This is a genomic window from Pedococcus cremeus (genome assembly GCF_900111375.1).
Lineage (GTDB): Bacteria > Actinomycetota > Actinomycetes > Actinomycetales > Dermatophilaceae > Pedococcus_A > Pedococcus_A cremeus.
The window spans coordinates 57,238-168,239 of the sequence record NZ_FOHB01000008.1 but is presented as its reverse complement, the minus strand read 5'-3'; the positions used below and the strand labels follow the sequence as shown (position 1 = coordinate 168,239).

Sequence of the window (111,002 nt, the reverse complement as noted above, 5' to 3'; positions counted from 1 at the left end):
GCTCGACCGAGACGCCGAGGCGCTGGCCGAGCAGCACGTCGAGCAGACCCGCGGCCACGCCAGCCCACCGCTCGTCGCCGTCGCCTGACCGAGTCGCCTCGAGGCGGCCGCCGCCCGGGTTGTCGCCTGACCGCGCCGTGGCCTGAACACGTGGCCTGACGAGGTCGCCGGCTGCCACACTGGTGGTGCGCCGCGCGGCACGGTGGCCGCGCACGACGATGGGGGGCGTCATGCCGACGTTGTGGATCGTGATCGCGGTGGTCGTGGCGGTGCTGCTCGTCGTCGGCTGGCTCTACGACCGGAAGTTCGGCTTCCAGGGCGACCGCATGCCGTCGGCCGAACGTCGCGCCGCGGCCGAGGCCCACGCGTGGAACACCCAGCACGGCATCGGCGGGGGCGACGGTTCCTCCTAGCTCGTATGCCGTCCGGCCACCCCGCCGGAGAGGCGTCGCCACACCCACCCTGCGGGGATCGTGCGACCTTCGAGCACGTAGGTGGCGGTCGGCAGGTCGACCATCGTGTCGGTGAGCTGGTGCCGGGCGCCGGCGCGGCCTGCCATGAGCAGTTGGTCGCCGGGCTGCAGCACCTCGTCGTCATCGGGCGTCATGATGCGGTGACCGTCGCGCAGCCGGGTGAGGGCCACCGCGTCGAGCGGCCGGTCACGGTCGGTGGGGCTGCGCAGCAGGTCGCCGACGTGCACCTCGCCGTGCTCGAGCCAGGGCATCAGGGCCGGGGCGTCCTCTGGGGTCAGGGAGATGCCCCACAGGTAGGGGGTGCCGGTTCCACAGCGCTCGACCAGGCGTTCCACGGTGCGCGCCGCCCACTCCTCGCCCTGGTGCGGCACCTGCGGCAGGAACCGCATGAGCACCGGGCTGGTGATCCGGGCGAGCACCTCATGGCTGATCACCTCGGCCGGCGCCATCCCGAAGTCGACGCCCTCCGCGGCATACAGCGACGCGTTGGCGACGTTGTTGTGCATCGCGACCAGGTAGGCGTCCTCGTTCACGCGGTGCGCGTGCTCGAGGAGCCAGAGGTTGGTGGTGTCGCTGTCGGTGGCGGCGACCACGGCGGCCGCGGTCTCGAGGTGCGCGGCGTCGACCGCGTCGGTCTCGACGTCGTCGCAGCGGTCCGCCTCGCCGGACGTCCCCTCCACCACGGTGACGTCGATGCCCTCGGCGCGCAGGTCGGCGGTGAGCTCGCGGCCGCGGCGGCCGTTGCCGCACACGACCCAGCGCCCGTGCGGCACGGGCCCCTGCCGGGCGGGCAGTGCGGTGCCCGGCGCGCTGGTGAGCCAGATCATCAGCTGGTATGCCGCGGGCGAGCGGAGCAGGATCCGCAGGTGGTCGCCGAACCGGTCGATGGGGTTGATGACCTGCTCGGGGTGGAAGGCGCGCATCCGCTCGCCGACGGTGCGGGAGTCGGCGCGGGCGATCACCGGCAGGTCGGGGCGGATCAGGGCGGTGGTCATGGTGACGTCGAGGTTGGTGTCGTCGTCACCGGTGAGCGCGACGACGCCCTCGCAGTGCATGTGCCCGAGGCCGGCGAGGACCAGCTCGCCGGTCTCGCGGGCGTCGCCGTGCAGCACCGGGGTCTCGAGCCGGTAGGTGTCGAGGTCGATCTCGGCGATGCGGTCGTCGTCGTGGTCGACCACGACGAAGCGCCGCCCCATGTCGTCGAGCGAGCGGGCCAGCATCTGGGCGGCGTGCCCGTAGCCGACGAGGAGCAGGAACGGCGCGCCGATGCGGTGCACCTTGCGGGCGAACCGGCGTCGGGTCAGCGCCCGACGAAAAGCCTTGTCCTGCAGGAGTGAGAGCAGCGTGCCGATCGCGTAGGCCCAGCCGATGACCGACAGGAAGATCGCGAAGGTGACCCACATCCGCTGCAGTGGCGTGAACGGGTAGGGGATCTCCCCGAAGCCGATCGTCGTCGCGGTGTAGGTCATGAAGTAGAAGGACTCGAACAGCGACAGGTGCGCCGGGGTGCCGCTGGCGTCCTTGCCGGGCACCAGCGAGAGGCCCAACACGCTCACCGCGAAGATGACGATGATGGTGATGAGCGGCACCCGCATCCGGCGCAGCACGAGCAGGATGCCGGCGGAGGCGAGCTCGGCCTGCACGCTGGGCAGCCTGGGGATCTGTGTCTTCCTCTGGGGGCGTTCGGTGTCGCGGCGCGGCTCGGGCTGGCCGAAGATCCGGGTCCAGAACATCAGCAGGCTCGCCACGGGTCCGCCCATGTCAGCGACGCTGGTACGACACCGTCTCGGAGACGAGCAGCGTCACCGAGACCAGGTTGGCCAGCAGCGCGCCGCCGGAGAGGGAGACGACACTGGAGGTGCTTTCCGCCGTCAGGGTGCTCGTGGAGGTGACGGCGGTCCAGACCACCGCGGCTGCGATGAGCTGGAGGCTGGCGACCAGGCTGGTCGCGAGCTGCACGGCCCCGATCTGGGTGCGGTCGCCGAACTTCAGCACCACCGCGATCAGGTTGACCACGACGGCGGCGAACAGCTCGTAGACGTTGTGGACCCGCGGGTCACCGAGGTCGCCGATGAAGAAGCCGAAGTTCAAGGTGGCGGCGAGCAGGACGAAGAAGCCGAAGACGACCTTCTCCAGGTTCACGCCTACCTCCCCTCAGTCGGTTTCCGCATCGTATGCCGTGCGACGTGCACCGCACGCCGAACCGGCGGACGTGAGGTGGAGGGGCTGCGCCCGTGCCCTCCCGGCAGGCACCAGTCGCGGCAGTTGAGCTGCGGCCGCTCCACCCGCGGGTGGAGACGATCGATGGGCGCAGATCCACCCGCGCATCGATGTCGCGGAGCTGCGTCGCTTCTAGCGTCTTCTCAGACCCGCAAGCGGCCGCTCCGAGTCCGCGACACCACCACTCACCTGCCGGAGACCGTCATGTCCCTGTTGACCTCGTCCCACCCCCGCCGAGTCGCCGTGGCGCTCGGCGCTGCCAACATCACCGCCACTGTCATCGGCGCGCTGGGCGTCGCCGCACTCTTCCCAGAGGCGTCCGAGTGGACGTCCCGCCTGGCGGTCGTGCTGGCCCTGGCCGTGGCGGTCACGGCCCTGCTCGTGACGACGCGCGGGTGGGATGTGGCCGGCTTCCGCGGGCGGGTGAGGAACCCCCGGCTGCTGGTGCTGCCGGCTGCGGTCGCGCTCGCGCCCCTGCTCGGTGGGGTGGACCTGCCCGGCGCCCGGACGCTCGCCGTGTTCGTGCTCGGGTACGCCGTCACCGGGTTCTTCGAGGAGGCGCTCTTCCGCGGGCTCATCCTCGGCCTGCTGCGCCCGAGCGGGGTGTGGCCGGCCGTCCTGATCTCCTCGGCCCTGTTCGCCGCTGCACACCTGCCCAACATGCTCTTCGGGCAGGCGCCGGCGATCACCATCGCCCAAGCCGTCGGCACGTTCTGCTTCGGTGTCGGTTATGCCGCCGTGCGGCTGCGCACCGGCTCCGTCTGGCCGCTGATGGTGCTGCACTTCCTCACCGACCTGCTGCTGCGCATCGACGCGCTGCCCGGCTGGGCGCACTGGGCCGTGATGGTCGGCGGCGACACCCTGCTCCTGCTCTACGGCCTCGTCCTGCTCCGCCATGCCAGCCTTCGGCGTGTTGACTCTTCTCCCAAGAACGCAGCCCATACTGATCGCGCACGGATCGCCGCCAACTGAAAGGACCCTCGTGGCCTCTGACGTGAGGGACGGTAGACGAGCGCCTACCGCAACGGCCGCCCTGGCATCGGCAGCCGGTGTCGGACTCGTCGCGGCCGTCGTCTGCACGGTGACCGTCAGCTGGCGCTTCGGGTTCCTGCTGGGGTGGATGGCTGCAGCCCTCACGTTCCTCGTGCGGTTGTGGATCGCCCTGTGGCCCATGAACGCTGACGAGACCCAGCAGCACGCGGCACGCGAGGATCCCCGCAAGCCGGTGGCTGATGTCGTGATGGTCGCCGCAGCGCTGGTCAGCCTCGCGGCGGTCGGCCTGATGTTGACCGGGTCCACCGGAGGACGTGACCTGCAGGCCGCCCTCAGCGTCTGCAGCGTGGCCCTCGCCTGGGGTGTGGTGCACACGGTCTTCATGACGCGGTACGCCGAGCTCTACTACGACGAGGAGCCGGGTGGTGTCGACTTCGGCGACGACCGGCCTCCCGTCTTCAGCGACTTCGCCTACCTCGCGTTCACCGTCGGCATGACGTTCCAGGTCTCCGACACCCAGGTCACCGGGCCCCTGCTGCGGAAGGCCGTGCTGCGGCAGGCTCTGCTGTCGTACGTGTTCGGCGCGGTGATCATCGCGACCCTGATCAACCTCATCGCGGGCCTCGGCAAATGACCGCGGCAGTCCCGGCCCGATGACGTCTGGGGATGCGTGGGCCCGGGCCTCAGGCAGCATGGGAGATGTGTTCCGCTTCGTTCCACAAGCGCGCCCGCGTCCGGGCCGCGGCCTCCGCCTCGTACGGGGGCCGGCAGCGCTGGCCGCACGCGTGACGCTGGCCGCCGCCACGGTGGCCGCCACGGTGGCCGCCTGTGCCTCGCCGCAGGGCTCCGCTCCGACCCCCTCGACGTCGCACGCTGCCGGCCCGACGGAGACCGTCGCTTCCGCCGCTCCCCCCGCTCCCGAGACGGCAGCGACCGTGTCGGCCTCGTCCGTGCGGCCGACCAAGGTCCTGGTCGTCATGGAGGAGAACCGCAGCTACGCGAACACGGCCCGCAACATGCCGTACCTCGTGGGCCTCGGCTCGAAGTACGGGCAGGCGACCGCGATGCGTGGCGTGACCCACCCCTCGCTTCCCAACTACCTCGCGATCGCTGGCGGTTCCACGTTCGGCATCACCGACGACCGGGCTCCCTCAAGCCACCCCCTGATCAGCAGCTCGGTGTTCGGGCAGGCCCGTGCCGCCGGCCGACAGGCCCGCGTGTATGCCGAGGGCATGACGACTGCGTGCCAGCGCTTCAACACCGGGCGGTATGCCGTGCGGCACAACCCGTGGACCTACTTCACCAGCTCGGCTGAGCACACCGGGTGCCGGGCCAACGACGTCCCCGCGGGCACCACGACCTCAGGCGCGCTGCACAACGACATCGTCGCCGGACGCCTCCCCACCGTGGGGATGCTCGTGCCCGACGTCTGCCATGACGGGCACGACTGCTCGGCGGCCACCGCCGACGCGTGGCTGAAGCGGTGGATGCCAACCATCATGGCCGGCCCCGACTACCGCGCCGGCAGGCTCGCCGTCGTCATCACCTTCGACGAGGACGACAAGCGGTCCGGCAACCTGGTCTACACCGCCGTCGTGCACCCCTCGCTGCACGGCAAGACCGTCACCAAGGCTCTCAACCACTACTCGCTCTCGGCATCGCTGTCGCGCCTCTCCGGGCGGACGCCGCTGCGGAAGGCGGCAACCGCCCCGCCGTTCCTGACCGCGTTCGGCCTGGCACGCTGACGACGGCGACCGCGTAGTCAGGTTCACAGCGGGGTACAGCCCGAACGACGGGTGCGTGCGCCATCCGATCGGAGAGAGGAATGCCGTGGGAACCGTCAAGCGGCTCGACCGCCTGCAGCGACGTCATCCCGCGGCGGGCCTCCCGATCGCGGTGGTGTACAAGTTCGCCGACGACCAGGGCAGCTACCTCTCCGCCCTCCTGGCCTACTACGGGCTGGTCTCCCTCTTTCCTCTACTGCTCCTGCTCTCCTCGCTCCTGGGCTTCGCGCTGGAGGGCAACGCTGGGCTTCAACACACGATCATGGCCTCCACGCTCAGCCAGTTCCCCGTCATCGGGCAGCAACTGCGCACCTCGGGCCTCAAGGGCAGTGGCGTCGGGGTGGTGATCGGAGTGCTCGGGTCGCTCTACGGCGGGCTCGGGATAGCGCAGGCCTTCCAGAACATGCTGAACACGACCTGGGGTGTCCCGCGTAATGAGCGCCCCAACCCGGTGCGGGTGCGGTTGCGCAGCCTGGCCCTCCTCGCGACGGCAGGCCTCGCCATCATCGCCACCACAGTGCTGTCGGCACTGGCCGGCAGCGCCGCGGCATACGGTGCCGAGCTCGGCGCCGGCCTGCGGGTGCTCAACTCCCTTGCGGCGATCGCGGTCAATGCCGCCGTCTTCGTCCTCGCGTTCCATCTCGGCACGGCTCGCCGGCTCAGGTGGCGCGACTCCGTGCCGGGCGGGTTGCTCGCCGCGCTGGCGTGGCAGGTGCTGCAGTTCTCCGGCACCGCCGTGGTGGGCCACACCCTGAAGAACTCCACCGCCGTCAACGGCGTCTTCGGCCTCGTGCTCGGACTGGTGGCGTTCCTCTACCTCGCTGCGGTCGCCACGACGCTCAGCGTCGAGGTCAACGTCGTCCTCGCGAAGCGACTGTGGCCCCGCGCGCTCCTCACCCCGTTCACCGATGACGTCGACCTCACCCGGGGTGACCGCAGGACCTACACGGATGCCGCCAAGGCGCAGCGGGCCAAGGGTTTCGAGACGGTGGACGTCAGTTTCGACCGACAGGGAGAAGCCGGGTCTCCGGAACCGGACCGCGACGACCGCGGCTAAGGGGTCGCCTGAGAGGGAGCCGGTGCCTGCGGTGCGGCCGGTCCGGTCGACTGCACGGTCGGGCCCTGGTCACTCGGCGTGCCGGTGGGAGGCGCGGACTGGGACGGCGTGCCGGTCGGCTGCGGCGCACTGGTGGGCGAGTCGGTCGCGGTGTGTGTGGGAGATGCGCCCTGTGTCGATGTCCTGGTGGCTGGCGTGGTGGCCGGCTGGTCGGTCGAGGGCTTCTCGGGCTTCTTCTCCGACGGGGCGCTGGAGCCACCGAACGCCTTGGAGAGAGAGGTCCCTGTCGCAGCGCTGTTCGATACCGGGTGGCCCAGCAGCGCCTCGACGGCCGTGATTCCGCCCAGCGCGAGCCCTGCGGCGGCAGCCACTCCAGCTGCGACCCCGACCCAGCGGGCGACGGGGCCAATCCGACGCGTCCGGTCGGCGACGGGTTGGGGCTCAGCAGCGTCGTCGATCACGACACCCGTGTCTGGACCCTGCACCACGTGGGCGCGGGCGTCGGCATGACGGGTCACGATGACCGGGCGGACCTCGCGGATCCGGGTGCTGGCTCGGCGCAGGGAGTGCGCGTAGACGGCTGAGGCGATGGTGGCCACGAGGGAGCCGACGACAGCACCGATGATGGTTCCGGCCACGCCGAGGAACGACGCGGCGAGGGCGGAGGTGGCTGCGGCCAGGGCGCTACCGGCAACCTGGGCCGGGCTCAGCCCAAGGGCGTTGACCTTGGGCTCCGGCGCGTCAGTGATCGAGGTCGGTGAAGAACTGGAGGTCTGTGAGGAGCTGGACGTAGCGGGTTCAGGCATGGTGAGGCTTTGGGACTTCCGTCAGGTGTCGAAGACATCCGCCGTCTTTGCCGGACCGAGCAGCAAGTCTAGGCCTCGAGTCTGAGTGTTCCCTCAAGGCCGCCCCGTAGGGGTTCCCGCCACGGTGCGGGAGCGGCGGAGGTATCGACTACCCTGTCCGATGCAGGGCTGGCCCAGGTTCCCTCGAGGGTTGCATTGAGGGTTTCGACCACGTCCCGCCCTCGTAGCTCAGGGGATAGAGCACCGCTCTCCTAAAGCGGGTGTCGCAGGTTCGAATCCTGCCGGGGGCACCACACGTTTGCGCAGGTCAAGGGGCATTTTCGACCGTTCCGATGCCCTCGACGGAGGGCAACCGGCCGTCGTTGTGGCACATCTGTGGCACAAGAGAATCGAGCCGAGAGCCGACCTGGTCCAGGTCATCAGCGAAAAGGCCCGCGTAGATGTCCAATGTCATCGCGGCCGAAGCATGGCCCAGCATGCGCTGCACGGCCTTCACGTTTGCGCCGACCGAGATCGCGAGCGACGCCGCGGTGTGCCGCAGGTCGTGCGGGGTGAACCCGACCAGCCCCGCATCGGCACATGCCCGATCGAAGACACGGCGACGCCAGTTGTTGAGCCGGATGGCGCCGCCTGTCTGCGACGGGAATATGAGGTCCTCACCCGACTTGCCTTCACATGCAGTGACCAAGTGAGGGAGGAGCGACCTGGGAACCGGGACATGCCGCCGCGCATGTGACTTTGGTGTCGACCACACCAACTGCGAGCCCACTACGGTCACCGCCTCTGCGACGTAGAGGCGACTGCGATCGACCTCGAGCCGGGAGACTTTCAGAGCTGCGAACTCCCCAAACCGCAGACCTGTGAGGGCCAGTGTCAGGATCGCTAGCCGGTGAGCGCCCGCAGCATCCGCCAAATTTCCGACCTGGTCAGCAGTCATGAAGTGCGGTTCCCGGGTTACCTGACGGGGCAAACGCACGCCCTTGGCTGGGTTGAGCCCCAAGCAGCCGTCAGCCACGGCTGCGTCGAGGATCTGCGACGCCACGAGGTAGGCCTTGCGAATGGTTCCGGCCGAGAGCCCACGACGATGGAGTTCGCCGATCCACGCGGCCACATCCGTCCGAGTGATGCTGGCTAACGGCCAGTTTCCCCACTTCACCAGCACATAGGTCCTGGCGACCTCCCCGTATCGCTGCGCCGTGGTCGCCTTGAGATGCCCCAGGCCCGAGAGCCAGCGCTCGGCGTAGAAGCTGAAGAGCAGCTTCCCCGCTGACGGGTCGATGTACCGACCCCTTTGCATCTCTGCCTGAAGCTCGATGAGAAACCGCTCCGCGTCGACCCGGCGGGAGAAGGACTTCTTGCGTTGCTTCCCCGAGGGGTCCCGCCACCTCGCCAGCCAGCGGCCATCACGGGTGTCGCGTGCGACCTTCGCCATCTCAAGCCACCTTGCTCGCTACCCATGCCCGCACCTGCGCCGGGTCGAAGCGCAGATGCTTGCCCAGGCGAACGCCCGGCGGCCCTTCACTGCGATGCCGCCACTGATACAGCGTCTGGACGGGCACGCCCAGGAAGGCCGACACGTCATCGATGGTCCACAGCCGGTCACATGTGGACAGCGGCTGCGGCTCCTCTGTGTGCTTCTGAACCCTCATGGTCTGTCCCCTTCACCTTTGCCGAATGACTGTCCACAGGCCAGTTGAGGTGGCGATTCCCGCTGCACAGCAATGGTTTTCGCCTGCTCGTACTGTGCCTTCCAGGCCCGGTGTTCGCGGACGGAGGCGAGGATCACAGCCGGGTAGTCGCGCTGGTCGACCGGCACGTCCTCCCACACGAAGCGGGGCAGCCCGTCGTCGTCGAGGACGTCGGCGGCGCACCGGTCCGCCTCGGGGGCGTCGATGCCGGCGGCTTCGAGGGCTTGCCGGACGACGGCGGCCCGGTCGGCGCGGTGCTCGGTGAGGGTCTTGCCGGACCACTGGCGGGAGACCAGGACCCGGCGGCCGCCGATGCCCAGATTCTCCCGGTCGTGGTGTGGGGCCGGACACATCCCGGGTGTCAGGCCGGGGCCGGCGGCGTCGGGTTGGATGCCGTAGCGGAGCCAGTTCGCGCATTCCGGTGTGCAGGGCAGCCACAGCACCTGTTCGTGGAGGCGACCGATGTGCGCCTCGTACGCGGTGTGCTGGTCTTCGGTGAGGCCGGAGGTGGCCGGGTCGGCGTAGGTGTCGGCGACGGACTTGGTCAGGTACTTGCACAGGTACCCCACCGCCCGCTCGGAGTCCTTGGACCCGCCGATCAGTCCCTTGACGTCCGTCTGCTGCCCGAACCGCACCACGTGGGCGGGCCTGGCGTCCGGGTCGTCGTCGAGCTCGTCGAGAGCATCGCGGAACGTGGTCAACGGGTGGCCGGTCTCGGGGTCGCAGTACCCGCCGGCCTCCCGGTCCCACACCGGCAGCCGGTCGCCCTGGTATCGGATCTCGTCGAAGGCGGGCCACCACAGCTGGAAGTAGGTGGCCTTGGTGACCTGCCGGATCGTCTTCCGCGGGATGGCACCGCGGATGGCGGCGTGCAGGTGCGGGGCGAGGCGGCGCTGGGCCTCGACGGCGGAGAAGTACTGGACCTTGAACCCGGCGCAGCGGCGCAGGTTCTGCCAGAGCCGGTCGACCAGCTTGGGGAAGTGCAGCGCGTCCAGGGCGGCGCGGCGGTAGTCGTACCGGGCCGGGTCGGCGGGGATGCCAGTGCCGGGGATGACCTTGCCGTAGGACGGCAGGGTCCAGGTGATGAACATCGACGGTCGGTAGCAGGTGCCGTCCGGGGCGGTGAACGCCTGCCCGGTGGTGCGGTCCTCCATCGGGACCCGGGGAAGGCCCGGCGCGTCTTGCCGTCTGCGAGTTGACCGAACGCGCCGCTCACACTGAGATTGCTCGACCTCCCCCGGGCCCTCCTCGACCTCATGCCCGCCTGGTTCCTCGCCGAAACCCCGCTCGGGCAGGGGCGGGTCCTCGGTCAGGTGCCAGCCCTCCCGGCACTGCTGCATCCGCACCCGGCGGGCCTTGGTCGCACACGGCGGGCACACTGACTCCCTCGTGGAGCCGCACCGAATCGGCACCGTCCGCACATCGCCGGTAGCCCGGTCGGTGACCTTCCGCAGCAGCGGTCGCACACACACGCCTTCGTTGGCGGCGAGCGTGTAGGCGAGGTCGACGTCGACCGGAGCGCCATCCGGGGCGAGCATCAGGTCACACCCCGATCCGTCGCGGACTTCTCGACCCCTGCCGTGGGGGTCGAGGTGGTCCGAGCTTTGCGGGGCTTGCGTGGCTTGCGCTGTGGCGCAGCCGACGCCGGCGGGCGCTGATCCTCTGACCGGGCCGGCGCCGGCGTCTCCGGTGCAGTGGGCGGCTCGGCCCGCGGTGGGGCTGGAGCATCGAACGGCCCAGCGGGGACCGGGGCCGGTCGTGGCGCGGTTAGGGCTGGCCACGCCGTTACTCGGCTCGCGAGGGCCGCAATGTCATCGTCAGCGAGGTAGCTAGCGCGCACGCGGCGAACGGCGCGGGTGCCCTCGACCCTCACGAAGGCGACACCGGGCGTGGTCTCGCAGATGTGGTCGGCGGTGGCGCCGACGTCGCGGGCCCCTTCACCAAGGACCATGTCGACCTGGATCGGGTTGTCCAGGCGCATCGCGACCCGAGTGGGAAAAAGGTCACGCCAACCGACGACGTCCTTGCCGGGATCCTGTACCGCCGCCAACACGGTGATGCCGACCGCCCGGCCCTTGGTCAGCAGCAGCCCCAGCGCCTGCTCGATCCGGCGCACCACCGACCGCTCGGCGAACGCGGTCAGGGTCGCGAGCTCGTCGATCACCGCGAGGACGTGCGGGGAGTCGGGTGAGGGTTGGTGCTTGCGGATGCCCTGAGTGGCCAGCCGCTTGGCGCGGGCGTCCATGACGGCGACGAGGTCCTCGAGGAGGTCGCACATCGTCTCAGGAGTGCCGTCCTCGAACCGGGAGAACAGCCGGGCGCCGGGGCGCAGCTCCATGCCGCCCTTGGGATCGATGGCCCACACCTGCACCCAACCGTCGTTGATGGCCGGAGACAGCCCATTCAGCAGCGACCAGAGGATGGAGCCCTTGCCCGCACCAGTTGCTCCGGCGATCAGGACGTGGGTCTGCCACAGGGAGAAACACCAGGGGCTGCCGTCCTCGTGTCGCCCGATGGGTATCCCGGCGAGGTTGACCCGGTCGGCCGCCTGGACCGGCAGCGGGCGGATCGTGGTGGCGAGGACGTCCTTGCGGTGCAGCTCGATCACCACGCCACCCGGGCCGGAGGGGGCGATGCGGGCCTCCCGGGCGCGGAAAGCGTGAGCGATAGCGTCCGTCTTCGCGGCGACGTCGTCCGGCGTCAGCCCGGCGGGCAGGCCGATGCCCAGGCGCTCGACGCCGGCCGGAGTGACCTTCACCCACGCCAACCCGGCCACCTCCCCAGCACGGCGACGGCGCGGCCCGTGGTCGTGCACCACCAGTCCGACCCGGGGAGCGATACGCCGCCAGGCCACCTCGTAGGCGACCGTCTTCCACGCCGCCGACAGCTGCGGCCGCACCCACCGCCCGAACGTCCCAGGCCCAAGCAGCCGCCACGCGATGAGCGTGACCACGAGGGCCAAGGTCGTCCAGAGGGCGACGGGCCGCCCATAGGTGACGCCGACCGCGACAAGCACGGCAGCCGGGACGGCGAGGAGGGGGACGCGGACCGCGAACACCACCAGGGCGACCACGGTCCGCACCACCCACCACACCAAGCGCAGCACACCCTCGATGAGCACCGGCACGATGTCATCGGAGTCGAACAGCGCACCCCTGCTCTGCCCGCCCATGACTCAGGCGCTCCGCCGGACCGCGACTGCCGCGTCATGGACCCGGGCCTCAGCCGCCCCCAGGGCGGAGGTGGCCCGCCACAACGAGCGGGAGACCTCCGCATCCGGAACGTCACCGAGGCGACGCTGCGCCGCGACGAGCTCCCCGCGCAGGTCCTCCAACCGGCGCAGCTCCCCGGTCAGCGCACCGGGCAGGTCGGCCGGGTCGACACCAAGCGAGTCACCCCACGCGAGGGCCTCCTGGAGCCGCATGACTTAGGCCGCCTTCCCGGCGGCGGGTGTCGAGGCGGTGGCGGACTTGGCGTCCGCGACTCGGTCCGCCGACCACGACTCCACCAGCCCACCGGCCTGGTTGACCCGCACCTCCGCGCGCAGGTCGACGAACTCGACCCGGGCGTACTCCTCCAGCACCGGACGCTGCGGCATCCCGACGATGACCCGGCCTGTCACGCTGGACTCCCGGCCCCAAGAGGTCTGCTTGTAGATCACCTCCACCGACCACAGCGGCATGCCGGTGTCCTCGTCCCGCGCCTGGATCTCCGACGGACGACGCTTGCCGTCCCGCTCCTCCCACTCCTTGACCTCGTCGACGATGCCGGTCGCCCGCATCGCCTGACGCTTGCTGTCCACCGCGTACGACGTCATGTCTGCCTCCTAACAAGAAGCCTGGATGGCTTCGACAGACCAAGACTTGACCGACCAATAGGGACGCTTTAACCCCCCGAATGGGACAAATAGGGACGTTTCTCTCTAGGCTCGGACCATGCCAAACGCCCGACTCAGGAACGCAATGACCGCCGCGGAGATCACTTCTCGGGGACTCGCTGAAGCTGTCGGCGTTGACGCCAAAAGCGTCGAACGGTGGATTACCAAGGATCGCCAGCCGCATCCCGCTACGCGGATCAAGGTGGCAAAGCTTCTCGGCTTCGAAGAGACCTACTTCTGGCCAGCCCTTCTCGGCGGTGAGGGAGCTTCCGGAGCCACTCGGGCAGAACTGGTGCAGTTCTGGGCTCGGCGAAACGACGTCCCCCCGGATGTGTGGCGCAGCTTGATCGAGCAGACCCGCGATCGGATGGAAATCCTTGTCTACTCCGGCGGCTTCTTGGTCGAGTCGTTCAACCTCGTCGACGTCATCCGGGCGAAGAGCGCAGAAGGAGTCACCGTCCGCCTGCTGCTCGGAGACCCAGCATCCGAAGCCGTTCGCAACCGTGGGAAAGAAGAGGGCCTACCGACCCTCCCCCAGCGCTGTCAATCAACGCTTGAGTACCTGCAGGAAGCCGTCGCCCTGCCACAGGTCTCGATCCGCGTTCACAGCACCCCTCTCTATGCCAGCCAGTTCCGGTTTGACAGTTCGATGCTGGTCAATACCCACACGTACGGCTCCTGGGCAGCCCGTTCTCCCGTTCACCACCTCCAACGCGTCCCGAGCGGCCAACTGTTCACCTACTACTCGGACACCTTCGACCGCGTCTGGGCGACAGCCAAACCCGTAGGCTGATCCGCGTGGCTCGGCGAATCGATTACTACGACGACCCAGACGCACCCAAGGCGAACAGCATCCGGCCCAGTGCGGGCGCCTTCGTGCAGCGGGAGGGCAAGATCCTGCTGATCCAGCGCTCCGATAATGGCAACTGGTCCATGCCAGGCGGGGCACAGGACCCAGGCGAATCGCTCACGAGAACCGCCGTCCGGGAGACCCTCGAGGAGTCAGGCGTCCACGTGCGAGTCACTGGCCTGGTGGGCATCTTCACCGACCCTCGTCACGTCGTCCACTACACAAGCAACGACGAGGTGCGGCAGGAGTTCACAGTCATCTATCGGGCCGACTACGTAGACGGTGACGCCACTGAGAGCGACGAAAGCACCCACGTGGGCTGGTTCACCGCTGACGAGATTGTTGAGCTCAGGATGGACCCGAGCCAGCGGAAGCGCCTGGAGTGGGCGGTCAGCCGGGAAGAGCCCTACATCGACCCGGAGGGCGACTGACCCGCAGCCAACAGTTCCGCTCTGGCGCGTGCGATGAACTCGGTCACGGGATCTCCCTCCCCATAGCGTGACTCGATCTCAGCCAGACGCTCCTCGACGGTGACGGTCTCTCCGGTTGGCCCTGTCGTCATGTCCGCCCAGGTGATCAAGCGATGGAGCTCCGGCCTAGCCTCCGAAATCGAATATGGCTCGTAGACCGATTCGGGCAGGCCCCTCACTGCCGCTTCGATGTGACTGCAGGAGTGATGTGCGACGAGGTGGCACACCAAGTCCCGGAACCCATGTCGCCGAAGGAAGGCAGCACCGTCGATCGCATGCATCCCGGTGTTCGGGTGGGCGTAGCCAATGTCATGCAGCAGTGCAGCTGAGATGACATCCGCGCGAAGTGCAGGATCGATCCACTGAACCGCCCTGCTGGCGACCTTGCGCCCAACCTCGACGGAATGACGCTGGCGCGTCGGAGTCAGGCCCGCCATCAGGTCCGCGTAGACCGTCAGAGTTGCATCGCCCACATAGGGACGGTACCTCGGACCGGGGACACGTCAGTGGCTGCGAAGTGAGCCGGCCTTAAGTGAGAGCGCGTGCAGCCACCTCACAAGGATCACCAACCGGCGGGGGGCGCCCTTCTTCGTGTCACGAGGCGGTCGCACGTCTAGGAGGCGTCACAAGTGCGTTGGAGGAGCCACCAAGAAGGCCAAATGGGGCAATTTCCTGCCAATCACGTGCGAACCCCGTAGGTTGACGCCAGCCTGGCCTGTGCGCCCCCGCGTGAGGGCCGACAACGGGACAGCGACATGACGGAACTCGTGAGGAAGATGCCTTGACACACATTGAGAGCTTCACCATTCATGGACTCGCGGGGAGAACCAAGCCCGTATCACATGAATTGCAGCCCGACGTGAATGTGTTTTTCGCAGGCAATGGTGCGGGAAAGACGTCGCTCCTGAAGATTCTGCACTCGGCTCTATCGAACGACTCTGAGCCCCTACATCGAGTTCCATTCGAGTCCGCAGAAGTGCACTTCGTGAGTGAAGCCCGAGGTCGCGTTGTCAGGACCTTGAGCCGAAAGGACAACAAGGAAGGTCACTGGGAGACCCTCTGGGACTCCGAGGCCGAAGAGCCTGTTGAAGTCTGGGTCTTGGACGACCCCACTTGGCAATCGAAGCCAAAGGAGTTCGCGAGGCTGAGGTTCCGTCACGGATACCTGCCGATCTCCCGCATATCCGAGGGCGGACGCGTGGGTCCTCGGCGATCGCAAGCAATGGTCCAGAAGCGCGACAATTCTGTTATCACAGAGGCGGCTTACGACAAGCAGTTCGCGGCAGGCATCGAGGACAGGTGGAGGACGTATGCCACCGAGGCACTAGTGCAGATCAGAGAGGCTCAGGAGTACGGCCTGGCGGAGGTCCTCGATGCTGTCCTTCGCGGTCCAGGCCGCTCTGGATATGTCTCGGAGGTTAGTCCTCGGGAGGCGTACGCCATGGTGCGCGAGTTCTTTGGGGCACAGGCTCGCGTGCCGTTCAAGGTGGGGAGTTCAGCAAGCTTTATCAGGCGGTACGAAGACGATCAGTTGCTTCGCGAGATCGTCGCTCGAATTGAGCAGGTGCAAGAGCGGATCAACAAAGCCCAAGAACCTCAGCGTCGGCTCGAGGCTCTGGTCAAGGAACTGTTCGCCGCTAATAAAGAGATCCACTTCAAGCCTGATGGAATCACGGTAGAGGTCTCGAAGGCCAAGGTTCCGCTCGAATCTTTGTCCAGCGGGGAACGTCAACTGCTCCTGCTGATGCTGGAGTGCCTTCGAGCGACCAACAACGTCGTGATCATCGACGAGCCAGAGCTGTCGATGCACATCGATTGGCAACACCGCCTAGTGAGCACTCTGCAAACGGTTAACACAGAGATGCAACTGGTGATGGCTACTCACTCACCGGAGGTCATGGCGGAAATCCCGGACAAGAGCGTGCATGAACTATGAGCCGTCCTGCATACAGCTACGCCGGGTTTCGTCGTCGGCTGCAGATTAGTAGGGCCCGACTCCACGTCATGTTCGAGGGGCGCGCCCACGACCCCTACTTTTATGGGGGGATCTTAGAGGCGTCCACGACCCTCCGCAGTGACGAGGTGCAGCTGATACCAATCGAGGTCGTATCAGGAACCGGCGGAAAAGCCGCACTGCTTTCCCTGTTCGACTGGAGTCGAAAAAAGGGCGTTCTTCGCACACAGAAGCGTTCAGGCGAGTCAGTTCTCGTCTTTATGTTGGATCGAGATAGTGATTTCATGACCGGCGGCACGCGCCGTTCGCCCCACGTGGTCTATACGAAGAGATACGACGTTGAGGCCGAGATCTTCGCTAACGCGGATGCGGAAAAGGCATTGGGGTCGCACCTCAGCCTTACGCCGCAGGAGGCCAACGCCCTAGTTACACATCTCGGCGACTGGCGCGGCGATCTAGCGAACCTGTGGCGAACGTGGATTCTGCTTTGCTGCATCGCGCGAGTAACACGAGCCCAGTGCGACGTGACATTCGCCCGCGCATCCGCCGTTAATGACCCCCGATATTCGCCGGAAGATGCCCACCTCGTTCGCGCTAAGGAGTCATCCCTACGGCGGGTCACTGGACTGAAACACGTTGACTACGCGGACCTTAGATCCCGCATGGATCGGCGGCTGACGCGCCTTTACGAACGAGGCGAGGCTGATCAAGTCTTGAAGGGCAAATGGCTTCCTGGCTACTTGGATGAAGCTGTGAAGGGTGGCTTGCCGGGCCGCCACGTCAAGAACAAGGGAAAACTGGGCTCTTCCATCACCGAGAGTTTCGCAGCAGCGCTGAGCTTCAACGGTGCCTGGGTGCGGCATTACCTCGACCCCTTGGAAGCGCTGTGAGCAAGATGCACTTCAGACCCACGGTCGGTGCCATGCGAGGCGGGGCCATCCATCGGACCCGCGCAGACCTCGCAGCTGCCCCCAGCCGGCCACAACCGGAATGGCTTTTCTCAAGCTGACCGACGCCACCACCAAGTTGCCGAGTACACCTCTTAGGAATCAAGGCGGCGCTTCGCGCCGCGAGGGCCGGGGCCCCGCGATGGGGCCCCGCGCTCCGGGCGCTTCGCGCCCTACGCGCACCCCATCGCACCCCGTCCCTTGAACGCTTCCTGCTGCGAATCTGCGGCAGGATGCCCGGCATGCAGTTCCTCGCCGGCACTCTCTTCGGGATCGGCCTGTGCCTCCTGTGGTCCTGGGCATCGGCGCGTGCCCGTGGCTGAACAGAACGCCGAGACCTTGGCAACCGTCTGCACAGTGCTGGGCCTGGGGCACGCGTGGGTTCCGGTGCTTGAGCATCTAGCCGATGATCTGTCCGAGCCCCGCGCATGGCGTCGGCGCTTCGTGGCCGAGACTGAGCCGGTAACCGTTGGCGATCTGCGAGTCGTAGCTCTGCGCATGCGTGGACTTGGACCGACCCGGATTGCTGGCCGGGTCGGTCGTCGTTCGATCCCACCGCGGCATCAGATCGACCGGATCTGCCTGGCCGTCGCTGTGCGCCTTGGAGCCGGGGAGGGCGAGGCGCAGGCGGTGGCAGGTCGGCCCGGGAGGACGGGCAGCCAGCTGGTCGAGAAGGGCCTTCCCCGGTTCACCGATGATCCGGTCTCCCAGGACGCCTTCGACCGGCTCTGGCGCCAAGGTCTGTCACGCCACGAGATCCGAGCCGCCATGGAGATCGGCCCGAAGGCCCTGAAGGCGCATGCAGAAATGGCCCCACGTCGCTGGACCGGCAAGGACATTCAAGCCTTCTTTGGCTGGTCCCCGGCGAACCACGGCCTACGACTGTCCCGTGGTCACTTTCCTCCGCCCGACGGGCGCGACGGCAGCAGGGACTGGTGGTGGCCGGCCACCATCACCGAATGGGCTGCCACCCAGCCGTTTGTCCGGTGCCCGCACTGCAACGCTTCCGTCGCGCGGCTGAAGCAGCACCTCACCAAACACGCACGGGACGGCGAACACCTCCCGTAGTCGGCGCGCCGGATCGCCTTCGACCCGGCGCCGGAGCATCCGCCCACCTCCGGGGAGCATCAAGGGCGCTTCGCGTCACTGCGTGATGGCCTGCGGCCACCCTTGACCCACCCACTCCGGCAGGCTCCCCTGCTCCGCTAAGGGTCGGCGGCTCGCTGTGGTCCCGCAGGCCGAGGGCGGCGGCTAGCCAAGCAGGTCGGCGAACCCGGTCAGATCAAAGACCCGTTGAACGGCCAAGCCCGCCCCATAAAGAGCGACGCTCAAACCGTGGTCACTCCACCGCTTGTGGGCGCCCGCCAATGCGCGGGCCCCGGCAACATCGCAAAACCACAGCCGACGCAGATCGACCAGAACCCGCGGCGGCTGGAGTAACAGCACTTGGTCCACGACCGGTTCGAGCAGATCCTTGGACGCCACGTCCAGCTCGCCGGCCAGATCCAGCCGGACGCGCCGTGACTCGGTCGCAAGCCTGACGCTGAGGTCCCTCATCGGCGCTGATCTGCCCATGTCGACTACCTACCCCCAAAACAGGCTCGGCACTCCGGCGGCCACGAGGTCCGGAGCCGCCGGAGCATCACCTAGGACCGGTACAACACCGGTTCTAGAGCGCCCACTGCTGGACTTCGTTCTCGTCAATCGCTGACTCCACCGTCAGGAAGCGTCCGCGTCAACGCCGCGCAAGGCCTGGCAGTGCCAGCCCATCATCGATGGTCGGTCTCGCTTCACACCTCAGCCTCATGGCCTAGACGCATCGGGCCGAAAGTCCCACTCTGCAGGTTCATACCCTGATGACCGAGGCCGCCCGGAGCAGGGGAGCTACACGGGCGGCCTGACCGCAAATGCAGTCCTCACAACGCGTGACACGTTGTGGCGGGGGCCGCGAAATAGGGGGGCGCGGCCCGGCAGACACTCGGTGGGGGACATCGAGTACTGCGACCCATATCTTGCCACGGATAAACCTGACTTATGGCCATTCCCTCATCCCATGCCGGTAGGGGCCCGAACGCTGGCGGCCGGCTCCCAACGCGTGTGACGCGGATTACAGCCCGTTTCCATCCTCCGTTCGGCGGAGGCGGGCCCCGTCGGCAGTAAGCGTTTACAGGCGGACGGATACGTTGCCGTGGTGCTGCTGTTCTCCAATCCCCTGACGGAACTCAACCAGCCTCGTCGCGTCCCTGTCTGCATCTGTGGCGGGTTATGGGGCTGCACAGGGGAGTGTGAGGAGGAGCTCGGCTCGGACCGCCGAGATGGACGAACCGACTGCATCAGCCGTCGCTAGCACAACCACACGACCGTGTGCCGCAGGCACATGGGGCAACGCCACTTCACGGCAAAACGGCCCCGCTCGAGGATCGTCGGAACCAGCGACCGAGGGACGCGCTCCATGGCCACGTCACAGCGATCGCAAAGAGGCGGGGACTGGGCCGCTCTGCGGTGGGACATCGGAGCATCTTCGACGGATCCCAACCTTGTTGGACATGACTCGTTGGAACCATTTTGACGTCGAGACACTCCCCACGGAGGCGGGCATGGTGCAGCCTCCGCGACCAGGGGGACCAGTACAGCGGAGGCTGTCACCACCGGCTCATGTCGGGAGCCGATTCACCGGGTCCGGGCGTTGCAATGGGGGTAGACAAGCCCGTCGTTAGAGTGTGCGCCTGCAAGGAACGCAGCACCATACGTCGAAGGTCTTAGCCGAGCCCCACTGCGGTGAACCTTCAGCAAGACCGTTCAGGGCCGCCCGCAGCGTCCCCCTACCAGTCGCAGCGGGCGGCCCTATCCGTCAGTGTGTGATGCCTTGGCCTCTGCCCGCACGCCATTTCACTCACTTTGAGACGGCCGCCAAGGACCCGCCTCAGCCCTTGGAGGACCTCGGGTCCCGGCCGCGCGGGTAAGTGTTGCGCTCCCCTATCGTGCCGTCCTGCTTCTTGATGATGTGTTCAACACCGCGGTCCTTGGCCATCTCCCGGCCCTTTGCCTGGGCGGCTGCCTTGGTGGGCGCAGTGTTGGATGCGCGCTGGTTACCCTGCGCACGATTCTTCCACTGGCCGTCCTCGAAATACGTCTCGATATCGCCCTTGCTCATGGTCCCCCTCATTTCCGCCCGCAGGCGCTGCGTCCAGGTCGTCTGCCTACTAATACACCGCGCCCCTAGGAATGTCTCGCATCCGCCAATCGGCGAATCGCGAGCCCGCGGTCAGGCCGAAGCGCTACCCGAGAGGCGGTTCGCACAGTGGGTGCCGTCGAGCTCGGCGAAATCAGAGGCGCGCCCTCCCAGCTGCACCGTTCAACCTACCGTGCGCGGCCTCATCGACAGGGAAGGATGCGCGCATGAGCACCGAGTCACGCGTCGACCGCTGGGAACGACGGGCAGAGTGGCCACTGACCGTCGCGGCGCTGCTGTTCCTAATCGCCTACGCCTGGCCCATCCTCGACCCTGAGCTGCCCTCCGGCGTTCGTCACGCGCTTGGGCTGGTGGCCTGGGCGGCGTGGGCCCTGTTCGCCGTCGACTATGTGGTCCGCCTTGCTCTCGCCACCAACCGCGGCAAGTTCTTCTTCCGGAACATATTCGACCTGCTGGTGGTCGCGCTGCCCCTCCTCCGCCCGTTGCGCCTACTTCGACTCGTCACTCTCCTACACGTGCTGAACCGACACGCCGGTGGATCGCTCCGAGGCCGCGTCGTGGTCTACGTCGCCGGGGCCGCGTCGCTCATCCTCTTCGTCGCAAGCCTGGCCATCCTCGACGCCGAGCGGGGACGGGAAGGCGCCAACATCGAGTCATTCGGTGACGCGCTGTGGTGGGCCCTCACCACGGTCACCACCGTGGGATATGGCGACCGCTTCCCGGTGACCGGCACCGGGCGGGCCATCGCCGCTGGTCTCATGCTCTCGGGCATCGCCCTGATCGGAGTCGTGACCGCCACCTTCGCCTCGTGGCTCATCGAGAAGGTCCAAGAAGTCGAAGACGCAGCCCAAACAGCGACGCGCAGAGACATCGAAGCGCTCACCGAGCAGGTCGCCGAGCTGCGCCGAGCCCTGCAATCCACAGCAGCTAGGCAGTAGCCGGTGGCGTGCGATTGGCGTGCGATTAGCCGGGGTCAACGGCGGTCAGCCACCGCACGTAGTTGAGGATTAGCAGCTCTCAAGCGCCGGAAGTTCCGTCCTGTCCGAATTCCCAAGTTGGACATCCGCCAGGACAGCGGCATGAGCGGACGTCGCGTCCGCACCAGAAACGCTCACAGGCCAGGCGAGCGCTCAACCTCGCCCCATCTGCCGGTCGTGCGTGGCCAAGAGCATCTCGGCCACGATGGTCGCCTGCCGAATCATGAAGCGTGCCGCTTCGACGCTGACCCCAGAAGGCAGCGTTCGCCCGTGACCAGTTCCGTGGTCGTTCCGAAGTTCGTTCACGGCCTCAACCACTGTCCGAATGGCCTGATACACCTTTCGGATCTGTTTGCCACCCTCCGTAGACACGTCAACCTGCCCGGGCATGACGCCCAGCTGCTCCATGCTGAGGGCCATGACCTCAGGGAAGTCCATCCTTCGGTCAGGCAAGCGATTACCCTCCTCCAGCACAAACTTACCCACTGACTCCAAGAGCTCCTTGGCAGTACCAAGGAGCAGCGCGGCATCCTCGGTGTTTCGACGAAGACGGTTTAGCTGATCATTCAAAGCCTGGCGGTCCCCAACTTCGAGGTGAATCTCACCGAGAGGTTCAAGACGTCCCTCCTCATCCAATGACCAGCCTTGATGCCGCAACGCGCTTCGCAGCGCGGACTTCTCCATGTCGAGGTTCGAATCAGCGAAAATGCCGTTCACGCGGTACACGCTCAGCAGTTCCTCCACAAGTCGGCGCCCACCGGAGGGCTGGCGCCAGACTGCTCTCCCCGCTTCCGTGATCCTTTCGACCTTGTTCAAGTTCTGTACTGAGCCCGGAACGTACGGCGTAAGATCAGCCAGCCCCGCCGCCAGGAAGGCTGAAGTCAGCGACGAGTGCGATGGGCCGGCGCCGCCTCTGACGAAGGCGCAGAGCGCCGCGACGACTTCGCCGTTTACGGGGTTCTCCATGCGTGAACAGTAGACGTCTATACCCGTTCAACTACGGAGACGATGCGCCTCCACTTGGCGCCCACATTGGAACGATTGCGCCGATCGCGGCATGTGAGTGCGATGCACTTCCAGAGCGTGCAGGATGTCTGTTCGTGCCTCAAGACTCCATGCCGACGCTCGAGTCCCGACTCCGACAGATGGCCTCGCAGGAACAACGTCGGACGGCGACCGAGCTCGCGTCCGTCGTGTTTCCCCTCGCAGAACTCGGTTCGCTCGGACTGCCGCCTGGGGGACTTGGTCCTATCGCCGACGCGATTCGGGCGCGGACCAGCATCACGGCAGTTGACGAGGCGCGCCACGCTTTGATCACCATCCCGGAAATGGGCCGGGACGAGGAGCCCGAGGGTCTTGCCTGGTTCGCGTTGGGGGCACTCGTCGCTTGGGTCTACGCGGCCGATGCGAACACGACCTCACCCTCCGACGGGGTCGTCCACACCTTCAACCGCGTGTCCGAACTTCTGGACGCGATCGACGACGATCTCGGGGATACCCAGCTGCTGAACCAGCTGCTGCTTGTGATGAACGGCATGGGCAGGACGACCGAGTCGTGGGCCACGCTGTCCCAAGGCGTACGGGAAGCCGTCGATCGGCTTCGCTCTCGCTAACTCGAGGTTGCCCGCTCATCGGCAAGAGAGGACGGCTCGAGCTCCTAATCAGGCCACCCACGTCAAGGCCAGGCCTGCTCGTCGTGCCCTAACCGTGCCCAATAGGTGGTCCCGTAGGTGGTCTCAGGTCACTTCCGGGCAATGCCTCTGAGCACGAATGTGCCTAGGTGGGACCACTTCCAAGCAGGCCACCGGCTGCACCATTAGCGCTCTTTCGGAATCGGGCTACGACAGTGCGTCCCTGACTGCTTGCCTAACCATGCCGCTGAGATCGACGTCCTTGCAGAGGTCCCCCAACGAGAACGGCACACCGCTGTCGAAGATGGCCTCGATGACTGCTGACGCTGGAATCCAAACCATCCGGCTGGGCAGCTCTTCATCACCGACGGTGTTGGCGAACCAGGAGCCGCCTGTGCGCTCGAAGTCACTGGCCAACCGACGGATCCGATCGGCAAGGACAGCGTCATCAGCGACGGAGATTCGAAGAGTCCCTTGCGAGTGTTGTACGTCCAAGTGCGCCATAGGGGGAAGATTAGGCGGGGCCTCCGACATCGGAATCTAAGCGTGCTTGTGGCACGTTTGTGGCACAGCGGACGACCAAACGTCACCACCGCCAGCCAGCCAACGACAAGCATCCACGCACGAATTCGCGAAGGGTCGATCTCTGCTTGCGCCGGCCGATGCGACTCCTAAAGCGGGTGTCGCAGGTTCGAATCCTGCCGGGGGCACTGTGTGATGTCTCAGGACATTGAGGACGCCCGAACCCACGGAAACGTGGGTTCGGGCGTTCGTCAGCAGAAGCCGCCGGGTACGCGCCTCATCGGACAGATCCGCCGCGCCCGGTCAACAGGTGTGGCAAGCGATCGCGGTCCTGCGAGCTCACTGGGCCGGCCCGGGCAGGAGTGCCGCCCGGAGAAAGCGGTACACGAGGTCGATGTAGGGGTCGGTGTCCCATCCGAACCTCAGGACCAGGATCTCGTACAGCTCGCCTGCGCCCAGCATGAGGATGTCGCGAGCCTGTTCTGGAGACAGGCCGGGTCGCACGTAGCCGCCGCGCAGGAGGTACCCGAGGTTGTGCTCCATGCGGGTTCGTCTGCTGGACTCGATCTCCTCGAGGAGCGCGGCCGCATCCGAGTCGGTGGCCGCCGCGACCTTCACGAGCGCATGGACAGGGGCACCCAGGGCGCTGACCTCCGCCGACAGCTGTGCCCAGTTGCGCAGGATGGTGTCGGGGTCGTCGGCGGTGAGGGACACCTCGTCCGAGCGTTCCTCGGCGGATCGCGGACCCTGCCCCATAAGGGCCCGGTCCCAGATGGCTCGCACGACGCCGGCCTTGGAGCCGAACGACTTGTAGACGAACTCGACGCTCACCCCGGCATCTTCCGCAAGTGCCGCCACGGTCGTCGCGGCATACCCGTCGCGTTCGAACCGTGCTCGGGCGACCTCGACGACGAGTTGGCGACGGCGTTCAGCGGCCTCGCGCCGCCCACTGGCGTCGTAGGCGCGCGGCCCCGAAGCACCGGTCTTGACGTCCCGCGGCATGGGGAGCACCCTTCTTGTATTGGATACAGAGGACTGTACCAAAAGTACACAGAGGTGATCACGATGCTCAACTCCACCCCGCTGCCCCCCACCTTGGACCGCTTGCTGGCCGCTACCAACGCCCACGACATCGATGGGCTCGTCAACTGCTTCTCCCCCGACTACCACCTCGCCATGCCCAACCACCCGGCCCGCGACTTCACCGGCAACGACCAAGTGCGGCGCAACTGGACCCAGTTCTTCACCCAGATCCCCGACATCGAGGGGTCCATCACCGCGACCGCCCGCGGCCCCGGGTCTGACCAGTGGTGGACCGAGTGGGAGATACGGGGCACCCGGCGCGACGGCGCCCCGCATCTGATGCGCGGCGTCATGATCTTCACGGTCGGCCCCGACGCTTCCGACCTGATCAGGGCCAACCGCTTCTACCTCGAACCCGCAGAGCCGAAGACGGGGCTGGACAACGACGCGTTCGTGGCCAGCCTCACCGATGGTGGCGAGCGGCCATGAGCGCGGGTGAGCTGGTCGTGGTGGTCGGTGGCACCGGTCGACTGGGACGCCAGGTGGTCCCGCTCCTGGGGAGCGCCGGCCGGTCGGTGCGGGTGGTCGCCCGTTCCGCTCCTGCAACGCCGGTGCCGGGAGCGGAGTTCGTCGCAGCCGACGTCCGGCGTCCGGACACGCTGCCCACGGCCTTGGCCGGCGCGGCGGTGGTCGTGTCCGCCATGCACGGCATGGACCCCACCTCCGGACAATCTCCCCAGTCGGTGGACGCAGAGGGCAACGCGAACCTGATCCGGGCGGCCAGGACGGCACACGCCCGGATCGTTCTGGTCTCGACGATCGGGGCCAGCCCCCACCACCCGATCGAGCTGCATCGGATGAAGGCGGTAGCCGAACAACTGCTGCGCTCCGGACCCGAGGACTGGACGATTGTGCGCGCCTCTGCCTACGCGGAGACCTGGGCCGCCGTCCTTGCCCAGACCGCCGAGCGATCAGGGAGACCCACGGTGTTCGGGCGCGGTGAGAACCCGATCAACTTCGTGACCGTTGCGGACGTCGCCTCCGCCGTCGCTCACGCCGCGACCGACCCAGCACTGCGCGGCCACACCATCGAGGTGGGCGGCCCCGAGAACCTCACCCTCAACCAGCTTGCTTCACGCGTCGTAGGTGGTGCCCCCGCGCCACGACACATCCCGCGCGGGGCACTCAGACTGATGTCGCTGGTGGCCATGCCGATCCGACCCACCCAGGCCCGCTTGGCGAGAGCTGCCCTGGCCATGGACCAGATCGACATGACCTTCGACCCGTCGCCGAGCCACGCGGCCTACACCTGGCTCGGGGAAACGAAGGTCACCGAACCCTGAGGTCGGCATTGATGACGTCAGAAGCGGCCGCAGGGCATGCGCACGGACCCGCGCGCTGCACCGTGGGTCCGTGCGTTGCCTTCTGTCCGGCGATGGCCTTACTTCACGGCATTGAGGGCATTTACCTCACCGGCCCCGAACCAGCTGTTGTGGCCGGCTCCCCCCTGGCAGGTCTGCGGCTGGCCGCCGTCCACTGCAGGGAAGAAGTCGTACACCGACGTGTCGGCTGGGCAGCTCAGGGCCGTGGCACCGCGCTGAAGCGCCGCCTCGAGCGCACCACCCTTGAGACCGTGCGCGCTGGACAGCAGGGCCGCGACACCGGCGGCGTGCGGGCTGGCCATCGAGGTGCCCTGCGCGTAGCAGTAGGTAGCGGCGCCATCGAGGACCTTGCGCGCACAGCCGCCCATCAGTGATGCCGGCCAGGTGGACAGGACGCGCCCGTTTGGCGCTGCGGCGGTCACTTGGAGGATGGAGTCGCCGCCGGGAGCCGCCACGTCAGTCGTCGAGATCCCGTACGAGGAGTAGAAGGACTTCATCTGCTTGTTGCCGGTTGCTGTGACGCCGATGACGCCGGGCACCTCAACCGGCACGACCGCGCAGGCGTTGGTGATGTCACGCGTCACCGGGGTGGTGTTGTCCGGGCTCGTGGCGTCCTGGGTCGGATGCGACAGGTCGTCTGCCTGGTTGCTCTCCGCCGCAACCACGGTGACGCCGTTCTGCTGGGCGAACTGGATCGCTCGGCGCTCGGCCGTCCACAGGGCACGCTGCTGAGGGTCGTTCTTGCAGTTGAACAGCCACGGGTCGGCGAAGTAGCTGTTGTTCGTGACCGCGACACCGTGGGTGCCTGCCCACATGAAGGCGCAGATCACTGCCTCAGGGAAGAAGAACCCGTCGGCGTCGCCAGCCTTGATACCGGCGATCCGCACCTGCGGGGCGACGCCGACGATGCCGATGCCGTTGGCAGCGGCCGCAATCGTGCCCGCCGTGTGCGTGCCATGCCCGTTGTCGTCCATCGCGGCGACCTTGCCCGGAACCGCCACACCGCTGACGCAGTTGGCACTGGCCGCGTCATCGACATTGGCTGCGAGGTCGGGGTGGGTGTAGTCGAGACCCGTGTCGATGTCGCCCACGAGGACGCCAGCCCCATTGTTGACGGCGTGCGCGTCGGGAGCCTTGATCTGGTTCATGTCCCACTGCAGCCCGGTGAGCGGGTCGCTCGTCCCAGCCGCGCCTACGGTGTCAGTCGTGCTCGTATCGGAACCGGTCGCTCCGTTGTCGATCTTGGTGGCGAAGCCATCGGTCTTGGAGACGCCCGAGACGCCTTTCGCACTGGCGGCCTTCGTGGCGAAGTCGGGGGCGCTGGAACGCGCCACGACAACCCCGATCTGCGAGTAGTCGGCCACCAAGGTCCCGCCAGCACTCGAGATGGTGGAAGCCGCGCCGGACGAGGAGGCGCCGCTGTCGTACAGGACGATGTAGGTGGAGCTAGAGCCGGTCGTGGCCGCGACAACCTGCGGCGCCTGCGCGATGACCACCCCGGCCGTCGTCAGGAGCAGGCCGCTGGTTGCAGCGAGAGCCCTGCGACGTGGGGATTGATTTCGCATTGACCTCGAACCTCCCGGGATGAGCGATCGGCCAGTGGTGTGGCCCTCTCGGAAGGTAGCCCCGGTGCGTGGGGGTGGACTCATGCAGAAGACGCAGCGTCTCCTGGGACCGCGTCAGCTCCCTGCGTTGTCCAGGGCTGCCAGGTCCTCGACCCTGGGGTCGAGCTGCAGGGAGGAGGGCATGCCGAACACCTGGACCGGGCGCTTGTCCGGGTCCCACGCCGCCCAGCCCGGGTCACCGCTCGAAGCGAAGGCCACCCAGGCGGCATGCATCTCGTCGGCCAGCTGATGGGGTGGGTTCGGCCCGGTGAGCGGCTCGGCGCCGGCGAGGGTGTCGAAGACGAAGGGCAGCTCGAGGGCGTGGCAGGCACCGAGGCCCGGAACGCCGGATGCCCAGTCGAACTCGTACACGTGGGTGCGGCCCCCGACCGCGGTGTGCGCGTCCGCGAGCCGAACGGTCTCCCGCCGGAACGCCTTGTCGGTGAGGATCGCCGCGAGCAGATCACCCGCGCTCGCACCGGGGCGCGACGCGGCATACACCTGAGCGACGGACGGGTCGATGCCGTAGCGAGCCAGCACGACCGGCAGTGCCACGTCGTTGACCATCGCGGCGATGCCCGTGGGCACGAGGAAGAAGCGGAACTCGTCGCGGGTGGTGCCGGTGAGAAGCTCGACCCCGCTGCCGGCGCCGGCGGCGATCCGGGCCAGTGGGACGTCGGGCACGACGTCGCCGTCGACCGTCGGGAAGAGGCTCATGACGCCGAGGCCGTTGCGGATGACGCTGGCGCCCCACCGGGCGGGATCGGGCGCCTGGGCGAGGGCCAGCGCCACGGCGTTCTGCGCCTCGAGCAGCTGCTCGGGGTCCGCGGCACCGAGTGCTTCGACGGTCGCCGGCACCCCGAGCTGGGCAGCGACCGCCTTCGTGACCAGCCTGGCGTCGTCCTCGTCGGCAACGGCCGTGGCCGTGCCGCTCTGCACGACCGCGCGCCGGAACAGGCCCTCGGCCGCCGGCGATGCGAGGAGGGTCGCCACGCTCATGCCGCCGGCCGACTCCCCGAAGACCGTGACGTTGCCGGGATCGCCGCCGAACGCCGCGACGTTCTCCTGCACCCACGCCAGCGCCAGGAGCTGGTCGCGCAGGCCACGGTTCGATGGCGCACCTTCGAGCGCGGCGAAGCCTGGCACGCCCAGCCGGTAGTTCACTGACACGAGCACCACGCCGTCGCGCGCGAAAGCGGACCCGTCGTAGACGGCGAGGGCGTTGCCGCCCCGAGTGAAGGCACCGCCGTGGATCCAGACCATCACCGGCAGCCCGGAGCCCGCGGGGTCCGGCGTCCAGACGTTGACGTGCAGGTGGTCGTCGCCGGGCAGGTTCGTCGTGCCGAGCAGCGCGGCGATCGGCGGGGCGTAAAGCGCCTGGGTCGCCATCGCCCCCAGGGCAGTCGCCTCACGGACCCCGTCCCACGGCCGCGCCGGTCGGGGCGCCTCGAAGCGCGCCGGCCCGACCGGCGCCGCGGCATACGGGATGCCGAGGAAGGCGCTCACCCCGCCGGTCACCCGCCCACGCACCCGGCCACCGGTCAGGGAGACGACAGGGTCCATGGGTCCTCCAGAAGTCGATGCCTCGTGCACTTCTGAAGCCTCGTACAGACCGAGGTCCCTTGCACCTCCGACACGGGGCCCGATGGCCAGCGGTCTCGCCACCCCTGCGGGAAGGTCGTTCAGGCGAGCGCCGCAGCCCTGGTCAGGTCACGTTCCGGGCGGGGTGTAGTGCACGTCCTGCTCCGTCGCCGCGTCGACCTCCGCGGGCGTCATCAGCACGGCGGTCCTGACATGGGCCAGTCCCGTGGAGTTCACCGCCAGGGCCACCGCAGCGGCGGCCTTGTTGTCGGGCAGCTCGCACAGCGTGTAGACGTCGTCCTCACCGAAGGCGAAGTCGAAGCTCTCCATGCGTCCCCCCATGTCAGCCGCAGCCTTCTCGATCGCGGCAGCCCGGGCCGTACCACCCTTGGCCACAACTCCACGGGCCCCGGCGCTGTCGTAGCGGGCGATGAACATGTAGCGGTTCATGTGGTTTCTCCTTCAGGGGGTTGTTCCTCGGGGACACCAGACACGCTCCACCGGCTCTGGAACCCGTCGCCATCCCCCATCGGGATGGTGCCCGGGTGGTCAACGCCGAAGACCGGCCGACGCTTTTGACTTCAAGTACTTGAAGTTCCTAGTGTCGTAGAGGTGAGTGCACGGACGGCCCAGCAGAGCTACACGATCAAGGAGGCGGCCGCGCTGACCGGGCTGCCGGCCAGCACGCTCCGCTACTACGAGACCATCGGGGTCATCGCGCCGATCAGCCGCGGTGCCAGCAGCAAGCACCGCGTCTACGACGAGAGCGACCTCGACCAGCTCATGTGGGTCGCCTGCCTCGCGGCCACGGGCATGTCGGTCAGCGACATGCGCCAGTACGTCGCCAACGGGCAGCTCGGCCCCTCCGCCGCGACCGAGCAGGTCGAGCTGCTCGCGCAGCAGGAGCGCCGGCTGGCCCTCGAGGCGAAGCAGCTCGCCGTGCGCCAGCGGTACGTCCGCCTCAAGATCGACTACTGGCAGGCGGTCGACGCCGGCGACACGGACCGCGCAGAGCTGCTGTCGAAGGAGGCCCGCGAGCTCGCCGACGAGCTCAAGCGGGTCAAGAAGCCGTAACCCACGGTGACGCGTGGCGGACCAGCGCCGGTCCGCAGGCCCGACGCGCCCAGCACCAGCACGCCGGACACCTCCCGTATGCCACAAGACCCACCGCGCCACAGCAACGCCACAACCCCCAGAGCCATCCCAGAGAAGGAGAAGAGCGTGCAGATCACCCGCAGCTCCACCGACACCGCCAAGGGACCGGCCGACTGGTTCACCGGTGACGTCTACATCGACGCCGTCGCAGCGGCCCCGTCGCCGTCCCGCGTGACCGCGAACCTGGTGCACTTCATGCCCGGTGCCCGCACCCACTGGCACCGTCACCCGCTCAGCCAGACCGTCTTCGTCTCCGAGGGCGTCGGGCTATGCCAGCGCCGCGGTGGCCCCGTCGAGGTCATCCGCCCCGGCGACCGCGTCCTCTTCGAGGCCGACGAGGAGCACTGGCACGGCGCCGCCCCCAACCGGCTCATGGTCCACCTGGCCATCAACGAGGGCGACGACGACCACGACGTCGTGCACTGGCTGGAGCCAGTGACCGACGAGGAGTATGCCGCGACCGCGGCGAGCTGACCGCTCACCAAGGCCCCGTCCAGACCGAACGATTCGTCCTGACACAGACCGAACCGCAACTCCCCCAACCCAAGGAGAACTCCACATGCGCGTGAACGCCTACGCCGCCCCCGCCGCCGGCCAGCCGCTGGCCCCGACCACCATCGAGCGTCGCGACGTCGGAGCCAACGACGTCCTCATCGAGATCCAGTACGCCGGCATCTGCCACTCCGACATCCACACCGTCAACGGCGACTGGGGCCCGCAGCCCTTCCCGGTCGTGCCGGGCCACGAGATCGTCGGCGTCGTCACCGAGGTCGGCTCCGACGTCACCCGGCACCAGGTCGGCGACCGCGTCGGCGTCGGCTGCATGGTCAACTCCTGCGGGGAGTGCACCAACTGCCGCAATGGCGACGAGCAGTACTGCGCCGAGGGCATGGTCGGCACGTACGCCGCGACCGACCGCGACGGCACCACCACCCAGGGCGGCTACTCCACCCACGTCGTCGTGGACGCCGACTACGTCCTGTCGGTCCCCGAGGGCATCGACCCGGCCGCCGCCACCCCGCTGCTGTGCGCCGGCATCACCACCTACGCGCCGCTGCGCAAGTGGGAGGCCGGCCCGGGCAAGAAGGTGGCCATCGTCGGCCTCGGCGGCCTGGGCCACATGGCCGTCAAGATCGCCCACGCCCTCGGCGCCGAGGTGACCGTGCTCTCGCAGTCGCTCAAGAAGCAGGAGGACGGCCTCCGCCTGGGCGCCGACCACTACTTCGCGACCTCGGACCCGAGCACGTTCGAGCAGCTGGCCAGCCGGTTCGACCTGATCATCAACACGGTCAGCGCCAAGATCGACGTCGACGCCTACCTCGGCCTGCTCGCCGTGGACGGCACGCTCGTCAACGTCGGCGCCCCGGCGGAGCCGCTGAGCCTCAACGTCTTCTCCCTCATCGGCGCCCGCCGCTCCTACGCCGGCTCCATGATCGGCGGCATCGCCCTGACCCAGGAGATGCTCGACTTCTGCGCCGAGCACGGCATCGGCTCCGAGGTCGAGGTCATCTCGGCCGACAAGGTCAACGAGGCCTACGAGCGCGTGCTCGCCTCCGACGTGCGCTACCGCTTCGTCATCGACACCGCCACGCTGGCCTGAGCGCGCACCCCGCCTGACACGGCTGTCCGAGCGCCTCGCCACCCCGGGTGGCGAGGCGCTCGCACGTCGTGAGGAGGGTCACGGCATACCGGCCGTGCCGTTCCTGTTGCCCAAAGAGGCCCATCCCCCGAACCACAGTCCCCAAACCACCTCAGGAGGTCCACCCATGACCGACTCCCCCGCCCCCACCACCGCTCCCCGCGAGTGGCGCCTCGCCTCCCGCCCGACCGGCTGGCCGACGCCGGAGAACTTCGAGCTCGCCGAGAGCGACGTGCCCGAGCTCGCTGAGGGCCAGATCCGGGTGCGCAACGAGGTGCTCTCCGTCGACCCGTACATGCGGGGCCGCATGAGCGCAGCCAAGTCGTATGCCGCGCCCTACGCCGTGGGCGAGGCGATGACCGGTGGTGCCGTGGGCATCGTGGAGGAGTCGCGCGCCGAGGGCTTCAAGCCGGGCGACCACGTGCTGCACGCCCTCGGCTGGCGGGAGGTCGCCGTCGTCGAGGCGAAGCACGCCCGCAAGGTCGACGTCGACGCCGCCCCGGCATCCGCGTACCTGGGCGTGCTGGGCATGACGGGCCTCACGGCATACGCCGGCCTGAAGCGCATCGCCGACCTCAAGGAGGGCGACGTCGTCTTCGTCTCCGGTGCGGCGGGCGCGGTCGGCGGCGCCGTCGGCCAGATCGCCAAGGCGCTGGGCGCCAGCAAGGTCATCGGCAGCGCCGGCTCCCCCGAGAAGGTGCGTCACCTCACCGAGGACCTCGGCTTCGACGCTGCGTTCTCCTACCGCGAGCGCAAGGTCTCCGAGGCCCTGCGCGAGCTGGCCCCCGACGGCATCGACGTCTACTTCGACAACGTCGGCGGTGACCACCTCGAGGCCGCCATCGGGTCGCTGCGCCTCAACGGACGCATCGCCGTCTGCGGCATGATCTCCGTCTACAACGACACCGAGCCCGCCCCCGGCCCGCGCAACCTGGCGCGCCTCATCCAGACCCGCGGCCGCATCCAGGGCTTCCTCGTCGGTGACCACTACGACCTGGCAGGCGAGTATGCCGAGCGGGCGGCCCAGTGGCTGGCCGACGGTTCGCTGTCGCTGCGGGAGACGACGGTCGACGGGTTCGAGAACGCCGTCGACGCGTTCCTCGGGGTCCTGCGCGGCGACAACACAGGCAAGATGGTCGTGCGCCTCTGAGCGCCGCGGCCGTCCCGCATCGAGGAGCTCCACGATGCGGGGCGGCCGAGCCCCGTGTGGGCCCCACGTGGTTTGCGCGTTCCACCCGTCAGGGACCAGGGAACTGCTATCCTGCAACCCGTACTCGAAGCCTCCCGTCCGCACATCGCGGCACGCGGAGGCTTTTTTCATGCCTGACTCCACTCAACCCCAGCCCCAGCCCGAGCCACCTTCGGCCGTGCGCGTCCGCCGTGTCGGCCCTGACGACAGGGCCGTGCTCGAGCGCCTGTGGCTGCTCTTCCGCCACGACCTCTCCCGCTTCACCGGCACGCTTCCCCATCCCGACGGCACCTTCCGCTCCGAACGCCTGGAGGCCGCGCTGACCGATGCCGGCTGGGCCGCGTTCCTGGCCCACCACGGCGACTCCCCCGTCGGGTTCGCGTTCGTGCGCAGCCTCGAGCGGCAGCCGTTCGTGCTCAACAGCTTCTTCGTCGTCGCCGGCGCGCGCCGAACCGGCGTAGGTTCCCAGTTCGTCCACGAGGTGCTGGCAACGTTCCCGGGGAGGTGGGAGGTGGCGTTCCAGGAGGCCAACACCGTGGCCGGGCACTTCTGGCGAGCAGTGGCGGCGTCCCACGACCCGAGGTGGAGCGAGGAGCGTCGGGCCGTGCCCGGCCAACCCGACGTGCCCCCGGACTCATGGATCGGCTTCACGGTGCACGACCGCTGAGCCCGCCCCGACGACCCTCGTGAAGACAACGCTCACCCCGACAACGCTGACCCAGACACCACTCACCCAGACCACCCCGGCAGGACGACGAAAGGACACCATGGACCTCGGGCTGCACTACTGGAACTACTCCCGGCCGGTCGAGCCGGAGCTCATCGCCTCGACGCTCGCCGAGACCGCTCGCCTCGCCGATGAGGGCGGGCTCTCCTCCTTCACCCCGATGGACCACTACTTCCAGATGCCGCACCGCGGCGGCGGCCCCGGCGACCCGATGCTCGAGGGCTACACGACGCTGGGTTTCGTCGCGGCCCACACCCAGCGGATCGCCTTGGGGTTGCTCGTCACCGGCGTGACCTACCGGCACCCCGGCCTGCTCGCGAAGATCGTCGCCACGCTCGATGTCCTCTCCGGTGGCCGGGCCTTCTTCGGCATCGGCGCCGGCTGGTACGAGCGGGAGCAACGAGGCCTGGGAGTGCCGGTCGTGCCACTTGCCGAGCGGTTCGAGCGGCTGGAGGAAACGGTGCAGATCTGCCTCCAGATGTGGAGCGACGACAACGGTCCCTACACGGGCAGGCACTACCAGCTAGAGGAGACCCTCTGCGTGCCGGCACCGCTCGGCGGCAGGAGGCCGATGGTCATGATCGGCGGAGGCGGCGAGAAGAAGACGCTGCGCCTGGTCGCCCGTTACGCCGATGCCTGCAACCTCTTCGCCACCAGCGTCGACGACGTCACCCACAAGCTCGACGTGCTCCGGTCACACTGTGACGGCGAGGGCCGGGACTTCGACGCGATCCGCAAGACCGTCATGTACAGCCGAGGCCCGCTGAGGGACCCGGACACGTTCCTCGCCGAGGCCGAGGTCTACGCACGCCTCGGTGTCGGGGAGATCCAGCTGCTGCCCGACGGGCACCCCGTCGAGTTCACCGAGCAGGTCCTCGAACGGCTCCTCCCCCGCATCGAGTCGCTTCCCTGAGGGGACCGGCCCGAGACCGGACCGCGCCCACCACGGCGCGGTCCGGCGCCCGCCGCAGTGACATGCTGTCGGGATGAGCCAGGCAGAGCCGTTCGTCGCGGAGGGCTTCGGTGTCGTGGCGGACGCCTTCCGCCGCAACTTCACCGAGTGCGGCGAGGACGCGGCCGCGGTCGCCGTGTTCCACCGCGGCACCAAGGTGGTGGACCTGTGGGCAGGGACCGACGTCGTCAACGACCGCCCCATGCCCGACGACGCGTTGATGATGGTGGCCTCCTGCACCAAGGGCATCACCGCGACCGTGCTCGCGATGCTCGTCGAACGCGGCGACCTCGACCCCGACGAGCGCGTGGCCACGTGGTGGCCCGAGTTCGCCGCCGCCGGCAAGGACGAGGTCACCCTCGGCATGGTGGCCTCGCACACCGCCGGCCTGCCCTACCCGCCGCTGGGCACCGGGCTCAGCGGTCTCGACCTGCACCGTGGCCCAGCCGTGACGGCAGCCCTGGCCGGTGCGGCCCCTCTGTGGGAGCCCGGCACCGCGATGGCCTACCACCCCGTCACCTTCGGCACCCTGCTGGACGAGATCGTCCGACGAGCCACCGGCCGGAGCATCGGCCAGCACGTGCGCACGCTGGTCGCCGAGCCGCTCGGTGTCGACCTGTGGATCGGCCTGCCGGAGAAGGAGATCCCCCGCGTCGTCCCCGGCGTGTGGGAAGCGGTCGACCCCATGCAGCCGGTCGACGACGAGCAGCCCGAGCCGGGCACCTACGCCGCACTGAGGCAAGACTTCCTGCGTGAGAACGGACCGATGGACCCCGACTTCGCCGACGGCGAGCAGGTCCGCGCGTTCTATGCCGCAGAGCGGCCGGCCGTCGGCGGCATCACCGACGCACGCGCCCTCGCGACCATGTATGCCGCCCTGCTGGGGCCGGTCGGCGGCGTCCGGCTCATCGAGCAGTCAACCCTCGACGAGGTCACCCGCCCACGCACCGACGACGTGACGACCCTCATCGAGAGCGGGACGGCAGGCCCGGATATCCGCTTCGGCCTCGGCTACCAGCTGGCCTCACCCAGCATGCCGGGGTTCGGACCGCGCTCCTTCGGCCACACCGGCGCCGGCGGACGGCTGGGCATCGCCGACCCCGACCACGACGTCTCCTTCGGCTACATCTGCAGCCGGATGAAGAACATCGGAGCCGGCGGGGACCCGCGCTGGCGCAACCTCATCGACGCGGTGAAGGCGTCGCTGGCCTGACCGCGTTGGCGGCGGCCACCTGCTGGTACCACCGTGCCGAGTCCTTGGGCGTCCGCTGGAGGGTGTCGAAGTCGACGTGGACCAGGCCCCACCGCTGGGTGTAGCCGAAGGCCCACTCGAAGTCGTCCATCAGTGCCCAGGCGTGGAAGCCCTTCACCTTGGCGCCCTTGGCGACGGCCTCGTGGACGGCCAGGAGGTGGTCGTGGAGGAACGTCGTGCGGGACGCGTCGTGCAGGTCCTCGCCCGGTGCGTCGGGCACACCGTTCTCCGTCACCACGATCTCGGGTGAGCCGTAGTCGTGGTGCAGCCGCAGGAGCACGTCGGTGAGGCCGCGCGGATGCACCTGCTGCCAGCCCGCCGACGACACCGGGTACCGGGTGACAGGGCCGTTCCCGCCCATGACCTGGGGGCCGTAGTAGTTGACGCCGACGAAGTCCACCGGCGCGGAGATGACGTCCAGGTCCCCGTCGCGGGCGGCCGCCCGGATGCCCGCTGCGGCCTCGGGGTCGGCGTCGGCGAGGCCCCGGGGGTACCTGCCGTGCAGCACCGGGTCGAGGTAGAGCGTGTTCTCCGTGACGTCGGCCCGCTCGGTCGCCCGGCGCGCGTCGTCACTGTCGTCGGCCGGGTAGCACGGCGCCAGCTGCACGCAGGGGCCGATGGCCCCCCGCGCCCCCGAGGCCCGGAAGCCCTGCACGGCGCGGCCGTGCGCCAGCCCGAGGTGGTGGATGACGCGTCCACTGGCGACCCGGTCGCTCTTCCCCGGCGCGAACCGCCCCGTCTGGTAGCCCTCCCGGGCGATGATCTTCGCCTCGTTGACGGTGACCCACCGGTCGACCCGGTCGCCGAGCGCCTTGACCACAACCGCGCTGTAGTCGGCGAACCAGTCGGCCGAGTCCCTCCTCTCCCAGCCGCCGGCGTCCTCCAGTGCCTGCGGCAGGTCCCAGTGGTAGAGGGTCGCGACGGCCTGGATCCCCCGGGCCGCGAGGCCGTCGACCAGGCGGTCGTAGAAGCCCAGGCCTTTCGCGTTGACGGGTCCGCGTCCCTCCGGAAGCACCCGCGGCCACGCCACCGAGAAGCGGTAGGACCGCACGCCCAGGCTCCGCATCAGGTCGAGGTCGCGCTCCACGAGGCGGTAGTGGTCACAGGCTCGGTCGGCGCTGCTGCCGTCGACGATGGCGCCCGGCTGCGCCGCGAACGTGTCCCAGATGGAGCGGCCCCTGCCGTCGGCACGCGTCGCGCCCTCGACCTGGAACGCCGACGTCGCCACCCCCCAGGAGAAGCCGGCAGGAAAGCGGACCACCGCCCCTTGGCCACGGTTGGCAGGGGTATGCCGCGTGCCCGCCGGCTCGGTGCCGGTGCAGGCGTTCACCGTGATGCCCGCCAAACCGAGCGTCGCTCCCGCGACCGCAGCCCGCAGCACGTCACGGCGAGCCGGCTGGGTGCCTGGCATTCCGACCTCCCACCGCCGCGGCATACCGGACGTCAGCGGAGCGTGGTGGCTGCCCCTCCCTGGCCTACCGACCGCTTGTCCTCGGCCTCCGCCACGGAACGCTGGGTGGGCGGGGAGCCGGCCGGGCGCCGCGGCTCGGTGTACTCCGGCTCGGTGTACTTGGGCTCGGTGTACTTCGGCTCGGTGCAGTCCGGCTCGGTGTACTCCAACGAGTCCATGAAGCGCAGGAAGACCTCCGCCGGAGTGCTGTCGGTCGGGCTGCCGGTGCTGACGTGCTCGATGAGCTGCTCCGCGAGGGAGGCAAGCCGGACGTTGTGGGTGTTGGAGAGCCCCCGCAGCGCTCGGAAGGCGGCGTCCTCGGGCACCCGCAGCGCCAGCATGACGACCCCCTTGGCCTGCTCGATCACCGCCCGGTGCTGCGCCGACGCGGCCACCGCCTGGTTCATGTGGTCCTCGAGCGGGCGGGTGACGTCGAGGACGAACCCGCTGACGTACGACGCGTCGCCCTCCATGCCCCACGCCTCGGCCGCGATGACCAGCTCGTGGGTGTGCCCCTGTCGGTCGACCATCTGGTAGCGCACGCTGAACAGCCCACCGGCCTGTGCTCCCCGGTGGAACTGGGCGCGGGCCCGCTCGCGGTCCTCACCGACCACCGAGTCGAACAGCACTGTGGGAGTGGGCTCGTCGACCTCGGGAACCAGCCCATGCAGGTCGTAGAGCAACTGCGACCAGGTCATCTGACCGGTGGCGAGGTCAAGGTCGAAAGTGCCGACGGCGTCGGCTGATGTACCAGGCATCGTGTCGTCCCCTTTGACGGCCTGGAGGCTCAGCCAGGCTTGATCAAACCGTGGCTGCGCTTGTGAACCGCCCACCACCGTACTGCCGATGACCGAATAGTGGTACCGGTGAAATGGCGTAACCCTCCTCCATCGGACATGGGCTCAGGCCGCACAGATCGGACATTCGCATGAACCGCGACGACCGGGTGCGGACCAGACTGACCGGGTGACGGGGAGGCACGAGCGCCCTCGGGCGCATCGTTGGGGGCCAGCCGCGGTGGGGGCCGTCGTGGTCGTGCTGCTCGCGGCGGGGGCCACCTGGGCCGTGATGAGGGGGCCGTCCGACTCGGGCACAGCAGCGCCGAGGACCTCCTCCACCGCGCCCCTCACCCCCGAGACAGCAGCCACCAACAGTGGCTCCGCCAGCACCGCCTCCTCGTCACCGACCACCGGTGACGCCGCACTCGCCACCGCTCAGCGTGCCCTCGCCGCCTGCGCCGCCACCATCACCGCCCGGGAGCAGCTGGCCCGCGCTGCGGCGGCCTCGGCCCGCGACTGGAGCACCCACACCGGCGCCCAGCGCAGGCTCGACAGCGGCGAGTGGACGGTGGCCCAGGCGAAGGCGGCGTGGGCGTCCTCCAAGGCGCACGGGTCCGCCGACGTCAAGCAGTTCGCGGCGGCGGCGGCCGCCGTCGAAGCGGCCGACAGCACGGCCTGCGGCGCGGTGGTCACCGACACGGCGTCCACGTCCCTCGCCGGCAAGGGGACGGCCTGCACGGCAAGGGAGAAGGCGCTGGTCTCGGTCGCCTCGGCCGGCTCGGTCGTCAACGCCCAGTGGGCGGCCCACATCGCGATGATGGCCGACAAGGCCCACACCGACCAGGGCGCCTACCACGACCGCTGGGTCACGATGGTGGCCGAGGCACCGGCACCGCTCAAGCGGTATGCCGCGGCGGCGGCCGCGCTGGAGCGCGCGCCGGCGTGCTCACCCTGAGCAGCCGCGACTCACCTGGGCGGGCCACCCTGAGCCGTTGGAGCCGAACGTCGTTCACCCGGTGGAGAAGACGACGTCCACCCAGTAGTTCGGCGCCTTGGACGAGGTGTTCGGGAAGGCGCTGGTGCTGCTGTAGCGGTAGACGCCGTTGCCACCACTCACCCCGTCCTTGAGCGCGTGCAGCGGAGGCGAGTCGACTCCGGCGGTCTTGAAGTAGTTGTTGTCCCGGGCGTACCGACCCACCGGCGCGAAGTACGACGCGACGTAGACCGTGCCCGCCGTGATCGCCACGGGCGTGGCGAAGTTGACCTGCTGCCACCCCGACGCCGTCTCGGAGCCGAACGTCGCCGACGCCAGCCTGGTGCCGGACAGCGTCCACAGGTTGCCGATGTGGGTGCCGGTGTTGGCGCTGCCCTTGTAGAACCGGATGCCGGTGATGTAGCCGTTCACGTCGGCCTTGAACTTCACACCCACCTCGGTCGCCCTGGTGTCCGTCACGCTCACCGTCGCCGGGGTCGCGATCGACGACCAGATGGTGCACGCGGCGCAGCCCGAGGCGGTTGGCGTCACCGAGTTCGACGGTGTGGACGCCGGGCCCGTGCCGACCGCGTTGGTCGCCGAGACCGTGAACGTGTAGGCCGTGCCGTTCGTCAGCCCGCTCACCGTCGTCGTCGTGGCCGGCGGGCTGCCGGTCACCGTCGTCGGCGTCTGCGCCGTCGTCCCGACGTACGGCGTGACCGTGTAGCTCGTGATGGCGCTGCCGCCGTCGGAGGGCGCGGTCCAGGACACGCCGGCTGCCTTGTCTCCCGCCGTCGCGGTCACGTTCGTCGGGGCAGCCGGGGCTGTCGGGGAGGTGGAGGCGGTTGGCGTCACCGAGTTCGACGGTGTGGACGCCGGGCCCGTGCCGACCGCGTTGGTCGCCGAGACCGTGAACGTGTAGGCCGTGCCGTTGGTCAGCCCGCTCACCGTCGTGGTCGTGGCCGGCGGGCTGCCGGTCACCGTCGTCGGCGTCTGAGCCGTCGTGCCGACGAACGGCGTGACCGTGTAGCTCGTGATGGCGCTGCCGCCGTCCGAGGGCGCGGTCCACGACACGTTGGCGGCCTTGTCGCCCGCGAAGGCCGTCACGTTCGTGGGCGCCCCCGGCGCGGTCGCCGACGACGTCCCCGTGCTGAACACCACGTCGACCCAGTAGTTCTCGGAGTTGTAGGTGCTGTTGGGGAAGGCGCTGCTCGACGTGTACCGGTACACCCCGTTGCCGCCGCTGACGCCGTCCTGCAGGGCGTGCAGCGGGGCGTTGTCGACGCCCGAGGCCGCGAAGTAGCCACCGTCACCGGCGTAGTGCCCGGCCGGCGCGAAGTAGGACGCCACGTAGACCGTCCCCGCCGTGATGGTGACCGGGGTCGCGAACAGCACCTGCTGCCAGCCCGAGGAGGTCTCGCTGTTGAAGGTCGCCGACGCCAGCTTGGTCCCGGACAGGGTCCACAGGCTGCCGACGTGGGTGCCGGTGTTGAGGCTGGACTTGTAGAAGCGGATACCCCTGATCTGGCCGTTGACGTCCGCCTTGAACTTCACGCCGATCTCCACCGACTGCGCGTCGTTCTCGTCGGGCGTGCTCGGCGCCGCGGAGGCCGACCAGATGGTGCAGGCCGTGCAGCTCGTCGCCGCCGGCGTCACCGAGTTCGACGGGGTCGACGCCGGGCCCGTGCCCACGGAGTTCGTCGCCGTGACGGTGAACGTGTACGCCGTGCCGTTCGTCAGCCCGGGCACCGTCACCGACGTGTCGGGCGGGGTTCCGGTCACGGTCGTCGGCGACTGCGCGGTCGAGCCGATGTAGGGAGTCACGGTGTACCTGGTGATGGGGCTGCCGCCGTCCGAGGGCGCCGTCCAGGACACCAGTGCGGAGGCGTTGCCCGGGGTCGCGGTGACGGAGGTCGGGGCACCGGGGGCACTCGCCGGTCCGGTGCTGGGGTTGAACATCACGTCGACCCAGTAGTTGCGGGCGTTGGTGCTCGCCGTCGGGAACGTGCTGGTGCTGCCGTTCTGGTAGAGCCCGTTCACGACACCGTTGGTGTTCCGCAGGGCGTGCAGCGGCGGGCTGTCGACGCTGCTCGTGCCGGTCGGGCCGGGCGACGGCGGCGGGTACAGGTACATCTCGTCCTGGGCCGTGTGCCCGGACGGGGCGAAGTACGACACGACGTACGTCGAGTTCGCGTTGATCGAGACGGGGCTGCCGAAGGTCGCCTGCTGCCAACCGGATCCTGACTCGTTCTGGAAGGTCACCGAGGCGAGCTTCGTGCCCGAGGCGGTCCACAGGTTGCCGATGTGGGTGCCGGTGTTGGTGCTCGCCTTGTAGAACCGCACGCCGGTCACCTGGCCGGAGACGTCGGACTTGAACTTCACGCCGACCTCGACCGCGCTGCCGCTGCCGGAGTCGCTCTTGCCGGGGGTCGAGCCCACGCCCCAGATGGAGCAGGTGCAGCCCACGTTGACGGTCGCCCCTGCCGAGGGGCTCTCGAGGTTGCCGCTGTCGTCGACGGCCCGCGACCTGATGGTCGTGCTGGGGTTGCCGTGAGCCACCCAGCTGTAGCTCCAGCTCGTCGTGCCCGTCGCCGGGTGCCAGGTGGTGCCCCCGTCGGTGGAGACCTCCACCCCGGCGACGACGCCACCGCCGGTGTCGGCCGCCGTGCCGCTGATGGTCAGCTTCGCGCCGTCACCGACGCCGGCACCGTTGGCCGGCGACGTGATCGTCGACGTGGGCGGCGTCGTGTCGGTCGAGGCTGAGGCGACCACGAGACCTGACAGCACGGCATACGGCTGGGCACCCATGTCGGCGAAGAGGTTGACGGTCGCCTGCTGCATGTTCGGGTCGGCGCCGTTGCCGGGGTCGAGACCCCACGACCACTGCACCGTGCCGGCACCGAACACCAACGCACCGCTCGGTGCCCGGTAGAGGGTCAGGTTGTGCGTGGCGGTGCTGCCGCTCTGCACCGTGCTGCCGTAGTCGGTGAACACCTCGGCGCTGGTCGACGTCGTGGACGAGAGCCGGAACGCCCCCGCCGGGCGGAAACCGTTGTCGGGGTCGCTGTCCCACTCGTAGCCGAGCGTGCCCAGACCGGCTCCCAGGGTGGCCGTCTGCCCGGACGACAGGTTCGCCACGGCGGTGTTGCGCCACAACCGCAGCTTGGAGTACTGCGCCGGCACCCGGATGTCCGTAGTGCCCGAGTTCACGACGAAGAGCTGTCCGGTCAGGGCGTTCTGCGGCCTGCCGCCGTCCGCCGGCGGGCTGAACCGCGGGTCCTCCCAGGTGCCGGTCCACGTCGGCGGGTCCTGCGGGTCGACCACACCGTCATAGTGGGTCTCCTTGTAGCACACCAGCGTTCGGTTCGGGGTGCTCGTGCCGTCGTAACTGGCCTCGGTGCGCGTCTTCCAGAAGACCTCGTTGCCGCTGAAGAACGCCAGGTTGAGGCCCTTGTCGCGAGCCGCCTCGACGTTGGCCCGCTGCGTGCCGGTCCAGTACTCGTCGTGCCCCACCGACAGGAACGTCTTGTGGTTGTTCAGCAGCGACCCACCCGTGGAGGTACCGACATCGAGTCCCGTCGTGTACGAGACGTCGAAGCCGTTCGCCTCCAGGAACCGGATCATGGGGTACTCGGCGTACATCAGCCAGCTGCGGCCACCGGAGTCGTCCTCGGCCGAGTGGAAGGGCCGGTTGTAGGAGACCTTGGAGGCACCCTTGTATGCCGCGGGGCTGCCCGGCGGGCAGTTGATGGAGCAGGTGTAGAGACTGTTCCCGCCGTAGGTGTTGTAGGCCTGCCAGGTCTCGTCGGAGGTCTGGAAGAGCAGGTCGGAGTGGCCGGTGTCGTTCTTCACGATGAAGACGATGTGGCTGCTGGCACCGGTGGTGTCGTCCCGGACCAGGTGGGCGATGTAGACGCCCGACACTGCGTCGGTCGGCACGGTCCAGGACGCCGAGACCGCCCAGTTGCCGCAGTCGATCAGGCCGGTCGAGTCCTGCAGGGTCAGGCACGACGGCTGGGTCTGCGGCAGGGTCGCCGACGGCTTGAGGTTCGCGGCAAGCTTCCGGGCTCCGTTGCCCTGGTAGTAGCCCAACCGGAGGATGTCGAAGTGGTACGCCTTGGACGGGGTGTTGATCTTGAACCGGACCGTGTCACCGGGGTTCACGCTGATCGACGTCGCGAAACCCTGGATGGTGGACGACCCCGCGCCCGAGATGCTCCAGTCACTCGACGGGGTGCCCGGCTTGCTGTTCTCGCACGCGATGACGCTGACCGGGGTCGTGCACGGGTCCGCCGCTGCGGCCCTGCTGGCCGGCAACAGCCCGAGCATCGCGAGCACCACGGCGAGCACCGCGACCATGGCGGCCCAGGCTCTGCCGCGCCCGGCTGACGGGGCTGGGCGGTCCCACCCCGCGGAGCGTGACCGGATGGTGACCAGACGGGTCGCAGAAGCCACGACGCACCCCCTCTACTGGAGCGGTCACGCGGCGGGAGCTGTCGGGGTCGCGTGCCTGCACCGGTGACTCACCGACCGTAGGCCGTCAGGAGGGCCCACCACATACCGCATCGGCATGGGGACGTCGCCATCCCTTTGGTGGACGTGGGGGCCTCACCCGCCGACCGCTCGAGGGGCTCGGCCGCACTGGTAGTCCATCGGGATGAGGCGGGGACGGTTTCCGGCTGATCGCCTGCTGCGCCCCCGGTCTGATGCCTAGGTTCGGCCGTGGAGGTGGCCGTGACCACCTCGGCGAGGAGGCCGATGGTGGCGAGGCTCACCCCCGCCTGGCTGAGGCAGCTCCTGCTGCCGACTACGGTCCTGCTGCTCGTCGTGCTCCTCGACTTCTTCCTCGGGCCGGGCGTCGTCATCACCGGGTCGTTCGCCATGGCCGCGGTCGTGGCGAGCGTCTACGCCAGTGTGCGCGTCACTGCGGGAGTGGGCGCCGCTGCCGTGCTCTGCGCAGCGGCTTCCGGGTGGTGGAACAACAACCTGGGCAGCGTCGAGTGGTCGGTGCGTCTCTGGCTGGCCCTGCTGTTGAGCGCCCTCGCCGTCCTGATCGCGCACATCCGTATCCGTCGTGAGCGCGACCTCAGCCGGATGACGGTCATTGCCGAGGTCGCGCAGCAAGCCCTCCTCCGTGCGCTCCCGCACTCCGTCGGCTCGATCGGCATCGCCGCCCGCTACGTGTCGGCGACCGAGGCGGCCCGCGTCGGAGGCGACCTCTACGAGGTGAGCGAGACGCCCTTCGGTGTTCGCGTGATCCTCGGCGACGTGCGCGGCAAGGGCCTGGACGCGGTCCAGCTGGCCGCCACGGTGCTGGCCTCCTTCCGCCGCGCCTCCTTCCTCCACGAGTCCCTCGGCGCGGTGGCCGCGGACCTCGATGCCGTCGTGACCTCCGTCGCCGGCCCCGAGGACTTCGCCACGGCGCTGCTCGCGGAGTTCCATGACGACGAGACGGTCACCTTCGTCAACTGCGGCCACCCCCCGCCACTTCTCGTGCCGGCAGGTGAGCCCGCCAGCGACCTCGACACCGGCCCCCCTCAGCTTCCCCTTGGCCTCGGCCCGCCCGGATCGGCAGTCACCGTCACCTGGCCCGCTCGGGCACGCCTGCTGCTGTTCACCGACGGGCTCGTCGAGACCCGCGACCTGAACGGCGTGTTCTTCCCGCTCTCCGACCAGGGTGCGATCCTCTCGGCCGGGTCGCTGGACGAGGCCCTCGACAACCTGCTGCTCCGGCTGAGCGGGTATGCCGCGCAGCGCCTCGACGACGACATCGCCCTCGTGCTGGCCGAGCGCAAGGCGGAGTCGAACGCCGCGTGACGCGACGATGCGGAACCGCCCGGGGCGAGCCGGCCGACACCTGGCCAGTCGCCACCCGACGGGACACGGCCGCCGCTCACCCGGCGGTCAGTGACCGTGCCGAGGCGTCCGGCTCCTCTCGCCGAACCAGACCTGCAGCCGCAGCGAGACCCAGCTGAGCCCGGCCAGCGGGATCGGTGCCCAGTACTCGAAGAGCCGCCACGACACCACGCCCAGCACCGCTGTGGCCTGCGGTGCTCCCATGGCGATGAGCGCGGGGATCAGCAGTGCCTCCACGATGCCGAGGCCTCCTGGGGAGATCGGCAGCATCCCCACCAGCATCGCCACGCCGTAGGCCACCAGCAGCCCCACCGGGTGGGCCACCCAGCCGAAGGCTGCGAGGAAGCACCAGAGTGAGGCGGCGTCGAGCAGCCAGTTGAGCCCCGCGCAGCCGGCAGCGGCCCGCAGGTTCGGTGCGTTCCCGAGCAGCTCGCGCACCTGCTCGCCCGCCGCAGCGAAGGTGCGATCCAACCGCGGACGCCAGCGCGACGGCATACGGGCGATGACCCGATGGGCCACTCCTGGGGCCAACGCCTCGCGACGGGAGTAGCCGACGACGGCGAGGGCGATCCCGGCCATGAGCAGGGCGCCCAGGACGGCGCCCGTGACGTATGCCGCCGACGGGCCGTAGAAGGGGATGGAGACCACGAGCACGACCCAGAGGAGAACCGCGAGGGCGGAGGTCGAGAGCACACCCTCCAGGGTCAGGCCGACGGCGGCGTCCGTGGCGGTGGCGCCGCGCTCGTGCAGGAGCCCGAACCGCATCGCGTTACCGGTCGCGGCTCCGCCCGGCAGCACGTGGCTGACGCCGAGACCGGTGAGGTCGGCGCGCAGGACCCAGTTCAGCCCGGCCCGGCCGCCTCCCACGATCCGGTGGGTCATCAGCGAGTAGCTGACCAGGCTGGCGGCCTCCAGCGCCACCGCCGCCACGATGAGTGACAGGTTGGCCGACCGCAGCAGGTGCAGTGACCGTTCGGTGCCCGCGAGCTGGGGCAGCACGAGGTAGTCGACCACCAGCACGAAGACCAGCACCGAGGCGCCGCGCCACAGCCACCGCACCACCGCCCGGCGCCGGGTGGGCGCCGCCCGCGTCTCGCCGCTCCCGTCCATCGCCGTCCCCCTGTCAGGAGGGCAGGCGCCCGCCCACGCTGAAGCGGGAGGCGCGGCGCTGCAGGCGGCGGTGGGGCCGGACGGCCGGACGTGGAGGCCGCGCGGTGTCGAACTCGGCGTAGAACAGGCGCTTCGCCAGCTCGACGAGCGCGAGGTACGCCAGCACCAGGCCGGCCAGCATGGCGTAGAAAGTCGCTGGCGGAGAAGCGAATCCGAGCAGCCCAGCCAGGGGTGACAGCGGTATCCATGCTCCGACGAGCACCACGGTCCCGGCCGCCACCATCAGGGCCGCACTCGGACGGCTCCTCAGCATCGGACGCCGGGTGCGGATGGCGAAGATGATCAGCGTCTGGGTGGCGAGCGACTCGACGAACCAGCCGGCCCGGAACAGTGACGGCCCGGCGTGGAACGGGCCGAGCATGATGGCGAAGGTGAGGAAGTCGAACAGGCTGCTGATGGGCCCGAAGAACAGCATGAACCGCCGGATCAGGCCGATGTCCCAGTGCGAGGGTGCGCGCAGCTGCTCGGGGTCCACCCGGTCGGTGGGGATCGCGAGCTGGCTGGAGTCGTAGAGCAGGTTGTTGAGCAGGATCTGCGACGGCAGCATCGGCAGGAAGCTCAGGATGCCCGACGCGGCCGCGGCGCTGAACATGTTGCCGAAGTTGCTGCTCGTGCCCATCAGCACGTACTTGATGGTGTTGGCGAAGATGCCGCGCCCCTCGGTGATGCCGTCGGCGAGGACGCCGAGGTCCTTCTCGAGCAGGATCACGTCGGCGGCGTCCTTGGCCACGTCGACGGCCGTGTCGACACTGATGCCGATGTCGGCGCTGTGCAGCGCGAGCGCGTCGTTGACCCCGTCGCCGAGGAAGCCGACGCCGCGACCCTGGCGGCGCAGCACCCGCATGACCATCGCCTTCTGCTCCGGGTTCACCCGCGCGAAGATCGTGGTGGCCTGCGCGGCGGCGACGAGCCGCTCCTCGTCGAGCCTCGCCAGATCGCTGCCGGTGAGGGTCCCGGTGACCGGCAGCCCGAGCTCGTCGCAGACCTTCTGCGCCACGAGCGCGTTGTCGCCGGTGCACACCTTGACCGTCACCCCGAGCTGGGCCAGCCGTTCGAGCGACTCGGCGGCCCCCTGCTTGGGCTGGTCGAGGAACACCAGGTAGCCCGCGAGGGAGAGCCCGCTCTCGTCGGACGGCGTGATCTCGCGCAGGTCCCGCGCCGGCCGGGTGGCTACGGCGATGACCCGCCCGCCGGCGGCGAACAGGTTCTCCAGGGTCCCGTGCGCGCCCGCCGGCACACCGACGCACCGCGCCAGCACCGTCTCCGGTGCCCCCTTCACCACCAACAGCGGTATGCCGTCGGGTCCCCGTACGAGGGCGGAGGACAGCTGCCGGTCGTGGTCGAAGGGAGCGACGGCGAGGCGAGGCGGGTCGTCCCCGCGCGGCGCGATGGGCGAGACCCACATGGCCTGTTCGAGGGGGTCGTCGAACGGCGTGTCGTCCACCGGCGCGTCCCCGGCCAGCCGCCCCAGGGCCAGGACGTCGGCCGCGTCGTGGCCCGCAGGGTCCAGGGCTGCCGTCAGGGAGATATGGCCCTCGGTGAGGGTGCCGGTCTTGTCGGTCACGAGGATGTCCATGTCACCGAGGTCCTCGATGCAGACGAGCCGCTTGACCAGCACCTTCCTGCGAGCCAGGTCGCGCGACCCGATGGCCAGGCTCGTGCTGACGACCGCGGGGAGCAGCTGAGGCGTGATGCCCACGGCGATGGCGAGCGCGAAGAGCAGCGACTCCACCAGGGGACGCTGCAGCACGACGTTGGCCACGACGATGACGGTCATCAGCGTGATCGCCACGCGCAGCAGCAGCCCCGAGAAGCGGCGCAGCCCGGCCTGGAACTCCGTCTCGGGCTGCCGGTCGCCGAGCTGCGCGGCGACCCGTCCGAACTCGGTGTGACCGCCGGTCCCCACGACCACACCGACGCCGTTCCCGCGCCGCACCACGGTGCCCATGAGGGCGCAGCAGGTCAGGTCACCGAGCGCGGCGCCGGGGTCGACGGCTGCCGTGTCCTTGTTGACCGGGACGGACTCCCCGGTGAGCACGCCCTCGTCGCACTGCAGACCGGTGGCCTCGAGCAGCCGGACGTCGGCGGGCACCACCTCGCCCCGCACCAGCCGCACGACGTCGCCGGGCACGACCGAGACGACGTCCACCGGCACGGGGACACCGCCGCGCAGCACGGTCACGCGATGGCTGATCTGGGCGTGCAGCTGGGCGGTGGCGCGTTCGGCGCGGTACTCGTTCACGAAGCTCAGGCCGACGCTCGCGACCAGGATGGTGCCGATCACGATGGCGTCGGTCTGCTCGCCGAGGAAGAAGGAGACCAGGGCGGTGCCGGCCAGCAGCACCAGCAGCGGGGAGCGCAGCTGGCGCAGCAGCACGGCCCCGGCGCGGGCGTGGTGGGTGCGGACCGCATTCGGCCCGGTGGCGGCCAGGCGGCGGGCCGCCTCCCCCTCGTCGAGACCCGCATCGCTGCTGCCCATCCGGCGCAGCACCTCAGGGGCCGGCAGGGAGGCGAGCTCGCTGACGGGCACACCTCGCTGGCCGCCCGCCTCGGTCGGAGCCAGCCCGCGCACGGTCACGGCACCAGCATGTGCCGCCCCCGCGGCATACGGGAGGGGTCGAAGGTCACCGCGGGTCCCCGTGTAACCTGTGGGACCGAAAGGGAGTAGTCCCCAATCGCCGCGTCGACACACTGACCCTCGGGTCCGGGTGCGGTGGGCCACCTGAAGGTGGCGGACGAGACTTTCGACCAGCACATGACCCCTGCAGTGACAAGTACCTCTGCAACGGACGTGCCTGGTCGAAGGGACGTCCCTCCGGCGCTCTCCTCGGCTGGGCCACGAGGAGACACATTTCATGGATGCCTTCCTGCTCAGCACCGCGGTGATCTTCGTCGCCGAGCTCGGTGACAAGAGCCAGCTCATGGCGATGACCTTCGCCGCCCGCTACACCGTGCGGGAGGTGCTGCTCGCCATCACCGGCGCCACCCTCGTCGTGCACCTCGCGTCGGTGGCGATCGGCGCCCTCGTCGGCAACGCCTTCGCCGACAGCCAGTGGGTCATCTCGATCATCGCCGGCCTCGCGTTCCTCGTCTTCGCCGCCTGGACGCTGCGCGGTGACAGCCTGACCGCCGACGAGGAGGAGAAGGCCCGCCGGAGCACCGGCGCCGCGCTGCTGGCGGTCGGCACGGCGTTCTTCCTCGCCGAGCTCGGCGACAAGACGATGCTCGCCACCATCACCCTCGCCACCCGCGAGGGCTGGTTCGGCACGTGGATCGGCAGCACCCTCGGCATGGTCGCCGCCGACGCCCTCGCCATCGGGGTCGGCGCCCTGCTCGGCCGCAAGCTGCCCGAGCGGGTCATCAAGATCGGCGCGGCCGTCGCGTTCCTCGTGTTCGGGGTCCTGCTCATCGTCGAGGGCGTCACCAGCCGGTAGCCGAACGCGCCGAATCCCCCGCACCACCTCGGTTGGGGTGTCACGATGTCCGGCATGGAGTGGCGCGGGGGGAAGCGCAGGGTGGTCGCCGCCGTACTGACAACTGTCGCGGCCAGCGTGCTTGTCGTGGTGCTGGTCAATGTCACCCTCGCGTCCCACCTGCCACACACCTGGTGGGGGCATGAGCTGGGGCAGGTCGTCGCCGCGGGAACGATCGGCCTCGCAAGCCGGGCCGTGTGGTTGCGGCTGCGCACGGGGCGCTGGTCGCAGGGCCCGACCGCCTCATCGTCGGACTAGAGCGGGAGAAGAGAGCGTGCGCGGGGGGAAGCGCAGGATGGTCGCCGTCGTCGGGGCCACCAGCATCGCGGTCGCCCTGGTCGGGGCGCTCTTGCTTGCCAACGTGCCGCCCACTGACCCCGACCCGCCATCCGTGGTGACCGCGGCCGTCTTCCTGGCACTCGTCCCCGTGGGCTTCGTGACGATGCTCGAGGCCCTGGTCACCTGGCCCGAGGACGGCCCCTACCCCCTGCGACGACGCGCCAGGTCGGTGGCCACCGCGCTGGGCACGGCGCTGGCCACCGCGTCGGTCGGCCTGCTCGTCGCGGTGATGGTCGGCAGGGCGCTCCTCTGGGTGCTGCCGACCGACTGGCGTGGAGGCGCCATCGGAGCCGCCACCGGCCTGGGCTTCCTCGTCGGCAAGGCGGTGTGGCTGCGACTGCGCACCGGGCGCTGGTCCAACGCGCCGACGGTCCGGCAGCCGCGCGGCCGGAGGGGTGCGTCCGCCTAGCCTGCTCCGGTCGCTGGCCCTCCGAGGCTGCTGTAACCTCCGCTTGAACCCTCAAACACCTGCCCGATGTCTTCCACCCGAGCGACGCTCCTGTCGCCCGCGCCAGTGGACCACCCGTGGCGCACTCCAGGAGACATGACTGTGGCCGTTGCCACCACCGGGCTCGACGCGAGCCCGAGAACCGGGCGCTCAGCGCCCGTGCCGCGCGACGCGGCATACCTCGTCGCGCATGATTCGGGCCATTTCGGGCATTCGGGGGGTGGGCCGGTCCATACCGACCTACGCTGTCGCGGCGGGGCTCCATGCGGCGACACGGATGTGCGCGCTGCTGACCGCGGAGAGGGGGTGGGCGCGGAGTGAACCGGCTCAGCGAAGGCTTTGTGCTCGGTGGCCGCTACACCCTTGCCTCCCGCGTGGCGTCGGGCGGCATGGCCGACGTCTGGGCAGCCAACGACGAGGTGCTGCGACGCGAGGTGGCGGTCAAGGTCATGCGGCCCGACCCGGACCACGAGGAGCTCTTCGCGGTGCGCTTCCGCGACGAGGCTGTGCACTCCGCCTCGCTGCTGCACGCCAACATCGCGACCGTGTTCGACTACGGCGAGGAGGACCACCTCGCCTACCTCGTCATGGAGCTCGTGCCGGGCAAGCCGCTGTCCAAGGTGCTGCGCGAACGCGGAGCCCTCCCTCCCGCCGAGGTGCGCTCGATCATGGGCCAGGCGGCGCTGGCGCTCGGCGTGGCCCACGAGGCGCGCGTGGTGCACCGCGACGTCAAGCCCGCCAACATCCTGCTGCGGCCCGACGGCATCGTGAAGCTGACCGACTTCGGCATCGCCCGCGCCCTCGACCGTACGGGCCACACCCGCCACGGCGAGCTGCTGGGCACCCCGAACTACATCAGCCCCGAGCAGGCCATGGGCTCACCGGCGACCGGCGCCAGCGACCTCTACGCGCTCGGCGTCGTCGCCCACGAGATGCTCTCGGGACGGCGCCCCTTCGAGCGCGAGACGCCGATCGCCACGGCGTTGTGCCACGTGCAGCAGCCGCCGCCACCACTGCCCGACGACGTGCCGGAGGACATCGCCCTCGTCGTCGAGGAGTGCCTGGCCAAGGACCCCGCCCAGCGGCCGCCGAACGCCAGGGCGGTCGCCCTGCGGCTGGGCCTGGGCGACCACGAGATGCTCGGCCTCGGGCTCGGCCTCGCGTGGTACGTCAACGAGAGCGACCGCACCGATGCGGCCGACCTCGACCCGGAGCCGGGCGACACCGCCGTTCTCGGTATGCCGTAGCGGCCCCTCTCGCTGGAGGCCCGCCTTGGCCGGCGCCGCCCGGGAAGGTGCGTCCGGGGAACGCACTCCCGCCGATGGGGCGCCGGGCGTACATTCGTCGGTATGGCCGACAAGGCCCACCGCTGGACGCCCGAAGAGGTCCGGTCGTTCATGCTCGGAGAGAGTCCCGAGTTCGCCAGGGAACGCCGCCGTTTCATGCGGATCCCCGCGAACCCGCGCTGCAAGCTGTGCCTGGCGCCGTTCGGAGGCGTCGGCGGCGTCGTGCTCAAGGCCGCCGGGTTCGGCCGGTCGGCCGGCAACCCCGCCATGTGCGCCAAGTGTGAGACCGAGCTGCGCCACCACGGCCTGACGGGGGTGGAGATCCCGGTCACCCTGCTGTTCTCCGACGTCCGGGGCTCGACGAGCCTCGCCGAGCACATGCGACCCAAGGAGTTCAAGGACTTCCTCGACCGGTTCTACCGCCTGGCGACCGACGCGATCACGCACCACGACGGGCTCGTCGACAAGATCGTCGGCGACGAGGTGATCGGCCTGTTCTTCGGCGGCATCAGCGGCCCCAACCACGCGGGCGCCGCCATCGCCGCCGCCGTCGACCTCGCCGACCGGGCCAGCCACTCGGACGCCTCGCCCGCCGGCCCGATCCCGGCGGGAACCGCGGTGCACACCGGCGACGCCTTCGTGGGCTCGACGGGACCGGCGGAGACGGTGCCCGACTTCACCGCGCTCGGGGACCCGGTCAACACCACCGCCCGACTGGCGTCACTGGCCCGCGCGGGCGAGGTGATCGTCAGCGTCGCAGCCGCCGAGGCCTCGGGCACCAGCACCGAGGGCCTCGAGCACCGTCGGGTCGACCTCCGGGGCAGGTCGGCCCCGCTGGAGGTCGTCGTGCTGCGCGCCGCGCAGGCCGGGTTGGCGCCCAGCCCGTAGAACCCACGGTCCTCCGCCTGGACGGGTTCCCCTCGCCGGGGCGCACAATCCTTCGCGCCGGCTCGCCGCACCCGCTACGGTCGCGAGCGTCTCCCCTCGGGGCGCGCCAACGCCCCAGGGCTCCGTGCGCGGCCGCCCCGGCCGTCCCCAGGCAGAGAGGGTCTCGTCAGATGGCATGTCGGATCAGTGAGCTCGTGCTCGGTTGCCGCGACCCGGAGGCGCTGGCGCGGTTCTGGTGCGAGGTCCTCGACTTCGTGGTGCTCGACCGCGAGGAGGGGTGCATCGAGATCGGGCCGCGCGAGGGCTTCGGCGGCCCGCAGCCGACCATCATCCTCAGCCAACGGGACGAGCCTGAGTCCGGGAAGTCCCGGCTGCACATCGACGTCAACGCCACCGACCGCGACCAGGACGCCGAGCTCGAGCGCCTCCTGGCCCTGGGGGCGCGCCCGGCCGACATCGGTCAGACCGGTGAGGAGCAGTGGCACGTGCTCGCCGACCCCGAGGGGAACGAGTTCTGCCTGCTCAAGGCGCGCCTCAACCCGCTCTGAGGGCCACGGCTAGGGCTAGGGCTGCTTGCCGCGCTCCCGCTCGACGCGTGCCCGGCGCGCAGCGGCGACCTTCTCGGCCCGTTGCTGCTCCAAGCGCCGCACCGGGTCGTTGTGCTCGTCGAGCTGCGCCGGACCGTACATCTGGTAGCCGAAGTGCTTGATCCGGTAGATCGCGCGGTACCAGAGCGAGAGCCCCTCGCGGTCAGACTTGGCGCCCACGCCCACTCCTTCGACGACCCTGCAGCAGACGACCCTGCTGCGTACACCTCCACCCTAGGCCGGGTGTGTGCCGAAGGGCGCCGCGGGCTCATGGAGGGCTCGCGGCGCCCTTCGACGAGGCGGCGGGGACGGGCTCAGCGCACCCGGGCGAACTTCACCGCCGAGGTCCACAGCTTCACCTTCGACACCCGCTTGCCGGGCCGCGGTGCGTGCCAGATGTAGCCACCGCCGGCGTACACCCCGACGTGGTAGATGCTGCGCGAGCCGCCGAAGAAGACGAGGTCTCCCGGTCGGGCGGACTTGCGCGAGATCTTGTAGGCGGCGTTGTACTGCGCCTGGGCGGTGCGGGGCAGGCGCTTGCCGACCTTGCCGAAGACGTACTTGGTCAGGCCCGAGCAGTCGAACCCGGTGCGGGGGCTCGCTCCGCCATAGACGTAGCGAATTCCCTTCTGGGCAGCGGCGACTCGCACCGCCTGGTAGCTGGTGGTGGCAGAGACGGCGGCGTCCGCCCGCTGCGTGGAGGACGGGGCGACGAGGAGGCCGAGCGCGAGGAACAGGGCCATCAGGATGGAGGCGACCCGTGCGGGCACGGGAAAGCGGACAGGGGAACTGAGCATGGAGCGGCCTTTCGGTTCCGCCTGCGAAGAGTGACCTGTCGGGTTCGGGCGCCGAAAGATGGCCCGGCCGCGTAGCGGCTTCACCCCAAGGACACCCTGACCACGTGGCCGGGGGGTCCGTACTGCCTGGGTTCTCCGTCCCCACCACCAGAAGAGGGGTTCTGCGTGCCGCCCGCGCGCGTGGTGGGGTTCGGCGTCCGCGCGGACCGCCCCGCCTTCTGGCGGGGACTGGTGATGTGCCCTCAGGGGGCGAGCCCTCAGATGTCCGCTCCGGGCGACCTCCTGGTCGGGCGGCGCGGGCCGGGCTTGTCGCTGAAGACTAGTTCCACCGAACTAGTCACTGCCAGTTCAGGATGCCCCATTGATCCCGATATCGCCGCATCCGAGAAGGGATTTCAGCCTTTTGGCGTAGCCCCTCGACCGGTGCGCTCAGCCGGGAAAGGCCGCCCTCCCGAGGCCGCGCGGAAGTCGGGCGAGCTGCCACCGGCGCTCCTCCGCCGCTGCCGCGGGATCTGCCGGCTCGGCAGCACTGGCCGCGGTCGCGGCATACGTGGCTGCGTGAGCGGCGTGGCCGGCGACGTGTGCGGTGGCCGCCGCATGGCCCGCCGCCCTGGCTGCCGCAGCGGCGGCCGGGTCGGCCGTCTCGCGGGCAGCGTCGTGGGCCGCGAACGCCGCGTCCCGAGCGGCGCCCGCCGACAGCTCACCAGTGGCCCAGGCCCGAGCCGCCTCCACGGCGCGGCGGGGACGGTCGTCGTCGGGGCAGACGCGCTCGAAGGTGGGCAGCACGTGCTCCGCGCAGTCAGTGGCCCAGCGAGCCAGCGACCGGTGCTGGTCGGTGTCGAGTCGTACGGCGATCTTTCCCATGAGGACTCCTAGTGGGCGAGCCTGCCTCCGCGCGGGACGGACCGGGGGCCGGCGTCCTGGCGGGCGGCCAGCAGGAACAGGACTCCGGAGGCGAGCACCGGCACGAAGAGGACGGCGATCGAGAGCGGCCGCCCCCACTCGCTACCCGCGCCGATCGTCTCCAGCAGCAGGGGGACGAGCACGATGGCGAGCAGCATCACGCCGGCCTCGCGCGGCCTGTTCAGGCCCAGCACGGCCAGCGCCACGCCGACCAGGAGCACGAGCACCAGCGAGACCGGGCCGTGCTGGTCCTCCCAGGACGACCAGCGCTGCCAGTCGAGCAGCTCGAGCACACCGAAGGCCACCGGCGCGAGACAGGCCACCGCGAGCACGGGCACCGCGACACCGGGCCGCCACCACGCCAGGAGGCACAGGCACAGCAGAGGGACGGCAACAGCGGCGATGAGGCCGACGGCCCGCCACCCGCCGATGTCCACCACGGCGTAGCCCCCGAGCATCAGCGCCGCGAACCCCGAGAAGGCCGCCATCACGGCGAACCCGGCCCACCTCAACGAAGACATCGTCGACACCTCCTCAGCGCCCATGGTCCGCGGCGCCGGGGCCCGGAACCAGAGCCGTTGGTCCCACGCCCGAGGGCGGGCCACGTCGTGAGTCCTTCACGACGCGCCCTGCGCCCCGTGCCCCACCGGGACCTACGGCTCTGACCGTCCGGCCACCTCATCTGCACGCTGGAGCTGGAGGCACCGGGGCACGAGCACCGGCTGCCGAGAGGGATGAGGTTTCGATGACCGACCACGCGATGGCGATGACCAGCCACACCACGGAGCTGCGCCAGATCGAGGAGATGAACGGCGTTCTCGCCCGGGGGAACCGGGTCACGGCCGACTCGCTGGGCGTCCGGAACGAGGTGCCCGCCGACGCGGTGCTGCGCCGGCTCCGGGCGGTGGGGCCGCCGTCGTACCCCTACATCTACGGGATCTTCGTCCGCGGCGCCGACGGGGCCGACGGTGGCGACGGGGCTCGACCGGTGCTGGTCGAGCTGCACACCGAACAGCTGCGAGCCCTGTGCGACCGGCTCCACCTGCGCGGCCAGATCTGGGGCACCTGAGCGCACCGGCTACGGTTGCCGGCATGGCCGGCCCGTCACCAGAACGCCGCAGCAGCTCCGGAGTGGTGCGTCGCTGGTGGCTCTCCGGCTGGGTGGCCGCGGTCGCTGTCGTCCCCCTGCTGACATCTCCGCCGTCGAGCTCCGACCTCGTCGGCTCGGCGCTCCTGCTGCTGGCCGCCTGGGTGCTCTCCCCCAGGTTCTTCCCCACGTCACCGAGCGACCGGGACGCCCGCCGGCTGGCGTGGGAGACCGGCGTCCCCGTCGTCTACTGGCGTCCGGGGTGCAGCTACTGCCTGCGGCTGCGGATCGCGCTCGGCCGCACCGGCAACCGCGCCATCTGGGTGGACGTGACCCGTGACCCGGCCGCCTCGGCCCGGGTCCGCGCCGCCAACAGCGGGGACGAGACGGTGCCCACCGTCTTCGTGGGCGACTCCGCGACCACCAACCCGCGCCCCGCCTGGGTCCGCGAGCGGCTCCCCCGGCGCTGACACCCCGGGCACACGTATGCCGTGCGGTCACCACCCGTGGTGGCCACACGGCATACCATCACCGCACCGGAGGTGACGAACTCCCCTGCGGAGCAGGCGAACTCAGGCGCTCAAATGCTGTGCACCCTAGATGAAGAGCAGCTGGGCGCCGTCGGTCTTCTCGATGAAGTCGCTCGCGCTGATGATGCCTTCGACCTCCTCGTAGAGGTCCTCCTCGGTGAGGTGGTTCATGTCGGCCGACATGCGGCACGCCCACAGGTGGCCGCCGGAGGCGACGATCTGCTCGAGGAAGTCGGGCACCTCGGGCACGTCGAGCTCGGCGATCGACTTCTTGAACTTCGACGTCGCCATGTGGGTGATCCCCGGCAGGCCGCCGAGCCCCTGCGGCATGTGCGTGGCGGTGTTGCCCAGCGGTGTGAACTTCAGCTCGTGCATCGTCTTCTTGTTGATCATGTCGAAGCCCCAGAACGTGAAGAACAGGTGCGTCTCCACGCCCTCGCCCAGGGCGGCGTTGGCCAGGATCAGGCCCGGGTAGGCCATGTCGAGGCTGCCCTTGGAGCAGATGATGGCGAGCTTGCGGCCCGCGGTGGCCTCGGTGCCGAAGTCGGGGATGATGGCGGGGGCCGTGTCGGTGGTGGTCATCGAAACCTCTTGTGTGCGTGGAGATGTGGTGCGGTGGTTGGGGTCAGACGCAGCCGTGCGGCTTCGGCAGGCCGGCGATGTAGGCCATCTTCTTGGCCGGCTTCTGCGGGAAGAGCTGGAACAGCTGCTTGGTCGGGATGCCGCCGGCGACGGTGACGCGGCGCAGGGTGGGCGTCTCGCCCTGGGCGGCGAAGTCCTCGCGCAGGAAGCGGATCGCCTTCCAGTGCTCGTCGGTCAGCTCGATGCCGATCTGCGCGGCCAAGGTCTTGCCGAGGGCTTCGTCCCACTCGGCGGGCTCGGTGAGGAACCCCTCTTCGTTGACGTGGACCTGGCGGCCGTCGATGGTCGTGACAGGCATCTGGCTCACTCCTTGTCGGTGTGCGGTGCGGTGGTGGCGGGGGTGGTGACCTTTCCGGCCATGGACATGTGGACCGGAAGGGGAAGGGGCCGGCCGGGGAGCAGGACGTTCCAGTAGATCCACCGGAACGCGAGCTTCCCGAGGTGGTTGGCGCGGGTCTCCTTGAGCAGGCTCATCGGGCCCAGCGCCGGCACCGGGAACTTCCCCGGCAGCGGCTGGGTGTCGTAGTTGAAGTCGATGAGCAGGCCCTTGCCGTTGCCGGACTCGACGAAGCAGTTCGCGTGCCCGTCGAACGAGCCGGTCATCGGGCGTCCGGAGACGTGCTCCAGGAAGTTGCCGACGAAGACGTCGACGGCGAAGTGGGCCACCGATCCCGCCTTGGAGGCCGGGATGTCGGAGGCGTCACCGACGGCGAACACGTTGTCGTGCTTCTTCGACAGCAGCGTGTGCTTGTCGACCGGCACGTAGTTGAGCTCGTCGCCCAGGCCCGAGCGGGCCACGAAGTCGGCGCCCATGTTGAGGGGGATCGTGACGAGCAGGTCGAACGGCACCACGCGCTCGTCGAAGGAGACGATCGCCTTCTTGTCGTTGTCGACGCTCTCGATCATGAAGTCGGGCTCGACGAGGATCTTGCGCTCCTCGAGCATCGAGCCGAGCTGGGCGGAGGCGATCGGCTGGGTGAAGGCGCCGGACAGCGGCGTGACGTAGACCAGCTCGACCCGGTCGCGGATGCCACGCTCGCGCAGGAAGGCGTCGGCCAGGAACGTGAACTCGAGCGGCGCCACCGGGCACTTGATCGGCATCTCGGTGATGTGCACGACGAGCCGGCCGTGGTCGAAGGACCGCAGCGCCCCGGCCAGCGCCTGGGCACCCTCGAAGGAGTAGAAGTCGAAGACGCTCCGGCGCCACTGCTCCCCCAGCATGCCGGGGGTCTGGTCCGGTCGGGGCGAGGTCCCCGTGGCGATGACGAGGTAGTCGTAGCCCAGGGTGCGTCCGTCCTGCAGGTGCACGGTGTTCTTGTCGGCCTCGACCCGGTCGACCTCGGCGAGCACCAGGTCGACGCCGTCGGGGATGAGCGTGTGCCGCTTCCGGACGACCTGCCCGGCCGTGTAGGTGCCGAACGGGAGGAAGAGGTAGCCGGGCTGGTACAGGTGGTTGTCGTCACGGTCGACGACGGTGATCTCCCACTGCTCGCGCGGCAGCCTCTTCCGCAGCTTGTTGACGATCATCGTGCCGGCCGTGCCGCCACCGAGGACCACGAGACGCCTCATTGCCAACCCACTCCTTGCGTGCTGTGACGGGTGCTGTTCGTCTTCGCCATCGACGGTAGGAAGGCCTCAGAGGGGTCAATAGTGCCGAAGGTCCCTATTACCCCTAGGGGTATCGGTGATGGGGTGGGAGCAGACTCAGAGAGAGGACCACCATGAGCGCCGCCGCCTCCTCAGCCACCACCGTGCGCGTCGACCACCTGAGCGGCGACGAGTTCACGATCGGCGTGCGTGGGCACCGCCTCACGGTCGACCAGCCCGTCGACGCGGGTGGCCGGGACACCGCGCCCACCCCGACCGAGCTGTTCGTGGCCGGCCTCGCCTCGTGCGTCGCCTTCTACGCGCGTCGCTACCTCGCCCGACACGGCCTGCCCACCGAGGGCCTGGCCGTCGACGCGGCATACGAGATGGGGTCGCGACCGGCACGGGTGGCCGCCGTCGACCTGCGGCTGCACGTGCCGGCCGGCGTTCCCGAGTCGCGTCGCGAGCCGCTGCTCGCCGTCGCCAGCCACTGCACGGTGCACAACACCCTCACCACCCAGCCCGACGTCGTGGTGCGCCTCACCGAGCCGGAGGCCGCGGAGGTGGCCTGACGATGCGTCCGCTCGCCGCCTTCGCGCGGCGTCACTGGTTCGGCCTCCTGACGCTCCTGGTGGGCGCGGTCGGCGGGCTGCTGATCGCCCTCGACCAGCCGGAGGCCGCGCGCTGGACCGTGTCGGCGTTCAGCCTCGGCTTCGCCGCCGTCCGCACCTGGCACATGCTGGTCGACCTGCGCCGCGGCCGTTACGGCGTCGACGTGCTCGCAGTCACCGCGATCGTCTCCACCGTCGTGGTCGGCGAGTACTGGGCCTCCCTCGTCATCGTGCTGATGATGACCACCGGCCGTGCCCTGGAGGCCCTCGCCGCCGGCCGGGCGGAGCGCGAGCTGTCGGCACTCCTCGACCGCGCGCCCCGCACCGCCCACCGGCTCGTGCCCGGCGGCAGCGGCCACACGACCGACGTGCCCGTCGGCGAGGTGCAGCCCGACGACGAGCTGCTCGTCAAGCCCGGAGAGGTGCTGCCGGTCGACGGGCTGCTGCTGAGCACCTCCGCGGCCTTCGACGAGTCGTCGCTCACCGGCGAGCCGCTGCCGGTCGAGCACGTGCGCGGCGAACCGGTGATGTCGGGATCCGTCACCGGTGCCCGTCCGATCATCCTGCGCGCGACCGCGTCCGCGGCCGACTCGCAGTACCAGCGGATCATCGACCTGGTCAGCGAGGCCCAGCGCTCCCGCGCCCCGTTCGTGCGCCTCGCCGACCGGGTCGCGGTGCCGTTCACGCTGGTGTCGTTCACCATCGCAGGCGCCGCGTGGTGGCTCAGCGGGGAGGCCTCGCGCTTCGCCGAGGTGCTCGTGGTGGCGACGCCGTGCCCGCTGCTCATCGCCGCACCCGTGGCCTTCATGGCCGGCATGTCGCGGGCTGCCCACCACGGCATCATCGTCAAGAACGGCGGCACCCTCGAACAGCTCTCGCACATCCGCACCGCGGCCTTCGACAAGACCGGCACGCTCACCCGGGGCGCGCCGGAGCTGGCAGCCGTCGACGTCGCCGACGGGATGCACCCGGACGCCGTGCTCGCCCTGGCCGCCGGGGTCGAGCGCCTCTCGACGCACCCGCTCGCCGAGGCCATCGTCGCCGGCGCCCGCGAGCGCGGCCTGACCCTCCCGGTGGCCCACGCCGGGCAGGAGACCACTGCGCACGGGGTCACCGCCACGGTCGAGGGCCACACCGTCGTGGTCGGCAAGGAGGACTACGTCGCGAGCCACGTCCGCGGCATACCCGACCTCCCGCTCGCCCCCGGCCACAGCGCGGTGCACGTCGCCGTCGACGGCGGGTATGCCGGCCGGCTGGCGCTCGCCGACCACGTGCGCCACGACACCGCCCGCACCATCGCGGCGCTGCGCGCCACCGGCGTGGGCCAGGTGCTCATGCTCACCGGCGACGCCCCGGCCACGGCGCAGCACATCGGCTCGGCCATCGGCATCGACGACGTGCGGGCCGGGCTGCTGCCCCAGGACAAGGTCGACATCGTCGCGGGACTGCCCCACCGGCCGGTGATGATGGTCGGCGACGGCGTCAACGACGCTCCCGTGCTCGCCGCCGCCGACGTGGGGGTGGCGATGGGGGCGCGCGGGTCGACGGCGGCGAGCGAGTCGGCCGACGTGGTCGTGCTGCTCGACGACCTCTACCGAGCCGTGCGTGCCGTGCAGATCGGGCGGCGCACCATGGCGGTCGCCTGGCAGGCCATCGGCCTCGGCGTCGGGCTCTCCGTCGCGCTCATGCTCGTCGCCTCCGCCGGCGTGCTGCCGGCCATCATCGGCGCCTGGACGCAGGAGGGCGTCGACCTCGCCTGCATCCTGTGGGCCCTGCTCGCGAGGCAGCCCGGCCGTGAGGAGCAGGCGGCGCTCGCCGAGGTGGAGCGGCCCGCGGAGGACGCGGCGGCGCAGCGCACCGGGCAGAACGGCCAGCGCACGGCGGCCTGAGACAGGGCTCGCGCGCCGGCCCCTGGGACGGGAGACTCCTGCCCATGCCTGCAGAGCGCCCGTGGTTCCACTCCGCCGTCGTCTACCAGATCTACCCGCGCAGCTTCCAGGACTCCGACGGCGACGGCATCGGCGACCTGCGGGGCGTGATCAACCGCCTCGACCACCTCGCCACCCTCGGCGTCGACGTCGTGTGGCTCTCGCCGATCTACCGGTCGCCGCAGGACGACAACGGCTACGACATCAGCGACTACCAGGACATCGACCCGACGTTCGGCACGCTCGCCGACTTCGACGAGCTGGTCGCGAAGGCGCACGAGCGCGGCATCCGCGTCGTCATGGACCTCGTGGTCAACCACACCTCCGACGAGCACCCGTGGTTCGTCGAGTCCCGTTCGTCGAAGGACAACCCCAAGCGCGACTGGTACTGGTGGCAGCCGCCCCGCGAGGGCTTCGAGGCCGGGCAGCCCGGCGCCGAGCCGACCAACTGGCACTCGTTCTTCAGCGGGTCCACCTGGCAGCTCGACGAGGCCACCGGGGAGTACTACCTGCACCTGTTCTCCCGGAAGCAGCCCGACCTGAACTGGGAGAACCCGCAGGTGCGCCAGGCCGTCTACGCGATGATGCGCTGGTGGCTCGACCGCGGGGTCGACGGCTTCCGGATGGACGTCATCAACATGATCTCCAAGGAGCTGCCGCTGCGCGACGGGGAGCCGATCGGCGACGGCCCCTGGGGTGACGGGTCCCCGTCGTACATCTGCGGTCCGCGCATCCACGAGTTCCTCCAGGAGATGCACCGCGAGGTGTTCGAGGGCCGCGGCGACGCGCTCCTCACCGTCGGCGAGATGCCCGCGGTCACGGTCGAGGACGCCGTGCTCTTCACCGACCCCGCGCGGCACGAGGTCGACATGGTGTTCCAGTTCGAGCACGTCGGCCTCGACCACGGCGAGCACAAGTGGGACCGCCGGCCGCTGCAGCTCGTCGAGCTCAAGGAGTCGCTCGGTCGCTGGCAGGAGGGCCTGGCCGAGGTCGGCTGGAACAGCCTCTACTGGAACAACCACGACCAGCCCCGGGCCGTCTCCCGCTTCGGCGACGACGGGGAGTTCCGCGTCGAGTCGGCCAAGCTCCTCGCCACGGTGCTGCACCTGCACCGCGGTACGCCCTACGTCTACCAGGGCGAGGAGCTGGGCATGACCAACGTGCCCTTCCAGGACGCCACCGCGTTCCGGGACATCGAGTCGGTCAACTACTACGAGGCCGCCACAGGCCAGGGCCTGCTCGTCGAGGAGGTGCTCGACGCGTTGCGGCTCGGCAGCCGCGACAACGCCCGCTCCCCCGTCCAGTGGGACGCCTCCCCCCACGCCGGCTTCACCACCGGGGTGCCGTGGTTCCCGGTGCACCCCAACTACCCGACGGTGAACGCCGAGCACGCACTGGCCGACCCGGACTCGGTCTTCCACCACTACCGGCGGCTCATCGAGCTGCGCCACGCCGACCCCGTGGTGGCCGAGGGCGACTTCACGATGCTGCTGCCGGACGACCCGGTGGTCTACGCCTTCACCCGCTCGCTCGAGGGCACGACGCTGCTCGTGGTGGCCAACTTCGGCGGCACCCACCACAGGGTCGACGGGCTGCCCGACGCCGAGGAGTGGGCCGGTGCCGAGCTGGTGCTCGGCTCGTACCCCGAGTCGGCCACCGCCCCGGGCCCGACGGACGGCTCGATCGTCCTGCGCCCGTGGGAGGCCCGCATCCTTCGCCGCACCGCCTGACCGTCGGTGCGCGCCCGCCGGGCCGGTTCCTGGGTGAGCCGGGCCGGTTCGTGCGGGCAGGCCTCGACAACCTAGGCTCTGGAACCATGCGCGCCACCCGCCTGACCACCGCCTTCCGCGTCATTGCCTTCGCCGAGGCGCTCTCCTGGGCGGGGCTGCTCGCGGGCATGTACGCCAAGTACGTCACCGAGTCCGGTGAGCTCGGCGTCAAGGTCTTCGGGCCCATCCACGGCGCCGTCTTCATCGCCTACGGGCTGCTGACCCTCCTCGTCGCCCGGGCGCAGCGCTGGTCGTGGCCGGTCCTGCTGCTCGGTCTCGCGGCCTCGGTGCCGCCCTTCGCGACCGCCGCCTTCGAGGTGTGGGCCGCGCGCACCGGCCGGCTCGGCGCCTCGTCCCGGCACCCGCTGCGCGGCACGGGGTACCAGCGCGGGCTCTGACGCGAGCCGGCACCAGCTGCCGGCCACGCGGCATACCGCGGATTTCTGGCAGACCGGGACGGTCTGAAAAGATCGGGCATGGCCGCCGCGCGAACGACCAACCCGATGTTGACCTGGACCACCTTCGCGCCCCTGGCGGCCCTCGTCGCGCTTGCGCTCACCTGGGGTCGCGACCTCAACACGGTGCTGGTCGTCGTGGTGGCCCTGCTGCTGGCGGGTTCGGTGCTCGCGTCGGTGCACCACGCCGAGGTGGTGGCACACCGGGTCGGTGAACCCTTCGGTTCTCTCGTGCTCGCGGTCGCGGTGACCGTCATCGAGGTGGCGCTGATCCTCACGCTGATGATCTCGGGCGGCAAGGACAGCGCCTCGCTGGCCCGCGACACGGTGTTCGCCGCGGTGATGATCACCTGCAACGGCATCGTCGGGCTCAGCCTCTTCGTCGGGGCCCGGCGCTACGGCCTGGTCTCGTTCAACGCCGAGGGAGCCGGCGCCGCGCTGGCGACGGTGACGATGCTCGCGGCCCTGACCATGGTCGTGCCGACGTTCACGACCAGCGCTCCCGGCCCGGTGTTCTCGGGCGCCCAGCTGGTCTTCGCCGCCGTGGCCTCGCTCACGCTCTACGCCATGTTCGTCTCGACGCAGACGGTGCGGCACCGCGACTTCTTCCTGCCGGTGTCCGACGAGGGCGAGCTGCTGGAGGATGACCACGCCAAGCCACCCACCAACCGGGAGGCGTGGACCAGCCTGGGCCTGCTGCTGGTCTCTCTGGTCGCGGTGGTCGGCCTCGCCAAGGTCGAGTCACCGGCGATCGAGTCGGGGGTCGCGGCGGCTGGTCTGCCGCCGTCGTTCGTGGGCGTCGTGATCGCGCTGCTCGTGCTGCTGCCCGAGACGCTGGCGGCCGTGCGCGCGGCAGGGCGCAACCGCCTCCAGATCAGCCTGAACCTCGGGCTCGGCTCGGCGATGGCCAGCATCGGTCTCACGATCCCGGCCATCACGATCGCCACGATCTGGATCGACCAGCCGCTGGAGCTGGGCCTCGGCCCGACCCAGATGGTGCTGCTCGCTCTCACCGTGGTGACCGCCGTGCTCACCGTGGTGCCGGGACGGGCGACGCGGCTGCAGGGCGGGGTGCACCTCGTGCTGATGGCCGCCTTCGTGTTCCTCGCCATCGCCCCCTGAGCGCCAGTCAGACGGAGGCTGGGTCAGACGGAGGGCTGCGTCAGACGGAGGACTTGCCAGCGGGCTCGGGCTCGCCCTCGAGGGCGGCGGCGATGAGCTTGCCCAGCACCTCCGTGGAGTGGGCCCCGGTGAGCGCCACCTGGCGGTTCGCCACGAAGAACGGCACCGCGGTCACGCCCAGCTCGGCCGCCTCCGCCTCGTCGGCGCGGACGCGGTCGGCGTAGTCGCTGCTGGCGAGCACGGCAGCCACCCGACGGCCGTCGAGGCCGGCCTCGGCGCCGAGCCGCTGCAAGGACTCGCGGTCGTCGACCGACTTGCCCTCGCTGAAGTGTGCGGAGAAGAGCCGCTCCAGCACCGCGCCCTGCAGCGCAGGACCGCCCTGGGCCAGGCCCAGAGCGACTAGGCGGTGGGCGTCGAAGGAGTTGGCGTCGATCTGGGCGTCGATGTCCATGTCGATGCCGTCGGGGCGGCCGATGATGGCGGCCCGCTCGACGATGGCCCGGGCATCGTCGAGGCTGGCGCGGTGCCGGTGGGCCAGCTGCTCGACGACGGTGGCACCCTTTCCGGCCGGCTTGTTCGGGTCGAGCTCGAAGGCGCGGTAGGTCACGCTCACCTCCGAGGGCTGCGAGCTCTCGGCGATCGCCTGCTCGAGCCGCCGCTTGCCGATGTAGCACCACGGGCAGACGACGTCCACCCAGACCTCGATCTCCACCTCGCTCATGTCGCCCATCCTCACACGGACGGGCGGGTCCGGCCCGGGGCGAAAGATGGTTCCCGCCTACGATGACGGCATGACGTCGCCCCACGGGTCCCACCTGTCACAGCCACGCGTGTCCAGCCGCGTCGCCGGCCAGGCCGTCGCGGCGGTCGCCGCCGCGGTCCTCCTCGCGGCGTGCGGGGACGGCACCGGAGACACCAGCTCGCCGATGGCCGACCACGGGATGACGTCGAGCAGCTCGACGAACACCACGGACTCCACCACCACGGGGACGCAGGGCCCGAGCGCCACCGCGCCGTCCAGCCCGGCGCCCACCTCTCCCACCAGCACCGCCTCCGCGCCGGGCTCGAAGGGCACCCCGGCTGCCGGACCGCACAACGCCGCCGACGTGGAGTTCGCCTCCGGGATGGTGCCGCACCACCAGCAGGCCGTCGGCATGGCCGCCATGGCGCTGCGACACGGCGGGACCCCCGACTTCGTGAAGCTGGCCAAGGCGGTCAAGGCGGCACAGGCACCCGAGATCGAGCAGATGTCCGGCTGGCTGGTGGGCTGGGGCGAGCCGGTGCCCGGCGCGAGCAGCCACACGGGGCACACGGGCGCGGGGATGATGAGCCAGAAGGACCTCGACGACCTCGACGCGATGATGGGCAGCGGCTTCGAGGGCATGTGGCTGACCCTGATGGTGAAGCACCACCAGGGCGCCCTCGACATGGCGCGCGCCGAGGTGGCCAAGGGTCAGAACGCCGAGGTGAGGAAGCTGGCGCAGTCGATCATCACCAGCCAGACCGCAGAGATCGCCACCATGCGGAAGATGGCCGACGCCCGAGCCAGCTGAGCCCGCCTCGCGAGCTCCCCCGGGCTCACCGACCCACCAGTCCGGAACCTCCCGACGCAGACACGGCGACTTCGGACGCAGACAGGGCGACTTCGGACGCGGACACGGCGACGGCCCCCGACCAGTGCGGTCGGGGGCCGTCGCAGGTTCAGCGCAGGCGCTGCAGGTTCAGGTCGTCAGGGACGCCCGTAGGTGACGTCCGAGGACCAGATGTCACGCAGGTCGACGGCCTTGCCGCTGCGGGGCGAGTCCCACATCTTGCCGTTGCCGGCGTAGATGCCGACGTGGCTCGCCGGTGCGCCGAAGAACACCAGGTCTCCGGGCTGCGGGTTCGAGACCGGGGTGACAGCCTGGCGCTGCTCCTCGGCCGTGCGGGGCAGGCTGATCCCGACCTGCTTGAAGACGTACTGCGTGTAGCCGGAGCAGTCGAAGCCGTCAGGCGTCGTGCCGCCGTACTTGTACATGATGCCCTTGTACTGCGCAGCGATGCCCAGGATGCCGCCGGTGGCGGGCTTGAGCGGCGTCCGCACCACGGAGCGGCTGGCGGCCTGCTCCGTGCGCTGCGGCTGCGGCTGCTGCTGCGGCTCCGGGGCAGGGGCCGGGGCCGGGGCGGGTGCCGGCTTGGGCTTCGGCTTGGCGGTGGCCTTGAAGCCGATGACGCCGAAGGCGTTCTGCGCGGCCGGGCCGGCGGCCGCGGGTGCCTTGACGGCGACCGGGGCGGCAGCCGGGCTGCTGGCGGGCTTGTCGGCCGGAGCGGCCTGCGCCGGGATGGCGAAGGCGGCGACCAGGCCACCGGAGGCGGCGAGGACGGCCGAGGTCTTGACGGCCGGCTCCGCGGCCTTCGCCGCGATGTCGGACAGCTCGGTCAGGGGATTGAAGCGACCTGGGGCGCGATGGCGCCCAGCATTGTGTGCCACGAATGAACCTCCAACGCCTACGAGGTGAGCTGTCGGGTTCGGGTGGAGGTTGGTGTCACCCGGCCCTCCCGTCTGCGGCCCGTCCTAGCGGGCGCTCGCGGTGAGGGCTTCACCCCAAGGACGGCCGAAGCCGCCCAGAAGTGGGTCCCCCGCTCCTGCCAAGCGGTGTGCTGAGACCCTCCGCGATGACAGGACTAGGCGATCCGCGGCGAGCCGCCCTCTCCAAGGGGTGAGAGGACTCGCAAAAGATACACAAGGGGCGAACCGAATGTCACACCGCGGTCACGGCGAGTCCACGAAGGGACAGGAAAACACCGGCAACCGGCCATCACGGCATACGACTTCCAGCTCGAAAAGCCTCCCCGAGCCTCCCCGAGACCCACCGCCACGCGCCCGTTCAGGACGTGCCGAGGGTGGGTTTCGGGCCGGAAGGGCGAAGCGAGCGACCCGGTGACGCACGCCGGGGAAGAGGGCGCGGGGAAGAGTGCGGCCTGCGGTCAGACGACGGCGGCGAAGACGTGCTGGGCGACGTCCTGCGGCAGCGAGACCCCGGTGGCCTCCGCGCCGCCCTCGCGGACGGCGATGACCCGGCCGTCCTCACGCCTCACGTCGACGCGCTGGCCCGGCAGCAGGCCCGCGGACGTGAGGAGGCTGAGCGCCTCGTGGTCGACCTGCACCGGTTCGCCGATGCGCCGCACCAGCACCGTGGAGGTGTCGGGCAGGGCCAGCTCGGCGAGGCTCTTCACGCCGACCCGGAACTCCTCGTTGGGCTGCTCGCCGAGCTCGTCGAGCCCGGGGATCGGGTTGCCGTAGGGCGACTCGCGGTGGTCGCCGATCATGGCGAGGATCTTGCGCTCGACGCGCTCGGACATGACGTGCTCCCAGCGGCACGCCTCCTCGTGGACGTACTCCCACTCCAGCCCGATGACATCGGTGAGCAGGCGCTCGGCGAGGCGGTGCTTGCGCATCACGCGCGTGGCGATGAGCCGTCCCTCGTCGGTCAGCTCGAGGTGGCGGTCGCCGGAGAGGGTGAGCAGGCCGTCGCGCTGCATGCGGGCGACGGTCTGGGACACGGTCGGACCCGAGTGGCCGAGACGCTCGGCGATCCGGGCACGCAGGGGGACGATGCCCTCCTCGACGAGCTCGTAGATCGTCCGCAGGTACATCTCCGTCGTGTCGATAAGGTCCGTCACAGCCCCTAGCCTCTCATCATGGCGGTCACCGTGGTCTGGCTCAGGCGTGATCTTCGCATGCGTGACCACCCGGCCCTGACCGAGGCGGCGCACGCCGGAGACACGGTGCTGCCGCTGTTCGTCCTCGACCCGCAGCTCATCGACGTGGCGACCCCGCGGCGCGACCATCTCCTGGCCTCGCTGCGCGCCCTCGACGACGCGATGGACGGCCGCCTGGTGGTGCGCCGCGGCCGGCCCGAGGAGGTGGTGGCCGCCGTCGCCGAGGAGGTCGGCGCCGAGGGCGTGCACGTCAGCGCCGAGACCACGCCCTACGGGCGCCGGCGCGACGAGCGCGTCCGGCAGCGGCTCGAGCGCGACGGGCGCTCGCTGGTGGCGACCGGCACCCCGTATGCCGTGGGGCCGGGAACGCTGACCAAGCCGGACGGCACGGCATACCAGGTCTTCACCCCCTTCTCGAAGGCGTGGCGCACGCACGGCTGGCCCGGTCCCGCGCCCATGCCTCGCGGGCTGCGGTGGGCGCGGGCCGACTCCGAGGGGATCCCGGACGGCCCGGAGGTCGACGGCGCCGGCGAGGAGTCGGCGCGCCGCCGGTGGAAGCGGTGGCTCGACGATCACCTCGGCGGCTACGACGGCGAGCGCGACCGGCCGGACCTCGACTCCACCAGCCGGATGTCGGCTCCTCTGAAGTACGGCGAGCTGCACCCGCGCACGCTGCTCGCCGACATCGCCGCCCACGAGGGCGCCCGCTCCAAGGGGGCGAAGACCTACACCGACGAGCTGTGCTGGCGCGAGTTCTACGCCGACGTGCTGTGGCACCACCCCGAGTCGGCGTGGCACGACCTCAAGCCCGCCCTGTCGTCGATGACGTACTCGCGCGCCCGCAAGCCCCTCGAGGCGTGGCAGCGCGGCCAGACCGGCTTTCCCATGGTCGACGCCGGCATGCGACAGCTGCTCGCCGAAGGGTGGATGCACAACCGGGTGCGGATGATCACCGCCAGCTTCCTGGTCAAGGACCTGCACATCTGGTGGCCCGAGGGAGCCCGACACTTCCTGGCGCACCTGCGCGACGGCGACGTCGCGAGCAACAACCACGGCTGGCAGTGGGTGGCCGGCACCGGCACCGACGCGGCGCCCTACTTCCGCGTCTTCAACCCGGTGACCCAGGGGATGAAGTTCGACCCCGACGGCGACTACGTGCGGCGGTGGGTGCCCGAGCTGCGCCACCTCGCGGGCAGGGCGGCCCACGAGCCGTGGGCGCACGACGAGGGCTACGCGCACGGCTACCCCGAGCGGATCGTCGACCACAAGGCGGAGCGCGAGGAGGCGCTGCGCCGCTACGAGGCGGCCCGCCGCGGCTGACAAGAGGTCGTTTCGCGCCGTTGCACCCCATTGCTCCTGTTAGGGGTCAGTGAGATCACCTAAGCCGAACTCCGTTGACTTGCTTGGGGATACGCCGTTCTACCGATGTTGTGGTCGACCCGCGCCCGGACACTGGCGAGTGCCGCCCGTCGAGGGGATGCGCGGCGGGACACCGGGAGGGTGCGATGGGCACTCAGCAAGGCGGTCGGTGATGGAGCGGCTGCCCGTCATCTACGTCCGGGGGTACGCCGGCGGCACCGCCGGCATCAACAGCCAGGTGGACGACCCGTTCTACGGGTTCAACGAGGGAGCCACCCACGTGCGCGTCGGCGGTGACGGCGACCCGATGTTCTACCAGTTCGAGGGCCCGCTGCTGCGCCTGATGTCGGACGAGAACTACCGGCTCCTCGTGCGGGGCGACCAGCACCTGTACCTCGAGGACGCCGACGACGGGAGCGTCCGGCCGCACTCGCTGTGGGTCTATCGCTTCTACGACCAGGCTGCCACCACTTTCGCGGCACCCCCGCGCGAGGAGGGCCTGATCCACCGCTTCCTGACCGGGCTGCACCAGCGCGTCACCTCGGAAGGGTTCGACATCGAGTCCGCTGCCGCCGGGCTCTACGACCTCGTCATGCTCGTGCGCGCCAAGACGGGTGCATCGAAGGTCTACCTCGTCGCGCACTCGATGGGCGGGCTGGTGTGCCGCTGCATGATGCAGAAGGTCTGCGCTGGAGAAGGACGAGCCCCCGCCAAGGACATCGTCGCCCGGCTCTTCACCTACGGCACCCCGCACGGCGGCATCGACTTCGAGATCAGCGCGCTGGACTGGGCGCAGGAGGCGTTCGGCCCGGCCGGGTCCGACATCTTCGCGCCCGAGAAGATGTACGGCTACCTCACCCCGGGACGCCGCTTCGGTGACCTGCCCGGGCCCGGCACGCACTGGGACCCCCAGGCGCTCGACCCGGAGGTCTTCTCCCCCGCCGACGTCTTCTGCCTCATCGGCACCAACCCCCAGGACTACGGCGCGGCGCGTCTCGTCGTGGGGCCGAAGAGCGACGGCCTGGTGCGGATCGAGCGGGCGTACGTGCGAGGCGCCCACCGCTCCTACGTCCACCGGTCGCACTCGGGCTCCTACGGCGAGGTGAACTCCGAGGAGGGCTACCAGAACCTGCGCCGGTTCCTGTTCGGCCGGTGGGGCGTGGCCGTCACGCTGAACGGGTTGCCCGCCTACCCGTCGAACATGGCGGAGCTGCCAGAGGCGGACCAGTGGCCGGTGTGGCAGGCCGACATGCGGCTCACGATCCGTGGCCTGCCCATCGTGCTGAGCGAGCAGCTCGCCGCCCATTGGTGCCCGGTGCAGATCAACGACGAGCTCGCGCGGCACGTGGACTCGGCGGACACACCCGTGCCGCTGGCAACCACCTTCCTCCTCGACGCCGCCCACGAGGCGGAGCTGGCCCGCGAGCGCGGTGACCAGCCCTCCCCGCCCCGCCATGGTGGCCGGCTCCGCTACGTCATGACGCTGCGGGTGTTCAAGCTCGTCGAGCGCGGGCGCGGGTTCCGGTTCACCGAGCACCTGGAGCAGGTGCCCGACTGGGAGGACTCGCTCATCGTCGACGTCGGGCCGAACGAGGCCGGCGACGGCCTGACCGCCTGGGCGGCGTGGAACAGCGAGGTGAGCGGGTGCAACGACACGTGCGACCCGATCACCGAGGGTCTGCCACCGGAGCGCCGACACCCCACGGTCTTCGAACGCCACGGTGCCACCCACCTGGCGCGGGTGGACCTGCCGACCATCGCCCACGGCCTCCCGATCATGGGCGAGGCGGCCCACCTGACGATCGTCGTGACCGACCGGCTCGCCGCCACCGCGGAGGCGGCACCCACTGCGTGAGGGCCTGACCGCCCCCACCCACCCGCACCTCGGTCCGCGCGGGAAGCGGACCGTGCAGCGCGCCGACCGCGCAGGAAGAGGAGATCGAGATGACCAAGCAGGTGCTGTCGCGCTACACGGTGCAGCCCGGCGACACGCTCGGCGCCATCGCCGGCCACTTCGGGACGTCGGTCGGCGCCCTCGCACGCCTCAACCACATCGCCGACCCCAACCTCATCCGCGTCGGCCAGGTGCTGTCCGTCCCACACCCCGGCAACACCCCTCCGCCGCCCCCACCGACGCACTACACCGTGCAGCCCGGTGACACGCTGGGCGCCATCGCGGCCCGGTTCCACACGTCCGTGCAGGCGATCGCCCACCGGAACCACATCGCGAACCCGAACCTCATCCACGTCGGCCAGGTGCTGCAGCTCACCGGGTCGGACGTGTCACCACCTCGCGTGGTGGTCGCGGTGCGGCCCGGCCCGAAGACCGCAGACGTGACCCGGGCGCAGCTCCTCGTGATCATGCCCCTGGCGAGACCGCGAGCGGCCGACTACCTCCCGCACCTCAACGTGGCGATGCGGGAGGCCGCGATGATCTCGCCCCTGCGCCGAGCCGCCTTCCTGGCACAGCTGGCCCACGAGAGCGCGCAGCTGCAGTTCATGGAGGAGCTCGCCTCCGGCGCGGAGTACGAGGGCCGACGCGACCTCGGCAACACCCAGCCCGGTGACGGCGTCCGGTTCAAGGGACGCGGGCCGATCCAGCTCACCGGGCGCAACAACTACCGGGTGGCCGGGCGCGCCCTCGGCATCGACCTGCTGGCGAACCCCCACCGGGCGGCCGACCCCGACGTCGGCTTCCGGGTCGCGGGCTGGTTCTGGACGTCCCGTGGGCTGAACGACCTCGCAGACCGGCAGCAGTTCGACGCCATCACCCGGCGGATCAACGGCGGCCTCAACGGCAAGGCCGAGCGCGACCGTTACTACGCCGTGGCGCTGCGGGAGCTGGGCGCCTGACCCGGACCCCGAGGCCGGGTTCCCCGAGGGCGCTGCGGCCGGACGGCCGCCCGGTCAGGCCTGCTGCGAACGCGGCCGGCGCGTCGGGTCGTAGCGCGGCACCCAGCGAGCCAGCCAGGCACCGCCGACGAAGGAGATGCCGCCCAGCACGACGCACGCGGCGGCCAGCGGGGCGACGACCGTGATCGCGCTGACGAGCAGCGGACCGCCGGAGACGCCGGAGTCGACGAACAGCCGCCAGCCGCCGAGGAACTGCGGCCGCGCGTCCGCCGGCGCGGCATCCGCACCGAGCGTCATGACGATGCCCGAGCCCAGGCCGTTGCCGAGCGCCATGAGCAGCGCCACCACGGTCAGCGCCGGCATGGTCGTGGTGAGCGGCAGGGCGGCCATGCCGATGCCGAGCACCACCACGGTGGGCACCGCCACCCATGCCCGCCCGAACCGGTCCATGACGGCGCCGGCCGGGTAGAACAGCAGCATGTCGAGCGCCCCGGCGATGCCGAAGACGAGCGCGGTGTCGGTGGCGTCGAGGCCGATCTGCTCGGCCCACAGGGGCAGCAGCGACGTGCGGGCGCCCCGGGCCGCGGCGATGGCGAGCACGCCGGTGCCGAGGGTGAGCAGCGTTCGCCGGTGCTCCAGCAGCACCGAACCCACCGAGCGCCGGGCGGCAGCGGCGGTGGCCCGCTCGTGCCCGGCCGTCAGGTCGGGCAGCAGCGCGACGAGGAGGAAGGCTCCGATGCTCGTGGCGACGGCCACGGCATACGCAGCCCTGATGTCCCACTCCGCCACCACCGCCGCACCCACGAAGGGGCCGGCGAAGAGCCCGATGCGGTGCACGCCGCCGAGCGTCGACAGCGCTCGGGCGCGCATGGAGACGGGCACCACCTCGGTGAGGTAGGCCTGCCGGGCCAGGTTGAACAGCGCCCCGGCGATGCCCATGACGAAGACGGCCACGGCGAGCAGCCACACCTCGCGTGCCAGCAGGGCGCCGGTCATGGCCACCGCGTCGATGACGCCGGCCACCATGAGGGCGCGCCGCTCGCCGACGCGCGCCGCGAGCGCCCCCGAGGGCAGCGAGGCCGCAAGCTGCCCGATGCCGAGCAGCGCCACGGTCAGCGCGGCGACCCCCACCGACGCGCCGAGGGCCCGCGCGCTGAGCGCGAGCACCGGCAGCACCGCGCCGTGGCCGAGCGACGCGAGCACCGTCGGGCCGTAGGCCGGTAGCGCGATGCGGCGCAGCAGGAACGGCTCGGCCGGCGCCGAGGACGGGGTCTGGGACATTCCGGCCATTGTGTCGCGCTAGCGTCAGCAGCGTGACGGCAACCTTCACCATCCCCGCCCGGTTCTGCGGCCCGCCCGAGTCGGGCAACGGCGGGTGGACCAGCGGCCACCTCGCCCAGCTCGTGCCCACCGACGCAGAGCGCCCGGCCGTCTCGGTGCGGCTGCGCACCCCTCCCCCGCTCGACCGCGCGCTGCAGGTGCGCACCGGCGACGACGGGGTGGTCGAGGTGCTCGACGGTGACCTCGTGGTCGCCTCCGCCCAGCCGGCACCCCCTCTGCCGCGGGCCGGTCTGCCCGCGCCGGTGACGTTCGCCGAGGCAACCGCCGTGGCGGAGCACTATGCGGGGCTGCACGACCACCCGTTCCCCACCTGCTTCTCCTGCGGCACCGAGCGGGAGCCGGGCGACGCCCTCTGCCTGCGCCCCGGCCCGCTGCCGGGGCGCGAGGGCGTGCACGCCGCGGCATGGGTGCCCACCGAGTCGACTCCCGAGATCGTGTGGGCCGCGCTCGACTGCCCCGGCGCGTGGGCCCTCGGCGTCGGCGGGCGCCCCATGGTGCTCGGCACCATGACCGCCGAGGTCGACCGCCTGCCCGCCGTCGGCGAGGAGCACGTCGTCATGGCGTGGGCGCGGGGCAGCGAGGGTCGCAAGCACTGGTGCGGCACCGCGCTGTATGCCGCGGACGGCACCCTCCTCGCGCACGCCGACGCCACCTGGATCGCCATCGACCCCGCCACCGTCCGACCGGTCACCGACACTGCGGTTACCGACACTGTGGTCACCGACACCGTGAGGAGCACCCCGTGAGCACCAACGCCCGCAAGACCGCCGTCGTCACCGGCGCCAGCAGCGGCATCGGCGAGGCGACCGCCCGCCAGCTCGCGGCAGCCGGCTTCCGGGTGTTCTGTGCCGCCCGCCGGACGCAGCGCATCGAGAAGCTCGCCGGCGAAATCGGTGGCGTCGCCGTCGCGTGCGACGTGACCGACACCGCCGATGTCCAGCGGCTCGCGGAGGCGGTGGGTGACCGGCTCGACGTGCTCGTCAACAACGCCGGCGGCGCGTTCGGCCTCGAGTCGGTCGAGGAGGGCCGGGTCGAGGACTGGCGGGCGATGTACGAGGTCAACGTCATCGGCGCCCTGCAGGTCACCCAGGCGCTGCTGCCGGCCCTCAAGGCCAGTGGTGAGGGCATCATCGTCAACGTCGGCAGCACCGCCGGCCGCACGGCATACGAGGGAGGCGGTGGCTACACCGCCGCCAAGCACGCCCTCGCCGTCATGACCGAGACGCTGCGGCTCGAGCTCGTCGACCAGCCGGTGCGCATCACCGAGGTGGCGCCCGGCATGGTGCGCACCGAAGGCTTCTCCCTCACCCGCTTCCGCGGCGACCAGGAGCGCGCCGAGCAGGTGTATGCCGGCGTGTCTCGGCCCCTCGTCGCCGACGACGTCGCCGACGCGATCGTCTGGATGGCCACCCGGCCCGCCCACGTCAACGTCGACCTGCTCGTCATCAAGCCGCAGGCACAGGCTGCGCCGCACAAGGTGCACCGCGAGGGCTGACCGCCCCCGTGGTTGTCACGTCGTGACAATCACGGTCGTGCGCGCGCCGGTGAGGGCGTCGGGTCCGACCTGCAGCACGATCTCCCCGGCGTCGACCCGAGCGGTGTTGTCACGCCCGAAGTAGGCGAACTGCTCTGCGGTGACGGTGAACTCGGCCGTGCCCGTGTCGCCCGGGCCGAGGTCGAGCACGGCCCAGTCGGTGAGCTCGACGAGGGGCCGGGTCACCTCGGCGACCGGGTCGCGGAAGTACAGCTGCACGACCTCCCGTCCTGCCCTGTCGCCGGTGTTCGTGACGTCGACCTCGAGCTGCACGCTGCCGCCCGACCGCGCGAGCTGCGGCGCCGACAGACGAGGAGGGCCGTAGTCGAAGGTCGTGTAGGTCAGCCCGTGCCCGAAGGGCAGGCGGGGGAAGACGAGGTCGTCGAGGTAGCGGCCGAGCCGGGTGTCCTCGTGCCGCTCGATCAGCCGTCCGGTCGGTCGCTGGTGGGTGCTCGTCGGGATGTGGCCGGTCGTGAGGGGGAACGTCATCGGGAGCCGCCCGTGGGGGCTGACGTCACCGAAGACGATGTCGGCCAACGCGTTTCCCGCCTCGATGCCGGGGTGCCACACCACGACCACGGCGTCGGCGAGGTCCATGACGTCGCCGAGCTCGAGCGGGCGGCCGGTGTAGACGACCGCGACGAGCGGCTTGCCGAGGCGGGCGAGCTGGCGGAGCGCGTCAAGCTGCCCGGCAGGGAGGCCGATGTCGCTGACCGAGTTGGCCTCGCCCGAGCGCCACGAGTGCTCGCCGACCACGGCGACGGTGACGTCGGCATTGCGCACCTGCTGCACGGAGCGGTCGCTGAACCGGCCGTCGCTGACGAGCAGCCGCTCGTTGCCGAGCCGCTCGCGGAAGGCGGCGGCCGGGCTCACGACGTCCTCGCCACGACCGTCGAGGGTCCAGGTGCCGAGCAGTGCCTCCCCCTCCTCGGCGAACGGGCCGCTGAGGTGCACGGTGCCGCAGTCGGGGCCGAGCGGCAGGACCCCGTTGTTCGAGACGAGCACGTGCGCGGCGTGGGCGGCCCGGCGCGCCACCGAGCGGGTCTGCTCCGTGGGGGCGTTGCTGCGGGTGGGTTCCCCGGCGTAGGGCCGCTCGAAGAGGCCAAGCCGGAACTTCACGGTCAGGATGCGGCGCACGGCGTCGTCGACGAGCTTCTCGGCAACGACTCCGTCACGGACCAGGTCGGCCAGGTGGGCGGAGTAGCCGCCGGAGCACATGTCGAGGTCGACACCGGCCTCGATCGCCTGTCGTGCGGCGTCGCGCAGGTCTGCAGCGACACCCTCGTTCACCAGCTGGCCGACGCCGTTCCAGTCGGCCACGACGAGGCCCTCGAAGCCCCACTCCCCCTTGAGCACGTCACGCAGCAGGTGGCGGTGGGCGTGCATCGGGATGCCGTCGACGTCGTTGAACGCCGCCATCACCGTCGTCACGCCGGCGTCGACGGCTGCTTTGAACGGCCGCAGGTGCAGGTTGCGGAGCGTGTTCTCGCCGACCGACACGGTGTCGTAGTCGCGGCCGCCGGCGGCCAGCCCGTAGCCGGCGAAGTGCTTGGCGCAGGCCGCGATCCGGTCGGGGTGGCCCGGGACGTCGCCCTGGAAGCCGCGGACCAGCGCCGCGGCGAGCCGCCCGCTCAGCACCGGGGTCTCACCCAGCGACTCCGCCACACGGCCCCACCGCGGCTCCTCGGAGAGGTCGACCATCGGCGCGAAGGTCCACGCCACACCGTCGACGACCGCCTCGTGCGCGGCGATCTCGCCGGCCTGCTCGGCGAGCTCCTCGTCCCACGCGGCGGCCAGCCCGAGGGGGATGGGGAACACCGTCCGGTGGCCGTGGATCACGTCACGCCCGAACAGCACCGGGATGCCGAGCCGGCTGTCCTCGACGGCGTGCCGCTGGGCGGCGTCGATGTTGTGGGCCAGCACCCCCTCGTCGCGCTCGTTGCCGCCGGTCGCGCCACTGGCGAAGAGGCTCGACCCGATGCTGCCCTGTCGGAGCAGCTCGGCGTCGTCGTCGGGGTGGATGTTGGCCACCTGGTGGGTCTGGCCGACCTTCTCCTCCAGGGTCATCTGCGCCATCAGCGCCTCCACCCGCTCGGGAACGGGTCGGGTGGCGTCGAGCCAGGGTCGGTGCTCCACGTGCATGGCCATCCGAGTTGTGTAGCAGTGGCGCGTCTCGACTGCACCTCTCACAGGGTTCGGGTCGTGGTCCATGGCTCCTGCGGGTGCCCCTGGGACGGCCCCGTCCCGCAGCCCGCTACAGTGGCGACAGATCGGACATCTCAGGGCGAATGACCCCCAGTCCGGCCGGAGGAATCGGCTCGCTGGTTGCGGAATACACCTATCTCATTGAACGTTCAACGACACATGACGCAGATCTCCCACGCCGACCTGACCGACTACGAGGCCGAGTTCGAGGCCCCGCTCGAGCTGGACCCGCAGGCCCAGGACCTGCTCTTCCGTGAGGCCCGCACCGCCAACACCTTCACCGACGAGCCCGTCACCGACGAGCAGGTCAAGGCGATCTACCACCTGGTGAAGTGGGCCCCGACCTCGATGAACAACCAGCCCCTGCGCATCGTGCTGGTCCGCAGCGACGAGGCCCGCGCCCGCCTGGTCGGCCTCATGGGCGACGGCAACAAGGCCAAGACCGAGGCCGCCCCCCTGGTGGCCATCCTGGCCGCCGACCTCGACTTCCACGACGAGCTGCCGAAGGTCTTCCCCCACTTCCCCGGCGCACGTGACCTCTTCGCCGGCAACGAGTCGGCCCGCGAGGAGTCGGCCAAGCTCAACGCCGCGCTCCAGATCGGCTACTTCACCATGGGCGTACGCGCCGCCGGCCTCGCCGCGGGCCCGATGACGGGCCTCGACGCGGCCGCGGTCGACCGCGAGTTCTTCCCCGACGGCCGGCACCGCACCCTGGTCGTCATGAACATCGGCAAGCCCGGCGAGGACGCCTGGCTGCAGCGCCTGCCGCGGCTGGGCTACGACGAGGTCGTCACCACCGCCTGAGCGCCCGAAATGTGTTGCCTTCCTCCCGGGTCCCGGCTTACCGTCGAGGCACACGGAAGGGAGGTGGTCCAAGAAGTGATTTCTCATTGGACGCGTGAGGTGACTGGGCGCTAGGGCGCACGGCAACTGCGCTGAAGCGCAATCCCACCAGCATCACCGCAGCCCGCGGGCCGTGCAGGTCGTCCCCTGCACAACGCCAGCCGCTCGTCTCGGCAGGCAAGGCCCGCGGGCTGGTCCATGCCCGGCCACACCCCGACCCGACCTCGCACGCAGCGAGCCGCCCATGACCCCCGTTGACGGGGCCGTGGGCGGCTCGGCGTCGACGAAGTGGCTCAGGCGGAGCGCAGTGAGGCGGCCTGCGCGGCCAGCGACTCGATGCGGGCCCAGTCGCCCTGCGCCACGGCATCCTTCGGCGTCAGCCACGAGCCGCCGACGCAGCCGACGTTCGGCAGCGCGAGGTAGTCCCGCGCGTTCTCCGGCGTGACCCCGCCGGTCGGGCAGAAGCGCAGGTGCGGGCACGGGCCCGCCACGGACGACAGGTACGCCCGACCCCCGCTGGCCTCCGCCGGGAAGAACTTCATGGCGGTGAGCCCGGCCTCGGCGAGGGTCAGCATCTCGGTGAGCGTGCCGGCACCGGCGAGCAGCGGCAGCCCCGATCCCACGGCCGCCTCGAGCAGCCTCGGCGGCGACCCGGGGGTCACGATGAACTGCGCTCCGGCGTCGCGCACCTGGCCGACCTGCTCGGGCGTCAGCACGGTGCCGGCCCCGACGACCATGCCCTCGACCTCGTTCGCCACCGCCTCGATCGCGGCCAGCCCTGCCTCCGAGCGCAGCGTGATCTCGATGACCGGTATGCCGCCGCGCAGCAGGGCCTGCGCCAGGGGCACCGCCTGCTCGGCGGACTCCACGACCACGACGGGGATGACCGGCGAGACGTCGAGGACGTCGGCGCCGCTGCGGATCTCGTGGTGCTGGGCGACAGGGCTCACAGGGTCTGCTCCATGTTCGTCGGCGGGTTCGGCTGCAGGCTCGACTGCAGGGTGGGGGCCAGGGTGTGCTCCCCGAGCTCGGCGGTCCGGCCCAGTGTGGCAAAGACGTGGGCACCCTCGTCGGCGCGGCCCACGGCGGTGCGCAGGGCGTGGAACAGCTCGCGGCCGGTGCCGTACTCGTCGGGGGCTCCGCGCAGGGCCGGCGGACGGGCCGCGAGCTCCTCGGGGTCGACCAGCACGTCGATGGTGCCGGCGTTGGCGTCGAGCCGGATGACGTCGCCGTCACGGACCCGGCTGATCGGCCCGGCGTGCACCGACTCGGGCGTCACGTGGATGGCCGCGGGGATGGCGCCGGAGGCGCCGCTCATGCGTCCGTCGGTCACGAGCGCCACGGCATACCCACGCTTCTGCAGCACGCCCAGCGAGGGCGTCAGCGTGTGCAGCTCGGGCATGCCGTTGGCCGACGGCCCCTGCTCGCGGATGACGACGACGACGTCGCGGTCGAGCTCGCGCCGCGAGAAGGCGGTGAGGAAGCCGACCTGGTCGGTGAAGACGCGCGCGGGCGCCTCGACGACGCGGTGCTCGTCGGCGACCGCCGAGACCTTGATGACGGCGTTGCCGAGCGTGCCGCGCAGCACGCGCAGGCCGCCGTCGGGCGAGAACGGGTCGGTGGCCGGCCGCAGCACGGCGAGGTCGCCCGACTCCAGCGGGGCGTCCTCCCACGTGAGGGTGCCGGTGGCGTCGAGCACCGGCCGCTGCCCGTACCGGGACAGGCCGGGGCCGGCGAGGGTCTGCACGTCGTCGTGGAGCAGCCCGGCGTCGAGGAGCGTGCGCACGAGGAAGGACGTGCCGCCGGCGGCGTGGAAGTGGTTCACGTCGGCGGGGCCGTTGGGGTAGATCCGCGCGAGCAGCGGTACCACGGCGGAGAGCTCGTCGAAGTCGTCCCACGTGAGGTGGATGCCGGCCGCGGCCGCCATGGCGACGAGGTGCATCGTGTGGTTGGTCGAGCCGCCGGTGGCCAACAGCGCGACGACTCCGTTGACGACGGCCTTCTCGTCGACGACCTGGCCGATGCCGTAGGCCTGCCCGCTGGAGGCGATCTCGGCGACCCGGCGGGTGGCCGCGTCGGTGAGGGCGGCGCGCAGCGGCTCGTCGGGGTGGACGAAGGCCGCGCCGGGCAGGTGCAGGCCCATGACGTCCATGAGCAGTTGGTTGGAGTTGGCCGTGCCGTAGAAGGTGCAGGTGCCGGGCGAGTGGTAGCTCGCGACCTCGGAGGCGAGCAGCTCGTCACGGCCGGCCTTGCCGTCGGCGAACGCCTTGCGCACCTCGGCCTTCTCGGCGTTCGACCGGCCCGACGCCATGGGCCCGGCGGGCACGAACGCGGTGGGCAGGTGGCCGAAGGTGAGCGCGCCCTCGACGAGCCCGGGCACGATCTTGTCGCAGACGCCCAGCATCAGCGCCGCGTCGAAGACGTCGTGCGAGAGCGCGATCGCGGTCGACATGGCGATGACGTCGCGGCTGAACAGGCTGAGCTCCATGCCTGCCCGGCCCTGGGTGATGCCGTCGCACATCGCCGGCACACCACCCGCGACGCGGGCGACCGCACCCACCTCGCGCGCGGTGGCCTTGATGGCCTGCGGGTAGTGCTCGTACGGCGCGTGGGCCGAGAGCATGTCGTTGTAGGACGTGACGATGCCGATGCTGACCGCGCTCTCGCCGGTCATGGCGATGCGGTCGGAGCCGCCGCAGGCCGCGACGGCGTGGGCGAGGTTGCTGCAGCCGAGGTCGGCGCGGGCGGGGCGCAGGCCGCGCTCGGCCGCCGCGGCGGAGATGCGTGAGAGGTATGCCGCGCGGCTGGCACGGCTGCGCTCGGCCACCTTCGCGGTGACGTCGGCGACGACCGGGTGGGTCGGTTGGGCAGGACGGGGCACGGTGTTCTCCTCGCGGTTCGCAGGCGGCCCGGGACCGGGCCACGGGCGAACGGCGACGGTGGCGCTCGCGTCTCTTGTGGCACGGGTCACACTAGAGGCAGCGCGGCCACACCTCCAGAACTGTCCCAGCGCGTCCCGTCATACGGACCGGTAGCCCATCAACCGAGACGACCCGGAGGCGGCGACCTCCTTGGTCGAGGTAAACACGCCGGGGATCGCCGGCGTGTTTACCTCGACCCGCGGGGTGAACGGGTGGGAAACGCGTCAGGGCTGGCGGCGGTGCAGCTGCCACGCGTCCGGGTCGTCGAGGGAGCCCTCCCCCACCCGCGTGAAGACGAGGCGGTCGTGCAGCCGGTTGCGGCGGCCACCCCAGAACTCGACCTCGTCGCAGGCCACCCGGTAGCCGCCCCAGAAGTCGGGGACGGGCACGTCGTCGGCGTTGCCGCGGTCGGGCCACTGCGCGGCATACCGCTCGTAGGCCTCCTCGAGGTCGGCGCGTCCCTCGACGGGCCGCGACTGCTGCGAGGCCCACGCACTGATCCGCGAGGCCCACGGGCGCGAGCCGAAGTAGCCGGTGACCTCCTCACGGGTGAGCGTCTGCGCCACGCCGCGGAAGCGGATGGCGCGGAACATCGACGGCCAGGTCAGCGACGCGGCGACGGCACCGGTGGCGGCGATCTCGACGCCCTTGGTCGACTCGGTGTTGGTGACGAACCCCGGCCCGCGCTCGTCGAAGAAGCGCATGAGCACCGTGCGCACGTTGGGCCGGCCGTCGGGGTCGACGGTGGCCACCGACAGCGCGAGCGGCTCCGGCACGTCACCCAGCTCGCGCGAACGGGCCACCGCCTCGTCGACCCAGCGGCGTGCCTGCTGCCAGGGAGTGGGGGCGACCTCGAGCTCGGAGAGGCCCTCGCCGGTGTAGTCCACGCGGTGCACATCGGTCATACGACGAGATTAGGGTGAGGAACCCGGCACGACACGGCGGGGCACGACACAGGAGGCGCGATGCCAGATCGGGGCAAGGCCGTCGGCAGGATCGTGAAGTGGGGGGTGAAGTACGGCCCCCACGTCGTGGTGCTCGCCCAGCAGGCGAAGGACCCGGCCATGGCGGCCGCGAAGAAGACGATGGAACGCCAGCGGTCGCGGCGCCTGGCGGTGGAGCACGCGTCCACCGTGCGGGAGGGCACCGTGCTCAAGGCGTTCGACCCGCGGCAGGGCTCGGACGAGCCGGTGTGGGTGGTGTTCTCCGGCGAGGAGCCCATCGCGGCCCACCCCGCCACCACCACGCCGCTCGCCGACCTGGTGGCGCGCAGCGACCTGTCGATGCGCAAGAGCCCGCACGAGATGCCGTCGACGTCCGAGTGGGTGCGCCAGCTCCCCCGCCAGCTACCCCGCCAGCTCCCCCGCCAGCGGCCCGGACGACGCAAGGGGTAGCCGACCACCCCTCGGTGCTGGACGCGTCCGCACGTCCGCATGCCAACGGCGCCCGCCACCACATCCGGGTGGCGGGCGCCGTTGCTGCGAAAGGGGTTCAGGCGTGCAGCCGGCTGCGCTGCAGGAGCCGCACACCGATCAGCGCGAACGGCGAGAAGCCGACCAGCACCATCACGGCCACGAGCACGGGCGAGCCGGCCCCGAAGGCCATCAGGCCGGCGACCCCGCCGAGGAACGGCGCGATCGTCCACCAGCCGAGCACGCCGGCCCGTGCCAGTCCGGCCAGCAACAGGAGCGGACCGACCAGGCTGAGCGGCTCGGTGCCGTCCCACATCCACAGCAGCGAGGCGTCCTTGAAGCCGCGGAAGACCTCGACGGCCTGGTCCATGGGCAGCGCGCGGCCGGCGGAGGCGTTCCACCAGTCGCTGAGCACCATGCCGGAGACGTTGGCGAAGCCGATGGTCGTCAGCACGGCGCCGACCACGGCGAGCCACGCGCCACGGGCCCGGCGCACGAGGGCCGGGGCGGCCAGCACTCCGAGGGCGATGGTGAGGTTGCCGTAGTGCAGGGCCAGGGCCGAGACCTGGGTCATGGTCGTGTCGCGGGCCAGCGACGAGATGTAGTCGGCGTCGGCCATGGAGTCGGCCGGCGGCGACGTGAACATGCCCAGCGACCACAGCAGCGGCCCGGCGATGAGGGCCGTCGCGGCGACGACCGGCAGGGCACGCGAGGAGGCGCGCCGGGCGTCCTCGGCTGCGGGTGAGGCGGTCGTGGTGGGGCTGTCGGAGGTGGTGCGGGTGGTGACGCCGAGGGTGTTGGCGTTGGCGGTCATGGTGGTTCCTCTCAGGTGTGGCCCGGACGGTCCGGGCGTCCGCCGGTGTCGGCGACTGCCAGAACTCTGCGGTCCGCAGCCCTCCCCGCGGCTCCGCCGAGACGCACCGACCCGGCCTCCCCCTCAGGGCGGAGCCCGGGCGTCGTGGGTCCTCCTCAAGAGGGATACGCGCCGGACCTCGCCGCCCTAGGGTTTCGGCCATGCCGACCGCCGCCCGCCTGCGCGACCCACGCCTCGTGCCATGGGCGGCGGCCGTCGCGATGGGCCTGCTCGGCCTCAACGAGGCGTGGTTCGACCCTGAGTTCCACCCCCACTTCGGCCAGCTGGCGCTCGCCTCGGCGTGGATCTCGGCCGGCTTCGTCGTCGCGACCCGATGGCCGTGCGTGGGAGCGGTCGTGGTCGGCTGCTTCTACCCGTTCAGCACCCTGCTCGGCGCCCCCGGCCCCGGTGGCACGGGCCTGATCTCGATGCTCATCGCCGTGGCGTGGGCCGGGTATGCCGGTGCGCCGGCTCGGTCGCGCGCCGCCGTCGCCGCGTGCATCGCCGTCTTCGTGGTCACCGACGCGGTGCAGCACGGCATCACGTGGGACAGCATCTTCTTCCCCGCCATCTTCGTCCCCGCCTGGTGGACGGGGACGCTGGTGCGGCGCGAGCAGCAGCGCAGCCGGCAGCTCGCCGCCATGGCTGCCGAGATCGACGCGCAGCGCGAGGCCACCGCGCACGCCGCCGTCGTCGAGGAGCGCGCCCGGATCGCCCGCGAGGTGCACGACTCGGTGGCCCACTCGGTGAGCGTGATGACCCTGCAGATCGGGGGCCTGCGCCGCCAGCTCGACGACGTGCTGCGCGACCGCCCCGCCGAGCGCGAGGTCATGCTGGGCCTGGAGCGGCTGGGCCGACAGTCAGTCGAGGAGCTCCGTGCGACCGTCGGTATCCTGCGCGGCGCCGACGGCGACCACGCCCCCGTCGCGCCGGCATCCCTGGCGCGGGCGTCCGAGCTGGTCGCCGACGTCCGCGCGGCAGGGCTCGACGTCAGCCTCGAGGTGAGCGGCGACCTCGGTGAGCTGCCCCGCGCGCTGGACGTCGCGGCATACCGGGTGCTCCAGGAGGCGCTGACCAACGTGCTGCGCCACGCGCCGCAGGCGTCGACGTCGGTGCGAATCGACCGGCAGGACAAGGGCATCCGGGTGGTCGTCACTGACGACGGCCGTGGCGCGACCGTCGCTGCGGCGGCGTCGCACGACGGCGGGGCCGGCGCGGGTGGTGCCGGGCTCAGCCCTGCCGTCGACGGCTCCCCGGTGGCGGTCGGTGGCAACGGGCTGGTGGGGCTGCGCGAGCGGACGACGATGTTCGGCGGCTCCCTCGACGCCGGGCCGCGGCCGGGCGGCGGCTTCACCGTCGACGCCCGCTTCCCCCTCGACCGGAGGTGGTCATGACGACCAGGGTGGCGCTCGTCGACGACGAGGCGATGGTGCGGGTGGGGCTGCGGATGGTGCTCTCGGCCGAGCCCGACCTCGAGGTGGTCGGCGAGGCCGCCGACGGCGCCGCCGCGGTCGAGCTGGTCGAGCGGGTGCGCCCTGACGTCGTGCTGATGGACGTGCGGATGCCCGTCGTCGACGGCATCGAGGGGTCGCGCCGGGTGCTCGCCGCCAGCCCGCAGACCAAGGTGGTCATCCTCACGACCTTCGGTGAGGACGAGTACCTCGAGGGCGCGCTGCGGGCCGGTGTGAGCGGGTTCCTGCTCAAGGTCTCGCCGCCCGAGCAGCTCATCGAGGCGGTGCGCGCGGTGGCCGCCGGCGGCGGGCTGCTCGACCCGTCGGTGACGCTGCGGGTGATCGAGTCGTTCGCCGCGGCTCCGCCCGGGCGCGCCCAGCGCTCGGCCCTGCTCGACACCCTCACCGCCCGCGAGAAGGACGTGCTCGCGCTCCTGGCCCGGGGCCTGTCCAACGCCGAGATCGCCGCCGACCTCTACCTCGGCGAGGCGACCGTGAAGACCCACGTCTCCAGCCTGCTGATGAAGCTGGGGCTGCGTGACCGGGTGCAGGCGGTCGTGGCGGCCTACGAGACGGGCCTGGTGCGGCCGGGAGAGGCGCCGGCCTGAGGTCGGCGTCCGGGAGCGTGGAACAGCGGGCGAGCCCGTCCCGTTGGGGATGGTGTGACCCTGTTCGACCCTGCCCTCAGCGCCGCCCGCGTCCAGCTCGCGGGCGCCCTGCGGTCGCGGGTGGCCGGTGACGACGCCGAGACCAAGGCCGCCGCCATCTGGCTCACCGACGGACCGCGCTGGTTCACCCCCGAGGACCCGATCTGGCGGGTCCACGCCGACGCCTCGATGTTCCCCGCCGGCATCCGCGCCCTGCTGCTGCAGTCTCTGCACCCGCTGGCCATGGCCGGCGTCGCGGCGCACTCGGGCTACAAAGGCGACCCGTGGGGCCGGCTGCAGCGCACCAGCGAGTTCCTCGCCACCACGACGTTCGGCACCATCGAGCACGCCGAGCGGCAGATCGCGCGCGTGCGCGGCATCCACCGCAGGGTCCGCGGCGTGACCCCGGACGGGCGCCCGTACGCCGCCGACGACCCGCACCTCCTGATGTGGGTGCACCTCACCGAGGCCGACAGCTTCCTGACCTCCTACCAGCGCTACGCCGAGCAGCCGCTCACGCCCGAAGAGGCCGACACCTACGTCGAGCAGTCCGCCGTGGTCGCCGGCCGGCTCGGCGTGCTCGACCCGCCCACGACCGTGGCGCAGCTGCGCAAGGGCATCGAGTCCTACCGGCCCGAGCTCGCCAGCACGCCGGAGGCCCGCGACGCCGCGCGCTTCCTGCTCGTGCACCCGCCGCTGCCGCTGGCGGCCCGACCCGGGTATGCCGCCCTGGCCGGCGGTGCGGTGTCGATGCTGCCGCGCTGGGCCCGCCGACCCCTGCGCCTGCCGTGGCTGCCGGTCACCGAGCGGGTGGTGGGCCGTCCGCTGGGCGGCGCGGCCACGTCGGTGGTGCGCTGGGCCATGCGCACCGACGAGGACGTGCGCCACCGCCGCTCGGCCTGACCGTCAGGTCTCGGGGCGCCACCAGACGGGTCCGTGCCGCACGAGGTGGGCGAGCTCGTCGCGCGTGGTCCGCGAGCGCAGCGGCGGGTAGGGGCCACCGGCCCGGCCGGCCATGCCGCCGACCACCTCGTCGAGCACCTCCCGGGCCGTGTGCCGGGGACGCCACCCGAGCACGTCGCGGGCGCGCGAGGTGTCCATGAACGGCACCCGGAAGGCCATCTCGAGCCAGCCCGGGTCGAGGGGTGCCACGCCGGTCTGCCAGAGCCCGCCCACGAGCCGCAGGGCCAGCGGCTTGGGCAGGTGGAGCGGCCGTGCGCCGAACGCGACGGCGAGGTCGGGCTGGCGCAGGATGCCGTCGGCGGCGAGGTTGAAGGCGCCGGCCGCCCTCGACTCGAGGACCCGCACGATGGCGTCGGCGACGTCGTCGGCGTGCACGAACTGCAGGGCGAAGGCGCGGTCGAGCGGCAGCAGGCCGACGTGCCGGAACAGCGGTGCCGGCATGAGCAACGGGAAGCCGAGGCGCAGCATGGCGCTGCCGGCCATCCGCTGGCCGACGAGTGATGGGCGGGTGCGCGCGATGACCAGCGCGTCACCGGCTTCTGCCTCCACCTGGTCGAGGTGCCGCTCGACGAAGGCCTTGTGCCGGCTGTAGACCGAGCCCGGCACCCCGGTGAACGGCCAGTCCTCGCCGACGGGGTCGTCGCTGGTGCGCGGCGCGTACCCACCGACCGAGGAGCCGAAGAGCAGGTGCGGCACGCGCTCCTCCTGCACGGCACGGACGACCGCGAGCGAGCCGCCGAGGTCGACCCGGCGCAGGTGCCCGCGGTTGTGCATCGGCTGCAGCCCCCATGCCAGGTGCACGACGCTGTCGGCCCCTCGCACGAGCTCGCGGAGGCGGCGGTCGCCGGAGCGATCGGCGAGGTCGTGCGCCACCCAGGTGACGCCCTCGGCGCGCCCGGGTGCGCCGGGGGCGGTCCGCACCCGGCGGCATACCGCGGTGATGTCGTGGCCACGACCGTCCACCGCGCGCAGGAACGCGCTGCCGACGATGCCGCTGGCCCCGGTGACGACGACGCGCACGCTGTCTCCTTCCGCCGAGCAGCCATCGAAACACGGATGATCCGGGGACGCCCGTCGCCCGGGGCCGGGGTCAGGTCAGGGCGTCGGGTGGTGCGAGTCGTAGCGGACGAAGCCGGGCTGCAGCCGGGCCAGCACGCCGATGGCGGCCACGCAGAGCAGGCCGCCCACCACAGCGGTCCGCCCCTCCCCCAGCACCTTCGTCGCGAGGCCGCCGGCCAGCTCACCCAGCCGCGGGCCCCCGGCGACGACGACGATGAAGACGCCCTGGAGCCGTCCGCGGAGGTGGTCGGGCGTGGCCGCCTGCAGGATCGTCGTGCGGAACACCGCGCTGACCGAGTCGGAGGCCCCCGCGAGGGCCATGCACCCGAGGCCGGCCCACAGCGCGTGCTCCTGGGTCAGGGCGCCGCCGCTGGCGAGCATGGCGACCCCGAAACCGGCGATCGCACAGCCCCACCCGACGATGCTGACCAGGATGGCCGCCCCCTGGCGGCGCACGTGCCCGAGCCGACCGGAGAACGCCATGGCCACGATGCCGCCCACCGCGGCGGCCGCGCTCAGCGCACCGACGGTCTTCGCGCCCCCACCGAAGATCACCGCGCCGGCCGCCGGGAAGAGCACCCGGGGCTGGGCCAGCAGCATCGCCACGATGTCGGCCACGAACGTCATGCGCACGTTGGGACGGGTGCCGAGGAACCGGAAGCCGTCGAGCACCGACCGCAGCCCCGGTCGGGTGGCCGCGGTGGCGTCGCCGTGCGGCTCGGGCGGCAGTGAGCGCAGCCGCCACAGGCCCCAGAGCGCGGCCGTCGTGACGACGGCGTCCAGGGCGTATGCCGTGCGGAAGCCTCCCCAGTCGACGAGGAAGCCCGCGAGCAGCGGCCCGACGGTGAGCGAGGCGTTCATCGCGAACACCGACAGGGCGTTGGCCGCGGGCAGCAGCCGCGTCTCGAGGATGCGCGGGTAGATCGAGGTGCGCGACGGCGAGGCCACCGCGAACGAGCCGTTCCACATCGCGACGAGGGCGTAGAGCACCCAGACGTTCGTGTTGCCCGCGAAGGCCTGCAGGGCGCAGAGAGCGCTGGTGAGCCAGCTGGCACTCTGTGCAGCGAGCGCGACCACGCGGCGGTCGTGGTGGTCGGCGAGCGAGCCGCCGTAGAGGCCGAGCCCGACGAGCGGCACCAGCGCGAAGAGGCCCACGAGACCGACCGCGGCGGTCGACTTCGTGAGGTCGTAGACCTGCAGGCCGATGGTGACCGTGGCCATCTGGGAGCCGATGTTGCTGAACGTGAAGCCGGCGTAGAGGCGCCGGTACTCCGGGCTCACGCGCAGCGGCGTCAGGTCCAGCAGCAGGGGCACAGCAGCAGACCCTAGGCCCCGGCCTGCACTAGCGTTCAGCGACATGGACCCCAAGGCCCGGATCGCCCTGCTCATTGACGCCGACAACGTCTCGGCCCGGCGGATCGACCTCATCCTCAACGAGCTCTCCGGTTACGGCGAGACCAGCATCCGTCGCGCGTACGGCAACTGGACCAAGCCCGAGCTGCGCGGCTGGGCGGGGGTGCTGCACGAGAACGCCATCCGACCGATGCAGCAGTACGACTACAGCAGCGGCAAGAACGCCAGCGACATGGCGCTCGTCGTCGACGCCATGGCGCTGCTCTACACCGACCGCCCCGAGGCCTACGCGATCGTCTCCTCCGACGGCGACTTCACCCCGCTCGTGATGCACCTGCGCGAGAAGGGGGCCGCCGTCTACGGGTTCGGTGAGCGCAAGACACCCGAGCCGTTCAAGAGCGCCTGCTCGCGGTTCCTCGTGCTCGACCAGCTCGACGTCGACGAGGAACCCACGACGACGGGTGGCGACACCGAGGAGGCGGACTCCCAGACGGCGCGTCTGCGGGTGCCGACCGCCGAGCTCAAGCAGGACGCCAAGCTGGTCTCGCTGCTCCGCCGCGCCGTGCAGGGCGCCGCCGACGACGACGGCTGGGCGCTGGTCGGCAACGTCGGCCAGCACATCGCCAACCAGTCCTCGTTCGACCCGCGCAACTACGGGTACGCCAAGCTCAGCAAGCTGCTCGAGGCGTGCGGGCTGTTCGACATGAAGGACGAGGGCACGTCGGCGCTGGCCGTGCGGGACAAGCGGCTCGGCAAGGGCAGCAAGAGGTAGCCCTCAGTCGGCGACCGTGATGCCGAGCTGGTCGGCCAGGTTCGGCGCGAGGTCGAACAGCTGGAGGCGGGAGATCGTCGCGCCCGACAGGCTGGCCAGCCCGCGCGGCGCCGAGAGCTGGGCGCCGCTCAGGTCGACCTTCTTCATCCGGGCCTGGTTGAAGTCCGGGGCCACGAGCCGGCACCCCTCGAAGGTCACCTGCTCCAGGGTCGCGCCGCCGAAGTCGGGCTCGGTCAGCACGCAGTCGGTGAACGTCACCTCCCGCAGGGTGGCGCCGCGCAGGTTCAGGAAGTCGATCTTCCCGCCCTCGAAGCGCACCCGCCGCAGCTCGGCCCCGAAGAGCTGCACCGCGCCGAGCCGGGCCCCCGTCACGACGCAGTCCAGCCACTGGCTCTCGGCGAGGTCGACACCGGCTCCGCGCACGGCATACAGGGTGGTCTCCGCGAAGCGGGCCCTCGGTGCGCGCAGCTCGGTGAGGTCACACTCCTCGAACCGGCACTCCAGGAAGCGGGCCGAGCCGGCGTCCTGGCCCGAGAGGTCGCCGGTGAGCACCTCGCCGTCGAGGTCGTCACCGGCCATCAGCCGAGGGGTCACGCGGTCACCGTCCGGTCACCGCCCGGTCACCGGTCAGGGGGTCACAGGGGCCGGTCGTGGACGTGTGCATGGACGCCATGTTGGCGCATCGTGGTGACAGTGCAGAATGGCAGCGCCGACAACGACGCCGAGCAGGATGGGGTTCTCCGATGGCCGACAGTGACTTCAAGCCCGGACTCGAGGGAGTCATCGCCTTCGAGTCGGAGATCGCCGAGCCCGACAAGGAGGGCGGGGCGCTGCGCTACCGCGGCGTCGACATCAACGACCTCGTCGGGCGGGTGTCGTTCGGCCAGGTGTGGGGCCTGCTCGTCGACAACGAGTTCGACCCCGGTCTGCCGCCGGCCGAGCCGTTCCCGCTGCCGATCCACTCCGGTGACGTGCGCGTCGACGTGCAGGCCGCGCTGGCGACCCTGGCCCCGCTGTGGGGCTTCCGGCCGCTGCTCGACATCGACGCCGACACCGCCCGCGACAACCTCGCCCGGGCCTCGGTGACCGCGCTGTCGTTCGTGGCGCAGTCGGCCCGCGGGCTGCAGCAGCCGATGATCCCCCAGCGCGAGGTCGACAAGGGCAGGACCATCGTCGAGCGGTTCATGATCCGCTGGCGTGGAGAGCCCGACCCGCGCCACGTGGAGGCCGTGGACGCCTACTGGGTGTCCGCCGCCGAGCACGGCATGAACGCCTCGACCTTCACCGCCCGGGTCATCGCCTCCACCGGCGCCGACGTGGCCGCCTGCCTCTCGGGGGCGGTCGGTGCGATGAGCGGCCCGCTGCACGGCGGCGCCCCCTCCCGTGTGCTGCACATGATCGAGGGCGTCGAGAGGACCGGCGACGCCACCGCCTACGTCAAGGACGTGCTCGACAAGGGCGAGCGGCTCATGGGCTTCGGCCACCGCGTCTACCGCGCCGAGGACCCCCGGGCCCGGGTGCTGCGCGCGACCTGCGAGCGGCTCGGCGCACCCCGGTTCGAGGTGGCCGCCGCCCTGGAGAAGGCCGCCCTCGACGAGCTGCACGCCCGGCGCCCCGACCGGGTCCTGGCGACCAACGTGGAGTTCTGGGCGGCCGTGCTGCTCGACTTCGCCGAGGTGCCGGCCACGATGTTCACGCCCATGTTCACCTGCGCCCGCTCGGCCGGCTGGTCGGCGCACATCCTCGAGCAGAAGCAGACCGGGCGCCTCATCCGGCCCAGCTCGCGCTACATCGGCCCCGGTCCGCGACCGGTCGAGTCGGTGGCCGGCTGGCGCAGCTGACCCCGCAGGCCTTCCCCCTTCTCGGGCGCACTCTGCCCGCCTCCTGTCGCCCTGCCCACCGAGTTCGGCGGGCACAGCGACGGAAGGTGGGCAGAGTCGCGTCGAGATGCAGCCGTGCCTGTGCACAACTGCGCCGGCCGCCGGTCTCGAGTCGCCATAGTCGAGGCCATGTAGATTCCTGCCGAGCTGGTCGAGGTCTGCCGCGACGGCGTCTTCAGCACGTCGGACGCGTCGGGTCTGGGCCTGCGGACCTCTCGCCTCGGTGTGCTGGCCAAGGCCGCTCTGTGCACGCCGCTCACCCGCGGCTGGTGGGCGCTCGGGGTCCCGGCCGATGACGAGGCTCGTCACCGGCTGACGACCACCGCCCTGCTGCGCCACTTCGGCTCCAAGGTCTTCGCCAGCCACCAGTCAGCGCTGGTCATGGCGGGGCTGCCGCTCGTGGACGTCGATCTCACGCGGGTCCACCTCACCCGGGTCGACGACCGGCAGAGCCGTCGGCAGCCGGCCTTCACACTGCACCCCGCGCTCGGCGTCGCCCTGACCCCGAAGGAGCGGCTGGCGGTCGCGATCGTGCAGGCGGGGGCGGTGAACCGTCCGATCTCCGCTCTGGCGGCGGCGGACGCAGCCCTGCACCGCAAGCGCCTGACTGCGGCCGACCTCACCCAGGCATGCGCGCTCCTGGCTCGGCATCCCGGCACAGCCACCGCCCGCGCCGCCCTCGTGCACGCCGAGGGGCGGCACGAGTCCCCCGGGGAGACCCGGTTGGCGCAGGTGCTGCGCCACCTGGGCATCACCGCGACGCCTCAGGTCGTGCTGGAACGAGACGGAACCCGGTACCGCGTCGACTTCCTCCTCGAGGACGCCCCGGTCGTGCTCGAGTTCGACGGCAAGGTCAAGTACGACGACCGCGACGACCTCTTCGCCGAGAAGCGCCGCGAAGACCTGCTGCGCTCGTGGGGCTACGAGGTCGTGCGGGTGACGTGGACCGACCTCCGCCACCCGGAGCGCATCGCGAGGTGGATCGAGGCCGCCCGGCGTCGGAGCCGGGCGAAGTCAGCCTGACCGCCGACGCACTCTGCCCGTGAACCGTCACTGTGCCCACCGAGCTCGGTGGGCACAGTGACGCGGGATGAGCAGGGTCCGACAACACTCCCGTATGCCGCGCGCTCGCCTCCACGGCGACGTCACCAGCACACTGGCATCCGTCCGCGTGGTGGACCTCACGTCCCACAGGGCGGACAGCGGTGTCAGACTGGAGGCCGACAACGGCGTCGACACCCACCTGTTCACATCCCTGCCGACCGCAGACCGCGGCCACCGACGACGAAGGTGACTTGACGTGACCGAGAGCGCCCCGCTGACCCTCCCCGCCGAGCTGCTGCCCCAGGACGGGCGCTTCGGTTCCGGCCCCTCCAAGGTCCGCCCCGAGCAGGTCGAGTACCTCGCCTCGCTGGGCACCACCGTGCTGGGTACCTCGCACCGCCAGGCCCCGGTGAAGAACCTGGTCGGCGCCGTCCGCGAGGGCATCAGCGAGCTGTTCAGCCTCCCCGAGGGCTACGAGGTCGTCCTCGGCAACGGCGGCTCGACGGCCTTCTGGGACATCGCCGCCTTCGGCCTGGTCCGCGAGCGCGCCCAGCACCTGAGCTTCGGCGAGTTCTCCTCCAAGTTCGCCAGCGTCACCAACAACGCCCCCTTCCTGGGCGACTCCACCATCATCAAGGCCGACCCGGGCACCCTCGCCGCGCCGCGGGCCGAGGCCGGTGTCGATGTCTACGCCTGGCCGCACAACGAGACCTCCACGGGTGTCATGGCCCCGGTGAAGCGGGTCGAGGGCGCCGACGAGGGCTCGCTCGTGCTCATCGACGCGACCTCCGGCGCCGGCGGCCTGCCCGTCGACGTCAACGAGGCCGACGTCTACTACTTCGGCCCGCAGAAGTGCTTCGCCTCCGACGGCGGCCTCTGGCTGGCGGTCTTCTCCCCGGCCGCCCTGGCCCGGGTCGACGAGATCGCGGCCACCGGTCGCTGGGTGCCCGACTTCTTCTCGCTGCCCACCGCCATCGACAACTCGCGCAAGAACCAGACCTACAACACCCCCGCGGTCGGCACGCTGGCCCTGCTCAAGGCCCAGCTCGAGTGGCTGAACGGCCAGGGCGGCCTCGAGTGGGCGGTCAAGCGCACCGCCGACTCCAGCGGCCGGCTGTACGACTGGGCCGAGCGCACGGCATACACGACCCCGTATGTCGCGGACCCGGCCGCGCGGTCGCAGGTCGTGGCGACCATCGACTTCTCCGACGACGTGGACGCGGCGGCGGTCGCCAAGGTGCTGCGCGCCAACGGTGTCGTCGACGTCGAGCCCTACCGCAAGCTGGGCCGCAACCAGCTGCGGGTGGCGACGTTCCCCGCGGTCGAGCCCGACGACGTGTCGGCCCTCATCGCCTGCGTCGAGCACGTCGTCGAGCGCCTCTGACCTGCACGGTCGACGAGCGCGGTCAAACTGCGGACGCGCCCACCAGGGCGTAACCTGCGCGCGGGCTCCTCGTTGGTCCGGGTGGACACCCCGGGGATGGGGCACTCGGACACGAGGAGACGCACGCAATGACGCGCGAACCGCGACTCACCTGGCGGACGGTCGCCGCTGCCCTGCCGGCGGTGGCCCTCATCGGCGCCGGCTCGGTGCTGGTCAGCACGGGTGGGGCATCCGCCGAGGACGTCTCCACGGCGCAGGCCAAGCCGGTCATCACCGTGCCGGCCGCCCCGCTGACCCGCCCGGCCGCGCCCGTGCTGCCGCCGCTGCCGCCCATCCCGGGTGAGGTGGCCTCCAGCCTGCCGTCCGCGGCTCCGGCGCCCTCGGTCGCCCCGGCCGTCGCCGCCGCAGGCATCCCCCAGCGGGCCCTCGACGCCTACCAGCGGGCGGCTGCGCTCGTCGCCGCCGCCGACCCCGGCTGCGGCATCGACTGGCCGCTCATCGCGGCCATCGGCAAGGTCGAGAGCGACCACGGCCGGTATGCCGGCAACGGCCTCGACGACTCCGGCACCGTGCGCCCGGGGATCTACGGGCTGCCGCTGAACGGCACCAACGACACGGCCGTCATCCGTGACAGCGACGGCGGGTCCCTCGACCGCGACACCACGTGGGACCGCGCCGTCGGCCCGATGCAGTTCATCCCCGGCACCTGGCGCAGCGTGGGCGTCGACGCCGACGGTGACGGCACCGCCAACCCGCAGAACCTCACCGACGCGGCCACGGCCACCGGCGTCTACCTCTGCTCCGGCCCGGGCGACCTCCGCGACGCCGGCGACCTGCGCTCGGCGGTCCTGCGCTACAACCAGAGCGACGCCTACGTCGCCCAGGTGGTCGCGATCGCCGAGGGCTACCGGCGCGGGGTGTCCGTGCTCCCGAGCACCGACCTGACCGACGCCCAGCTCACCGGCAGCCCCTACCTGCCGTCCAGCGCCGCGGGCTCCGGTATGCCGGCCACGGGCCCGGGCGCGACCGCCTCCTCCACGCCCCGGGCTCGCTCGACGACCACCTCCGGCCGCACCACCGGCAGCGGGGGGTCCACCGGTGGCTCCACGGGGACCGGCAAGGGCACCGGGTCCGGCAGCGGCTCGGGCAGCGGTGGCAGCGGATCCCTGCCGAAGCCGACCACGACGTCCTCGTCGACCACCGGCATCACCGACGTGGTCACCGGCGTCGTGGGTGGCGTCACCAAGCCCCTGCAGCCGAAGCCGAGCACGACCTCCTCCTCGCCGACGTCGACGTCGAGCCCGTCACCGACCTCCACGTCGGCACTCGAGCCGCTGAAGCCGGTGACGAACTCCCTGGGCCAGCTGGTGTGCCCCTCGGGCTACGAGCTGCGCCTGACCGTGCCGCCCATGTGCTACCCGAAGTGACACAGAGGCCCGCTACCTGACCAAGGCGGCTTCTCGGCTACCTGACCAGAGCGGCTCCCTGCTCCCCGAGCAGGGCGGCTTCCCGCTACCTCACCAGGGCGGCGACGACGGCGACGACCACGACGACGACCAGCACCGCGATGGTGACCCGGCGCCGGAACGTGGGCGTCACCGGGCAGCCTCGGGCATGGCCTCGGACACCGGCGCGGTGGTGACCCGGAAGCGGGGGCGTCGCTGCGACTCGTAGCTCACCCGGACATTCTCGTGGCGGGCCAGCCAGACCGACACACCGGCCAGCGTGATGCCGACGGCCACCGTGCCGATGGCGATGGTCCAGCGGGCGCCGAAGACGTCACCGATCCAGCCGATGATGGGGGCGCCGAGCGGGGTGCCGCCCATGAAGATCGCCATGTAGAGCGCCATGACGCGGCCGCGCATGAAGGGCTCCACACGCAGCTGGACCATGGCGTTCGCGGTGGTCAGCGCCGTGAGCGCCGAGAGCCCGACGGGCACGAGGGCGACGGCGAACAGCACGTAGGTCGGCGCGATTGAAGCCAGCAGGGTGGCCACCACGAACCCGGCCAGAGCCACGAGCAGGGTGCGCAGCCGCGGGTGGGGGCGCCGGGCGGACAGCAGCGCGGCGGACAGCGACCCGATCGCCATGATCGAGCCGAGCAGGCCGTACTCCTCCGGGCCCTTGCCGAACTCCTTGGTGGCCATGAGGGCCGTGGTGATCTGGAAGTTCATCCCGAAGGTGCCCAGCACGAACACCAGGACCATCACGAGGACGATGTCGGGGCGGCTCCTGACGTACCTCACGCCGTCACGGATGGCGCCCTTGCCACGGGTGACCGGTGCCGGTCGCAGCTCCTGCGGCCGCAGCATGACGAGGGCCACCAGCACGGCGACGAACGTCAGGGTGTTGAGCAGCAGGGCCACGCCGGTGTTGAAGGCGGCGATGGTCAGGCCGGCGATGCCGGGGCCGATGAGGCGGCCGGCGTTGAACGAGGCGCTGTTGAGCGACACGGCGTTGGCGAGCCGGTCGCGCGGCACCATCTCGGAGACGAACGACTGCCGCGCGGGGTTGTCGATCGCCGTGGCCACACCCGTGAAGAGCGCGATGGCGTAGACCATCCACAGCTGCGCGGTGCCGGTGACGGCGAGCAGGCCGAGGAGCAGGCTGGAGGTGGCCAGACCCGTCTGGGTCAGCAGCAGCGTCTTCCGCTTGGGGAACCGGTCGGCGATCATCCCGGCCCACGGCGCGAGCAGCAGGAAGGGCAGGAACTGCAGCCCGGTGACGATGCCGAGCGCCTTCGAGGAGTGGTCGGTCAGGACCGTCAGGACCAGCCAGTCCTGGGCGACCCGGCCCATCCAGGTGCCGATGTTGGAGATGAAGGCGCCGGTGGCGTAGATGCGGTAGTTGCGGATGGAGAGCGAGGAGAACGTCGGGCTCATTCGCTCGCCACCCTCGACAGGATGCTGGCGGCGCGGCGCAGCACGTCCTGCTCCTCGGGGCTGAGGGACTTCACGCGCACGGTCATCCACTGGTCGCGCCGGCGGCGGATCTCCTTGAGCACCCGGCGACCCTCGACGGTCAGCGACAGGATGACCTGCCGCCCGTCCGAGGGGTCGGCGGTGCGCGCGACCAGGCCGCGCTCGACGAGCGCACCTACGGTGCGCGTCATGCTGGGGGCGCTGACCCGTTCGATCTCCGCCAGCTCACCGGGGGTGCGGGGCGTCTCCTCCAGCCGGACCAGCACACTGAACTGGTGCGGTGGCACCTCATGGGTGCTCTCGAAGCGGACGCGACGCGAGATCCGCATGCAGGCCAGGCGGAGCTCGCCGGCCAGCGCGGTGACGGCGGAGGGCGACAGGGCAGCACTGGTGGAACGGCGTTCCGGTGATGTCATGGCAGTCCTCCCTCACTCACAATAGTTAGCACAACTCATTACCTGTGCTAACTATTCCAGCGAGGGGTGACCACCGCCTGCCGAGGACGTCCGAGCCGACTGAGGCACCGGCGCCGACTCCGACAGAACCCGGGTGGCGGAAGCGGCTGCCGCCACCCGGGCCCGTCCCCCTGACCCCTGCCGTCCGGGGGCGCCCCCGCGACTCCACCGGCATCAGCACAGGTACCCACCGCGGGACGCCTCGAAACGGCCGTGAAAAGGCGTGTGCCGGGTGGTCACCGCGAGGGTGACCACCCGGCATACGGGGTGGGTGCCTGGGGTCAGATGCCGACGGCGTTGCGCAGCGGGTCGATGGCGAAGTAGATGACGAACAGCACCGAGACACCCCAGAGCAGGGGGTGGATCTGGCTGGTCTTGCCGCGAACGACCTTCAGCAGGGTGTAGACGACGAAGCCGGCGCCGATGCCCACGGTGATCGAGTAGGTGAACGGCATGAGCACGATCGTCAGGAACGCCGGGATCGCGATCTCGAGGTCGTCCCAGTCGATGCCCTTGACCTGCTGCATCATCAGGAAGCCCACGACGATGAGGGCCGGGGTGGCCGCCTCGTAGGGCACGACGTTGACCAGCGGGGACAGGAAGGTCGCCAGCAGGAAGAGCACGCCGGTGACCACGGAGGCCAGGCCGGTGCGGGCACCCTCACCGACGCCGGAGGCCGACTCGATGTAGGAGGTGTTCGACGAGACTGAGCCGGCACCACCGGCGATGGCGGCGACGGAGTCGACGATGAGGATGCGCTCGGCGTTGGGCGGGTTGCCGTCCTTGTCGAGCAGGCCGGCCTCGGAGCCGATGGCGACCATCGTGCCCATGGTGTCGAAGAAGTCCGCGAGGAGCAGGGTGAAGACGAGCAGCATCGCGGCGACGATGCCGATCTTGGAGAACGAGCCGAGCAGGCTGAAGTGACCCAGCAGCCCGAAGTCGGGCAGGCTCGCCACCGAGCTCGGGATCTCCGGGACGTTGAGGCCCCAGCCGGCCGGGTTGACCAGCTTGCCCGTGTTGTCGGTCTGGCCACCGACGTTCGCGATGGTCTCGACGATGACGGCCAGCACCGTGGCGCCCACGATGCCGTAGAGGATCGCGCCCTTCACGCCCTTGACCATCATGACGATGATCGCCAGCAGGCCCACGACGAAGACGAGCAGCGGCCACCCGGTGAGGAAGCCACCGATGCCGAGCTCGACCGGCACGGGGCCGCCGGCGGGCTTGCGCACGAAGCCGGCGTCGACCAGGCCGATGATGGTGATGAACAGGCCGATGCCCACGCTGATCGCGGTCTTGAGCTGGGCCGGGATGGCGCGGAACACCGCCTGGCGGAAGCCGGTGAGCACCAGCACCGTGATGATGATGCCCTCGATGACCACCAGGCCCATGGCGTCGGCCCAGGTCATCCCCGGCAGCTTGGCCACCCCGAAGGTGACGAAGGCGTTGAGGCCGAGGCCGGTGGCCAGGGCCAGCGGGTAGTTGGCGACGACCCCCATGAGCAGGGTCATCACGCCGGCCACGAGGGCGGTGGCCGCGGCGACCAGGTGCAGGTTCGGGCTGGTGCCGCCACCGAGGAACTGGCCGGTGGAGTCGGCCTGGGTGCCGATGATGAGCGGGTTGAGCACGACGATGTAGGCCATCGTGAAGAAGGTGGCCAGGCCACCGCGGATCTCGCGGCCGACCGTCGAGCCACGCTCGGTGATCTGGAAGAACGAGTCGAGGGCGCTGGTGGAGACGGCCTCGCGCGTCACGGAGGGGGCTTTCGACATGGGCAGAAGAGTACGGCCTGGGCAGGTTTGTCCTGGCGATAGGCTGCCGTCGTGAGACAGCCCAGCGCGAGCCGCCCCGACGGCGCGCCCACCACCGGCCACGCGGCCGGTCCGGCAGTGGGCCCGGCGGTAGGCCCGGCGGTGGGCTCGTCAGCCCGGGTGACCGAGCCGCAGCCGCTGCCCTGGCGCACCACGCGGGTGGTGCTGTGGGGTATCGGGCTGTGGGCGGTGGCGCTGGTCGTCACCCTCGCGGTGCCGGCCCTGCACACCGGCGACCGGTCGTGGTGGCCGTGGTGCTGTGTGGCCGGGATCGTGCTCGGCCTGCTCGGGTACAGCTACGTGCGCCGCGGGCGCGGCAACGCCTCCGACGCCTGAGCGCTAGACGCCTCCGACGCCTGAGCGTCAGACCAGGTCGAAGGCCTCCTCGTCGACCAGCGGCTCGCCGCCGCCGGACACGGGTGACTGCTGATCGACGTCGACCTCGGAGTGGGCGCCGCAGCCGTGGTCAAGACTCACGACGCGACCGTCGCTGGGTGACCAGGCGTTGGCGCACACGCCGAAAAAAGACCTCAACGCCCCCGCCATGGGGAGGAAGTAGCCGCACGAGGAGCACGGCGCCGGGGCCTTCTCGGCGACCTCGGCGTGGGGCCCGTTGTCGCCGTCGTACCAGCGCTGGGCCGCCGCCTCGCGCCCCTCGGCCGACAGGACCCGCGGGCGCCCGAGGCCGAGCTCCCACAGGGCCACCTGGTCGACGTCCTCGTCGCCGGTCGCCTCGAAACCGGGCTCGAGGTTGGCGTCCTCCTCCTTGTAGGGGAGCACGTCGCCGGGGCCGACGTCGCCGGGAGCCAGCCGCTCGGCATACGGCACCCACTCGGGCGACAGCAGCGCGCCCTCGCCGGGCACGAGGTTGGTCTCGCAGACCGTGGCGACCTTCCCGCGCGGCACGCGGGCCACGGTGATGGCCCAGCGCCAGCCGGGGTAGGCCGCGGCGGTGCAGGCGAAATAGTGGGTGGCGAGGCGCTCCTCGACCATCTCCATGCCGAGGTGGTCACCGACCGTGCCGGCCTCGGCGATCGACTCGGCAGCCTCGCGGGCCAGGTCCACCGAGGCCTTCAGCACGGCGTCGTCCTTGGGTGCCGGCACGTCAGGACTCCAGCTGGTCGGCGAGGCCGCGCAGCACCTTGGCGAGCTTGTTGCCGTGGGCCTTGTCGGGCCGGTGGCCGCGGCGCAGCGAGTTCGAGACGTCGTCGAGCAGCTTGATGCTGTCCTCGATGACCGTGACGAGGTCCTCGGGCTTCATGCGGGCCTGCTCGCGCTTGCCGGCGCTGACGCTGGGCGCGGGCTCGAGGACGCGCACCGACAGCGCCTGCGCACCGCGCCGGCCCTCCACGATGCCGAACTCGACGCGGGTGCCGCCCTTGAGGGTGGTGACGCCCTCCGGGAGGGCGTTGGCGTGCAGGAACACGTCACCACCCTCGTCGTCGGAGAGGAAGCCGAAGCCCTTCTCCGCGTCGTACCACTTGACCTTGCCTGTAGGCACTGCCCACCTCTGCCTGTGAAAGAAGTCAAAAGAAGCTCGTGTTCGGCGCTGCTGGAAGTGCGCCTCACGCAAGGCTAACGTGTCGGGCCAAATCCATGAGCCGGTATGCCGCGTGGGCGGCACGCGCTCTCCGCCCCCTCGGAGGCGGCCGGGAAAACCGGTTGAGGGGCTGTCGGGGGCGTACGGGACGATGGCGGGCATGACCACACGCGGGGGAACCCGGGAGTTCTGGGCCCAGCTGCCGACCGAGGGCCGGTGGCTCCTGTCGACGGTCGCCATCCAGACCCTCGGCCGCGGCCTGACCCTGCCGTTCACGGTGATCTACCTGCACGAGGTCCGCGGCATCGAACTCGGCCTGTCGGGCCTGCTCATGTCGCTCATCGCGGTGTTCGCCCTGGCCGTCACCGGGCCCGGCGGCAGCCTCACCGACCGCCTGGGCGCCCGCGTCATGCTGCTGCTGGCCACGACTGCGCAGCTCGTCGGCTGCGTGGTCCTGGCCTTCGCGACGACGCCGCTGACGGTGGCCCTGGCCTTCCTGTTCCTCGGCTTCAGCTTCGGCATCTCGTGGCCGGCCTTCAACGCCCTGATCGCCGCGGTCGTCGACGGCTCGGCGCGCCAGCAGTACTTCGGCATCAACTTCGCGCTCGTCAACCTCGGCATCGGGGTGGGCGGCGTGGTCGGCGGCATCGTGGTCGACGTCGACCGCCCTGCGACGTTCACGGCGATCTTCCTCGCCGACGCCGTGTCGATGCTCGTGCCGATCGCGCTGCTGCTCGGCCCCCTGCGGCACGTGCACGGCCGCGCCGAGGCGCCCGAGCACGCCACCGGCGAGCCGGGCTCCTACCTCGCGATCCTCCGGCGGCCGGAGGTGCTGTGGCTGACGCTGCTGACCTTCGTCGCCACCTTCGTGGGCTACGGGCAGATGGAGGCCGGCATGCCGGCGTTCGCCCGCGGCGTCGCCGGCGTCTCCACGGAGGTGATCGGCTTCGCGTTCGCCATCAACACCGCGGTCATCGTCGGCCTGCAGTTCCTGGTGCTGGGCCGGATCAGCGGCAAGCGGCGCACGCGGGTCTTCATGGTGATGTCCGGGCTGTGGGCGGTCTCCTGGCTGTCCCTGGGCGTGGGCGGCGTCGTACCGGGATCCGTGGCGGCCAGCGCGGCGGTGCTGACCTTCATGAGCCTCTTCGCCCTCGGCGAGACCATGCTGCAGCCGACCATCCCGGCGATCACCAACGACCTCGCGCCCGACCACCTGCGGGGCCGCTACAACGCGATCAGCGCGGGCGCCTTCCAGGGCGGGACCATCCTCGGGCCCGTGGTGGCGGGCGTGCTCCTGCAGCACCGGCTCGCCGGGGTATACATCGCCCTGCTGGTGGGCGGCTGCGTCGGCATGGTCTGGCTGGCCCGCCTGCTCGAGCAGCGCATCACGCCGGCCGTCAACGGTCTCCACCGTGAGGCGGAGCTCCCGGAGGCCACGGGTGCGCCCGCCCGTGGCGCTGCCCCGGCTCCCGTCACCGAGCCCGTCACCGAGCACCTCGCCGCGCCCGGCACCGAGCCCGTCACCGAGCCCTTCACTGAGCCCCTGGCCGGGGCCTCAGCGGTGCACCACCAGACCCCACTGACCTGACCACTGCTCGCCGGGCTCGAGCACCACGAGGCCCTCACCGGAGTTGAACGCGTCCGCGGGACAGCTGAGCGGCTCGACCGCGACCCCGCGGACGCCGTCGACGCCGTGGTCCTCGCCCTTGTCGGTGAAGACCTGCACCCAGCCGAAGGAGCGGTCGCCCCACACCGACACGTCGGGGCGGTCGACGAGTCCGCCCACGCGGACCCGCCAGCGGCCGTCGTCGTCGCGGGACAGGCCGGTGAACGCGGTGTCCAGCCGGGTGGCGCCGAGTGGCCGCGCCCGGCGGAAGTCGTGGTCGTCCTGCTCGACCGGCGCGGCGCCGGTGGGCAGCTTGCGCTGGTCGTCGACCAGCACCTGCTCGACAGCCGGCACGGTCAGCACCACGTCGGAGAGGCTGGTGTCACCCAGGGCGATGTAGGGGTGGGCGCCGTAGCCGAAGGGCGCCCGGTCGGCACCGACGTTGTCCACGGTGGTGCTGACCTCCAGCCCGGCGGCCGACAGCTCGTAGCGGACGCTCAGGTCCAGCCGTCCCGACCAGCCCTGCTGTGGGTGCAGCCGGTAGCCGACCGTGAGGGCCGACTCCGACCGGTCGAGCACCGACCAGAGCGCCCAGCGCACCAGGCCGTGGCTGGCGTTGCCGCGGGCGGGCTCGGTGAGGGCGAGCTGCTGGTCGCGGCCGTCGAACCGGTAGCGGCCGTCGCGCAGCCGGTTGGGCCACGGCATGAGCAGCTGGCCCCGGCCCGAGCTCGCCATCCCGTCAGCGCCGTAGCCGGCGAGCACGTCGAGGCCACCGGCCGTGAGGGTGCGCAGGCCACCGCCGACCTCGACCACGGTGGCCTCGAGGTCGCCGTGGCGGATCGTCCACTGCTCGCCGCTGGGGTGCTCCTGCCGTGCCGCGTTCATGGCCGCAACCTACTGGCACCCCCACCGGCTCGCAGGGGGTGAGCCGGTGGGGGTGCGGTCCAGGAGGTCGGGGACGGGTGCGCTCAGCGGTTCACCATGGCAGAGAGCGTGTCGTCCCTCAGCGGTTCACCACGCGGATCTGCGTGGCCACCTTGTCGGCCTTGCGGGCCAGCACGACCACCTGGTCGTCCCTCTGCGGCTGCGTCGCCGAGATGCCGCGGACCCGGGTGGAGGCGTTCACGGCATACGTCTGCGCGTAGCCGTCGTCGCTGCGCACGGACACCGAGGTCGCACTGGCGGCGGTCACCGTGCCCCGCTGCACGGTCATGACGACGGCCTTGCCGTCGCTGCCGGTCACGGTGAGCTCGCCGTGCTGCACCCCGCCCAGCTGGCCGAGCATGCCGTTGCCGCGCGTCATCCCGCCGCCCAGGCCGTTGCCCTGCCCGTTGCCGTTGCCGTTCCCCGGGCCGGAGCGCGGACCCATGCCGGGCCCCATGCGGTTGCCGTCGTCGAACCGGCCGCCCGGCCCCCAGCCGTCGCGCTGGGAGGCGCGCTGACCGTGGTCGCCCCACAGGCCGACCGCACGGGTGGCCCCGAACGCGCCGACCGCCAGCACGCCGAGCAGCAGCACGCCGGCGAGGACGATGGCGATGCCGGTCGCGAGCTTGCCGCCGGTGGTGGAGGTGGCCTGGCGCCACAGCCCCGGACGGCGAGGTGGCGGACCGTAGGGCTGGTGTGGCTCACCCTGTGGCGGCCAGCCGCTCTGGGCCGGCGGCGGACCTGCCGGTGCACCGGGACCTGCCGCCCCCGGCGGCGGAGCGCCCTGACCCGCCGCGGCAGCCTGAGGGGGCTGCGATCGAGGGGGCTGGGCCGGCGGCATCGGCTGCGTCGGGTCAGGCATGGCGACTCCTTCCGTCGTCACCAGCATGGCCCCGCATCCTGTGAGGTCGATGGGAGGCGGCTGGAAGCCCACCACGAGTTACCGCCCACTGCGGCGAGGTGCTCGCATCCGTGCGCGACTACCGTTGGTCGGGTGCCCACCTCGTCGAACGCCGCCACCGACGTCGCCGACTCGGCGGCGCCGCAGCCGGTGCGGTCGCTGGCCGACGACATCCGCGGGCGCACTGACGACGAGCTGCGCGAGCTGCTCCAGCGCCGACCCGACCTCGCGCGACCGGCCCCCGCCGACCTGACCTCGCTGGCGGCGCGGGCCAGCACGCGAGCCAGCGTCCACCGTGCGCTCGACTCCCTCGACCGCGCGCACCTCCAGGTGCTGGAGGTGGCGGCCCTGCAGCTCGGCGCCCTCGACGAGGGGCTGCTGCTGACCCACCTCGGCGGCCCCGACGAGCACAGCGACGGACCCAGCGGCGAACCCGGCATGGGCGACCGCGTGCGGGGCCTGCTGCACAGCCTGTGGTCGTCGGCCCTGCTGTGGCGCGGCGCCGACGGACTGCACGTCACGCGGACGGCCGTCGAGGCGCTCGGCCCGCACATCGCGGGGCTCGGCCCGGCCGCCGCCGAGGTGCGCGGCACGACCCCAGCAGCGCTCGCCGACCCGGCACGCCTCGACGCCCTGCTAGCGTCGGCACCCGAGCCCGCCCGGGCCATCCTCGACCGGTTGACCTGGGGGCCGCCGCTGGCCGTACCGCCGACCCACGGCGCCGCGGGCAAGGTGGCCGAGGGCGCACGCTGGCTGCTCACCGAGGGCCTGCTGCTGGCGGTCTCGGCGGACCAGGTCGTGCTGCCCCGTGAGGTGGGCCTGCGGCTGCGGGGCGGGCGGTTGCACCGCGACCTGCTGCTCGGCCCACCGGCCGTCCAGGGCCGGTCCCACGACGCGCCCGTGGTGGACAGTGCCGCCGGCCAGCAGGTGAGCGACCTGCTCGTGCTGGTCGACGAGCTCGCAGCCGAGTGGGGGCCCCGCCCACCGCGCGTGCTGCGGGCCGGGGGCCTGGCGGTGCGCGACCTGCGCCGGCTGGCCCAGGTGCTCGACGTGCCCGAACGCCGCGCTGCCTTCGTCGCGGAGGTCGCGCTCGACGCGGGCCTCGTGGGCGACGACGGCTCGCTGGAGCCGGTGTGGGCACCGACCCCGGCCTACGACGACTGGCAGCAGCTGCCGGGGGCCTCCCGCTGGGCGAGGCTGGCCCAGGCCTGGCTGGTGTCGACGCGGGCCTCGCACCTGGTGGGTGGCACCCCGCCCGGCGGCTCGGGCACGGTGAACGCGCTCGGGCCCGACGTCTCCTGGCCGCCCGCGCGTGGGCTGCGCCGCGACGTGCTCGGCGAGCTCGAGCGGCTGCCCGAGGGCACGGCACCGGAGCGGGAGTCCGTCGTGCAGGCGCTGCGCTGGCGTCGGCCGCGACGGCTGCCCCCGACCGTCGACGCCGTGGTGGCCGCGGTGGCCGAGGAGGCCGAGTGGCTGGGCGTCACCGGCCGCGGCGCCCTCTCCCACGCAGGCCGAGCCCTGCTCGCCGACGCGGACGCCGACCGGCTCGCGGCGGCCATGCACGCGCACCTGCCGGCCCCGGTCGAGCACGTGCTGCTGCAGGCCGACCTGACGGCCATCGCTCCCGGCCCGCTCGAGGGCGGCCTGGCCCAGTTCATGCGCCTGGTCGCCGATGTCGAGTCCCGGGGCGGGGCCACCGTCTACCGGTTCACGCCCGACTCGGTGCGACGCTGCCTCGACGCCGGGTGGTCGGTCGACCAGGTGCTGGCGGCGCTCACCGACGCCAGCCACACCCCGCTCCCCCAGCCGTTGGACTACCTCGTGCGCGACGTCGCCCGGCGACACGGCCAGACCCGGGTCGGCTCGGTCGGCTCCTACGTCCGCTGCGACGACGAGGCCACCCTCACCGCCATGCTGGCCGACCGGGCGCTCAGCCCCCTGCAGCTGCGAAAGATCGCGCCCACCGTGCTGGTCTCGCCCGTCGGCGCCCCGACCGCGCTCGACTTCCTCCGCGACGCCGGCTACGCCCCGGCGGCCGAGTCCGCGGAGGGCGGCCTGCTCGTGCCCACGACCGGCCACCACCGCACCCCTCCGCGACGGAGCCAGCCGACCCCCACCATCCACACCGTCGACGACGACCTGGCCCGCACCCTGGTCGGCGCGCTGCGCGCCGGCGAGGAGGCGGCGGCATACCAGCGCGCGGAGCTCGCCTCGCGGCCGGGCCCGCCGCTGCCGAGCACCGACCCCACCACCACGCTCGCCGTGCTGCGGGAGGCCGCAGCCGACCGGCAGGGCGTCTGGATCGGCTACTCCGACGCCGCGGGCGGGGTGCAGCGGATGCTGTTCTACCCCGAGCGGGTCGAGGGAGGGCGGGTGCACGGCACGGCCGACGGCACGGCCCGCACCCTGTCGATCCACCGAGTGACCGGCGCCTCGGCGAACTAGCGGCCCGGTCTCCGCGAGGACCCGCGGGAACCGTCTGCGACGGGCGTCACCCCTACTCGGGGGATCCCGCCAGCGCCCGCACCACCCGCGACGGCGAGGGCCGTCCGAGCTGCCCGGCCATCCAGACGCTGGTCTCCACGAGCGACTCGAGGTCGACGCCGGTCTCGACGCCTGCGCCGTGCAGCGCCCAGACGAGGTCCTCGGTGGCGAGGTTGCCGGTGGCGCTCTTGGCGTAGGGACAGCCGCCGAGCCCGCCGGTCGAGGCGTCGACCACGGTGACACCGTGCCGCAGCGCGGTGAGGGTGTTGGCGAGCGCCTGCCCGTAGGTGTCGTGGAAGTGCACGCCCACCCGGTCGGCACCGATCCCGGCCGCGTCGAGGGCGTCGAGGAGGCGGCTGACGTGGCCGGTGGTGCCGACCCCGATGGTGTCGCCGAGCGAGAGCTGGTCGCAGCCGAGGTCCATGAGCCGCCGGGAGACCTCGACCACCTGCTCGACGGGCACCGGCCCCTCCCACGGGTCGCCGAAACACATGGACACGTAGGCGCGCACCCACAGCCCGGCCTCGCGCGCCCGGGCCACGACGGGGGCGAACATCTCCACCGACTCGGCCACCGTGCGGTTGAGGTTCTTGCGGGCGAAGGTCTCGGTGGCACTGCCGAAGATGGCCACCGCACCGACCCCTGCCTCCAGCGCCCGGTCGAGCCCGCGCTCGTTGGGCACCAGCACCGGGCGCCGCGGCCCGAGGCCGTCGTCACCGAGCAGCTGGAGCACCTCCGAGGCGTCGGCCAGCTGGGGCACCCACGACGGCGGCACGAACGACGTCGTCTCGATGGTCTCGAGGCCCGCGCCGGCCAAGCGGCGGATGAACTCCGCCTTCACCTCGGCGGGCACGACCGTCTTCTCGTTCTGCAGGCCGTCGCGCGGCCCGACCTCGTAGATCGTGATGCGCTGCGGCAGGTCGGAGGCGGGCTCGCGCTGCGGGGCTCTCATGCTCACCCGCCCGATCCTGCCACCATCACCGCGAGCAGGACCGCGAGCAGGACCGCGGTCCCGGTACGAGCGGCAGATATACGCTGGCTTCATGAGCGACACGCCTCGAGAGCCCGGCTCCGCCTCCGGCGAGGGCCCCGAGTACCGCGACCCCACCGCCCCGACGTGGGACGACGGCGACCGCACGGGGCAGGCCGGCCCGACCCCGTCGGGCTCCGAGGGCGCGTGGAGCTCCGGCGACCAGACCGAGGCCGTGCCGACCGACAACACCCAGCAGCTGCCCCCGCAGCCGCCGACGGCGTCCGACCAGCCGGGCGGCCAGAGCCCCTACGAGCAGCCGCCGAACCCCTACGGGCAGGCCCAGAACCCGTATGCCGCCGGTGCGCCGGGCGGGTACCCCACCAGCCGTCCCGGTCCCCCGCCCGCACCCGGGGCGCCCGGCACCGCCGGTGCCGGCTTCCCGCCAGGCCTCCCGCCGGCATACGGCCGGCCCGGCTACGGGCAGCCCGGCGGTCAGCAGCCCTACGGCCAGGTGGCGCCCTACGGCGGCCAGCCGGGCTACGCGCCCTCGCCGTACGCCCAGCCGCGCGGCACCACCAACACCTCGGCGATCGCCCTGCTCGTGGTCTCCGGCCTGTCGACCCTGGTCGGCTGCTTCTTCGCCATCCCCGCCCTGGTGCTCGGCATCATGGCGGTCGCGAAGCAGAACCAGTCGCCCGAGGAGGCGTCGAAGTTCACCCGTTGGGGCTGGATCGCCTACGCCATCGCGGTCGCGTTCGTGGTGATCGGCGGCATCATCGCCATCGCCATCATCGCCAGCACCAACACCAGTACGGGGTACTGAGCCGCGTGCCCGATGGCCCCCTGATCGTCCAGAGCGACAAGACGCTCCTGCTCGAGGTCGACCACCCGCGCGCCGAGGAGGCCCGACGGGCGATCGCCCCGTTCGCCGAGCTCGAACGCGCTCCCGAGCACATGCACACCTACCGGGTCACCCCGCTCGGCCTGTGGAACGCCCGCGCGGCCGGCCACGACGCCGAGCAGGTGGTCAACGCCCTGATCACCTACAGCCGGTATGCCGTGCCGCACGCGCTGCTCGTCGACGTCGCGGACACGATGGACCGGTACGGCCGCCTCACCCTGGAGAAGGACGACGAGCACGGACTGGTGCTGCGCACCACCGACCGGCCGGTGCTCGAGGAGGTCCTGCGGCACAAGAAGATCAAGCCGCTGGTCGGTGACCGCATCGACGACGACCGCGTGGTCGTGCACCCCTCGGAGCGGGGCCACCTCAAGCAGGAGCTGCTCAAGGTCGGCTGGCCGGCCGAGGACGAGGCGGGCTACGTCGACGGCGAGGCGCACCGCATCGACCTCGACCAGGACGGCTGGTCCCTGCGGCCGTACCAGCAGCAGGCGGTCGACGGGTTCTGGCACGGCGGGTCCGGCGTGGTGGTGCTCCCCTGCGGAGCAGGCAAGACGCTGGTCGGTGCCGGTGCCATGGCCCAGGCGAAGGCGACGACCCTCATCCTCGTCACCAACACCGTCTCGGCGCGGCAGTGGCGCGACGAGCTGGTCAAGCGGACGTCGCTCACCGCGGACGAGATCGGCGAGTACTCCGGCGCCCGCAAGGAGGTCCGGCCGGTCACCATCGCGACCTACCAGGTGCTCACCACGAAGCGGAAGGGCGCCTACACCCACCTCGACCTGCTCGACGCCCGCGACTGGGGCCTCATCGTCTACGACGAGGTGCACCTGCTCCCCGCGCCGATCTTCCGGATGACCGCGGACCTGCAGGCCCGGCGGCGGCTCGGCCTGACCGCCACGCTGGTGCGCGAGGACGGCCGGGAGGCCGACGTCTTCTCGCTCATCGGCCCCAAGCGCTACGACGCGCCGTGGAAGGACATCGAGGCGCAGGGCTACATCGCGCCCGCCGACTGCGTCGAGGTGCGGGTCACGCTCCCGAACTCCGAGCGGTTGGCCTACGCCACGGCCGAGGCGGAGGACCGCTACCGCCTGGCCTCGTGCACCCCGGCCAAGAACCCGGTCATCGAGCGGATCGTCAAGCGGCACCAGGGTGAGCCGACGCTGGTCATCGGCCAGTACCTCGACCAGCTCGACGAGCTCGCCGGCCGCCTCGGGGCCCAGGTCATCACCGGCCAGACGAGCGTGACCGAGCGGCAGAAGCTGTTCCAGGCGTTCCGCACCGGCGAGATCGACCTGCTCGTGGTCTCGAAGGTCGCCAACTTCTCGATCGACCTGCCCGAGGCGTCGGTGGCCATCCAGGTCTCCGGGACCTTCGGGTCACGCCAGGAGGAGGCCCAGCGCCTCGGCCGGGTGCTGCGGCCCAAGGGTGACGGGCGCACGGCGCACTTCTACACGGTGGTCTCCCGCGACACCGTCGACGCGGAGTTCGCCGCCCACCGGCAGCGGTTCCTGGCCGAGCAGGGCTACGCCTACCGGATCATCGACGCCGACGACCTGACCTGAGCCGTCGCGAACCCGGCCACGCGGCATCCCCGCCTCCGTCGCGAACCCGGCCATGCGGCATACCCGCTGGCAAGCGCCGTTGGTGGCCGCAGGCGTCAGGCGAGGGAGAGGAAGAGCTTCTCCAGCTTCTCCTTGTCGAGCGCCGCCTCGTCGCCGGCCACGATGCACTGCTGCAGGTTGGTCGCGATGATGGCGAACCCGGCCTTGTCGAGCGCCCGCGAGACGGCGGCGAGCTGGGTGACCACGTCGGTGCACTCACGGCCCTCCTCGATCATCCGGATCACCCCGCCGAGCTGCCCCTGGGCGCGGCGAAGCCGGTTGAGGGCGGCGGTGAGGGTGTCGGGATCGACGTTCATGGGCTCTCCTTGTTCTGGCAGGCGACTCCTATTGAACCGCGTCGGGGTCTCCTCGCATTCCTCGCACTGTGGACATGCTCTCAGCGCGCTGTCAGGAAACTCCCAGCGATCGGGGAGAGACTGGCAGGGTGAACAGCACCCCCGAGGCCCGTCTGCTGGTGGTCGAGGACGAGCCGAACATCCGTGAGCTGCTGGCCACCTCGCTCCGCTTCGCCGGCTTCGAGGTGCAGGTGGCCGGCGACGGCGGCACCGCGATCCGGGTGGCCTCGGAGCAGCAGCCCGACCTCGTGGTGCTCGACGTCATGCTGCCCGACATGGACGGCTTCACCGTCACCCGCCGGCTGCGTGAGGCGGGGCGCCAGC

109 protein-coding genes, 1 tRNA gene and 2 riboswitches (2 of these 112 only partly in view) are annotated in these 111,002 nt (G+C 71.0%); of the genes, 59 read left to right on the top strand and 51 right to left on the bottom strand.

Translation table 11 applies throughout. The features are described from left to right. On the top strand, positions 1-88 hold the final stretch of the coding sequence (locus BMW78_RS15950) for a hypothetical protein (protein WP_143056303.1). It extends 185 nt beyond the left edge of the window; only the last 88 of its 273 coding nucleotides appear in the window; the start codon falls outside the window, past its left edge; the stop codon is at positions 86-88. 142 nt (positions 89-230) lie between these two features. After that, positions 231-413, top strand: coding sequence for a hypothetical protein (locus tag BMW78_RS15945; protein WP_143056302.1), 183 nt, complete (start codon positions 231-233; stop codon positions 411-413). On the opposite strand, the gene BMW78_RS15940 is transcribed toward BMW78_RS15945, so the two are convergent. Together BMW78_RS15940 and BMW78_RS15935 are read right to left on the bottom strand one after the other, a co-directional pair. After that, positions 410-2,233: an NAD-binding protein gene (locus BMW78_RS15940; protein ID WP_091761759.1), complete on the bottom strand. Its 1,824-nt coding sequence runs from the start codon at positions 2,231-2,233 to the stop codon at positions 410-412. The two genes, BMW78_RS15945 and BMW78_RS15940, sit on opposite strands and share 4 nt — an antisense overlap. A 1-nt stretch (position 2,234) precedes the next feature. After that, positions 2,235-2,615 carry a DUF6394 family protein gene (locus tag BMW78_RS15935; protein ID WP_091761757.1) on the bottom strand — a complete coding sequence of 127 codons (381 nt, stop codon included), beginning with the start codon at positions 2,613-2,615 and terminating at the stop codon, positions 2,235-2,237. A 282-nt stretch (positions 2,616-2,897) separates the two neighbouring features. On the opposite strand from BMW78_RS15935, the gene BMW78_RS15930 reads away from it, so the two are divergent. The 4 genes from BMW78_RS15930 (at position 2,898) to BMW78_RS15915 (ending at position 6,527) form a co-directional block, all read left to right on the top strand. Next, entirely contained in the window at positions 2,898-3,665 is a 768-nt protein-coding gene (locus tag BMW78_RS15930) for a CPBP family intramembrane glutamic endopeptidase (RefSeq protein WP_177180434.1), read from the top strand. Between the two features lie 109 nt (positions 3,666-3,774). After that, positions 3,775-4,320 carry a DUF1345 domain-containing protein gene (locus BMW78_RS15925; protein WP_245735904.1) on the top strand — a complete coding sequence of 182 codons (546 nt, stop codon included), beginning with the start codon at positions 3,775-3,777 and terminating at the stop codon, positions 4,318-4,320. A 151-nt stretch (positions 4,321-4,471) separates the two neighbouring features. Next, positions 4,472-5,431, top strand: a complete 960-nt coding sequence (locus tag BMW78_RS15920) for an alkaline phosphatase family protein (protein WP_218144381.1) — start codon at positions 4,472-4,474, stop codon at positions 5,429-5,431. Positions 5,432-5,516: 85 nt separating this feature from the next. Then, positions 5,517-6,527, top strand: a complete 1,011-nt coding sequence (locus BMW78_RS15915; protein ID WP_091761752.1) for a YihY/virulence factor BrkB family protein — start codon at positions 5,517-5,519, stop codon at positions 6,525-6,527. Here the strand turns inward: BMW78_RS15915 and BMW78_RS15910 are convergent. Further along, positions 6,524-7,333 (bottom strand): hypothetical protein, encoded by an 810-nt coding sequence (locus BMW78_RS15910; protein WP_143056300.1) that lies wholly within the window; start codon positions 7,331-7,333, stop codon positions 6,524-6,526. The genes BMW78_RS15915 and BMW78_RS15910 overlap by 4 nt on opposite strands. 217 nt (positions 7,334-7,550) lie before the next feature. Here BMW78_RS15910 and BMW78_RS15905 point away from each other — a divergent pair. Beyond that, positions 7,551-7,626, top strand: a tRNA-Arg gene (locus BMW78_RS15905). Between the two features lie 14 nt (positions 7,627-7,640). Here BMW78_RS15905 and BMW78_RS15900 read toward each other — a convergent pair. From BMW78_RS15900 to BMW78_RS15875, 6 genes are read right to left on the bottom strand one after another with little or no spacing between them, the layout of a single operon-like run. Beyond that, on the bottom strand, positions 7,641-8,765 hold the full coding sequence (locus tag BMW78_RS15900; protein ID WP_091761748.1) for a tyrosine-type recombinase/integrase: 1,125 nt from the start codon (positions 8,763-8,765) through the stop codon (positions 7,641-7,643). A gap of 1 nt (position 8,766) precedes the next feature. Continuing rightward, positions 8,767-8,982 (bottom strand): helix-turn-helix transcriptional regulator, encoded by a 216-nt coding sequence (locus tag BMW78_RS15895; RefSeq protein ID WP_091761746.1) that lies wholly within the window; start codon positions 8,980-8,982, stop codon positions 8,767-8,769. After that, entirely contained in the window at positions 8,979-10,559 is a 1,581-nt protein-coding gene (locus tag BMW78_RS15890) for a replication initiator (RefSeq protein ID WP_342707740.1), read from the bottom strand. The genes BMW78_RS15895 and BMW78_RS15890 overlap by 4 nt, the downstream gene beginning before the upstream one ends. Then, positions 10,559-12,193 (bottom strand): FtsK/SpoIIIE domain-containing protein, encoded by a 1,635-nt coding sequence (locus BMW78_RS15885; protein ID WP_091761744.1) that lies wholly within the window; start codon positions 12,191-12,193, stop codon positions 10,559-10,561. Before BMW78_RS15885 ends, BMW78_RS15890 begins: the two co-directional genes overlap by 1 nt. A 3-nt stretch (positions 12,194-12,196) precedes the next feature. Then, a complete protein-coding gene (locus BMW78_RS15880; protein ID WP_091761742.1) occupies positions 12,197-12,445 on the bottom strand; it encodes a hypothetical protein in 249 nt (82 codons plus the stop codon). A 3-nt stretch (positions 12,446-12,448) separates the two neighbouring features. Further along, positions 12,449-12,838 (bottom strand): hypothetical protein, encoded by a 390-nt coding sequence (locus tag BMW78_RS15875; protein ID WP_091761740.1) that lies wholly within the window; start codon positions 12,836-12,838, stop codon positions 12,449-12,451. Positions 12,839-12,956: 118 nt separating this feature from the next. On the opposite strand from BMW78_RS15875, the gene BMW78_RS15870 reads away from it, so the two are divergent. Together BMW78_RS15870 and BMW78_RS15865 are read left to right on the top strand one after the other, a co-directional pair. Then, complete coding sequence (locus BMW78_RS15870) at positions 12,957-13,691, top strand: helix-turn-helix domain-containing protein (RefSeq protein WP_218144380.1); 735 nt, start codon at positions 12,957-12,959, stop codon at positions 13,689-13,691. Positions 13,692-13,696: 5 nt separating this feature from the next. Next, the gene (locus BMW78_RS15865; protein WP_091761735.1) at positions 13,697-14,179 is read left to right on the top strand and encodes an NUDIX hydrolase; all 483 of its coding nucleotides are present in this window, start codon (positions 13,697-13,699) and stop codon (positions 14,177-14,179) included. On the opposite strand, the gene BMW78_RS15860 is transcribed toward BMW78_RS15865, so the two are convergent. Beyond that, a complete protein-coding gene (locus BMW78_RS15860; protein ID WP_091761732.1) occupies positions 14,155-14,691 on the bottom strand; it encodes an HD domain-containing protein in 537 nt (178 codons plus the stop codon). The genes BMW78_RS15865 and BMW78_RS15860 overlap by 25 nt on opposite strands. A gap of 308 nt (positions 14,692-14,999) precedes the next feature. Between BMW78_RS15860 and BMW78_RS15855 the strand changes: the two genes are divergently transcribed. The 3 genes from BMW78_RS15855 (at position 15,000) to BMW78_RS20540 (ending at position 18,187) form a co-directional block, all read left to right on the top strand. After that, on the top strand, positions 15,000-16,154 hold the full coding sequence (locus tag BMW78_RS15855) for an AAA family ATPase (RefSeq protein ID WP_091761730.1): 1,155 nt from the start codon (positions 15,000-15,002) through the stop codon (positions 16,152-16,154). Positions 16,155-16,222: 68 nt separating this feature from the next. Next, positions 16,223-17,062 (top strand): hypothetical protein, encoded by an 840-nt coding sequence (locus BMW78_RS20545; protein WP_143056299.1) that lies wholly within the window; start codon positions 16,223-16,225, stop codon positions 17,060-17,062. Between the two features lie 372 nt (positions 17,063-17,434). Then, positions 17,435-18,187 (top strand): hypothetical protein, encoded by a 753-nt coding sequence (locus BMW78_RS20540; protein WP_143056298.1) that lies wholly within the window; start codon positions 17,435-17,437, stop codon positions 18,185-18,187. A gap of 183 nt (positions 18,188-18,370) precedes the next feature. Here BMW78_RS20540 and BMW78_RS15845 read toward each other — a convergent pair whose 3' ends face one another. Both BMW78_RS15845 and BMW78_RS15840 read right to left on the bottom strand, forming a co-directional pair. Then, positions 18,371-18,676 carry an STAS domain-containing protein gene (locus tag BMW78_RS15845; RefSeq protein WP_177180432.1) on the bottom strand — a complete coding sequence of 102 codons (306 nt, stop codon included), beginning with the start codon at positions 18,674-18,676 and terminating at the stop codon, positions 18,371-18,373. A gap of 1,366 nt (positions 18,677-20,042) precedes the next feature. After that, positions 20,043-20,273 carry a DUF2188 domain-containing protein gene (locus BMW78_RS15840; protein ID WP_091761724.1) on the bottom strand — a complete coding sequence of 77 codons (231 nt, stop codon included), beginning with the start codon at positions 20,271-20,273 and terminating at the stop codon, positions 20,043-20,045. 245 nt (positions 20,274-20,518) lie between these two features. Between BMW78_RS15840 and BMW78_RS15835 the strand changes: the two genes are divergently transcribed. Continuing rightward, positions 20,519-21,250 carry a potassium channel family protein gene (locus tag BMW78_RS15835; RefSeq protein WP_091761722.1) on the top strand — a complete coding sequence of 244 codons (732 nt, stop codon included), beginning with the start codon at positions 20,519-20,521 and terminating at the stop codon, positions 21,248-21,250. A gap of 192 nt (positions 21,251-21,442) precedes the next feature. On the opposite strand, the gene BMW78_RS15830 is transcribed toward BMW78_RS15835, so the two are convergent. Next, positions 21,443-22,255, bottom strand: coding sequence for an abortive infection family protein (locus BMW78_RS15830; RefSeq protein WP_091761720.1), 813 nt, complete (start codon positions 22,253-22,255; stop codon positions 21,443-21,445). Positions 22,256-22,404: 149 nt separating this feature from the next. Between BMW78_RS15830 and BMW78_RS15825 the strand changes: the two genes are divergently transcribed. Next, entirely contained in the window at positions 22,405-22,902 is a 498-nt protein-coding gene (locus tag BMW78_RS15825) for a hypothetical protein (protein ID WP_091761717.1), read from the top strand. A gap of 225 nt (positions 22,903-23,127) precedes the next feature. Here BMW78_RS15825 and BMW78_RS21060 read toward each other — a convergent pair whose 3' ends face one another. Both BMW78_RS21060 and BMW78_RS15815 read right to left on the bottom strand, forming a co-directional pair. Next, entirely contained in the window at positions 23,128-23,337 is a 210-nt protein-coding gene (locus tag BMW78_RS21060) for a hypothetical protein (RefSeq protein WP_218144379.1), read from the bottom strand. 444 nt (positions 23,338-23,781) lie between these two features. Further along, positions 23,782-24,444 carry a TetR/AcrR family transcriptional regulator gene (locus BMW78_RS15815; protein ID WP_091761713.1) on the bottom strand — a complete coding sequence of 221 codons (663 nt, stop codon included), beginning with the start codon at positions 24,442-24,444 and terminating at the stop codon, positions 23,782-23,784. A 63-nt stretch (positions 24,445-24,507) separates the two neighbouring features. On the opposite strand from BMW78_RS15815, the gene BMW78_RS15810 reads away from it, so the two are divergent. Next, the gene (locus tag BMW78_RS15810; RefSeq protein ID WP_091761962.1) at positions 24,508-24,954 is read left to right on the top strand and encodes a nuclear transport factor 2 family protein; all 447 of its coding nucleotides are present in this window, start codon (positions 24,508-24,510) and stop codon (positions 24,952-24,954) included. Beyond that, complete coding sequence (locus tag BMW78_RS15805) at positions 24,951-25,808, top strand: SDR family oxidoreductase (protein ID WP_091761711.1); 858 nt, start codon at positions 24,951-24,953, stop codon at positions 25,806-25,808. The genes BMW78_RS15810 and BMW78_RS15805 overlap by 4 nt, the downstream gene beginning before the upstream one ends. A 98-nt stretch (positions 25,809-25,906) precedes the next feature. On the opposite strand, the gene BMW78_RS15800 is transcribed toward BMW78_RS15805, so the two are convergent. From BMW78_RS15800 to BMW78_RS15790, 3 genes are all read right to left on the bottom strand, one after another. After that, positions 25,907-27,412, bottom strand: a complete 1,506-nt coding sequence (locus BMW78_RS15800) for a S8 family serine peptidase (protein WP_177180431.1) — start codon at positions 27,410-27,412, stop codon at positions 25,907-25,909. Between the two features lie 114 nt (positions 27,413-27,526). Then, positions 27,527-29,014 carry a carboxylesterase/lipase family protein gene (locus BMW78_RS15795; RefSeq protein ID WP_091761707.1) on the bottom strand — a complete coding sequence of 496 codons (1,488 nt, stop codon included), beginning with the start codon at positions 29,012-29,014 and terminating at the stop codon, positions 27,527-27,529. 147 nt (positions 29,015-29,161) lie between these two features. Beyond that, entirely contained in the window at positions 29,162-29,482 is a 321-nt protein-coding gene (locus BMW78_RS15790) for a GYD domain-containing protein (protein ID WP_091761705.1), read from the bottom strand. Positions 29,483-29,644: 162 nt separating this feature from the next. Here BMW78_RS15790 and BMW78_RS15785 point away from each other — a divergent pair, with 162 nt between their 5' ends. The 7 genes from BMW78_RS15785 to BMW78_RS15755 all read left to right on the top strand — a co-directional run bounded on the left by BMW78_RS15785 (position 29,645) and on the right by BMW78_RS15755 (position 35,907). Beyond that, positions 29,645-30,106: a MerR family transcriptional regulator gene (locus tag BMW78_RS15785; protein WP_091761704.1), complete on the top strand. Its 462-nt coding sequence runs from the start codon at positions 29,645-29,647 to the stop codon at positions 30,104-30,106. A 147-nt stretch (positions 30,107-30,253) separates the two neighbouring features. Beyond that, positions 30,254-30,661 carry a (R)-mandelonitrile lyase gene (locus tag BMW78_RS15780; protein ID WP_091761701.1) on the top strand — a complete coding sequence of 136 codons (408 nt, stop codon included), beginning with the start codon at positions 30,254-30,256 and terminating at the stop codon, positions 30,659-30,661. 85 nt (positions 30,662-30,746) lie between these two features. Next, positions 30,747-31,787: an NAD(P)-dependent alcohol dehydrogenase gene (locus tag BMW78_RS15775; protein WP_091761700.1), complete on the top strand. Its 1,041-nt coding sequence runs from the start codon at positions 30,747-30,749 to the stop codon at positions 31,785-31,787. 166 nt (positions 31,788-31,953) lie between these two features. Beyond that, positions 31,954-32,976 carry an NADP-dependent oxidoreductase gene (locus BMW78_RS15770; RefSeq protein ID WP_091761698.1) on the top strand — a complete coding sequence of 341 codons (1,023 nt, stop codon included), beginning with the start codon at positions 31,954-31,956 and terminating at the stop codon, positions 32,974-32,976. 169 nt (positions 32,977-33,145) lie between these two features. Then, a complete protein-coding gene (locus BMW78_RS15765; protein ID WP_091761696.1) occupies positions 33,146-33,682 on the top strand; it encodes a GNAT family N-acetyltransferase in 537 nt (178 codons plus the stop codon). A gap of 100 nt (positions 33,683-33,782) precedes the next feature. Then, the gene (locus BMW78_RS15760; RefSeq protein ID WP_091761694.1) at positions 33,783-34,655 is read left to right on the top strand and encodes an LLM class F420-dependent oxidoreductase; all 873 of its coding nucleotides are present in this window, start codon (positions 33,783-33,785) and stop codon (positions 34,653-34,655) included. Between the two features lie 73 nt (positions 34,656-34,728). Then, positions 34,729-35,907 (top strand): serine hydrolase domain-containing protein, encoded by a 1,179-nt coding sequence (locus tag BMW78_RS15755; protein WP_091761692.1) that lies wholly within the window; start codon positions 34,729-34,731, stop codon positions 35,905-35,907. Here the strand turns inward: BMW78_RS15755 and BMW78_RS15750 are convergent. Next, positions 35,876-37,357 carry a GH1 family beta-glucosidase gene (locus BMW78_RS15750; RefSeq protein ID WP_091761960.1) on the bottom strand — a complete coding sequence of 494 codons (1,482 nt, stop codon included), beginning with the start codon at positions 37,355-37,357 and terminating at the stop codon, positions 35,876-35,878. The genes BMW78_RS15755 and BMW78_RS15750 overlap by 32 nt on opposite strands. A gap of 32 nt (positions 37,358-37,389) precedes the next feature. Continuing rightward, a complete protein-coding gene (locus BMW78_RS15745; RefSeq protein WP_091761690.1) occupies positions 37,390-38,154 on the bottom strand; it encodes an ANTAR domain-containing protein in 765 nt (254 codons plus the stop codon). A 259-nt stretch (positions 38,155-38,413) separates the two neighbouring features. Between BMW78_RS15745 and BMW78_RS15740 the strand changes: the two genes are divergently transcribed. Next, positions 38,414-39,130, top strand: a complete 717-nt coding sequence (locus BMW78_RS15740; RefSeq protein WP_091761687.1) for a hypothetical protein — start codon at positions 38,414-38,416, stop codon at positions 39,128-39,130. A gap of 54 nt (positions 39,131-39,184) precedes the next feature. Here the strand turns inward: BMW78_RS15740 and BMW78_RS15735 are convergent, their stop codons facing one another. Next, a complete protein-coding gene (locus BMW78_RS15735) occupies positions 39,185-43,603 on the bottom strand; it encodes a DUF4082 domain-containing protein (protein ID WP_245735903.1) in 4,419 nt (1,472 codons plus the stop codon). Between the two features lie 306 nt (positions 43,604-43,909). On the opposite strand from BMW78_RS15735, the gene BMW78_RS15730 reads away from it, so the two are divergent. Beyond that, entirely contained in the window at positions 43,910-44,965 is a 1,056-nt protein-coding gene (locus BMW78_RS15730) for a PP2C family protein-serine/threonine phosphatase (RefSeq protein WP_177180430.1), read from the top strand. Between the two features lie 87 nt (positions 44,966-45,052). Here BMW78_RS15730 and BMW78_RS15725 read toward each other — a convergent pair whose 3' ends face one another. Then, on the bottom strand, positions 45,053-46,114 hold the full coding sequence (locus BMW78_RS15725; RefSeq protein ID WP_091761682.1) for a lysylphosphatidylglycerol synthase transmembrane domain-containing protein: 1,062 nt from the start codon (positions 46,112-46,114) through the stop codon (positions 45,053-45,055). 13 nt (positions 46,115-46,127) lie between these two features. Then, a complete protein-coding gene (mgtA, locus tag BMW78_RS15720; protein ID WP_245735902.1) occupies positions 46,128-48,752 on the bottom strand; it encodes a magnesium-translocating P-type ATPase in 2,625 nt (874 codons plus the stop codon). A 277-nt stretch (positions 48,753-49,029) separates the two neighbouring features. On the opposite strand from mgtA, the gene BMW78_RS15715 reads away from it, so the two are divergent. The 5 genes from BMW78_RS15715 (at position 49,030) to BMW78_RS15690 (ending at position 53,156) form a co-directional block, all read left to right on the top strand. Beyond that, a complete protein-coding gene (locus BMW78_RS15715) occupies positions 49,030-49,608 on the top strand; it encodes a TMEM165/GDT1 family protein (RefSeq protein WP_091761680.1) in 579 nt (192 codons plus the stop codon). Positions 49,609-49,921: 313 nt separating this feature from the next. Further along, positions 49,922-50,395, top strand: coding sequence for a hypothetical protein (locus tag BMW78_RS15705; protein ID WP_143056295.1), 474 nt, complete (start codon positions 49,922-49,924; stop codon positions 50,393-50,395). Positions 50,396-50,751: 356 nt separating this feature from the next. After that, on the top strand, positions 50,752-51,681 hold the full coding sequence (locus BMW78_RS15700; RefSeq protein ID WP_245735901.1) for a serine/threonine-protein kinase: 930 nt from the start codon (positions 50,752-50,754) through the stop codon (positions 51,679-51,681). Positions 51,682-51,783: 102 nt separating this feature from the next. Next, on the top strand, positions 51,784-52,608 hold the full coding sequence (locus BMW78_RS15695) for an adenylate/guanylate cyclase domain-containing protein (RefSeq protein WP_091761674.1): 825 nt from the start codon (positions 51,784-51,786) through the stop codon (positions 52,606-52,608). A 170-nt stretch (positions 52,609-52,778) separates the two neighbouring features. After that, on the top strand, positions 52,779-53,156 hold the full coding sequence (locus tag BMW78_RS15690; RefSeq protein WP_091761672.1) for a VOC family protein: 378 nt from the start codon (positions 52,779-52,781) through the stop codon (positions 53,154-53,156). A 15-nt stretch (positions 53,157-53,171) separates the two neighbouring features. Here the strand turns inward: BMW78_RS15690 and BMW78_RS15685 are convergent, their stop codons facing one another. The 4 genes from BMW78_RS15685 to BMW78_RS15670 form a co-directional block, all read right to left on the bottom strand. Further along, positions 53,172-53,375, bottom strand: a complete 204-nt coding sequence (locus BMW78_RS15685; protein WP_091761670.1) for a hypothetical protein — start codon at positions 53,373-53,375, stop codon at positions 53,172-53,174. Between the two features lie 134 nt (positions 53,376-53,509). After that, positions 53,510-53,992, bottom strand: coding sequence for a C40 family peptidase (locus BMW78_RS15680; protein WP_091761668.1), 483 nt, complete (start codon positions 53,990-53,992; stop codon positions 53,510-53,512). Positions 53,993-53,995: 3 nt separating this feature from the next. Then, positions 53,996-54,168, bottom strand: a riboswitch (cyclic di-AMP (ydaO/yuaA leader). Between the two features lie 253 nt (positions 54,169-54,421). Then, entirely contained in the window at positions 54,422-54,856 is a 435-nt protein-coding gene (locus BMW78_RS15675; protein WP_091761666.1) for a putative immunity protein, read from the bottom strand. Between the two features lie 8 nt (positions 54,857-54,864). After that, a complete protein-coding gene (locus tag BMW78_RS15670; protein WP_143056294.1) occupies positions 54,865-55,416 on the bottom strand; it encodes a hypothetical protein in 552 nt (183 codons plus the stop codon). A 224-nt stretch (positions 55,417-55,640) separates the two neighbouring features. On the opposite strand from BMW78_RS15670, the gene BMW78_RS15665 reads away from it, so the two are divergent. Both BMW78_RS15665 and BMW78_RS15660 read left to right on the top strand, forming a co-directional pair. After that, positions 55,641-55,964: a hypothetical protein gene (locus BMW78_RS15665; RefSeq protein WP_091761662.1), complete on the top strand. Its 324-nt coding sequence runs from the start codon at positions 55,641-55,643 to the stop codon at positions 55,962-55,964. 23 nt (positions 55,965-55,987) lie between these two features. Continuing rightward, complete coding sequence (locus tag BMW78_RS15660) at positions 55,988-56,452, top strand: glutaredoxin domain-containing protein (RefSeq protein ID WP_091761661.1); 465 nt, start codon at positions 55,988-55,990, stop codon at positions 56,450-56,452. A gap of 126 nt (positions 56,453-56,578) precedes the next feature. On the opposite strand, the gene BMW78_RS15655 is transcribed toward BMW78_RS15660, so the two are convergent. Genes BMW78_RS15655 through sqr form a run of 3 tightly spaced genes read right to left on the bottom strand, consistent with a single transcriptional unit; the run spans position 56,579 to position 58,723 of the window. Then, the gene (locus BMW78_RS15655) at positions 56,579-57,094 is read right to left on the bottom strand and encodes a DsrE/DsrF/DrsH-like family protein (RefSeq protein WP_091761659.1); all 516 of its coding nucleotides are present in this window, start codon (positions 57,092-57,094) and stop codon (positions 56,579-56,581) included. 43 nt (positions 57,095-57,137) lie between these two features. Beyond that, entirely contained in the window at positions 57,138-57,452 is a 315-nt protein-coding gene (locus BMW78_RS15650; protein WP_091761657.1) for a TusE/DsrC/DsvC family sulfur relay protein, read from the bottom strand. A 5-nt stretch (positions 57,453-57,457) separates the two neighbouring features. Next, positions 57,458-58,723, bottom strand: coding sequence for a type III sulfide quinone reductase, selenoprotein subtype (gene sqr / locus BMW78_RS15645; RefSeq protein WP_091761655.1), 1,266 nt, complete (start codon positions 58,721-58,723; stop codon positions 57,458-57,460). A 152-nt stretch (positions 58,724-58,875) separates the two neighbouring features. Here sqr and BMW78_RS15640 point away from each other — a divergent pair, with 152 nt between their 5' ends. The 5 genes from BMW78_RS15640 to BMW78_RS15620 all read left to right on the top strand — a co-directional run bounded on the left by BMW78_RS15640 (position 58,876) and on the right by BMW78_RS15620 (position 64,626). Further along, positions 58,876-59,313: an OsmC family protein gene (locus tag BMW78_RS15640; protein ID WP_091761653.1), complete on the top strand. Its 438-nt coding sequence runs from the start codon at positions 58,876-58,878 to the stop codon at positions 59,311-59,313. Positions 59,314-59,315: 2 nt separating this feature from the next. Next, positions 59,316-61,241, top strand: coding sequence for a heavy metal translocating P-type ATPase (locus BMW78_RS15635; protein ID WP_091761651.1), 1,926 nt, complete (start codon positions 59,316-59,318; stop codon positions 61,239-61,241). 44 nt (positions 61,242-61,285) lie between these two features. Beyond that, complete coding sequence (locus BMW78_RS15630; RefSeq protein ID WP_091761649.1) at positions 61,286-63,010, top strand: glycoside hydrolase family 13 protein; 1,725 nt, start codon at positions 61,286-61,288, stop codon at positions 63,008-63,010. 86 nt (positions 63,011-63,096) lie between these two features. Further along, positions 63,097-63,447: a DUF3817 domain-containing protein gene (locus tag BMW78_RS15625; RefSeq protein ID WP_091761647.1), complete on the top strand. Its 351-nt coding sequence runs from the start codon at positions 63,097-63,099 to the stop codon at positions 63,445-63,447. Positions 63,448-63,525: 78 nt separating this feature from the next. After that, positions 63,526-64,626: a calcium:cation antiporter gene (locus BMW78_RS15620; RefSeq protein WP_091761645.1), complete on the top strand. Its 1,101-nt coding sequence runs from the start codon at positions 63,526-63,528 to the stop codon at positions 64,624-64,626. 40 nt (positions 64,627-64,666) lie between these two features. Here the strand turns inward: BMW78_RS15620 and BMW78_RS15615 are convergent, their stop codons facing one another. After that, entirely contained in the window at positions 64,667-65,347 is a 681-nt protein-coding gene (locus tag BMW78_RS15615) for a DsbA family oxidoreductase (protein WP_177180429.1), read from the bottom strand. 70 nt (positions 65,348-65,417) lie between these two features. On the opposite strand from BMW78_RS15615, the gene BMW78_RS15610 reads away from it, so the two are divergent. Then, positions 65,418-66,179, top strand: coding sequence for a DUF305 domain-containing protein (locus tag BMW78_RS15610; RefSeq protein WP_143056293.1), 762 nt, complete (start codon positions 65,418-65,420; stop codon positions 66,177-66,179). Between the two features lie 176 nt (positions 66,180-66,355). Here BMW78_RS15610 and BMW78_RS15605 read toward each other — a convergent pair whose 3' ends face one another. Further along, entirely contained in the window at positions 66,356-67,096 is a 741-nt protein-coding gene (locus BMW78_RS15605) for a C40 family peptidase (RefSeq protein ID WP_091761640.1), read from the bottom strand. Next, positions 67,096-67,274, bottom strand: a riboswitch (cyclic di-AMP (ydaO/yuaA leader). (Overlaps the previous gene by 1 nt.) 319 nt (positions 67,275-67,593) lie before the next feature. Continuing rightward, positions 67,594-68,289, bottom strand: coding sequence for an iron-dependent transcriptional repressor DtxR (locus BMW78_RS15600; protein WP_091761638.1), 696 nt, complete (start codon positions 68,287-68,289; stop codon positions 67,594-67,596). An 18-nt stretch (positions 68,290-68,307) separates the two neighbouring features. Between BMW78_RS15600 and BMW78_RS15595 the strand changes: the two genes are divergently transcribed. From BMW78_RS15595 to BMW78_RS15585, 3 genes are all read left to right on the top strand, one after another. Beyond that, positions 68,308-69,648, top strand: coding sequence for a cryptochrome/photolyase family protein (locus BMW78_RS15595; protein WP_091761636.1), 1,341 nt, complete (start codon positions 68,308-68,310; stop codon positions 69,646-69,648). A 211-nt stretch (positions 69,649-69,859) separates the two neighbouring features. Beyond that, a complete protein-coding gene (locus BMW78_RS15590; protein WP_091761634.1) occupies positions 69,860-71,542 on the top strand; it encodes an esterase/lipase family protein in 1,683 nt (560 codons plus the stop codon). A gap of 89 nt (positions 71,543-71,631) precedes the next feature. Further along, positions 71,632-72,540, top strand: a complete 909-nt coding sequence (locus BMW78_RS15585) for a LysM peptidoglycan-binding domain-containing protein (protein ID WP_091761632.1) — start codon at positions 71,632-71,634, stop codon at positions 72,538-72,540. A gap of 54 nt (positions 72,541-72,594) precedes the next feature. Here the strand turns inward: BMW78_RS15585 and BMW78_RS15580 are convergent, their stop codons facing one another. Then, a complete protein-coding gene (locus BMW78_RS15580) occupies positions 72,595-73,821 on the bottom strand; it encodes an MFS transporter (RefSeq protein WP_245735900.1) in 1,227 nt (408 codons plus the stop codon). A 32-nt stretch (positions 73,822-73,853) separates the two neighbouring features. On the opposite strand from BMW78_RS15580, the gene BMW78_RS15575 reads away from it, so the two are divergent. Further along, a complete protein-coding gene (locus BMW78_RS15575) occupies positions 73,854-74,627 on the top strand; it encodes a hypothetical protein (protein ID WP_218144377.1) in 774 nt (257 codons plus the stop codon). Then, entirely contained in the window at positions 74,624-75,376 is a 753-nt protein-coding gene (locus BMW78_RS15570; protein WP_091761628.1) for an SDR family oxidoreductase, read from the top strand. Before BMW78_RS15575 ends, BMW78_RS15570 begins: the two co-directional genes overlap by 4 nt. A 15-nt stretch (positions 75,377-75,391) precedes the next feature. Here the strand turns inward: BMW78_RS15570 and BMW78_RS15565 are convergent, their stop codons facing one another. Then, positions 75,392-77,563 (bottom strand): glycoside hydrolase family 3 N-terminal domain-containing protein, encoded by a 2,172-nt coding sequence (locus BMW78_RS15565; protein ID WP_177180428.1) that lies wholly within the window; start codon positions 77,561-77,563, stop codon positions 75,392-75,394. Positions 77,564-77,779: 216 nt separating this feature from the next. Between BMW78_RS15565 and BMW78_RS15560 the strand changes: the two genes are divergently transcribed. After that, entirely contained in the window at positions 77,780-78,424 is a 645-nt protein-coding gene (locus BMW78_RS15560) for a malonic semialdehyde reductase (protein WP_091761624.1), read from the top strand. Between the two features lie 332 nt (positions 78,425-78,756). Here the strand turns inward: BMW78_RS15560 and eda are convergent, their stop codons facing one another. The 3 genes from eda to pdxH all read right to left on the bottom strand — a co-directional run bounded on the left by eda (position 78,757) and on the right by pdxH (position 82,289). Beyond that, the gene (gene eda, locus BMW78_RS15555) at positions 78,757-79,413 is read right to left on the bottom strand and encodes a bifunctional 4-hydroxy-2-oxoglutarate aldolase/2-dehydro-3-deoxy-phosphogluconate aldolase (RefSeq protein ID WP_281247093.1); all 657 of its coding nucleotides are present in this window, start codon (positions 79,411-79,413) and stop codon (positions 78,757-78,759) included. After that, positions 79,410-81,344 (bottom strand): phosphogluconate dehydratase, encoded by a 1,935-nt coding sequence (edd, locus tag BMW78_RS15550; RefSeq protein ID WP_091761622.1) that lies wholly within the window; start codon positions 81,342-81,344, stop codon positions 79,410-79,412. The genes eda and edd overlap by 4 nt, the downstream gene beginning before the upstream one ends. A gap of 264 nt (positions 81,345-81,608) precedes the next feature. Continuing rightward, positions 81,609-82,289 carry a pyridoxamine 5'-phosphate oxidase gene (pdxH, locus tag BMW78_RS15545; protein ID WP_091761620.1) on the bottom strand — a complete coding sequence of 227 codons (681 nt, stop codon included), beginning with the start codon at positions 82,287-82,289 and terminating at the stop codon, positions 81,609-81,611. Between the two features lie 60 nt (positions 82,290-82,349). On the opposite strand from pdxH, the gene BMW78_RS15540 reads away from it, so the two are divergent. Next, the gene (locus BMW78_RS15540) at positions 82,350-82,778 is read left to right on the top strand and encodes a hypothetical protein (RefSeq protein WP_091761618.1); all 429 of its coding nucleotides are present in this window, start codon (positions 82,350-82,352) and stop codon (positions 82,776-82,778) included. 97 nt (positions 82,779-82,875) lie between these two features. On the opposite strand, the gene BMW78_RS15535 is transcribed toward BMW78_RS15540, so the two are convergent. Continuing rightward, entirely contained in the window at positions 82,876-83,610 is a 735-nt protein-coding gene (locus BMW78_RS15535; protein ID WP_091761616.1) for a hypothetical protein, read from the bottom strand. A gap of 200 nt (positions 83,611-83,810) precedes the next feature. Between BMW78_RS15535 and BMW78_RS15530 the strand changes: the two genes are divergently transcribed. Genes BMW78_RS15530 through BMW78_RS15520 form a run of 3 tightly spaced genes read left to right on the top strand, consistent with a single transcriptional unit; the run spans position 83,811 to position 86,650 of the window. Then, positions 83,811-85,043, top strand: coding sequence for a sensor histidine kinase (locus BMW78_RS15530; RefSeq protein WP_091761614.1), 1,233 nt, complete (start codon positions 83,811-83,813; stop codon positions 85,041-85,043). Beyond that, positions 85,040-85,708, top strand: coding sequence for a response regulator (locus tag BMW78_RS15525; RefSeq protein ID WP_091761612.1), 669 nt, complete (start codon positions 85,040-85,042; stop codon positions 85,706-85,708). The genes BMW78_RS15530 and BMW78_RS15525 overlap by 4 nt, the downstream gene beginning before the upstream one ends. A 54-nt stretch (positions 85,709-85,762) precedes the next feature. Then, positions 85,763-86,650: an oxygenase MpaB family protein gene (locus BMW78_RS15520; RefSeq protein WP_245735899.1), complete on the top strand. Its 888-nt coding sequence runs from the start codon at positions 85,763-85,765 to the stop codon at positions 86,648-86,650. 3 nt (positions 86,651-86,653) lie between these two features. Here BMW78_RS15520 and BMW78_RS15515 read toward each other — a convergent pair whose 3' ends face one another. Together BMW78_RS15515 and BMW78_RS15510 are read right to left on the bottom strand one after the other, a co-directional pair. After that, on the bottom strand, positions 86,654-87,730 hold the full coding sequence (locus tag BMW78_RS15515; protein WP_091761610.1) for an NAD-dependent epimerase/dehydratase family protein: 1,077 nt from the start codon (positions 87,728-87,730) through the stop codon (positions 86,654-86,656). 75 nt (positions 87,731-87,805) lie between these two features. After that, the gene (locus tag BMW78_RS15510) at positions 87,806-89,083 is read right to left on the bottom strand and encodes an MFS transporter (RefSeq protein ID WP_245735898.1); all 1,278 of its coding nucleotides are present in this window, start codon (positions 89,081-89,083) and stop codon (positions 87,806-87,808) included. 43 nt (positions 89,084-89,126) lie between these two features. Between BMW78_RS15510 and BMW78_RS15505 the strand changes: the two genes are divergently transcribed. After that, positions 89,127-89,894, top strand: a complete 768-nt coding sequence (locus BMW78_RS15505; protein WP_091761606.1) for an NYN domain-containing protein — start codon at positions 89,127-89,129, stop codon at positions 89,892-89,894. 3 nt (positions 89,895-89,897) lie between these two features. Here BMW78_RS15505 and BMW78_RS15500 read toward each other — a convergent pair whose 3' ends face one another. Then, positions 89,898-90,488 (bottom strand): pentapeptide repeat-containing protein, encoded by a 591-nt coding sequence (locus tag BMW78_RS15500; RefSeq protein ID WP_091761604.1) that lies wholly within the window; start codon positions 90,486-90,488, stop codon positions 89,898-89,900. A 149-nt stretch (positions 90,489-90,637) separates the two neighbouring features. Here BMW78_RS15500 and BMW78_RS15495 point away from each other — a divergent pair, with 149 nt between their 5' ends. From BMW78_RS15495 to BMW78_RS20880, 4 genes are all read left to right on the top strand, one after another. After that, complete coding sequence (locus tag BMW78_RS15495) at positions 90,638-91,735, top strand: citrate synthase 2 (RefSeq protein ID WP_091761602.1); 1,098 nt, start codon at positions 90,638-90,640, stop codon at positions 91,733-91,735. A gap of 264 nt (positions 91,736-91,999) precedes the next feature. Continuing rightward, a complete protein-coding gene (locus tag BMW78_RS15490) occupies positions 92,000-92,797 on the top strand; it encodes an endonuclease domain-containing protein (protein ID WP_091761600.1) in 798 nt (265 codons plus the stop codon). A gap of 277 nt (positions 92,798-93,074) precedes the next feature. Then, positions 93,075-94,202, top strand: coding sequence for a phosphoserine transaminase (gene serC, locus BMW78_RS15485; RefSeq protein ID WP_091761599.1), 1,128 nt, complete (start codon positions 93,075-93,077; stop codon positions 94,200-94,202). 128 nt (positions 94,203-94,330) lie between these two features. Continuing rightward, positions 94,331-95,629, top strand: coding sequence for a lytic transglycosylase domain-containing protein (locus BMW78_RS20880; protein WP_091761597.1), 1,299 nt, complete (start codon positions 94,331-94,333; stop codon positions 95,627-95,629). A 168-nt stretch (positions 95,630-95,797) separates the two neighbouring features. Here the strand turns inward: BMW78_RS20880 and BMW78_RS15475 are convergent, their stop codons facing one another. The 3 genes from BMW78_RS15475 to BMW78_RS15465 form a co-directional block, all read right to left on the bottom strand. After that, positions 95,798-97,084, bottom strand: coding sequence for an MFS transporter (locus BMW78_RS15475; RefSeq protein ID WP_091761595.1), 1,287 nt, complete (start codon positions 97,082-97,084; stop codon positions 95,798-95,800). Then, positions 97,081-97,539: a MarR family winged helix-turn-helix transcriptional regulator gene (locus BMW78_RS15470; RefSeq protein ID WP_091761593.1), complete on the bottom strand. Its 459-nt coding sequence runs from the start codon at positions 97,537-97,539 to the stop codon at positions 97,081-97,083. The genes BMW78_RS15475 and BMW78_RS15470 overlap by 4 nt, the downstream gene beginning before the upstream one ends. A 320-nt stretch (positions 97,540-97,859) precedes the next feature. Beyond that, complete coding sequence (locus tag BMW78_RS15465) at positions 97,860-99,350, bottom strand: NCS2 family permease (protein WP_091761591.1); 1,491 nt, start codon at positions 99,348-99,350, stop codon at positions 97,860-97,862. A 51-nt stretch (positions 99,351-99,401) separates the two neighbouring features. Between BMW78_RS15465 and BMW78_RS15460 the strand changes: the two genes are divergently transcribed. Then, positions 99,402-99,725, top strand: coding sequence for a DUF2530 domain-containing protein (locus tag BMW78_RS15460; RefSeq protein WP_245735897.1), 324 nt, complete (start codon positions 99,402-99,404; stop codon positions 99,723-99,725). A gap of 27 nt (positions 99,726-99,752) precedes the next feature. Here BMW78_RS15460 and BMW78_RS15455 read toward each other — a convergent pair whose 3' ends face one another. Both BMW78_RS15455 and BMW78_RS15450 read right to left on the bottom strand, forming a co-directional pair. Further along, on the bottom strand, positions 99,753-100,493 hold the full coding sequence (locus BMW78_RS15455) for a DUF3027 domain-containing protein (RefSeq protein WP_091761587.1): 741 nt from the start codon (positions 100,491-100,493) through the stop codon (positions 99,753-99,755). Between the two features lies 1 nt (position 100,494). Further along, positions 100,495-100,890 (bottom strand): cold-shock protein, encoded by a 396-nt coding sequence (locus tag BMW78_RS15450; protein WP_091761585.1) that lies wholly within the window; start codon positions 100,888-100,890, stop codon positions 100,495-100,497. A gap of 199 nt (positions 100,891-101,089) precedes the next feature. Between BMW78_RS15450 and BMW78_RS15445 the strand changes: the two genes are divergently transcribed. After that, positions 101,090-102,517, top strand: a complete 1,428-nt coding sequence (locus BMW78_RS15445) for an MFS transporter (protein ID WP_091761583.1) — start codon at positions 101,090-101,092, stop codon at positions 102,515-102,517. Here BMW78_RS15445 and BMW78_RS15440 read toward each other — a convergent pair. After that, positions 102,485-103,420 carry an aldose 1-epimerase family protein gene (locus BMW78_RS15440; protein ID WP_091761581.1) on the bottom strand — a complete coding sequence of 312 codons (936 nt, stop codon included), beginning with the start codon at positions 103,418-103,420 and terminating at the stop codon, positions 102,485-102,487. The genes BMW78_RS15445 and BMW78_RS15440 overlap by 33 nt on opposite strands. Positions 103,421-103,538: 118 nt before the next feature. Then, positions 103,539-104,321: a hypothetical protein gene (locus tag BMW78_RS20530; protein ID WP_143056292.1), complete on the bottom strand. Its 783-nt coding sequence runs from the start codon at positions 104,319-104,321 to the stop codon at positions 103,539-103,541. Positions 104,322-104,453: 132 nt separating this feature from the next. On the opposite strand from BMW78_RS20530, the gene BMW78_RS15435 reads away from it, so the two are divergent. After that, positions 104,454-106,805 carry a helicase-associated domain-containing protein gene (locus tag BMW78_RS15435; RefSeq protein ID WP_143056291.1) on the top strand — a complete coding sequence of 784 codons (2,352 nt, stop codon included), beginning with the start codon at positions 104,454-104,456 and terminating at the stop codon, positions 106,803-106,805. A gap of 52 nt (positions 106,806-106,857) precedes the next feature. On the opposite strand, the gene BMW78_RS15430 is transcribed toward BMW78_RS15435, so the two are convergent. After that, a complete protein-coding gene (locus BMW78_RS15430; protein ID WP_091761950.1) occupies positions 106,858-107,796 on the bottom strand; it encodes a hydroxymethylglutaryl-CoA lyase in 939 nt (312 codons plus the stop codon). A 91-nt stretch (positions 107,797-107,887) separates the two neighbouring features. Between BMW78_RS15430 and BMW78_RS15425 the strand changes: the two genes are divergently transcribed. Both BMW78_RS15425 and BMW78_RS15420 read left to right on the top strand, forming a co-directional pair. Continuing rightward, positions 107,888-108,640, top strand: a complete 753-nt coding sequence (locus BMW78_RS15425) for a DUF4190 domain-containing protein (RefSeq protein WP_091761577.1) — start codon at positions 107,888-107,890, stop codon at positions 108,638-108,640. Between the two features lie 5 nt (positions 108,641-108,645). After that, on the top strand, positions 108,646-110,283 hold the full coding sequence (locus tag BMW78_RS15420) for a DNA repair helicase XPB (RefSeq protein ID WP_091761575.1): 1,638 nt from the start codon (positions 108,646-108,648) through the stop codon (positions 110,281-110,283). A gap of 95 nt (positions 110,284-110,378) precedes the next feature. Here BMW78_RS15420 and BMW78_RS15415 read toward each other — a convergent pair whose 3' ends face one another. Next, positions 110,379-110,639 carry a metal-sensitive transcriptional regulator gene (locus BMW78_RS15415; RefSeq protein WP_091761573.1) on the bottom strand — a complete coding sequence of 87 codons (261 nt, stop codon included), beginning with the start codon at positions 110,637-110,639 and terminating at the stop codon, positions 110,379-110,381. A gap of 128 nt (positions 110,640-110,767) precedes the next feature. Here BMW78_RS15415 and BMW78_RS15410 point away from each other — a divergent pair, with 128 nt between their 5' ends. Further along, positions 110,768-111,002: the 5' end (the start) of a response regulator transcription factor gene (locus BMW78_RS15410; RefSeq protein ID WP_281247092.1), read on the top strand. The gene runs 470 nt beyond the window's last position; 235 of the gene's 705 nt are visible here — the first part of the coding sequence; it begins with the start codon at positions 110,768-110,770; the stop codon falls past the right edge of the window.

Coding starts and splice junctions, on each gene's coding strand:
- BMW78_RS15800 (WP_177180431.1), bottom strand. CDS start 27,412: ATGCGAAATCAATCCCCACGTCGCAGGGCTCTCGCTGCAACCAGCGGC.
- BMW78_RS15680 (WP_091761668.1), bottom strand. CDS start 53,992: ATGCTCAGTTCCCCTGTCCGCTTTCCCGTGCCCGCACGGGTCGCCTCC.
- BMW78_RS15585 (WP_091761632.1), top strand. CDS start 71,632: ATGACCAAGCAGGTGCTGTCGCGCTACACGGTGCAGCCCGGCGACACG.
- BMW78_RS15875 (WP_091761740.1), bottom strand. CDS start 12,838: ATGACGTCGTACGCGGTGGACAGCAAGCGTCAGGCGATGCGGGCGACC.
- BMW78_RS15610 (WP_143056293.1), top strand. CDS start 65,418: ATGACGTCGCCCCACGGGTCCCACCTGTCACAGCCACGCGTGTCCAGC.
- BMW78_RS20880 (WP_091761597.1), top strand. CDS start 94,331: ATGACGCGCGAACCGCGACTCACCTGGCGGACGGTCGCCGCTGCCCTG.
- BMW78_RS15535 (WP_091761616.1), bottom strand. CDS start 83,610: ATGACCGCCAACGCCAACACCCTCGGCGTCACCACCCGCACCACCTCC.
- sqr (WP_091761655.1), bottom strand. CDS start 58,723: ATGAGGCGTCTCGTGGTCCTCGGTGGCGGCACGGCCGGCACGATGATC.
- BMW78_RS15880 (WP_091761742.1), bottom strand. CDS start 12,445: ATGCGGCTCCAGGAGGCCCTCGCGTGGGGTGACTCGCTTGGTGTCGAC.
- BMW78_RS15690 (WP_091761672.1), top strand. CDS start 52,779: ATGGCATGTCGGATCAGTGAGCTCGTGCTCGGTTGCCGCGACCCGGAG.
- BMW78_RS15900 (WP_091761748.1), bottom strand. CDS start 8,765: ATGGCGAAGGTCGCACGCGACACCCGTGATGGCCGCTGGCTGGCGAGG.
- BMW78_RS15790 (WP_091761705.1), bottom strand. CDS start 29,482: ATGAACCGCTACATGTTCATCGCCCGCTACGACAGCGCCGGGGCCCGT.
- BMW78_RS15765 (WP_091761696.1), top strand. CDS start 33,146: ATGCCTGACTCCACTCAACCCCAGCCCCAGCCCGAGCCACCTTCGGCC.
- BMW78_RS15620 (WP_091761645.1), top strand. CDS start 63,526: ATGGCCGCCGCGCGAACGACCAACCCGATGTTGACCTGGACCACCTTC.
- BMW78_RS15670 (WP_143056294.1), bottom strand. CDS start 55,416: ATGTCTTCGTTGAGGTGGGCCGGGTTCGCCGTGATGGCGGCCTTCTCG.
- BMW78_RS15650 (WP_091761657.1), bottom strand. CDS start 57,452: ATGCCTGTCACGACCATCGACGGCCGCCAGGTCCACGTCAACGAAGAG.
- BMW78_RS15775 (WP_091761700.1), top strand. CDS start 30,747: ATGCGCGTGAACGCCTACGCCGCCCCCGCCGCCGGCCAGCCGCTGGCC.
- BMW78_RS15665 (WP_091761662.1), top strand. CDS start 55,641: ATGACCGACCACGCGATGGCGATGACCAGCCACACCACGGAGCTGCGC.
- BMW78_RS15560 (WP_091761624.1), top strand. CDS start 77,780: ATGACGCAGATCTCCCACGCCGACCTGACCGACTACGAGGCCGAGTTC.
- BMW78_RS15840 (WP_091761724.1), bottom strand. CDS start 20,273: ATGAGCAAGGGCGATATCGAGACGTATTTCGAGGACGGCCAGTGGAAG.
- BMW78_RS15895 (WP_091761746.1), bottom strand. CDS start 8,982: ATGAGGGTTCAGAAGCACACAGAGGAGCCGCAGCCGCTGTCCACATGT.
- BMW78_RS15845 (WP_177180432.1), bottom strand. CDS start 18,676: ATGAGGGACCTCAGCGTCAGGCTTGCGACCGAGTCACGGCGCGTCCGG.
- BMW78_RS15795 (WP_091761707.1), bottom strand. CDS start 29,014: ATGGACCCTGTCGTCTCCCTGACCGGTGGCCGGGTGCGTGGGCGGGTG.
- BMW78_RS15830 (WP_091761720.1), bottom strand. CDS start 22,255: ATGGAGAACCCCGTAAACGGCGAAGTCGTCGCGGCGCTCTGCGCCTTC.
- BMW78_RS15475 (WP_091761595.1), bottom strand. CDS start 97,084: ATGAGCCCGACGTTCTCCTCGCTCTCCATCCGCAACTACCGCATCTAC.
- BMW78_RS15760 (WP_091761694.1), top strand. CDS start 33,783: ATGGACCTCGGGCTGCACTACTGGAACTACTCCCGGCCGGTCGAGCCG.
- BMW78_RS15655 (WP_091761659.1), bottom strand. CDS start 57,094: ATGACCACCACCGACACGGCCCCCGCCATCATCCCCGACTTCGGCACC.
- BMW78_RS15770 (WP_091761698.1), top strand. CDS start 31,954: ATGACCGACTCCCCCGCCCCCACCACCGCTCCCCGCGAGTGGCGCCTC.
- BMW78_RS15595 (WP_091761636.1), top strand. CDS start 68,308: ATGGCGGTCACCGTGGTCTGGCTCAGGCGTGATCTTCGCATGCGTGAC.
- BMW78_RS15615 (WP_177180429.1), bottom strand. CDS start 65,347: ATGAGCGAGGTGGAGATCGAGGTCTGGGTGGACGTCGTCTGCCCGTGG.
- BMW78_RS15805 (WP_091761711.1), top strand. CDS start 24,951: ATGAGCGCGGGTGAGCTGGTCGTGGTGGTCGGTGGCACCGGTCGACTG.
- BMW78_RS15885 (WP_091761744.1), bottom strand. CDS start 12,193: ATGGGCGGGCAGAGCAGGGGTGCGCTGTTCGACTCCGATGACATCGTG.
- BMW78_RS15870 (WP_218144380.1), top strand. CDS start 12,957: ATGCCAAACGCCCGACTCAGGAACGCAATGACCGCCGCGGAGATCACT.
- BMW78_RS15815 (WP_091761713.1), bottom strand. CDS start 24,444: ATGCCGCGGGACGTCAAGACCGGTGCTTCGGGGCCGCGCGCCTACGAC.
- BMW78_RS15590 (WP_091761634.1), top strand. CDS start 69,860: ATGGAGCGGCTGCCCGTCATCTACGTCCGGGGGTACGCCGGCGGCACC.
- BMW78_RS15470 (WP_091761593.1), bottom strand. CDS start 97,539: ATGACATCACCGGAACGCCGTTCCACCAGTGCTGCCCTGTCGCCCTCC.
- BMW78_RS15890 (WP_342707740.1), bottom strand. CDS start 10,559: ATGCTCGCCCCGGATGGCGCTCCGGTCGACGTCGACCTCGCCTACACG.
- BMW78_RS15445 (WP_091761583.1), top strand. CDS start 101,090: ATGACCACACGCGGGGGAACCCGGGAGTTCTGGGCCCAGCTGCCGACC.
- BMW78_RS15640 (WP_091761653.1), top strand. CDS start 58,876: ATGAGCGCCGCCGCCTCCTCAGCCACCACCGTGCGCGTCGACCACCTG.
- BMW78_RS15660 (WP_091761661.1), top strand. CDS start 55,988: ATGGCCGGCCCGTCACCAGAACGCCGCAGCAGCTCCGGAGTGGTGCGT.
- BMW78_RS20530 (WP_143056292.1), bottom strand. CDS start 104,321: ATGCCTGACCCGACGCAGCCGATGCCGCCGGCCCAGCCCCCTCGATCG.
- BMW78_RS15495 (WP_091761602.1), top strand. CDS start 90,638: ATGGCCGACAGTGACTTCAAGCCCGGACTCGAGGGAGTCATCGCCTTC.
- BMW78_RS15440 (WP_091761581.1), bottom strand. CDS start 103,420: ATGAACGCGGCACGGCAGGAGCACCCCAGCGGCGAGCAGTGGACGATC.
- BMW78_RS15940 (WP_091761759.1), bottom strand. CDS start 2,233: ATGGGCGGACCCGTGGCGAGCCTGCTGATGTTCTGGACCCGGATCTTC.
- BMW78_RS15695 (WP_091761674.1), top strand. CDS start 51,784: ATGGCCGACAAGGCCCACCGCTGGACGCCCGAAGAGGTCCGGTCGTTC.
- BMW78_RS15810 (WP_091761962.1), top strand. CDS start 24,508: ATGCTCAACTCCACCCCGCTGCCCCCCACCTTGGACCGCTTGCTGGCC.
- BMW78_RS15625 (WP_091761647.1), top strand. CDS start 63,097: ATGCGCGCCACCCGCCTGACCACCGCCTTCCGCGTCATTGCCTTCGCC.
- BMW78_RS15505 (WP_091761606.1), top strand. CDS start 89,127: ATGGACCCCAAGGCCCGGATCGCCCTGCTCATTGACGCCGACAACGTC.
- BMW78_RS15725 (WP_091761682.1), bottom strand. CDS start 46,114: ATGGACGGGAGCGGCGAGACGCGGGCGGCGCCCACCCGGCGCCGGGCG.
- BMW78_RS15745 (WP_091761690.1), bottom strand. CDS start 38,154: ATGCCTGGTACATCAGCCGACGCCGTCGGCACTTTCGACCTTGACCTC.
- BMW78_RS20545 (WP_143056299.1), top strand. CDS start 16,223: ATGTTCGAGGGGCGCGCCCACGACCCCTACTTTTATGGGGGGATCTTA.
- BMW78_RS15635 (WP_091761651.1), top strand. CDS start 59,316: ATGCGTCCGCTCGCCGCCTTCGCGCGGCGTCACTGGTTCGGCCTCCTG.
- BMW78_RS15630 (WP_091761649.1), top strand. CDS start 61,286: ATGCCTGCAGAGCGCCCGTGGTTCCACTCCGCCGTCGTCTACCAGATC.
- BMW78_RS15945 (WP_143056302.1), top strand. CDS start 231: ATGCCGACGTTGTGGATCGTGATCGCGGTGGTCGTGGCGGTGCTGCTC.
- BMW78_RS15425 (WP_091761577.1), top strand. CDS start 107,888: ATGAGCGACACGCCTCGAGAGCCCGGCTCCGCCTCCGGCGAGGGCCCC.
- BMW78_RS15825 (WP_091761717.1), top strand. CDS start 22,405: ATGCCGACGCTCGAGTCCCGACTCCGACAGATGGCCTCGCAGGAACAA.
- BMW78_RS15465 (WP_091761591.1), bottom strand. CDS start 99,350: ATGTCGAAAGCCCCCTCCGTGACGCGCGAGGCCGTCTCCACCAGCGCC.
- BMW78_RS15580 (WP_245735900.1), bottom strand. CDS start 73,821: ATGTCCCAGACCCCGTCCTCGGCGCCGGCCGAGCCGTTCCTGCTGCGC.
- BMW78_RS15910 (WP_143056300.1), bottom strand. CDS start 7,333: ATGCCTGAACCCGCTACGTCCAGCTCCTCACAGACCTCCAGTTCTTCA.
- BMW78_RS15930 (WP_177180434.1), top strand. CDS start 2,898: ATGTCCCTGTTGACCTCGTCCCACCCCCGCCGAGTCGCCGTGGCGCTC.
- BMW78_RS15540 (WP_091761618.1), top strand. CDS start 82,350: ATGCCAGATCGGGGCAAGGCCGTCGGCAGGATCGTGAAGTGGGGGGTG.
- BMW78_RS15755 (WP_091761692.1), top strand. CDS start 34,729: ATGAGCCAGGCAGAGCCGTTCGTCGCGGAGGGCTTCGGTGTCGTGGCG.
- pdxH (WP_091761620.1), bottom strand. CDS start 82,289: ATGACCGATGTGCACCGCGTGGACTACACCGGCGAGGGCCTCTCCGAG.
- BMW78_RS15835 (WP_091761722.1), top strand. CDS start 20,519: ATGAGCACCGAGTCACGCGTCGACCGCTGGGAACGACGGGCAGAGTGG.
- BMW78_RS15675 (WP_091761666.1), bottom strand. CDS start 54,856: ATGGGAAAGATCGCCGTACGACTCGACACCGACCAGCACCGGTCGCTG.
- BMW78_RS15430 (WP_091761950.1), bottom strand. CDS start 107,796: ATGAGAGCCCCGCAGCGCGAGCCCGCCTCCGACCTGCCGCAGCGCATC.
- BMW78_RS15565 (WP_177180428.1), bottom strand. CDS start 77,563: ATGGCCATGCACGTGGAGCACCGACCCTGGCTCGACGCCACCCGACCC.
- BMW78_RS15715 (WP_091761680.1), top strand. CDS start 49,030: ATGGATGCCTTCCTGCTCAGCACCGCGGTGATCTTCGTCGCCGAGCTC.
- BMW78_RS15750 (WP_091761960.1), bottom strand. CDS start 37,357: ATGCCAGGCACCCAGCCGGCTCGCCGTGACGTGCTGCGGGCTGCGGTC.
- BMW78_RS15415 (WP_091761573.1), bottom strand. CDS start 110,639: ATGAACGTCGATCCCGACACCCTCACCGCCGCCCTCAACCGGCTTCGC.
- BMW78_RS15530 (WP_091761614.1), top strand. CDS start 83,811: ATGCCGACCGCCGCCCGCCTGCGCGACCCACGCCTCGTGCCATGGGCG.
- BMW78_RS15525 (WP_091761612.1), top strand. CDS start 85,040: ATGACGACCAGGGTGGCGCTCGTCGACGACGAGGCGATGGTGCGGGTG.